The organism is Klebsiella sp. 64 (assembly GCF_018223915.1).
Classification (GTDB): Bacteria; Pseudomonadota; Gammaproteobacteria; order Enterobacterales; family Enterobacteriaceae; genus Klebsiella; species Klebsiella pneumoniae.
In genome coordinates this window covers 1-115343 of record NZ_JAGRQZ010000034.1, presented here as the reverse complement: position 1 = coordinate 115343, position 115343 = coordinate 1, and the positions used below count along the sequence as shown (strand labels likewise).

Genomic DNA, 115343 nt, shown 5'->3' with positions numbered 1-115343 from the left:
CCGCCCTGCTGTTGCAGATGCCTGCGGCGGCGATGTGGCACTTTCCCATTGCCCATGGCGCCTGGAGCCTCCTCGAAATCCGCGACGATTTCACCACCCTGCGGGTATTAAATAGCCAGGCCGTCTGGCAGCCGCAAGAAGAATTCCCGCCAGACCATTGACAGGCCAGAGCAGGCTGTTATTCTCCGCTGCCAGGCAGCATCCGCCAAAGCCGGTTTGCAGAAATTGTTTTACAAAAATGGCGATGCAATCCGCGGCGAGGGATGGGATGATAGCCCGCCACGAACGCCTGCCGACAGACATTTCACCCGACTTTTTCATCAGTTCAGGTATACTGTCAGGCTCTTTATGATTATCAATCTTCACGCACCCAGGGGGAACACTTGCAGGGTAAAGCACTCCAGGATTTTGTTATCGACAAAATTGATGACCTGAAAGGTCAGGACATCGTTGCCATTGATGTACATGGCAAATCCAGCATCACCGATTGCATGATTATCTGCACCGGCACCTCCACGCGTCATGTGATGTCTATCGCCGACCACGTGGTTCAGGAGTCCCGCGCCGCCGGCATGCTGCCGCTGGGCGTTGAAGGGGAAGCCGCCGCCGACTGGATCGTCGTCGACCTCGGCGACGTGATGGTCCACGTCATGCAGGAAGAGAGCCGTCGTCTGTACGAGCTGGAAAAACTCTGGAGTTAATGCGTGAAGTTGCAGCTGGTGGCCGTTGGCACCAAAATGCCGGACTGGGTACAGACCGGCTTTAGCGAGTATCTGCGCCGTTTTCCCAAAGATATGCCGTTCGAGCTGGTGGAGATCCCTGCCGGTAAGCGCGGTAAGAACGCTGATATCAAACGCATCCTCGAAAAAGAGGGCGAGATGATGTTAGCCGCTGCCGGTAAGAACCGCATCGTGACCCTGGATATTCCGGGTAAACCATGGGATACACCGCAGCTGGCGCGCGAACTGGAACGCTGGAAACAGGACGGGCGCGACGTCAGTTTACTGGTAGGCGGTCCGGAGGGTCTCTCTCCCGCCTGTAAAGCAGCGGCGGAACAGAGTTGGTCGCTCTCCACCCTCACCTTACCTCACCCGCTGGTGCGCGTACTGGTGGCCGAGAGTCTGTACCGGGCGTGGAGCATCACCACCAACCACCCGTACCACCGTGAGTAATGATGATCAGGGTAGACTAAGCAGCGAATGAAATTACAGAATTCTTTCCGCGACTATACGGCTGAATCCTCGCTGTTCGTGCGCCGGGCGCTGGTCGCTTTTTTGGGGATTTTGCTGCTTACCGGCGTTCTGATCGCCAACCTGTACAATGTGCAAATCGTTCGCTTCGACGACTATCAGACGCGCTCGAACGAAAACCGCATCAAGCTGGTGCCGATCCCGCCGAGCCGCGGCATTATTTACGATCGCAACGGCACCCCGCTGGCGCTTAACCGCACCATTTACCAGCTGGAGATGATGCCGGAGAAAGTCGATAACGTACAGCAGACGCTGGATGCGCTACGCGACGTCGTCGATTTAACTGACGATGACATCGCCGGTTTCAAAAAGGAGCGCGCCCGCTCCCATCGTTTTACCTCGATTCCGGTAAAGGTCAACCTCAGCGAAGTGCAGGTGGCCCGCTTTGCCGTCAACCAGTACCGCTTTCCCGGCGTGGAAGTCAAAGGCTACAAGCGTCGTTATTACCCCTATAATTCGGCGCTGACTCACGTCATTGGCTATGTCTCAAAAATTAACGATAAAGACGTCGACCGCCTGGATAAAGAGGGCAAGCTGGCCAACTACGCCTCGACGCACGACATTGGTAAGCTGGGTATAGAGCGTTATTACGAGGACGTTCTGCACGGTCAGACCGGCTACGAAGAGGTTGAAGTGAACAACCGCGGCCGCGTCATTCGTCAGCTGAAAGAGGTGCCTCCGCAGGCCGGACGCGACATTTACCTCACCCTCGACCTCAAGCTGCAGCAGTATATTGAAACGCTGCTGGCCGGCAGCCGCGCCGCCGTGGTGGTGACCGACCCGCGTACCGGCGCTATTCTGGCGCTGGTTTCAACCCCGAGCTATGACCCGAACCTGTTCGTCGACGGCATCTCCAGCAAAGATTACTCCGCGCTGCTCAACGACCCGAACACACCGCTGGTCAACCGAGCGACGCAGGGGGTCTATCCGCCGGCGTCGACGGTCAAACCGTACGTCGCCGTCTCGGCGCTGAGCGCCGGGGTGATCACCCGCAACACCAGCCTCTTCGACCCCGGCTGGTGGCAGTTGCCTGGCTCAGAGAAACGCTATCGTGACTGGAAAAAGTGGGGCCACGGCCATCTGAACGTCACCAAAGCGCTCGAGGAGTCTGCAGATACCTATTTCTACCAGGTCGCCTATGACATGGGCATCGACCGTCTCTCAGAGTGGATGAGCAAGTTTGGCTACGGCCATTACACCGGTATCGACCTCTCCGAGGAGCGCTCTGGCAACATGCCGACCCGCGAATGGAAGCTCAAGCGCTTTAAGAAACCCTGGTACCAGGGGGACACCATTCCGGTGGGCATCGGCCAGGGTTACTGGACCGCCACGCCGATCCAGATGAACAAAGCGCTGATGATCCTGATTAACGACGGCGTGGTGAAGGTGCCTCATCTGCTGCAGAGCACCGTGGAAGACGGCAAGCCCGTACCCTGGGTCCAGCCCCATGAGCCGCCGGTAGGCGATATCCATTCCGGCTATTGGGAAATCGCCAAAGACGGCATGTACGGCGTGGCCAACCGCGGCAACGGCACCGCGCACAAATACTTCGCCAGCGCGCCGTATAAAATCGCGGCCAAGTCAGGTACCGCTCAGGTGTTCGGCCTGAAGGCCAACGAAACCTATAACGCGCACCGGATCTCCGAGCGCTTGCGCGACCATAAACTGATGACAGCGTTTGCGCCTTATAACAACCCGCAGGTTGCCGTGGCGATGATTCTGGAAAACGGCGGCGCCGGCCCGGCGGTCGGTACGATTATGCGCCAGATCCTCGATCACATCATGCTGGGCGATAACAACACTACGCTGCCAAGCGAAAACCCGGCGGTAACCGCAGGGGAGGATCAATAATGACGGATAATCCGAACAAAAAATCGCTATGGGATAAAATCCATCTTGACCCCACCATGCTGCTTATCCTGCTGGCGCTGCTGACCTACAGCGCGCTGGTTATCTGGAGCGCCAGCGGTCAGGATGTCGGCATGATGGAGCGTAAAATCGGCCAGATCGCCATGGGCGTGGTGATCATGATCGTCATGGCGCAGATCCCGCCGCGGGTCTATGAAGGCTGGGCGCCCTACCTCTATATTTTCTGTATCATCCTGCTGGTAGCCGTTGACGCCTTCGGTGCCATCTCCAAAGGGGCGCAGCGCTGGCTGGATCTCGGTATTGTGCGCTTTCAGCCGTCGGAGATCGCCAAAATAGCCGTGCCGCTGATGGTGGCGCGGTTTATTAACCGCGATGTCTGTCCACCGTCGCTGAAGAACACCGGCATTGCCCTGGTGCTAATCTTCCTGCCAACGCTGCTGGTGGCAGCGCAGCCTGACCTCGGGACCTCGATCCTGATCGCCCTATCCGGACTGTTTGTGCTGTTCCTCTCCGGCCTCAGCTGGCGCCTGATTGGTATCGCCGTGGTGCTGGTCGCCGCCTTTATTCCGATCCTGTGGTTCTTCCTGATGCACGACTATCAGCGTCAGCGCGTGATGATGCTCCTCGATCCGGAAACCGACCCGCTGGGCGCCGGCTATCACATTATTCAGTCTAAAATTGCCATTGGCTCCGGCGGTCTGCGCGGCAAAGGCTGGCTGCACGGCACCCAGTCGCAGCTGGAGTTTCTGCCGGAACGCCACACCGACTTTATCTTCGCCGTCCTCGCCGAAGAGCTGGGCCTGATTGGCGTACTGATCCTGCTAGCGCTTTATATTCTGCTGATTATGCGCGGACTGTGGATCGCCGCCCAGGCGCAAACCACCTTTGGCCGGGTCATGGCCGGTGGTTTAATGTTGATTTTATTCGTTTATGTCTTCGTAAATATTGGTATGGTGAGTGGTATTTTACCGGTGGTGGGCGTACCGTTGCCGCTGGTGAGCTACGGGGGCTCCGCCCTGATCGTACTGATGGCCGGGTTTGGTATCGTAATGTCGATCCATACCCACAGAAAAATGTTGTCGAAAAGCGTTTAAAGGGGTTAGCAATGCGTAAGCAATGGCTGGGGATCTGCATAGCAGCGGGGCTGCTGGCGGCATGTTCGAGTGATGACGTGCAACAAAAAACGGTCAGTACTCCACAGCCGGCCGTCTGTAATGGCCCGACGGTTGAGATCAGCGGCGCCGATCCGCAGTATGAAACGCCGAACGCCACGGCGAATCAGGATTATGAGCGCGACGGTAAAAGCTACAAAATCGTTCAGGATCCGGCCAACTTTACTCAGGCCGGTTTCGCGGCGATCTATGACGCTGAACCCAACAGCAACCTGACCGCCAGCGGCGAAGCCTTCGATCCGACTCAGTTGACCGCAGCGCACCCGACGCTGCCGATCCCGAGCTACGCGCGGATCACTAACCTTGCCAACGGACGGATGATCGTCGTGCGGATTAACGATCGCGGTCCCTATGGCAACGATCGGGTCATCTCGCTTTCCCGCGCATCCGCTGACCGCCTGAACACCTCCAACAACACCAAAGTGCGCATCGACCCCATCATCGTCGCGCCTGACGGTTCGCTTTCCGGCCCGGGGATGGCCTGTACCACCGTCGCCAAACAAACTTACGCCCTGCCCGCCCGTCCGAATCTGGACGGTGGGGACGCCGCTGGCATGAGCCAGCCCGCACCCACTGACGTTCGCCCGATCAGCAACAGCACGCTGACGCCGGCAGACAGCGTGGGCGCGCCGGTGAACAGCGGCGGTTTCCTCGGCGCGCCGACGCCCCTGAACAACGGCGTGCTGGAGAGTAGCGAACCAGCGGCAGCCGCCGCGACGGCTCCTGCCGCCGGCGCCACGCCAACAGCGCCAGTGACCGCGCCTGGCTCCATTCAGGGTAATGTGGCGCCCGCTGCGGCCACCGCCGCTGGCGCCGTGGCGGCCTCGTCCTCGGCGACCTCCAGCGCCAGCGGTAATTTTGTTGTCCAGGTGGGCGCAGTAAGCGACCAGACGCGGGCGCAGCAGTATCAGCAGCGCCTGAGCCAGCAGTTTTCTGTGCCAGGCCGGGTCATGCAAAACGGCGCGGTCTGGCGTATTCAGCTGGGTCCCTTTGCTGATAAAGCACAGGCCAGCGCCGTGCAGCAGCGCCTGCAAAGCGAAGCGCAGCTGCAGTCCTTTATTACTCGCGCCAACTAAACGCCGCGGGCCGCCCGTTCACCTCGCGCATGTAAAAGTCATTAACAAACTCATGCGCAATGTCGGATGCTGGCCCGCAGAGCATTTGCTATAGTAAGGCACTTTTTTAACTCCATCACGGATGCCGTTGTTCTGACCATGAAGACCTCTTTCACCGCTCGTTTACTCATTACGGCGCTCTCCGTTGCAGCGCTCTCCTCCGCTGCCCGCGCCGATGACCTGAATATCAAAACGATGATCCCAGGCGCCCCGCAGATTGACGCCGAATCCTGGATCCTTATCGATTACAACTCTGGCAAGGTACTGGCTGAAAACAATGCCGACTCCCGCCGCGACCCGGCCAGTCTGACCAAAATGATGACCAGCTATGTTATCGGTCAGGCGATGAAAGCGGGCAAATTCAAAGAGTCCGATCTGGTCACCGTCGGCAACGATGCCTGGGCCACCGGCAACCCGGTTTTCAAAGGCTCTTCTCTGATGTTCCTCAAGCCGGGCATGCAGGTGCCGGTTTCTCAGCTGATCCGTGGTATTAACCTGCAGTCCGGTAACGATGCCTGCGTGGCGATGGCCGACTACGTCGCCGGCAGCCAGGACGCCTTCGTCAGCCTGATGAACAACTACGTCAACGCTCTGGGCCTGAAAAACACCCATTTCCAGACCGTTCACGGTCTTGATGCTGACGGACAGTACAGCTCCGCGCGCGACATGGCGCTGATTGGCCAGGCGCTGATCCGCGACGTACCGAACGAGTACTCCATCTATCGTGAGAAAGAGTTCACCTTCAACGGCATCCGCCAGCTGAACCGTAACGGCCTGCTGTGGGATAACAGCCTGAACGTCGACGGCATCAAAACCGGCCATACCGACAAAGCGGGTTACAACCTCGTCGCTTCCGCCACCGAAGGCCAGATGCGCCTGATCTCCGCGGTAATGGGCGGCCGGACGTTCAAAGGCCGTGAGTCGGAAAGCAAAAAACTGCTTACCTGGGGCTTCCGCTTCTTCGAAACCGTCAACCCGATTAAAGCTGGCAAAGAGTTTGCCTCCGAACCGGCCTGGTTCGGCGACAGCGATCGCGCTTCGCTGGGGGTGGATAAAGACGTCTACCTGACCATTCCGCGCGGCCGAATGAAAGATCTGAAAGCCAGCTACGTGCTGAATAACACTGAGCTGCACGCCCCACTGCAGAAAAACCAGGTTGTCGGCACCATTAACTTCCAGTTGGATGGTAAAACCATCGACCAGCGTCCGCTGGTGGTCCTGCAGGAAATTCCGGAAGGTAATTTCTTCGGCAAAATTATTGATTACATTAAATTAATGTTCCACCACTGGTTTGGTTAAAAATCGAACACTTGAAAGTGTGATTTCCATCCCCATATACTATTCATCCAAGTAACCTGATAACTCCCGCCCTTGGTGGGAGTTATTATTTTGTCGTAACACCGGAGCTGACATGAAAACCAAACTTAACGAACTGCTTGAATTCCCTACGCCATTTACTTACAAAGTAATGGGGCAGGCGTTGCCGGAGCTGGTTGATCAGGTGGTGGAAGTGGTACAGCGCCATGCGCCTGGTGATTACTCGCCGTCAGTAAAACCGAGCAGCAAAGGTAACTACCACTCGGTCTCCATCACCATCAACGCCACCCACATTGAACAAGTGGAAACGCTGTACGAAGAGTTAGGCAATATCGATATCGTTCGGATGGTGCTGTAACCTTTTCCCTGACCCGGCCGCCGTGCCGGGTCTTCTCATTCCCTTCTGCGCGGCTGTGATATACTCCCCAACCTGAATTCTCTCTTCCCGGCGGAGATGTTGTTTTGCAGCACAATAAAATTCTTATCCGGCAGCTTGGCCTGCAACCTTACGAACCCGTCTCGCAGGCGATGCATGAATTTACCGACGCCCGTGATGAAGATACCCTCGACGAGATCTGGCTGGTGGAACATCACCCCGTATTCACCCAGGGTCAGGCCGGCAAAGCGGAACACGTGCTGGTGCCCGGCGATATTCCGGTGATCCAGAGCGATCGCGGCGGCCAGGTCACCTATCACGGTCCGGGACAGCAGGTGATGTACGTCCTGTTGGACCTCAAGCGCCGTAAGCTGGGCGTGCGGGAGCTGGTGACGCTACTGGAGCAAACGGTCGTCAATACCCTGGCTGAATATAGTATCGAGTCGCACCCCCGCGCCGATGCCCCTGGCGTCTATGTCGGCGAACGCAAAATCTGCTCTCTGGGATTGCGGATCCGTAAAGGTTGTTCTTTCCACGGTCTGGCGCTTAATATCGCCATGGATCTCACACCGTTTCTGCGTATCAACCCCTGCGGCTATGCCGGTATGGAGATGACGCAAATGCGCCAGTGGCAGCCGGCAGCCTCCCCGGAGACGGTCGCTCCGCGGCTGGTCGCCAATCTGCTGGCGCTGCTAAATCATCCACCGCACGAATATCTTCCCCGGGATTAAGCGGCAGGCCAACGTCCCGCTGTCAGCGGGGCGCTAAACGAGTAACACGTTATTTTTGCAATCAATTGTCACGCACGGCAACGCGGTGGGCCGCTATACTTGGCCTATCATTCCCAACCGGACTCATCGCGTGCCAGAGAATACGCCTCCGTCAGAATCTCCTGACAGACAGGATGAACGTTACGATCGTCAAATGTTTCGCATCCTGCGTAATATTGACCTCAATCTGTTGACGATCTTTGAAGCGGTATACGTACATAAAGGTATCGTCAACGCCGCGAAGATACTCAATATCACACCCTCGGCGATTAGCCAGTCAATTAACAAACTGCGGGCGCTGTTCCCCGATCCGCTATTTATCCGCAAAGGACAGGGCGTCACCCCCACCGCCTATGCCACCCATCTTCATCAATACATCAGCCGCGGCATGGAAGCTTTCCTCAGCGCGCTGGATATCACCGGTAGCCCGCACCAGCAGCGGGTGATCACTATCGCCACTACGCCAGCGATGGGAGCGCTGCTGATGCCTGGCCTGGCCAGCGCGCTGAAGCCGACCTTTCCGCAGATCCTGTTGCACAATATCGCCATCGTCGACGCCGCGCGGCAGCTTGACCAGCGCCAGGTGGATCTGCTCATTGATACCCACCTGCACAGCGGCCAGGCGATAAGCCATCATGTGCTGTATCAGGATCGGGTACAGATGTACTGCCGCGCAGGGCATCCCGCGCTGGACGGTCCGCAGGATGAAACGACCCTCGCGGAGTACGAATTTGCGCTGCTGCTGCCGGAAGGCCAGCGCTACCCCACCCTCCATCGCCGACTACAGGAAGAGATGGGCGAGCGCCGCTGCGGCTTTAGCACCTTTAACCTGATGACCCAGGCGGCGATGATCGCCGGGAGCGATATGCTAGGTCTGACCACCGAACGCCTGTTCGCCATGGTGTCCCGTCTCTGGCCGCTGCAGACCCTGGATTTCCCTTCCCTCGGTGAAGAGCAGATTGACGTTGCGCTGCACTTTAATAAGCTGAGCGGGAAAGAGCCATTGCTGAAAGAGATCATCGAGACGGTGATCCGCTCGTTTAAGGCGTAGCGCACGGAAGGGAAAAGGATAAAACAACAACTATTTTACAATTTGCCGGGCAGGCAGGCTGCTTTCTGCCCCTTTTCAATGGTATACTGCCTGCTCTTGATTCAAAAATAGTTGATAATTGCAACATTTCATTGAATTAATTCGCTTTCCTTCGTGACTCGCAACTGGAACACGCACGCTATGAGTAAACCCATTGTGATGGAACGCGGTGTTAAGTACCGCGACGCCGATAAAATGGCCCTTATCCCGGTGAAAAACGTGGCAACTGAGCGTGAAGCTCTGCTCAGAAAACCGGAATGGATGAAAATCAAACTTCCGGCAGACTCGTCCCGTATCCAGGGAATCAAAGCAGCGATGCGTAAGAACGGCCTGCACTCTGTGTGCGAAGAGGCCTCCTGCCCGAACCTTGCAGAATGCTTCAACCACGGTACCGCGACCTTTATGATCCTCGGCGCGATCTGTACCCGCCGTTGCCCGTTCTGCGACGTCGCGCATGGACGCCCGGTCGCGCCAGATGCAAACGAGCCACAAAAGCTGGCGCAAACTATCGCCGATATGGGTCTGCGCTATGTCGTAGTCACCTCGGTAGACCGTGACGACCTGCGTGATGGCGGCGCACAGCATTTTGCCGACTGCATCAGCGCCATTCGCGAGAAAAATCCGTCGATTAAGATCGAAACGCTGGTTCCGGATTTCCGCGGCCGCATGGATCGCGCACTTGATATTCTGACGGTGACCCCGCCGGATGTCTTCAACCATAACCTCGAAAACGTGCCCCGTCTTTATCGTCAGGTACGTCCGGGCGCGGATTACAACTGGTCGCTGAAGCTGCTGGAGCGTTTTAAAGAAGCGCACCCGGAGATCCCGACGAAATCCGGCCTGATGGTAGGTCTGGGCGAAACCAACGACGAGATCATCGAAGTGATGCGCGACCTGCGTCGCCATGGCGTCACCATGCTGACGTTAGGCCAGTATCTGCAGCCGAGCCGTCACCACCTGCCGGTGCAGCGCTACGTCAGCCCGGAGGAGTTTGAAGAGATGAAAGCGGAAGCGATGGCGATGGGCTTCACCCACGCCGCCTGCGGTCCCTTCGTCCGCTCTTCCTATCATGCCGACCTGCAGGCTAAAGGGATGGAAGTTAAATAACCCACCGCTTCCGCCGCTGCGCGCCTGTTCGGCGCAGCGGCTCTCTCCGCTTCATCCGTTTCGCCTGTCCGTAACAGTTAGTTGCATCTTTTCTCCGCGGCGTCGACAAAAACGACAAAGGCCGCAACGATAAACGTCGCGGCCTCTTCGCCGTACCGCCAGCATCCCGTCAGGAGACGCAGCCGGAGAATTACTCTTTATGAGAGAGCTTCTGCGCCGGCGCTTCTTCTTCTGCGGTGGTTTTCTTCGCGCTATCGTCATCTTCGTTCATGGCTTTTTTAAAGCCCTTGATAGCCGACCCCAGGTCGCCGCCCAGCGTACGTAATTTCTTGGTACCAAACACTAAGATAATCAGTGCTGCGACTACCAGCAGTTTGGTAATACTAATCTCACCCATAGCTAACCTTCTTCTCAATACAAGCTGCGAATACGCCATCATACACGCATTTATCCGTCCTATTGTAATCCACCTGTGCGTGGGCTGCGTGTTTCGGCCCATAGCCTCCCCTCCGGGAGTGAGCGCTGAGATGTCCATCCTGACGTGCACAGCGAATTATTGGGATAAACAATACGGGTATTTGACGCGCGGACACAATAGCAATCTGTAACAAGGTGAATCAAGCCTTGTTTAAAAAAACGTCATAATAATTGCGGTGGCGCAAATCGTCGGTTCCGCAGCACTGGCAAACGCTCGCGAACGCGCGCAAGGTCATCCGCTGAGAGATCGGCAAAGATCAGCTGCGGCTCGCTCCCGGCCCCCGCCAGAGTGGTCCCCAGCGGATCGACGATGCGGCTCAGCCCGATATTGCGCGTTCCGCATTCGCCTGCCGCCACGATATAGCAGGTAGTATCGAGAGCGCGTGCCGCCAGCAGCGTCGCCCAGTGATGCTCTTTCTGCGGCCCTTTCACCCATGCAGCGGGCAGCACCAGCAGCTGTGCCCCATTCAGGGCCAACGAAAGCGCCAGTTCCGGAAAGCGAAGATCGTAGCAGGTCATCAGGCCAACGCGTAATCCCGCCACCTCAATCACCGGCGGGATCTGCTGACCGGGATCCACCCGCCGGGACTCCTGCATCGCGAAGGCGTCATATAGATGAAGTTTGTGATAATGGGCAATCACTGCGCCTTCCCGCAATACCACCAACGTGTTGGTCGCTCTCCCCTCCCCTGACGGCACATGGAGCGTCAGGACCGTGGTCAGGCTGTTACGCCTGCTCTCGGCCAACAGCGGCTGCAAAAATGCGCCATCCAGCGGCTGGGCCGATTTAACTGACAGATCCGGGTCGTTGTCATCCCGCGCCAGCAACGCCTCCGGCAGTACCAGCAGCGCCGCCCCTTCTCGCTCCGCCTGCTGCATCATCGCCACACAGGTTTGCGCATTCGTCCGCCATACTGGCGTGACGGCAAATTGTCCTGCCGCTACCCGCATGTTCTTCTCCCGTCAGGTTATGGATAGCCAATCGCGCCCGATGCGCGCTACACTTGACACTCTCTTACATCAAATAGCAGGAAACGACCGTGTTTCAACTTCTTTGCGCCGTTTTTATTGGCGGCGGCACCGGCAGCGTATTGCGCTGGTGGCTCGGCATGAAGCTCAATCCTGTGCACCATGCTATCCCGATTGGGACTCTAACGGCCAACCTGTTAGGCGCCTTTGTGATTGGCGCCGGGCTGGCGTGGTTTAATCGTCTGACCGGTATTGACCCGATGTGGAAACTGCTGATTACCACCGGTTTCTGCGGCGGCCTGACCACGTTCTCCACCTTTTCTGCGGAAGTGGTGTTTCTCCTGCAGCAGGGCCGGGTAAGCTGGGCGCTGCTCAACGTCGCGGTGAATTTGCTGGGTTCGTTTGCGATGACGGCGCTCGCCTTCTGGCTTTTCTCGCAGGCGGCCAGCCGCTAAAAGCGAAGGAGACAGGCAAAAAAAAACCCGCTTATTAGCGGGTTTTTATATTCTACTGACGCGTTGCTTACAGAGCGATGACGTTTGCAGCAGAAGGGCCTTTGGCACCGTTAGTGATTTCGAACTCTACGCGCTGACCTTCAGCCAGAGTTTTGAAACCGTTGGACTGGATTGCAGAGAAGTGTACGAATACATCTTTGCTGCCATCTTCCGGAGTAATGAAACCGAATCCTTTGGACTCATTAAACCACTTAACGTTACCTTTAATCTTAGACATCAAAATTACCTTTATATGAAAAATCGACACTAATGCTGTGTCGGGTATCAGTACACCAATTGTGGTACCTTTTGTCCAGTGCAACTTTGCTAAAAAGTGATAAAAGTCGCTATCTTTTTTAGTGGGTAACGCTTTAGTCCTTGTTTTTGCACAAGACCTTCCGCTTATCTCATTTATTGCTAAGATTTAGCGAATTAAAACTGGAAGCGCGCCCAGGCGAAGTAAACGTTACCGTTATTGTAGGTGCCGGGAATATAGGTCATCTGGAAAGTTGCCGGACCGTAACCTATTGACGCCAATGGCAAGATCACCGGAATCGGGATGTAGTTCCAGTTATCGCGCGCCGTGACGCCGAGGGTATAGCCAAGGCCGAGGTGGAAATTCTGGTCCGTCAGCGGGCGCCAGGTTTTCTCCCACCCGTAGCCGCCGATGGGCTCCCACTTATTAAAAGAGTCTTTAAACGCCATCAGGTACAGGCCATGCCAGTTCCCTTTCTCATCCCAGCGCGAGACGCCGAAACCTGCCCCCCACGGACGTTCGTTATACTTATCGGTTTTTTCCTTGTCATAGGCAAAGCGCGCATGCCAGGTGATGGCTGGAACGTACAAATCATAGTGCTCCGGCTCATTCCAGGTCTGCGCTACGTTATTACTTAAGGTATGGTAACCTTCGCTAAGGGTCGATGAAAACGACGCGCTGGCGTTTCCGGACACCAATAACCATCCTAAAAAACCAAGAGAAAACAATGAAAAACGACGTAACATCAACACTTTTCTATTACCACTTTGATTTAAAAACCACCTAAAATAGCAAAGATAATCTCAATGCAGGTTGAACGAAATAAGGCAAACTCCTGATTTTCGCCCGCTGTCCATCAGAACGGCTTAACTATCCATCTGGTGATTATATCCAGGCGTGATGGGGGACGTGTAGTTCTTATCGCTTTATTGATTTGCATCAGCGAGTTTTGTCCGTTTTTTCGGCACATTCGCACATTAAAATTTGGTGTGGTGCTTTTTAGCTACATATTCTTTGGGTTTAGGGGTAATAAATGCTGACGTTTATTGAGATCCTGATAGGGATCGTGGTCATTGTGGGCGTAGCCCGCTATATCATGAAAGGCTACTCGGCCACCGGGGTGCTGTTCGTCGGAGGCTTAATCTTACTGATCGTCAGCGCCCTGCTGGGACATAAAGTGTTACCGGGTAATACCGCGAGCACCGGCTATTCCGCTACCGATATTATTGAATACATTAAGATTCTACTCATGAGCCGCGGCGGCGATTTGGGTATGATGATCATGATGCTATGCGGCTTCGCCACCTATATGACCCATATTGGCGCCAATGATATGGTGGTCAAATTAGCGTCGAAGCCGTTGCGCTATATTAATTCGCCCTATCTGCTGATGATTGCCGCCTATTTTGTCGCCTGCCTGATGTCGCTGGCCGTCTCCTCCGCGACCGGCCTTGGCGTACTGCTGATGGCGACGCTGTTCCCGGTAATGGTGAATGTCGGTATCAGCCGCGGGGCCGCCGCCGCCATCTGCGCCTCACCGGCGGCGATTATCCTCTCGCCAACCTCGGGTGACGTCGTCCTGGCGGCCAAAGCCGCTGAAATGCCGCTGATCGACTTTGCTTTTAAAACCACGCTGCCGATCTCCATCGCGGCTATTATCTGCATGGCGATCGCCCACTTTTTCTGGCAGCGCTATCTGGATAAAAAAGAGCACATTTCTCACGAGATGCTCGATGTCAACGACATCACCACCACCGCCCCGGCGCTGTATGCCATTCTGCCGTTTACCCCGATCATCGGCGTGCTGATCTTTGACGGTAAATGGGGGCCGGAGCTGCACATTATCACCATCCTCGTTGGCTGCATGCTGCTGGCGGCGATCCTCGAGTTCCTGCGCGGTTTCAACACCAAAAACGTCTTTAGCGGGCTGGAAGTCGCCTACCGTGGAATGGCCGACGCCTTCGCCGGCGTAGTGATGCTGTTGGTTGCCGCCGGCGTCTTTGCCCAGGGGTTAAGCACTATCGGCTTTATCAACGGTCTGATCTCAATCGCTACCTCCTTCGGCTCGGCCAGCATTATTCTGATGCTGGTGCTGGTGATCCTGACCATGCTGGCGGCGATGACCACCGGTTCCGGTAATGCCCCGTTCTACGCCTTCGTTGAGATGATCCCCAAGCTGGCGCACTCCTCCGGCATCAATCCGGCCTACCTGTCGATTCCGATGCTGCAGGCTTCTAACCTCGGCCGCACGATATCGCCCGTCTCCGGGGTGGTGGTCGCCGTTGCCGGGATGGCGAAGATTTCCCCATTCGAAGTGGTCAAGCGCACCTCAGTGCCGGTGCTCGTTGGCCTGCTGGTGGTGATCGTTGCTACTGAAATCCTGGTGCCCGGCAGCGCGCTCCACTAATGGTCTAACCACGCGAAAAGGCGCCAGCGGGCGCCTTTTTTATGCTTTAATAACTCCCCGTTATCTTTTGCCATCCATAATCAGGAATAAAAATGTTCAGGAAGGATTTCGCCGCGATTGCCCTTGTGCTTACCGCCACTCAGGCCGGTGCTGAACCGCTCACCGCGATGCGATACGCTGATTTTGACCGCTACGTCCTTGCCCTCTCCTGGCAAACCGGATTCTGTCAGAGCATGTATGACCGCAATCGCAACGAACCGGAAGAGTGTCGCCTGCAGCAGGACACCGCGAATAAAGCCGACTTTCTGACCGTGCATGGCCTGTGGCCCGGGCTGCCAAAGTCCATTGCCGCGCGCGGAGTGGATGAACGTCGCTGGATGCGCTACGGCTGCGCCACGCGTCCGGTGCCCAACATGCCGGAGGTAAAAGCGAACCGCAAATGCCAGGCGGCGGAGACCGGACTGTCGCTGGAGATGGCCAATAAACTTAATAATGTGATGCCGGGATCGGGCGGCACCTCCTGCCTGGAACGCTACGAATATGCCAAACATGGCGTCTGCTTCGGCTTCGATCCCGACAGCTACTTTGGCGCCATGGTGCGACTAAACGGTGAAATTAAGCGCAGCCCGGTGGGGGATTTTCTCGCGAAGCACTATGGCCAAACGGTCAGCCGCGCCGACTTCGACGCCGCCGTGGCCCGCGCCTGGGGTCCGCAGAGCGTAAAGGCGTTTAAGCTAACCTGCAACGGTAATCCGGCCTATCTGACGGAGATGCAAATCTCGCTCAACGCCGCGACCATCAACGCCCCGCTGGCCACTTCCTCTTTTCTGCCCCAGCCTCACCCGGGTAACTGCGGCGCACAGTTTATCCTCGATAAGGTTGGCCACTAGCGTAAAGCGGGATGCTGATTGGAAAACACCGTCCGCCGGATGGTGTTGCACGCTGAATGTGCGTTTCATCACTTCAAACTGCCGGCAACTCTCAGTATGATGGTAGGACCTTAACCCTTGCCCCTTTCGGCGAGGGTTTTCTTTTACGGACAGGTTCCTGGATAACATGGAGTATGCAATGACCAGACCCGCAATCATCATTAATGAACTGGATGCCGAACGTATCGACAGGCTGCTGGAGCAGCCGGCTTTCGCCAACTCACCGGTTGCCGATGCCCTGAATGAGGAACTCGACCGCGCGCAAATGCTGGCCCCGGAAGCGATGCCGCATGATGTCGTCACCATGAATAGCAGGGTAAAATTCCGCGATTTAACCAGCGGCGAAGAGCGCGTGCGGACGCTGGTGTTTCCGTCACAGGTGACCGACAGCGCCAGCCAGCTCTCCGTCCTCGCGCCGGTGGGCGCCGCGCTGCTGGGCCTGAAAGTCGGCAGCACCATTCACTGGGAGCTGCCGGGCGGCGCATCGACGCACCTGGAAGTGCTGGAGCTATTGTACCAGCCGGAAGCCGCTGGCGAATTCCACCGCTAATCCCGCTGCCTGAGGCGTTTCGCGCTTTATTCAGAGGATGTCCGCACATCCTCTTTCTGCTGTTTTCCCGCCGCTTACCCTTTTTTACGCTTTGCGCCTGCCTGGCTGACAGTTTTGCGACCTGAATGACACAATATCCGCATATAATATGTTGATATAGACGCAAACGAACAAGGAGGATTGCATATGTATAAGACTATCATTATGCCGGTTGATGTCTTTGAGATGGCGCTGAGCGATAAAGCCGTCCGGCACGCGGAGTTTCTGGCCCAGCAGGACGGGGTGATCCATCTGCTCCACGTCTTACCGGGTTCCGCGAGCTTTACCATGAGCCGTTTTACCGCCGACCTGCGGCGGTTTGAGGAACATCTGCAGCATGAGGCGGAGACTCGCCTGCAGACGATGGTCAGCCACTTCAGCATTGACCCGTCTCGTATCAAGCTACATGTCCGTTTTGGCAGCGTGCGCGATATGGTCAACGAACTGGCCAGCGAAATTAACGCCGACGTGGTAGTTATTGGCTCACGCAATCCCTCCATCAGTACCCACCTGCTCGGCTCCAATGCCTCAAGCGTGATCCGCCATGCCCATATCCCGGTAATGGTCGTCAGGTAAGAATGACGAAAAGAGTATAAAAAAAGAGGCTACCCCTGGGTAGCCTCTTTGTTATGCAGGTCTATTGTCTGACTTGTTATGCGGTTTTCGTGCGGATCAGGTAGTCGAAAGCGCTCAGCGATGCTTTTGCCCCTTCCCCTGCCGCGATAATAATCTGTTTGTACGGCACGGTGGTGCAATCGCCCGCGGCGAACACGCCTTTGACGTTGGTTTCGCACTTCGCATCGATGATGATCTCGCCCATGCGGTTGCGCTCAACGGCGCCTTCCAGCCAGGTGGTGTTAGGCAGCAGGCCAATCTGGACGAAGATCCCCGCCAGCGCGACATGATGCTCATCGCCGCTCACCCGGTCACGATACTGCAGACCGGTGACTTTGCTGCCATCGCCTTTCACTTCCGTGGTCTGCGCATTAAGAATGATGTCGACATTCTTCAGGCTGCGGACTTTATCCTGCAACACCTGGTCGGCTTTCATCTCTGGGGCAAACTCCAGCAGGGTTACGTGCTCCACTACGCCCGCCAGGTCAATGGCGGCTTCCACGCCGGAGTTCCCGCCGCCGATTACCGCTACGCGTTTGCCCTTAAACAGCGGACCATCGCAGTGAGGGCAGTAGGTCACGCCCTTGGTGCGATACTGTTCTTCGCCCGGCACATTCATATTGCGCCATTTCGCCCCGGTGGCGATGATGACGCTACGCGCCTTGAGCACCGCGCCGGAGGCGGTTTCGATCTGATGCAGGCCGCCCTCTGTCGCTGCCGGCGTCAGTTTGGTCGCACTCTGGGAGTCGATCACGTCGACGTTATAGTCATTGACGTGCGCTTTCAGCGCGCCTGCCAGCTTCTGGCCTTCGGTTTTCGGCACCGAAATATAGTTTTCGATATCCACGGTATCCAGCACCTGACCGCCGAAGCGTTCGCCCATCAGGCCGGTACGAATCCCTTTACGTGCAGAGTAGACCGCCGCCGCCGCGCCGGACGGGCCGGAGCCAACGATCAGTACATCGTAAGCGTCACGCTGATTCAGCTCTTCCGCTGCGCGTTTTTCCGCACCGGTATCCACTTTGGCGACGATTTCAGTCAGCGTCATCCGTCCCTGACCAAACTCCTGACCGTTCATGAACACCGCTGGCACGCCCATGACGTTACGCTCGGTGATCTCATTCTGGAAGGTCCCGCCGTCAATCGCCGTGTGTTTGATGCGCGGGTTGAGCACCGCCATCAGGTTCAGGGCCTGGACCACGTCCGGGCAGTTATGACAGGAGAGCGAATAGTAGGTTTCGAATTCGAAATCGCCATCAATATCGCGGATCTGCTCCAGCAGCGACTGGGCCTCTTTCGACGGATGACCGCCGGTCCACAGCAGCGCCAGCACCAGCGAGGTAAACTCGTGGCCCAGCGGCGAGCCCGCAAAACGCGGCCCCTGGTCGGAACCTGGGTTAGTAATCAGGAACGAGGGCTTACGTACCGCGAGCGTGTTGTCTTCTTTAAAGGTGACTTTGTCTGACAGTTCAGCGATTTCAGCCAACAGTTCCTTGATTTCTGCCGATTTAGCGCTGTCATCCAGCGTGGCAATCAGCTCAACAGGCTTGGTCAGCTTCTCAAGGTAGGCCTTGAGCTGGGTTTTCATGTTGGTGTCGAGCATTGTTATCTCCTGGGCTTAAAACATCATCATGCAAGCGGCCTCGTCAGGCTGCCTGAATGCGCTTGCATCATGGTGTTGGAATAAAATGGGCGCGAAAGCGCCCATTGATTGCCGGGTGGCACGCCGTTTACCCGGCCTACGATGTTGTAGGCCCGTGCAAGCGTAGCGCCGCCGGGCACAAACAGACTTAGATCTTACCAACCAGATCTAAAGAAGGAGCCAGCGTCGCTTCGCCTTCTTTCCATTTCGCCGGGCAGACTTCGCCTGGGTGAGAAGCAACGTACTGCGCCGCTTTGATTTTACGCAGCAGGTCAGACGCATCACGGCCGATACCTTCAGCGGTAACTTCGATCGCCTGGATGATACCCTGCGGGTCAACGACGAAGGTAGCGCGGTCAGCCAGACCTTCATCTTCACGCATGTTGTCGAAGTTACGGGTCAGGGCGCCAGTCGGGTCGCCGATCATCGCATATTTGATTTTGGCGATGGTTTCAGAGCTGCTGTGCCACGCTTTGTGGGTGAAGTGGGTATCGGTAGACACAGAGTAAACGTCTACGCCCAGCTTCTGCAGTTCTTCGTAATGGTCAGCCACGTCGCCCAGTTCGGTCGGGCAGACGAAGGTGAAGTCAGCCGGATAGAAGAAGAAGACGCTCCAGCGGCCTTCGGTGTCTTTCTCGGTGACTTCGATGAATTCACCATTTTTGAATGCCTGGTTTTTGAACGGTTTGATTTTGGTGTTAATTAAGGACATCTATACTTCCTCCGTGTTTTCGTTGAGGTCTAAGTTAACGAATTTTTCCTGACCCGACCAATGCGTTTACATTATCGAATCAATAAGCGTTATCTAACAACCGGAACAAGACAACTCTGTGAACCTGTCGACGCGTTCAGCGCTAATCGCTGTTTTTCGCATCATTTGCCGCGACAAAAGTAAAAAGGCCACCTTTTCAGGCGGCCCCGTTACCTGAAATACCCGAGGGTAGGTTCAGCGCCAGTCAGACTGGCTATGTGTTGCGCTCTACATTACCTTAATGTAACAGCATCCAAGATTACATCACCCACGCCAGCAAAGGGCAATCCGTCATTCTGCTGATCTTGCCTATGACTGTGATAGGTTCGACAATCGTTTTGCCCTTTCCTGCTGATTTTACAAGGAATACTTATGTTAAAGCGTCTGCTGTTACTCAGCCTTTTGCCGTTATGCAGCCATGCGGAGGAACTCCCCGCTCCGGTAAAAGCGATTGAAAAACAGGGCATTACCATTATAAAACCCTTTGAGGCGCCGGGGGGAATGAAAGGCTGGCTGGGCAAATACCAGGACATGGGGGTCGCCATCTACCTAACGCCGGATGGTAAACACGCGATCTCCGGCTATATGTATGATGAGAACGGCAGCAACCTCAGCGAGCAGCTGTTTCAGAAAGAACTCTATACCCCGGCGGGACAAGAGATGTGGAAGAAGATGGCCAGCGCCCACTGGCTGCAGGATGGTCGCAAGGACGCCCCTATCGTGCTGTATGTCTTTGCCGATCCCTTCTGTCCCTACTGCAAGCAGTTCTGGCAGCAATCCCGCCCCTGGGTAGAGGCCGGTAAAGTGCAGATCCGCACTCTGCTGGTGGGGGTGATTAAGCCGGAGAGCCCGGCCACCGCCGCGGCGATTCTCGCCAGCAGCGATCCGGCGAAAACCTGGCATGATTACGAGCAATCGAATGGGAAAATGGCTCTGACGATCCCGAAAGCAATTCCGCCGGAGAAAATGAAAATGCTCAACGTCAACCAGCAGCTGATGGACGATCTGGGAGCCAACGTGACGCCGGCGATTTATTATATGAATAAAGATAATATGCTGCAGCAGGTGGTCGGCCTACCGGATAAAGAGAAACTGCATATTATGATGGGTGAAAAAGAGTAATTCCATCCCGCAATGGCGCCTGGCGGAAGCGACCGCTGGCGCCACCGTCGACGATAAGATATATTAAGCAGAACTTAACTGTATTTGCCAATAATTAAATTCACACCGCAAATATTAAGCCACAAAACATTATTATTAAGAATATTATAATCCGCACCGGTAATAAACAGGACTGCATTAATGGCAAATCTTTACGATCTGAAAAAGTTCGATTTGAATTTATTGGTTATTTTCGAATGTATCTATCAACATTTGAGCATCAGCAAAGCGGCGGCGATGTTATTTATCACCCCCTCAGCGGTGAGTCAGTCGTTGCAGCGTCTGCGCCAGCAGTTAAACGATCCGCTATTTGTTCGTGTTGGCAAAGGAATGACGCCCACCACCGCCTGCGTCAATCTTCATTATCATCTACAGCAAAATCTGGAGCAGCTGGAAAAAACCATCAATCTAAATAATCGCTCAGAACTGCGTAAACGTATTGTGATATATGGCCCCCCGCTGTTCTGTTCAGTCAATAGCCACGTTATGATTAACCAGCTCTGTCATCAGGCGAACTTGCAAATTGAGCACCATAACCTGACCACCACCGAATCGGCTGAGGAGCTGCTGGCGTATCGCCAGGCGGACCTGGTGTTCACCCGCATGCCCATTACCAACCGCGCCACGATCTGTCAGCCCTATCAGACGGTGCAGACGCTGGCGGTTTGCCGGGCGGGCCATCCGCGACGCGAAACGCTTACCTCGGTAGAGTCACTGGCGCAGGAGTTTTTCACTCACTATATTACCAACGATCCCGTTATTCAGCGCGTGCAGCAAAGCAGCATCGCCTGGCTGAATCCGCGCAATATTGCCTTTCGCAGCGACTCTTTTATGACCATTCTTAACATGATTAATAAAACCGACTTAATTGGCTTTTTGCCTTCCTATTTATATGACTTTATCTCACCCACTATGCAGCTTCACGCCATCAACATAGATAATCTTTTTCCGGATATCACGATCTACATTAATTACCACCATGCATCTTCGCAAAATCATTTTTTAACTGAATTAATCACCATATTAATGAATGATCGAGAGGCATCACGGCCCCAATTTAATCACAGCGAATAACGCCCTTCTGTTCCCCCGCTGCCAGAAACAATAATCGACCATTAATTTCCTACCCCTCATCGTTTATACTGAGCTAACGGGAATTTTCTACTATTAAAGGATTAATGGTCATGTCGTTTATTAAATATCCCTTACCGGAATCGGTGCTGCAGGCAACTGAGCAGCGGATCCAGTGGGTCATGGATAATTTTTCGCGCATCTGTGTCTCTTTTTCCGGGGGAAAAGATTCCACCGTTATGCTGCATTTAACCGCCCAGGCGGCGCGGTTACAGGGGAAAAAAATCTGCGTGTTGTTTATTGACTGGGAAGCGCAGTTCTCCTGCACCATCGCCCACTGTGAAAAACTGCGTGCGCTGTATGCGGATGTCATCGAAACCTTTTACTGGGTCGCCCTGCCGCTCACCACCCAAAATGCCCTGACGCAGTATAAGCCGCAATGGCAATGCTGGGAGCCCGGAACCGAGTGGGTACGCCAGCCGCCGCCCTGGGCCATTACCCACCCGGGCTATTTTTCATTTTATCAACCCGGAATGAGCTTTGAAGCCTTCGTCAGCCACTTCGCCGAGTGGTTTTCGCAGCGTCGTCCCGCCGCCGTGCTGGTGGGCATTCGCGCCGACGAATCGCTAAATCGCTTTATGACGATTTCTTCACAGCGTAAACAGCGCTTCGCCGACGATAAACCATGGACCACTTCAGCGCCGGGCGGCCATGCCTGGTACATCTACCCGCTCTATGACTGGAAAACCGCCGATATCTGGACCTGGTTTGCCAAAAGCGGCGAGCCCTATAACCCGTTGTACGATCTGATGTATCAGGCCGGGGTGCCGCTGCGCTATATGCGCATTTGCGAACCGTTTGGTCCCGAGCAGCGCCAGGGGCTGTGGCTGTATCACGTGCTGGAACCTGAGCGCTGGGCCGCGATGTGCCAGCGAGTGAGCGGCGCGCACAGCGGCGGGGTCTATGCCGGGCATGATAATCAGTTCTACGGTCATCGGAAAATCGACAAGCCCGACCACCTGACGTGGAAAAGCTACGCCCTGTTCCTGCTCGACAGCATGCCGGAAACCACCGCCGAGCACTACCGCAATAAAATCGCCGTCTACCTGCGCTGGTACCAGAAAAAAGGTATGGAGGATATTCCGGATACCCAACCTGCGGACATTGGCACCAAAGATATTCCATCCTGGCGGCGAGTCTGCAAAGTACTGCTCAATAACGATTACTGGTGCCGTCAGCTTTCGTTTAGCCCAACCAAAAGCAGCCACTATCAGCGCTACCGTAAACGCATGGAAAAACATCGCCAACAATGGGGGATATTATGCAACAACAACTGACGCAGGCGCTGGAAGCTTACCTGCAAAAGCTGGATGACGAGGCGCGCATTGAGGCTATCAACGCGTTTCGCCAGGTGCTCCACCACTACAGCCCCTTCCGCTCGCAGCCCGTCGACTGCGTGCTGTGGGTCAAACAGGAGCTGGTCGCCCCCAACGACTACAACCCGAATAACGTGGCGCCGCCGGAGAAGCGTCTGCTGCAAACGTCGCTGGAGGCCGACGGCTTTACCCAGCCGGTCGTCGTCATCCAGCAACGCCCACAGGCGTATACGATTGTCGATGGTTTTCACCGCCATGAGCTGGCCTGCAGCAAAGCCGCGCTGAAAAAAACGCTAAAAGGCTATTTGCCGGTGACCTGCCTGACGAGTGAAGCTGCCTCGCGTGACGGGCTGATGGCAGCGACCATACGCCATAACCGGGCGCGCGGTCGCCACCAAATCCACGCCATGTCAGAGATCGTCCGCGAGCTGACCCAGCTCGGCTGGACGCCGCAGAAAATCGGCAAAGAGCTGGGGATGGATGCCGATGAAGTGCTGCGTCTGAAGCAAATTAGCGGCCTGACAGAAATGTTCGCCGGCCGCCAGTTCTCCCAGGCGTGGACGATTAAGTAACTACAGCTGGCACAAACGCGCCGCCGCAGCCAGCAGAGTCGCCGGCTGTTTGGCGAAGCACAAGCGGATCAGCTTGTGCGGGAACGGATCGGCGCAGAAGACGGAGAGCGGGATCGCCGCCACGCCGATCTCAGTGGTCAACCAGCGGCAGAAGCTGACATCGTCAAGATCGGAGATGGCGCTGTAGTCCGCCAGCAGGAAATAGGTCCCTTCACAGGGCAGGATTTCCAGCCGGCTTGGGCGCAGCGCTTCAATAAACAGATCGCGACGTTCCCGATAAAACGCCGGCAGCTCACGATAATGCTCCGGCGCTTCGCGCAGCATGTCGGCGATCGCCAGCTGCGCCGGGGTATTCACCGAGAAGGTCAGATACTGGTGCACCTTGCGCAGTTCGGCGCTGATGGCCGCCGGGGCCACGCAGTAGCCGACCTTCCAGCCGGTCATATGAAAGGTTTTGCCAAACGAAGAGACCGCCACCGCCCGCTCGCGCAGCTGTGGATGCGCCAGTACGCTGGCGTGGCCGCCCTCAGCAAAGCAGATATGCTCATAGACTTCATCGCTCAGGACATAGATCTCGCGTTCGGCGATCGCCTGCCACAGGGCGGCAAAATCCTCGCGCTGCCAGACGGTGGCCGAAGGGTTGTGCGGGGTGTTGAGGATCACCAGCCGGGTTTTCTCGCTCAGGGCGGCGGCAAATTGCCGCCAGTCGACGCGAAAATGCGGCGGCTGCAGCGCAATACGACGTAACTCGCCGCCGGCCAGCGCCACCGCGGGGGCGTAGCTGTCATAGCTGGGATCGAAACAGATCACCTCGTCGCCGCGGCGCACCAGGGCGGTGATCGCCGCATACAGGGCCTCCGTCGCGCCGGCGGTGACCGTGATCTCGCTGTTAACGTCGGGCTGGTAACCATACAGCTCCGCCGTCTTCCCGGCGATCGCCTCGCGCAGCGCCGGCACGCCGGTCATCGGGGCGTACTGATTCGCCCCCTGCGCCACGTGGTACGCCAGACGCTCCTGAAGATAGCGCGGGCCGTCAAAATCGGGAAAGCCCTGGGACAGGTTTATGGCCTGATGCTGCTGGGCCAGGGCGCTCATCTGGGTAAAAATCGTGGTGCCGAGCGCAGGAAGTTTACTCTCTGGAATCAAGGGGTTATTGTTCATTCTTTTTATACCGATTGTAATGCTGTTGTTGAAGCCACTATAACACGATGTTAATATTTGGCAATCAAGACGCTTAGACGTCTAAATGCTAATGTTATTCCACGCTACGCCCACTCTGGAGAAACCATGATCCGCGCCATCGTGACCGACATAGAAGGCACCACCAGCGATATCCGCTTCGTGCATAACGTGCTGTTCCCCTACGCCCGCGAACGACTGGCCGGCTTTGTGACCGCTCAGCAGCACGCTGAACCGGTTAAAACCATTCTCGACAACCTGCGCCGCGAAACAGACGCCCCCGCCGCCAGCACCGCCGACCTTATCACTACCCTCTTCGCCTTTATGGATGAAGACCGTAAATCCACGGCGCTGAAGGCGCTGCAGGGGATCATCTGGCGCGACGGCTATCTCAACGGCGACTTTACCGGCCATCTCTACCCGGACGTACTGCCGGCGCTGGAGCAATGGAAAGCGCAGGGTATTGATCTGTATGTATATTCCTCAGGCTCGGTGGCTGCGCAGAAATTGTTATTTGGCTACAGCGATGAAGGTGATATTACTCATCTGTTCACGGGCTATTTCGATACCCTGGTAGGCGCCAAACGTGAGGTGCAGTCCTACCGTAACATTGCTGAACACCTGGGCCATGCCCCTGGCACCATCCTGTTTCTGTCGGATATCCATCAGGAACTTGATGCCGCCGAGGCCGCGGGTTTGCGCACTGTGCAGCTGGTTCGCGGCGACCGCGACCCGGCGAGCCATCACCCTCAGGTTCAGCGTTTTGACGACATTCATCCGGAGCAGATCCCAGCATGAGCGCATTAACTCTTTTTTCCGTGACCGATCCGCAAACGCCGGTCTGGCACAGCACCGACGCCAAAGCGATTCAGGATCAACTTAACGCCAAAGGCGTCCGTTTCGAGCGCTGGCAGGCCGACCGCGACCTCGGCGCAAATCCCAGCCCGGAAACGGTGATTGCCGCCTATCAGCATGCGATTGATAAACTGGTCGCCGAAAAGGGCTACCAGAGCTGGGACGTCATCAGCCTGCGCGCCGATAACCCGCAAAAAGAGGCGCTGCGGGAAAAGTTCCTGAACGAGCACACCCATGGCGAAGACGAGGTGCGGTTTTTTGTCGAGGGCGCTGGCCTGTTTTGCCTGCACATTGGCGACGAGGTGTTCCAGGTGCTGTGCGAAAAGAACGATCTGATTTCGGTTCCCGCCCACACTCCGCACTGGTTTGATATGGGTTCAGAACCGAACTTCACCGCCATCCGCATTTTTGATAACCCGGAAGGCTGGATCGCTCAGTTTACCGGCGACGATATCGCCAGCGCCTACCCGCGGCTGGCGTAACGTCAAACTGTCGTCAGTCTAAAACCGCCAGGCGCGGGCTTTGCCGGAGGCGGCGCATACCGCGCCTTCTCCGGGCTACCCGCCCCGCCGCCGGCGAGCGACAACGCCTAAACTTCAATAAACTTCGGCGGATCAAAGGCGGTGATCGGCGGCAGCTCCTCTCGCCACGGGGCGATCTCCACCCAGCAGCTCTGGGCGCTACAGCCCTGTCCCAGGCGCGAACTGCCGCGATCCTCGGTTAATACGTTGGGATTACCGTGCTTATCGAGCGACCGTTCTTCCTTCGGATCCAGCGGGTCATACCAGGCGCCGGTGGACATCTGTACCACGCCGGGCAAAATCTGCTCGCTCAGGTGCACCCCCGCCAGAATCGCCCCGCGGTCGTTATAGACTTTCACCACGCTGCCTTCGCGGATATCCCTTCCCTGCGCATCGCTCGGATGCATCCACAGCGGCTCGCGTCCCTGAACTTTCGTCGCCCGGCTGACGCTGCCGTGGTCGTACTGACTGTGCAGGCGGGCGCGCGGCTGGCTGGAGAGCAGATGAAGCGGCCAGCGCGCCGCCTCCTGCCGCTGGCGGGCGGCCTCCTGTTCATCCCACCACGGATGGCCAGGGCATTCGCGATAGCCAAACCCGGCGACGGTGGCGGAAAAGAGTTCAATTTTGCCGGAGGGCGTGGAAAGCGGATAGCGCTGCGGATCGGCGCGAAAATCGGCGAGAAAAATTTGCGGCCGCTCCGGCGCGCTGTATTCCAGCACCCCTTGCTGCCAGAAGTCATCGAACGAGGGCAGCGCAATACCCTCCTCCTGCGCCCGCGGTCTTGACTCCTCATAGAGATGACGCAGCCACTGCCCGGCGTCCCGCCCTTCGCTGAACGCTTCTCCGAATCCAAGCCGATCGGCGAGATCGCAGAAAATAGCGTAATCGTCACGCGCCTCGCCCACCGGCGGGATCTGCGCGCTCATGGCGATCATAAACCCGTCGTGACCGCCGCTGCCGATATCCTCTCGCTCCAGCGAGGTGGTGGCCGGCAGAACGATATCGGAGAATTTGGCCTGCGCGGTCCAGTACTGCTCATGCACCACCACCGTCTCCGGGCGGCGCCAGGCCTCGCACAGTCGGTTGATGTCCTGATGATGATGAAACGCATTGCCTCCCGCCCAGTAGACTAAACGGATATCGGGATAGCGCCGCTGCTGACCGTCGAACTCATAGGTTTCTCCCGGGTGCAGCAGCATATCGGACAGCCGCGCCACCGGGATAACGCTGTCCACCGCATTCTCTCCGGCGGGTAAGCGCGGGCCGGAAAACGCTTTTCGCACCGCGCCCGCCAGGTTGGTGCAGGCGTAGCCAAACCCGAGGCCGCCGCCCGGGGTGCCGAGCTGTCCCAGCAGCGCGGTCAGGGCCACCGTCGCCCAGTAGGCCTGCTCCCCTTGACGGGCGCGCTGGATAGACCAGGAGATATTCACCATCGTCCGGTGGCGGGCCATCTCCCGCGCCAGGTCGGCGATGCGCTGGGCGTCCAGGCCGGTAATCGCCGCCGCCCACGCCGGGGTTTTCGCTACGCCATCGTGCTCGCCCAACAGATAAGCGCAGTAAGGGGCAAACCCGACGGTATGGCTGGCAACAAACGCCTGGTCGTAGAGAGACTCAGCGATCAGCACATAGCTCAGGGCCAACAGCAGTGCGGTATCGGTACCCGGCTGAATGGCCAGCCACTCGGCGTCGGGCACCGCGCTGAGGTCATTGCGCACCGGACTGATATTGATAAACCGGGTGCCGTTGGCCTGCATCTTATCCAGCCAGTACTGGAGCATATGGTCATTGGCGCCGCCGCCGTTGACCTGGGCATTGCGCAGCGGCAGTCCGCCGATGGCGACAAACAGCTGACACTCCCGGGCCAGCTCGGAAAAATGGGTATGCTGCCGGTGCAGCGGGCTCAGCGGCCCGAGAATATGCGGCAGAATACGCTCGCCCGCGGCGCTGCTATAGGTATTGGTGCTGGCGGTGTACCCGCCAAAGCCCTTGAGAAACCGGTGCAGCTGGCTCTGCGCATGGTGAAAGCGTCCAGCGCTGGCCCAGCCGTAGGAGCCGCCGTAGATCGCCTCATTGCCGCAGCGCGCCTTGACCGAGCGCAGCTCGCGCGCCAGCAGGTCCAGGGCCACCTCCCAGCTGACTTCGACAAAGGGCTCTTTACCTCGCCCTTCTCGTGACGCCGGCCCGTGCTGGAGATAGCCGGCGCGCACCGCCGGACGGCGAATGCGCGTTTGGCTGGTCACCGCGTCGGGGAGCGACTGGCCGATGCGTGAGGGATTTTTATCCCAGGGCACCGGCTTAACCGCCACGATCTCGCCCTCACGGCTCTCCACCTGCCAGGTTCCCCAGTGCATCACCGTATAATTATGCTGTTTCTTCATAGCGCCCGCGTTCTTCTCAGCTTAAGGTTCATTACAATAAAGCGGGGAAATAGGGTAATAATCCTTACCCGGCCAGACATTGCTCTGCTAAAAAAAGCTTTAGCCCGCGCAATCTTCTTTTTTTCTCTGTAGACGCCGTATTTCCCATGCACTCACAATATTAAGAAAATTGTCTTTATCCGCTAAATAAACACGGAATAAGTCAAAAATAAAACCACAAAATAAAAAGGTCTATCCGCCATCATGAAATATTTTCAGGTTCCTCATGACAAAATAAACTTTTTCTCTGACGTTTCTGCGATATAACATTCCTGGCATAACTTAGACTTATTTTGTATTTGAGGTGGCGAGGTGCTTCTTGTCATGCTACCGGTCCGCAACCACCTTCATCACAGGATCATAATAACAATGTCGCAGAAAAGAAAATTATTGCCTGCCGCGCTGGGACTGCTTTCCCTTGCCTCGCTGAGCGTCGCTGCCGCAGACGCCCTCTCCTTACAGGGAAAAACCATTGGCGTTGCCGTGGTCGGCACTCAGCATTTCTGGGATCGCGAGGCCTTTAAAGGCGCGACAGAGGAGGTGGAGAAGCTGGGGGGCAAAGTCATTGGCGTCGATGGCGGCCGCGATAATCAGGTGCATGCCAATAACCACGATATTTTACTGTCACGCAAGGTGGACGCGGTAATTAGTATTCTCGGCGATAGCGCCGTCGAACCAAAATTTAAAGCATTGCGTGATGCCGGTATCCCGGTATTTACCGTAGATCATGTTTCTCAATATTCGGTCAACAATACTACTTCCGATAACTACACCTTAGGCTCAACCATCGGCCGCTACATGGCGGATGAATTAGGCGGCAAAGGCAACGTCGCCGTATTTAACGCCTTCTCCAGCGCGCTGCGTATTTGCGGAATTCGCTACGATCAGTGGAAATATGTCCTTAAGGATTATCCGGATATTCATATTATCCAGCCCGAGCTCGCGGAACAGTTCGCCAACTCGCCGGAAGACGCGCGCAAGAAAACCCTCGAATTACTCAGCCAGTATCCGAAAGGCAAACTGGACGCCATCCATGTCGCCTGCTGGGATCAACCGGCCATCGGCATCGTCCAGGCGCTGGAAGAGACCGGTCGCGATAAAGACGTGAAAGTGACGGCCATCGACGCCGGTCCGGAGACCCTGGAGATCATGGCGGAGCCCGGCAGCCCGTTCGTGGCTAACGTCGCGCAGCAGCCGCATCTGATCGGCCAGACCTCGGCTGACAACGTGGCCCGCTACTTTGCCGGCCAGAAACTACCGGTGCAAACCTTTATTCCGGTGGTTCCGGTGAAAGGTCCGCAGGAAGCGAAAGCGGTGTATAAACAGTTGGGATACGGCGAGCTGCAGTGATTAATCAACATCCTGGCGGGGAACGCCCCGCCGCTGGTCTGGTCATGGAGCAGATCGGTAAACGTTTTGCCAGCGTCACCGCGCTTAATGCGGTTACCCTGCGCCTCAATCAGGGGGAGATTCATGGCCTGATTGGCGAGAACGGCGCCGGTAAATCGACGCTGATCAAGATCCTCGCCGGTGTCTATCAGGCCGACAGCGGCAGCGCCACCCTCGACGGTCACCCGCTGCCCCTTGGCAATCCGGCAGCCATCGAAGCCGCCGGCATCCGCGTTATCCACCAGGAACTGAACCTGATCCCGCACTTTACCGTCGCGGAATCGGTGTTTCTGGGCCAGGAGTATCGCACCCGCTGGGGGGCGCTGGATCGCCGACGGATGAAGGCCGCTACGGCGCAATTTTTCCAGCAAAACTGGCAGCTGGCGATCGACCCCGAACGGCTGGTGCGCGACCTGAGCCTGGCCGAGCGCAAGCTGGTACAAATTGCCCGCGCGCTGATCGACGGCGCAGCGCGGCTGGTAGTGTTCGACGAACCCACCGCCCCCCTGGAGGCGCAGGAGGCCAGTCTGGTCTCCTCCGCCATCCTGCGCCTGCGCGACCAGGGCATTGCCATTCTGTATATTTCCCACTACCTCAATGAGATAGCCACCCTCTGCGACCGCGGCACCGTGCTGCGCAACGGGGAAGTGGTCGGTTACCCGGACCGCGACCTGCTGCAGAATACCGAGGCGCTGATCGCCATGATGGTCGGCCGGGAAATCGACCAGCTGTATACTCCGCGCCAGCGCCCGGCGGCAGACAATGGGGCCACCCCGCTGCTCTCGGTGCGCCAGCTGAGCGACGGGCGGCAGCTGCAGGATCTTTCTTTTGATATTCAGCCGGGCGAAATCGTCGGCGTCGCCGGCCTGCTGGGCGCCGGACGCGATGTGCTGGTCGACCTACTCTACGGCTTACGCCCGGCGGAACGCGGCACCATCCACCTCGAGGGCCGGCCGCGGCGCATTCGTACGCCAAAGCAGGCGATCCGCGCCGGCATGGCGCTGGTGCCACGCGACCGCCGCCATCAGGGGCTGATCCTGCCCTTCACCACCGCCGACAATATTAATCTCGCCTCGCTGCCGGAGACCGCCACCTTTGGCTGGGAGCGGCAGGGTATCGCCGAGCAGAAAGCGCGCGACTGGATAGAACAGCTGGCAATCCGCCCGGGACGCCCGGGGCTGCCGGTACGCTACATGAGCGGCGGTAATCAGCAAAAAGCGATCCTCGCCCGCTGGCTGGGGACCGATGCCCGGCTGTTTATTCTCGATGAACCCACCCTGGGGGTCGATATCGGCGCCCGCCGGGATATTTATCAACGTACGCGCCAGCTGGCCGATCAAGGACGGGCGGTGCTGGTCTCCTCCAGCGACGCCCCCGAACTGCTCGGACTATGCGACCGGATCCTGGTCCTCTGGCGCGGCGCGCTGGCGGCCAATCTGCCCACCCGCGGGCTAACGCTGGACGCCCTGCTGGTGGCGATCAACGGCGGACAGGAGCCTTCACCATGAGTACTGCTATCCAGCGTCGCGGCCGTCCGGGCCTGGCGACGCTGATTGAAAAATTTCCCCTGATCCTGTTTCTGGCGCTGCTGGTATGGCTGAGCGTACAGTCGCCCTACTTTCTCAGCTGGCAAAATATCAGCCTGATGCTGGTCCAGAGCGTTCCGCTGGCGATCCTCTGTTTCGGCCTGGTCTGCGTTATCGCCGTGGGCGGGGATGATGTGGTCTCCGGCGGCATCGACCTCTCCCTGCCGGCGACGGCGGTGCTCGGCGTCGCGCTGCTCAGCCTCGGGCTGGCCGAATGGCACACGCCGTATCTCCTGCTGCTGGCGCTGCTGGCGGCGGTTTGCCTGCTGTGCGGGGCGATCAATGGCTTGCTGGTGCTGGCGGCCGGCCTGCCGCCGCTGCTGGCCACCCTCTCGACCTCGGTGGCGTTTACCGGTCTGACAGATCTGTTGACCGGCCAGCGGCGCATCGCGGTCAGCGATCCGCTGATGGTCGCCTTTCGCGACAACAGCGTGCTGGGCCTGCCCTGGCCGCTGGTCTACCTGCTGGGGGTGTTTATCCTGTTCCAGTTCCTGCTCCACCACTCCCGCTTCGGCCAGCATGTGCAGGCGGTGGGCGGCAATCGCGATATGGCGCAGATGAGCGGCCTGAACGTGCGCCGCTTGACCCTGCTGGTCTGGCTGTTAGCGGGCATTGCCGCCGGGCTGGCTATTCTGCCGCTGCTCAGCCAGGGCTCCGGCAGCTCCAGCGGGACGGCCACGCCGCTGCTGCTGGAGACCGTGCTGGCGACCTTTATCGGCGCCGCCTTCTCGCGCCGTCGGGTGGTCACCATCTGGGGCGCGCTGCTGGGGGCAATCCTGGTCAACGCCCTCTCTAACGGGCTCGGCCTGCTGGGGGTCAATATCTTCTGGATGGGCGCCATTAAAGGCGGCCTGATCCTGGTGGTGCTGGCGGCCTCGGCGGTCAGACACAAAGGAGGCGAGGCATGAGTCAAATCACCCTGAAAACCTCTGCGTCGGCGGAACAGACGGCCAGCAGCCCGCTGGCCTGGCTGTCGCGGGCCGGATTTGGCGTCATCATCCTGCTGGCCATCGCCCTGTTTGGCTGGGCGAATCCGGTATTTTTAACCGTGGATAACTGGGCCAACCTGCTGCAGGGCAGCGCGATCCTGCTGATTGTGGCGATGGCGATGACCCTGATCGTCAGCGCCGGGGCGATTGATCTGTCGGTGGGCGTCGCGCTCGATTTCGGCGCCGCCTTCGCCCTCGTCGCCCTGAAAACCTGGCATCTGCCGTGGCAGGCCGCGGTGGGCTGCGCTCTGCTCGGCGGCGTGCTGATTGGCCTGCTCAATGCCTTTCTGATCCTCATCTGCCGGATCCGCCCCTTCCTCGCCACGCTCGGCACCTGGTTTATCGCCAGCAGCGCCGAGCGCATCTATACCGACGGCGGCGGCGCGATAGCCTATCGGCGGATGGCCCCGGAGTATCACGACCTGGCGGTGGGCAACCTTGGTGGGATCCCCACGCCGGTAGCGATCGTGCTGGCGCTGTGGCTGGCGGCCTGGCTGGTTACCGAGCGCACCCTGTGGGGCAAATATGTCCGCGCCATCGGCCAGAACAGCGAAGCGGCGCGTATCGCCGGGATCCGCGATCGCCTGACCATGCTCGGCGTGCTGGTGACCGCCTCGGCGCTCTGCGCCGTCGGCGGGGTGATCCTCTCCGCCAACCTGTGGCAGTTTACCCCGCTGGCCGGGCAGTCTTACCTGATGGACGCCATTGCGGCAGTATTTATCGGCACTGCCTTTAACCGTCTGGGCCGGGTCAGCATCCTCGGCACCCTCGGCGGCGTGCTGTTCCTTGCCATTATTGATAACGGCCTGAACCTGATGGGGCTCAATTATCTGGTGAAGGACGCGCTGGTCGGCGTGATTCTGGTGGTGGCCCTCGCCCTATCCTTCTGGCAGGCGCGCCTGCGCCAAACGCATCGCTAAACGGGAGAACGATGGCAACCTTTGACGCCGTATTTGTCGGCCTGACTATTCTGGATATCGCCGGGCGGCCGGTGGTGGCGATCCCGCCGCGCGGCGGCGTCGCCTTTATTGAGCAAATTCGCCTCAACCCCGCCGGCACCGCCGCCGGGGCTAATATCAACGCCGCGAAGCTCGGGATCCGCACCGCAGCGGTGGCCTGCCTGGGCGAAGATGAAAAGGCCGACTTTATCCTCGCCAGCTATGCCCGGCTGGGCATCGACTGCTCGCTTATCCAGCGCACCGCGCTGAAGGAGACCTCGGCGACGATCCTGCCGATTCGCCCCAACGGCGAACGTCCGGCCCTGCACTGCCGGGGCGCGTCTGACGACCTGTTTGTCAGTGAAGCGGAATTTGACGCCGTCCTTGACTGTCGTTTCCTGCATCACGGCGGGACCGGGCTGCTGGCGGCAATGGACCAGGGACAGAGCGCGCGGCTGTTGCAGGCGGCCAAAGCGCGCGGAGTCACCACCAGCTTTGACCTTATCGCCCCGAATGAAGAGACCCTCGAACTACTGCGGCCCCTGTTGCCGTCGGTGGATTATTTCATGCCTTCGCTGGAGGAAGCCGCCTTTCTCTCCGGAGAGACGCAGCCGGAGGCCATCGGCCGCTTCTTCCTGGCGCTCGGCGTGGGCACCTGCATTCTGAAAGACGGCGAGAACGGCTCCTGGCTTATCGGCCGCGATGGCGGGCCGCAGCATATTGCGCCGTGGCCGGTCGAGGCGGTGGATACCACCGGCTGCGGCGACAGCTACTGCGGCGGGTTTATTGCCGCACTGGCGCGCGGACTCAGCGTGAAAGCAGCGTGTGACGTCGCCTCGGCGGTGGCCGCGCTGGTGGCGACCGGGATGGGATCGGATGCCGGGGTAGTGGACTGGGAACAGACCCAGGCTTTTATGGCGGCCCATCGCCCCTGACGATGGACCCGCGCCGCTGCAGAACGCGGCGGCGCAAGCGGCTTAACGCCACTGGTACAGCAGCGGCTCCCCGGCGACATAGCGCTGAAGATCGGCGGCAATCATCGCCGTGTGTTTGGCGATACTCTCCCGGGTGGCTCCGGCGATATGCGGCGTGATAATCACGTTATCGAACTCGATGACAAAAGGATGATCGCGCCACAGCGGTTCGCGGTGATAGACATCCAGCGCCGCGCCGCCCAGCGGGCCGTGGCGCAGGGCATCAATCAGCGCTGCCTCGTCGACCACCGCCGCGCGAGAGGTATTGATCAGCAGCGCGCCGGGCTTCATGCTGTTTAACAGCGCGGCATTCACCAGCCCGTCGCTGTGCGGCCCGCTGCTCAGGTGCAGACTGACGATATCCGCCTCGCGGAACAGCGCCTCCAGGGTCGTTTTCTGTAGCCCTGGCTCATTGATATCCTCTGCGGCGACGAACGGATCCACCACCAACACCGCCATGCCGAACGCCCGGGCGATACGCGCCACCCGGCGGCCAATGTTGCCATACCCCACCAGCCCCAGCGTTTTATTGCGCAGTTCACTGCCTTTAAACACTTCATAGGGGCTTTCCGGGCTCACGTCCCAGACCACATCCCGCCGCAGACCCTGCTGGGTGGCGGCGGCGGCATTGTCAGCCTGCGTGAATTCCCCCCGCTTCAGCGCCGCATGGGATTGCGGAATATGGCGCGCCAGGCTGAGCATCAGGCCAAGCGTCAGCTCCGCGGCGGCATCGGCATTGCGCCCCGGGGTGTAGAGCACCCGGATGCCGCGCGCCTGGGCGGCCTGGGTATCAATATTCACCGGATTCGCGCGGGTGCAGGCGATCACCTGCAGGCGCGGACAGGCGGCCATTACCGCGTCCGTCACCTCATCATAGCTGGTCACCAGCACCTCGGCGTCGTGGGCCAGCTCAATCAGCTGACCGGCGCTGAGTTTCGGTTTGCCCAGCGCCCACCCCTCCACCAGCAGCTCGCCCAGCTGGTGGAAGGCGCTAAGGTCGCCAGCATGCTCGGCGGTAAAAACGATTTTCATGGTTGTAGGTCCTGAGAAAGAGGTTGAAGGGCGGCCTGTCTGGCCTGCCATACCGGCAGCATCTGCTCGCGCAGCAGGCGGTAAACGGGATACAGCGCCGCGTAGCGGGCATGCGCCTGAGGGCGCGGCTGATAGCGGGTCTGCGCCAGCGGAGGCGTCTCGGCCAGCGCCGCGACGCTACGGGCCGCCAGGATCGCCGCGCCGCGCGCGCTCAGTTCGTTAAAGGCGCTGGAGACCACCGTGCGTCCGGTACAGTCGGCGATAATCTGCAGCCAGGTCGCCGAGGCTGCGCCGCCGCCGGTCAGATACAGCTCGCCGCCCTGCGGATAACCCTGCAGCGCATCGACAATGGCGAAGGCCAGGCCTTCAAACACCGCGCGCTGCAGTTCGGCGCGGGTGGTGTGCGGGCTAATGCCGAAAAAGCCGGCCCGCGCGTCCGGGCTGTAAAACGGCGCACGTTCGCCATTGAGGTACGGCTGCCAGAAGACGCCGCCGCTGCCTGGCTCCACCGCCGCGATCGCCTGCTCCAGGCGCCCCAGATCGGCGTCTAGCGAAATATGCTGCTGCAGCCAGTCAATGTTTGGCGTACCGGCCTGCATCGGAAACAGGGAGATCACCTGTCCGGCTTCGGTATGGGTGACAAAGCGCGTCGCCTCGTTCACCGTCTGCGGGCCGCGGCAGACGATCCCGGTGCAGCAGGTGGTGCCGAGGATCGTGTAGATATCCCCTTCGTTGACCGCGCCGCAGCCCAGCGCGGCGCTACAGACATCCAGCGCCCCGGCGGCCACCGGCGTCGCGGCGGGCAGCCCGGTCAGCGCCGCCACCGCGTCGCTCAGCGTGCCGGCCAGGGCATCCGGGGCCAGCAGCGGGGGAAACAGCGGCAGCAGTTCGTTCAGCCCCATCTCGTTCATCACCACCGAGGACCAGCTGCCGGTCTGCTGATTGAGTAACGAGCTGCTGGCGTCCGTCAGCTCCAGCGCCGCCACGCCGGTCAGGCGAAAGCGGATCCAGTCCTTGGCGAAAAACAGATAGCGCGCGGCCGCCAGCCGCGCCGGCTGATACTGTTTCAGCCAGTACAGCTGCAGGCTGGTATTGCAGGGCTGCAGGTGGGTGCCGGTATCGGCGAAATAGCGGCGGTCGAAGCCGGGTCGGCGCAGCAGGTCGCTCATCAGCTCGTGGCTGCGGGTATCGCTCCACAGGATCCCCGGGCCCACCGGTTCGCCCTGCTCATCGCTGAGCCAGACCCCCTCCCCTTGCCCGGCGAGGCCGATAGCCCGCAGCCGCCCCGCCTGGAGCGCCGGGTGGCGGGCAATCTGGCGCAGAATAGCCAGCACCGAATGCCACAGCTGGGTCATATCCTGTTCCGCGTAGCCATTGGCCGACAGGCGGGGTGAGGTGTTTTCCGCGGCGCTGGCGCAGGCGGTGAAATGCTGATCAAACAGCACCGCTTTCACCCGCGAGGTGCCAATATCGATACCAAGATAAAAATCCATACCTGCTCCGGCTCAGGGCTCGTAGCGGCGGCGCATCAGCTCGCACTCGAACAGGAACTCCAGCCCCTCCAGTTGACGGCGGGCCTCCTGAATATCTTTCCCCCAGCAGGTCAGGCCGTGGCCGCGCAGCAGAAAGCCGTAGCGCAGCGGGCGCGTTTGCGCATAATCGGCAATCCGCGCCGCCAGGGCGTCAATATCCTGGTCATTATCGAAGATGGCGATCGGAACAGTATCGAGATGGCTATGCTGCCCGCTAAGGGTTTTCTGCATTTCATACCCCTGCAGCGCCAGCGTGTCGCTTTTTTCGATGCGCGACAGCACGGTGGCGTTGACGGTATGCACATGCAGCACCACGTTGGCTTCCGGGAATAGGCGATACACCAGGGTGTGCAGACCGGTCTCGGCCGACGGCTTACGTCCGGAAGGCGCCTGGTTGGTGGCGATCTCAACCTGCAGAAAATCCTCGGTTGTCAGGCTGCCTTTGTCGCGGCCCGACTCGCTTAGCCAGCACCAGGTATCATCCTGACGCACCGACATATTGCCGCCGGTCGCCGGCGCCCAGCCTTTCGCGCCGATCCAATGACAGGTGGTGACCAGTTGCGCGAGTCTTTCTTGCCACATAGCAGTTCCTTAGGTTAGCGATGATTTATTTAGCCGTCTAAATGGCTATTTATCCGATACTAACACCGCTAACCGGAGGGGACAATATTTCAGGAAACACACACAAGACAAATGGTTATATCATAAAAGCATATTAAATAACCTTTATTCACAGTGATTTAACCAACCATTTTCAGTACACCACTATTCTCCACTACTCTCTGGCCAAAAACAGGCGGATCGTCCTGGCTAAAATTCTCCTCCGGCGCCAGGGATGCGCTCACCGCCCTCCTCTGCCCTGGACTGGTGCAAAACTTGGCAGGGTGCACAGTAGAATGGCATTACCCCTCCGGGATCCTTCAATAACTGTGCATGTTGCACACCGCGCGCTATTCCCCGTGCCCGGTTTTTCCTGGCACATCTCTTGCTACTTCCGGCTATCACCGCCCATCTACCAGCCAGAGGTTCCAGGATGTCAAACAGCAATGATTTTCCCCTCGTCGAAGCGCCCGCCGCCGGACGCAAAGGCGTATTTTCCATCGCCATGGTGTTGTTCAGCTTTACCTTTTTCACCGGCACGATGTTCGCCGGCGGTAAACTCGGCGTCTCCTTTTCCATCGTCAATCTGCTGTGGATAGCCGTCATCGGCAACGCCTTGCTGGCCCTCTATGCCGCGTCGCTGGGCTGGATCGCCGCGCGCAGCGGCCTGAATACGGTGCTGATGGGCCGGTTCTGCTTCGGGGAGATTGGCAGCAAGCTGGCCGATTTTATTCTTGGCTTTGCCGAGCTGGGCTGGTACGCCTGGGGCACCGCCACGGTCGCTATCTCGTTGGTGAAGATCCTCGCTCTGCCCGAGGCGCTGACCCAGCCGTTGATGGTGCTGTTTGGTATTCTGTTCTGCGTCACCGCGCTGGTGGGCTACAAGGGGCTGGACGCGCTGTCGCGCCTGTCGGTGCCATTGATGTTTGTGCTGCTGATGGTCTCCATGTATCTGGCGCTGCACCACGCCGGCGGCTGGCAGGCGATGACCCGTATTGCGCCGAGCGACACCATGACCTGGTCGGCGGCCATCACCATGGTCTTCGGCACTTTCGCCAGCGGCGCCACCCAGGCGACAAACTGGACCCGGCTGGCCAACTCCAGCCGGACCGCCATTCTCGCCAGCATGGGCAGCTTCCTCATCGGCAACGGGCTGATGATCGTCGCCGGCGCCTGGTGCGCTATCGTCTATCAACAGGCCGATATCGTTGAAGTGCTGATCCTGCAGGGGCTATCGGTGGCCGCGGTGATCATGCTCTGTCTCAACCTGCTGACCATCCAGGGCCCCACCATCTATAACGTCTCCGCCGCAGCCTGCCATCTGCTGCGCAGCGAACGTCGCCGGACGCTGACCCTCGCCGCCGCCGGGGTGGGCATTGTGCTGGCCATTGGCGGGATGTACGAAATGCTGATCCCCTTCCTCGTGCTGCTGGGCAGTATTATTCCGCCCATCGGCGGGGTGATCCTCGCCGACTACTGGTTCGCCCGCGGCGGGCGCTATCCCCTGCTGCAGAACGCCCGCCTGCCGCGTTTTAACTGGCTGGGACTCGGCGCCTACGCCGCCGGCGCGGTGGTGGCCTATCTTTCGCCGTGGATCGCGCCGCTGGTGGGGATCTCCGTTTCCGCGCTGGTCTATATCGCCCTGACTCTGCTAAGCAAACGCCAGCCTGCCGCCGTCGCGGAGCAGGAGCCATGAGCCTGACGGTCAGCGAACTGCTGGCCCTTGAGGGACTCTCCGCCCTGCGTCTGCGGGCGGGAAAGCAAGGGCTGCAGCGGGCCGTACGCTGGTACTACGTGGCGGAAAATGAACATATCGCCGAGTGGATCATGGGCGGCGAGCTGGTGTTTATCACCGGCATCAACCATCCCCGGGATGAAGCCAACCTGATCCAGTTGCTGATGGAGGGCAAACAGCGCGGCATCGCCGGGATGGTGATCCTCACCGGCGAGGCCTATATCCACGCCATTCCCGCCACGCTGATCGCCCTTGCCGACGAGCTGGGCATGCCGCTGATCGAGCAGCCCTACCTGCTGAAGATGGTGATTGTCACCGAGCGCATCGGCACCGCGCTGGTCCGCAGCGAAAACGTCCTGCAGTCGCAGCGCGACATTCTGATGCAGCTGGTCACCGGCGACTATCCGGACCTGCAGATGCTCCATCAGCGCGCCCTGCACCAGCAGCTCGATTTTACCCATCCGCTGCGGCTGGCGGCGCTGCGTCTGGATGGGCTGTCCCGCCTGTTTCGCCAGTTCCCGCCCGAACAGGCCGAAGCCTGGCTGCTGCAGGCCCACCGCAGCGTGCGTCAGCAGCTGCAGCAGCAGCTCAACCAGCAGGGCAACCCCTTCCCGCTGCTGGAGCGCAGCAACATGTTCCTTTTCCTGCTGCCGGATGAGGAGGGGGAAGGCTTTCAGCAGAAAAAATGGCTACAGCAGTGGCTGCAGGCGCTGGCGGACGGAGAGGAGAGTTTGTCGCTGCTCTGCGGCCTCTCCGCGCCGGTCAGGCAGCTGCAGGGCTACCCGCGGGCGCTGTCGCAGGCGCGCCAGGCGCTGGATCTGTGCGATACCCTGCGGCCGACCCAGCGCATCAGCGACTATCAGCAGCTGGGGTTTATCAAACTGCTGTCCGCGGTCAGCGACCCGGCGCTGCTCAACGATTTTATGCACGACACCCTCGGCTGCCTGATCGAGCCGGGCCGTAAAGCGCCGTGGCTGCTGCTGGAGACCCTCGAGACGCTGCTGCAGGAGAACGGCAACGTGGTGCGGGCCGCCGACCGGCTGGGTCTCCATCGCAACACGTTGCATCAGCGCATCCAGCGCATTGAAAAACTGACCGGCTACCCGGTCAGCCACCCTCAGTTTCATCTCAACGCCTCGGTCGCGCTGGTGATCTGGCGTTTATCGCAAAACCATTTACAGGACCCACCATGAAAATTATTAACGCTCGCCTGCGCCGCCAGGAGGCGCTGTTTACCCTTGACCTGCAGGACGGGATGATTCACCGCATCACCGCCCAGGCCGCGATGCAGACTGCCGACGCAGGGGCTATCGACGCCCGGGGCCGGCTGGCGATCCCGCCCTTCGTCGAGCCGCATATCCATCTTGACGCCACCCTCACCGCGGGCGAGCCGGAGTGGAACCGCAGCGGCACCCTGTTTGAAGGCATCACCCGCTGGAGCCAGCGCAAAGCGAGTATTACCCCGGAGGACACCCGTCAGCGAGCGCTGAAAACCATCGGCATGCTGCGCGATTTCGGGGTCCAGCACGTCCGCACCCATGTGGATGTCACCGACCCGTCGCTGGCGGCCCTGCAGGCGCTGCTGGCGGTGAAACAAGAGGCCGCCGATCTCATCGATCTGCAGATTGTCGCCTTTCCGCAGGAGGGAATCGAATCGTATCCCAACGGCCGGGAGCTGATGACGCGCGCCATCGAGATGGGCGCCGACGTGGTGGGCGGCATTCCGCACTATGAGAACACCCGCGACAAAGGGGTCAGCTCGGTGATGTTTTTGATGGACCTCGCCCAGCGTTACGGCCGCCTGGTGGATGTCCACTGCGATGAAATCGACGATCCGCAGTCGCGTTTCCTCGAAGTGCTAGCGGAAGAGGCGCGGGTGCGCGGCATGGGGGCGCAGGTCACCGCCAGCCACACCTGCGCGATGGGCTCTTATGATAACGCCTACTGCTCAAAGCTGTTTCGCCTGCTGAAAGCCTCGGGGATCAACTTCATCTCCTGCCCGACCGAAAGCATTCATCTGCAGGGCCGGTTTGACAGCTGGCCGAAACGGCGCGGCGTCACCCGGGTGGCGGAGCTGGATCGCGCCGGCATCAATGTCTGCTTTGCTCAGGACTCGATTCAGGATCCGTGGTATCCGTTGGGAAACGGCAATATCCTGCGCATTCTGGATGCCGGACTGCACATCTGCCATATGCTCGGCTATGACGATCTGCAGCGCTGTCTCGACTTTGTCACCGACAACAGCGCCCGGGCGCTGTGTCTGGGCGATAACTACGGCCTCGCCGAAGGCCGCCCGGCGAACCTGCTGATCCTCGATGCGGAAAACGACTACGAGGCCGTCCGTCGTCAGGCACGGGTGCTGACCTCCATTCGCCACGGCAGGGTGATTTTGCAGCGTGAGGTGGAGCACATCCGCTACCCGGCATAGGGCGCAAGGCGCTGCGCGACGACGCCTTTCTGTGATACCTTTTCAGGCAGTGTGCGTGACCGACGCCCGCCCGGGCGTCGGCCTCCTGGAAAACAGACGGCGCGAAACGACGATGAGCGATAAAAAATGGATTAAGGCCGAGGACGTGGCCAGACTGGCCGGGGTCTCGCGCTCGGCGGTCTCCCGCACCTTCACCCCCGGCGCCTCGGTGTCGGAGAAGACCCGGCAGAAGGTGCTGAGCGCCGCGGAAGCCCTGGGCTATCAGGTGAATATCATCGCCCGGACGATGATCACCGGCAGCAGTAATTTTATCGGCATCGTCACCGCCGGTTTCGACAACCCGTTTCGCAGCAAACTGCTGGCGCCGCTGGTCCATCAGCTGGCGCTCAATGGCTTTATGCCGCTGCTGATGAACGCTGACGATCCGCAGCAGCTCGCCCCCTCGCTTAAACAACTGCTGAGCTATCACGTCGCCGGGGTGATCATCACCTCCGGCGCGCCGCCGCTGTCGCTGGCGGAAGAGTATCTGGCGCGCAAGATCCCCGTCACCCTGATCAACCGCCATGCGGACCTCGCCGGCTGCGACCGGGTGTGCAGCGATAACGCCCAGGGAGCGAAGCTGGTGGCGGATCTGTTCAGCCGCCGAGGCTGGCGGCAGGTTGGCTTTATTGGCGAAAATCGCGAGAACTTCAGCACCCGCCAGCGCTATGAGGCTTTTATCGCCCGGACGTCGGATATGGCGGTGAGCAGCCGCTTCTGCGACAGCGGCGGCTATCAAGCCGGCTACCAGGCTGCCAGAGAATTGGTTGCTGAAAACCCCGGGATGCAGGCGCTGTTTTGCGCCACCGATATGCTGGCGCTGGGCGCCCAGGACGGCCTGCGGGACGCCGCCGCCCCGCTGCCGGCCATCGTCGGCTTTGACGATATCCCGCAGGCGGACTGGCAGCCCTATCAGCTCACCACCGTTCAGCAGAATACCGCCCTGCTGGCCCACCACGCGGTGGATTTGTTAATGACGCGGATCGCCCGCTTCAGCCTGCCCTCGCGCCATCGCGAAGTGCCGGTGAAACTAATCATTCGTCATAGTGCGAAATGAAAAAATCATTTTATGCTGGAGCGATCACAGAATCTTCTGCGAAACCCGGCCACACTCATTCGGCCCTTCGGGGCTGTTTTTTTCACGCAAAATGCACACGTGTGCAAAATAGGGAGTCACTATGCAATCTCAGGAATCAGAAGCGCTACAGGCCCGCTACCGTCTGGCCTGCGAGCTGGCGAAAGCGGGGGCTGAGCTGGCGTTTGAATACTATCAACAGCGCGAGGCGCTGACCGTCGACCATAAGGGCGACGACCTGCAGGATGTGGTCAGCGTGGCCGATAAGCGGGTGGAGGCCTTTGTCAAACAGCGCATTCAGAGCGCGTTTCCGGAGGATGGTTTTCTCGGCGAAGAGAGCGGCGCCCGCCTGCCCGACGCGCGAGTGCTGTGGGTGGTCGACCCCATCGATGGCACCAGCTGTTTCCTCAACGGCCTGCACACCTGGTGCCTGTCGCTGGCGATCGTCGCCGACGGCGAACCGGTCATCGGCGTGGTCTACGACCCCAACCATCGCGAGCTGTTTCACGCCCTGCGGGGCCATGGCGCCTGGCTCAACGACGCTCCGATCCGTCCGCACCCCGCGACGACGGTCAAAGAGGGCGTGATGGGCGTCGGCACCTCGCATCGCGTCACCCCGGCGGACTTTCTGCCGTTTCTGCAGGCGCTGCTCAGCGACGGCGGCATGTTTATCCGCAACGGCTCCGGGGCGTTGATGAGCGCCTGGGCGGCGGCGGGCCGGTTGATTGGCTACTACGAGCCGCACATGAACCCGTGGGACGCCCTGCCGGGGCTGGTGCTGATGCGCGAAGCGGGCGGCGCCAGCAACGATTTTCTGGCGCAGGAGGGGATCCAGCGCGGCAATCCGCTGCTGCTGGCCAGCCAGACGCTCTACCCGCAGCTGAAAAAGATGATCCCACAACCATTACATTAACCCTTACGGGTCAGGCTATTTCTGATTATGTACTCTACACAGTAACGATAACTTCATTCACGGACGAACCACATCAATCAGTCAGGCCTCCGACCTGCGGAGAACCACCTATGTCTGGAATTATCGCTTTTTTCCGGGCGTCGCCGCCGAAAGCGGGCGCCGCGTTTGATGAACACCGTTTTCGCCGGGTGCGCTGGCAAACCTTTATCGCCATGACCCTGGCCTACGTCACCTTTTACGTCTGCCGGTTATCCTTCACCGTCGCCAAAAGCGCGCTGGTGGAGCTGGGGATCACCCCGACGGAGCTCGGCATGATCGGCTCTACCCTGTTCTTCAGCTACGCCATCGGCAAACTGGTCAATGGTTTTATCGCCGATCACGCCAACGTGGTGCGCTATATGAGCCTCGGTTTATTGCTCAGCGCCGGGATGAACCTGATGATGGGGATGACCACCAACGCCCTGCTGCTGGCCATCTTCTGGGGGATCAACGGCTGGGCGCAGTCGATGGGCGTCGGCCCCTGCGCGGTCTCGCTGGCGCGCTGGTACGGCGTTAAGGAGCGCGGCACCTTCTATGGCATCTGGTCGACGGCGCATAATATCGGCGAGGCGGTGACCTATATGGTGATCGCCGCGGTGATCGCCGGGTTTGGCTGGCAGATGGGCTACCTGTCCACCGCCGCGCTCGGCGCCGCCGGCGTGGTGCTGCTGGTGCTGTTCATGCACGATTCGCCGCAGAGCAGCGGCTTCCCGTCCATCAACGTCATCCGCGATGAACCGCAGGAGGAGGTCGAAGCCCGCGGCTCGGTGTTTAAAAACCAGCTGCTGGCGCTGCGTAACCCGGCGCTGTGGACCCTCGCCCTCGCCTCCGCCTTTATGTACATCGACCGCTACGCCGTCAACTCCTGGGGGATCTTCTTTCTCGAGCAGGATAAAGCTTATTCCACCCTGGAGGCGTCCGGGATTATCGGCGTCAACGCTATCGCCGGCATCGCCGGGACCATCATCGCCGGCATGCTCTCCGACCGCTTTTTCCCGCGCAACCGCAGCGTGATGGCCGGATTCATCAGCCTGCTGAACACCGCCGGCTTCGCCCTGATGCTCTGGTCGCCGCACAATTACTACACTGATATTCTGGCGATGATTATCTTCGGGGCCACCATTGGCGCTCTGACCTGCTTCCTTGGCGGGCTGATCGCCGTCGATATCTCTTCGCGCAAGGCCGCCGGGGCCGCGCTCGGCACCATCGGCATCGCCAGCTACGCCGGCGCCGGCCTGGGCGAGTTTCTCACCGGGATCATTATTGATAAAACGGCTATCCTTGAAAACGGCAAAACGCTGTATGATTTCAGCACGTTGGCGCTGTTCTGGGTGGGTACCGGTCTGGGTTCCGCGCTACTCTGTTTTACCACTGCCGCCATCGTCGCCCGGCGCCATGCCGTCGAACGGCAGACCTCGTTCTCCTCATAACCGATTAACGAATAAGGAAGAAGATATGATGCCTGCAAGACATCAGGGGCTGTTACGCCTGTTTATCGCCTGCGCGCTGCCGCTGCTGGCGCTGCAATCTGCCGCCGCCGCGGACTGGCAGCTGGAGAAAGTGGTCGAGCTCAGCCGCCACGGTATTCGTCCGCCGACGGCCGGCAACCGGGAAGCCATCGAGGCCGCCACCGGCCGACCGTGGACCGAGTGGACCACCCATGACGGGGAGCTCACCGGCCATGGCTATGCCGCCATGGTCAACAAAGGGCGTGCGGAAGGCCAGCATTACCGCCAGCTCGGCCTGCTGCAGGCCGGATGCCCGACGGCGGAGTCGATATACGTGCGCGCCAGCCCGCTGCAGCGTACGCGAGCGACCGCCCAGGCGCTGGTGGATGGCGCCTTCCCCGGCTGCGGCGTCGCTATCCATTATGTCAGCGGGGATGCCGATCCCCTGTTTCAGACCGACAAGTTCGCCGCCACGCAAACCGACCCCGCCCGCCAGCTGGCGGCGGTGAAAGAGAAGGCCGGGGATCTGGCGCAGCGTCGGCAGGCGCTGGCGCCGACCATCCAGCTATTGAAACAGGCGGTTTGTCAGGCCGATAAGCCCTGCCCGATCTTCGATACCCCGTGGCAGGTCGAGCAGAGCAAAAGTGGGAAGACCACCATTAGCGGACTGAGCGTGATGGCCAATATGGTGGAGACGCTGCGTCTCGGCTGGAGTGAAAACCTGCCTCTCAGCCAGCTGGCGTGGGGCAAGATCACCCAGGCCAGGCAGATCACCGCCCTGCTGCCGCTGTTAACGGAAAACTACGATCTGAGTAACGATGTGTTGTATACCGCGCAAAAACGCGGGTCGGTGCTGCTCAACGCTATGCTCGACGGCGTCAAACCGGAGGCGAATCCGAACGTACGCTGGCTGCTGCTGGTGGCCCATGACACCAATATCGCCATGGTGCGCACGCTGATGAACTTTAGCTGGCAGCTGCCGGGCTACAGCCGGGGAAATATCCCGCCGGGCAGTAGCCTGGTGCTGGAGCGCTGGCGCAACGCGAAGAGCGGAGAACGCTATCTGCGGGTCTATTTCCAGGCCCAGGGCCTCGACGACCTGCGTCGTCTGCAGACGCCGGACGCGCAGCACCCGATGCTGCGTCAGGAGTGGCGTCAGCCGGGCTGCCGTCAGACCGACGTCGGTACGCTGTGTCCCTTCCAGGCGGCTATTACCGCCCTCGGTCAGCGTATCGACCGATCATCCGCCCCGGCGGTAGCCATGGTCCTGCCGTAGCGGCGCGGTGTTTGTCCGGGCCCGGGAAAACCTTTTTTTCCAGGCCCGGCACGACGTCCGTTATCCGTTGTCCGGCGCAAACGCCCCGGCGGCGACCTGCGCCGGGGTGACCACCCCGCTGTCCAGCACCCAGCCGCTTATCAGCCCAGCAGGCGTGACGTCGAACGCCGGATTGTAAACGGCGGCCCCCGTCGGCGCCCACTGTACCGCGCCGAAGCTGCCCGCCACTCCGGTCACTTCCGCCGCCGCGCGCTGCTCAATGGGGATCGCCGCCCCGTTCGGGCAATGGCGGTCGAGGGTGGTCTGCGGGGCAGCGACGTAAAACGGGATCTGGTGATAATGGGCCAAAACCGCCAGAGAATAGGTGCCGATTTTATTCGCCACGTCGCCGTTGGCGGCGATACGGTCGGCGCCGACCCACACCGCATCCACCTGCCCCTGCGCCATCAGGCTGGCGGCCATTGAATCGGCGATCAGCTGATAGGGCACGCCCAGCTCGCCCAGCTCCCAGGCGGTTAAACGACCGCCCTGCAGCAGCGGCCGGGTTTCATCAACCCATACGTTGGTCACTTTTCCCTGCCGGTGCGCCAGCGCGATAACGCCGAGGGCGGTCCCTACCCCGGCGGTCGCCAGGCCACCGGTGTTGCAGTGGGTCAGCAGTCGACTGCCGGGCTTCACCAGCGCACTGCCCGCCTCAGCGATGCGGTCGCACAGCTGTTTATCTTCTTCGACCAGACGCAAGGCTTCCGCTTCCAGCGCCTGCGGGTAATCCTCCCGGGCCAGCGCCTGCTTCATGCGATCCAGATTATTCATCAGGTTGACCGCCGTCGGCCGCGCCGCGCGCAGCGTCTCCAGCGCCTGCTGGAGTGCATCCCGGTTCAGGCCGCGCTGGGCCAGCAGGGCCAGCAGCAGGCTGGCGGACAGGCCAATCAGCGGCGCGCCGCGCACCCGCAGGGTATGAATATGGTCCACCAGCAGCGCAACGTTATCCGCCGCCAGCCAGCGTTTTTCCTGCGGCAAGGCCTGCTGGTCGAGAATAAAAAGCTGATTTTCACTCACCCGCAGGCTGGTGGTCTGTAATGTCTGCATGTCGTTAAATCCCTGTTGCGTTGTTGTATCACATTGTGTCAGGATGGAATCCAGAAGTATAGACGTCTGAACGGCTTAATCAGAATTCGAGGATCGAGGCAATGTCGCAATACCATACCTTCACCGCCCACGATGCCGTGGCTTACGCGCAACAGTTCGCCGGCATCGACAACCCATCTGAGCTGGTCAGCGCGCAGGAAGTGGGCGATGGCAACCTCAATCTGGTGTTTAAAGTGTTCGATCGTCAGGGCGTCAGCCGGGCGATCGTCAAACAGGCCCTGCCCTACGTGCGCTGCGTCGGCGAATCCTGGCCGCTGACCCTCGACCGCGCCCGTCTCGAAGCGCAGACCCTGGTCGCCCACTATCAGCACAGCCCGCAGCACACGGTAAAAATCCATCACTTTGATCCCGAGCTGGCGGTGATGGTGATGGAAGATCTTTCCGACCACCGCATCTGGCGCGGAGAGCTTATCGCTAACGTCTACTATCCCCAGGCGGCCCGCCAGCTTGGCGACTATCTGGCGCAGGTGCTGTTTCACACCAGCGATTTCTACCTCCATCCCCACGAGAAAAAGGCGCAGGTGGCGCAGTTTATTAACCCGGCGATGTGCGAGATCACCGAGGATCTGTTCTTTAACGACCCGTATCAGATCCACGAGCGCAATAACTACCCGGCGGAGCTGGAGGCCGATGTCGCCGCTCTGCGCGACGACGCTCAGCTTAAGCTGGCGGTGGCGGCGCTGAAGCACCGTTTCTTTGCCCATGCGGAAGCGCTGCTGCACGGCGATATCCACAGCGGGTCGATCTTCGTTGCCGAAGGCAGCCTGAAGGCCATCGACGCCGAGTTCGGCTACTTCGGCCCCATTGGCTTCGATATCGGCAACGCCATCGGCAACCTGCTGCTGAACTACTGCGGCCTGCCGGGCCAGCTCGGCATTCGCGATGCCGCCGCCGCGCGCGAGCAGCGGCTGAACGACATCCACCAGCTGTGGACCACCTTTGCCGAGCGCTTCCAGGCGCTGGCGGCGGAGAAAACCCGCGACGCGGCGCTGGCTTACCCCGGCTACGCCTCCGCCTTTCTGAAAAAGGTGTGGGCGGACGCGGTCGGCTTCTGCGGCAGCGAACTGATCCGCCGCAGCGTCGGACTGTCGCACGTCGCGGATATCGACACTATCCAGGACGACGCCATGCGTCATGAGTGCCTGCGCCACGCCATTACCCTGGGCAGAGCGCTGATCGTGCTGGCCGAGCGTATCGACAGCGTCGACGAGCTGCTGGCGCGGGTACGCCAGTACAGCTGAGTGCGCCTGTTTCCCTCACCCCAACCCTCTCCCACAGGGAGAGGGAGCAACCCCTAAAAAAGTGCTATTTTCGGGGATTGCCCGGCGGCGCTGCGCTTGCCGGGCCTACAAATAGCCGCATAACGGTTTGATCTTGCACTCTTTCGTAGGCCGGGTAAGGCGAAAGCCGCCACCCGGCAGACATCCGAGTACAATTTTGCGTTTACCTTACCCTCACCCCAGATACTCAATCACCGATAGCCCGCCGTTGTAATCGGTGCTGTAGATAATGCCTTGCGCATCGACAAACACGTCACAGGACTGGATCACCCGCGGGCGGCCGGGACGGGTATCCATCATTCTCTCAGGCGCAGCCGGCACCAGCGCCCCGGTCTCCAGCGGACGATACGGGTTGGAGATATCGTAAGCCCGCACGCCGGCATTCTGATACGTGGCAAAAATCAGCGTTGAGCTGACAAAGCTGCCGGGACGATTCTCATGCAGGTTGTGCGGACCGAAATGCGCCCCTTTCGCCACATAATCCGCTTCATCCGGCGGCGGGAAGGTGGCGATGCTCACCGGGTTGGTTGGCTCGCGGATATCAAACAGCCAGATCAGCTTCTCGCCGTCCTCCTGGTTGTCGAGCACCGCTTCATCCAGCACCACCAGCAGGTCACGATCCGGCAGCGGCAGCGCGGTATGCGTTCCGCCGCCGAACGGCGGGCTCCAGTTGCGATGACTAATCAGCCTCGGCTGGGTACGGTCTTTGACATCCAGCAGCGTCAGGCCGCCGTCGCGCCAGCTGCCGTAGGCGGTATCCCCGGCAATAATGGCGTGATGCAGCGCATAGCGTTTGCCCTGCGGCCAGTCCGGTGTTTCACCGCCCGCCTGGTGCATCCCCGGCAGCCACCAGCGCCCGGCTACTTCGGGCTTACGCGGATCGGCCAGATCGATGGTCAGGAAGATGTAGTCGGTAAAACCGTCGATCAGCGCGGACACATACGCCCAGCGCCCGCCGACGTACCAGATGCGGTGAATACCGATGCCGTTAAGCGACAGGAAACTGATTTCCCGCGGCTGCGCGGGAGTGGAAATATCAAAGATGCGCAGCCCGGCGCTCCAGCCCCTGTCCTGCACATCGCTGACCGTGTCACCCACCGAGCGGGTGTAGTACACCTTCTCATCAGCAAAACGGGCGTCAGCAAACAGATCCCGGGCGTTGATCACCAGCAGCAGATCGTCATGCGCCTGGAGATGCACGTTCCAGGTGCCCGGCGGCGCGGCAATATAGTTGACGGTGGTGGGCCGGGTAGGATCGCGAACATCGACCACGGAAAAACCCTGCGACACCATATGGCCGATATAGGTGAATCCGCGGTGCACCATCAGCTGCACGCCGTCCGGACGACCGCCCTGATCGCTATGGCCAATCAGCCGCATATTGCGGCTGTATTCGGGGGAAGGTAATGCTGACATAGGGGATCCCTCTCGCCCGGTGGCATGGTTTTCCCCCTCTCCCTGCGGAGAGGGCCGGGGCGAGGGCACCAGGCCGCCGTCCACCGCCACCCGGCTTGATTTTATTTGTTTTTCGCTTCCAGCGTCGCGAACCACGGCGCGATAAAGTCTTCGGTCTGGCCCCAGCCAGGGATAATTTTCCCCAGCGACGCCACGTTTACCGCTCCCGGCTGGGCCGCCAGCAGCGCCTGGGGAATCGCTGCCGCCTTGAAGTCGTAGGTGGCTGGCGTCGGCTCGCCGGCGATCTTGTTGGCGATCAGCCGCACGTTGGTCGCGCCGATAAGCTTCGGATCCACCGCCACGCTCACCTTCCACGGGCTGCCGGCTTCGCGCATCAGCTGCAAATCCTGGTTGGAAATATCAATGCTGTAGAGTTTGATCTCGGTGCGGCCGTTCTCTTTCAGCGCTTTATAGGCTCCCTGGCTAAAGGCATCCCAGGTGCCCCAGATCGCGTCAATTTTTCCTTTCGGATACTTGGCGAGGATCGCCCCCACCTTGTTGGCAGTGTCGCCCTGCACATCGGATGACACGGCGCCGATCGACTCCAGCTCTTTAATCCCCGGGTTTTGCTTCAGCAGCGTCTGGTAAGCCGCCTGACGGCGCTCCATCGGCGGGAAGCCCGCCACCCACAGCTTGACGATGTTGGCCTTGCCGTTGAAATCTTTCACCAGCTGGCCAAAAGAGAGCTCGGTCAGTGAGGCATCATCCTGCTGGCTGACCGTCACCCCGGGGATCTCACCGCTTACCGCGGTATCGAACACCGCCACTTTGATCCCGGCGTCCACCGCCTTCTTCACCAGGGCGGTGGAATACGGGTCACGCCCCTGGGAGAGAATAATGCCATCGTATTTCTGGCTGATGGCCTGGTTGACGAAGTCCTGGAATTTGGCGTCATCGCCGTTGCTCAGGAAGGTGCTGATTTTGAAACCGAGCTTTTTGCCTTCCTGCAACGCCCCGGCGACAAACTGGGTGGTGTTATCGTCAGACCCGAGGTTGCGGATCACGGCAATGCGGATCGGGCCGTTGTGTTCGGCAATCGCCGCCGGCACCGGCGTCGGGGCGGTGGCCAGCGCCGCCGTCGACTGCAGCAGACCCAGCGTCATCAGAGAGAGTGCGATCTTTTTCATGCGGTTTACCCTGTAAAATGTTAAGTACGGCGCTGAAAATAGGTCAGTGCCAGCGCGCCAGCCAGCACCAACCCTTTAATAATGTCCATCGCGTAATACGGCACCGAGAGCATCACCAGCCCGTTGGAGAGCACGCCGAGGATCACCGCCCCCACCAGCGTCCCCAGGGCGTTCGGTTTACCGGAGCCCGCCAGCGAAAAGCCGATCCAGGCCGCGGCCACCGCGTCCATCAGATAGCCGCCGCCGGCGTTGACCTGCGAAGAGCCGATGCGCGAGGCCAGCAGAATGCCGCCCAGCCCGGCCAGCAGCGAGGCAATCACGTATGCTGCGACTTTGTAACGCGTGATCCGCAGGCCGGAGAGCCGCGCCGCCTCCGGGTTGCCGCCGATGGCGTACATCCGCCGTCCGTGGGTGGTGAACGACAGCGCCAGCTGGGCGACCAGCGTCACCACCAGCATGATAATGACGATGGTCGGCACCTGCCCCAGCGCGCCAAAGGCCGCCGGGATAGTACCCTCCGCCATCTCGCCGCTCGGCAGAACCATGTTTTCGGTAATCGACCCACCGTAGCTGTAGGTCATTGCCACGCCCTGAATCACAAACAGGCTGGCCAGGGTGGCGAGCATGTCAGGAATGCGCAGCACCACGATCAGAAAGGCGTTAAACAGCCCCACCAGGGTGCAGAGCGCGAGGGTTATCAGAATCGCTTCGGTGGTCCCCAGGCCATGCCAGACAAACAGGGAAATCACCAGCGCGTTAGCCAGCGATGCCGTCGATCCCACTGACAGATCGAAGCCGCCGATGGTGAGGGAAATCGACACCCCAATGGCAATCACCGTCACGATGGCAATCGAGCGCAGAATGTTGATGATGTTGAACGGATCAAGGAAGTTGTCCGAGGCGAGGCCAAAGACCGCCACCAGCAGCACCACGGTCAGCAACATGCCCCACTTATAGAGAAAATCAAAAAATCGCTGACGGCCCGATACCGTCGCGTTTACTGCCAGGGCCTTGCTCACGCTGCCGCTCCTCCGGTTGAATAATAAAGCAGTGTCTCTTCCCGGGCTTCCGCGCCGGGGATCTCCGCTACGATCCGTCCGTCCCACAGTACGCAGATGCGGTCGCATAAACCGACCAGCTCGGCGAATTCACCCGAGGCATAAATCACCCCTTTGCCTTCCCGCGCCAGACCATCGATCAGCATGAACAGATCGGTTTTCGCTTTCACATCGACCCCTTTGGTCGGTTCGTCAAAAATCAAAACGTTGGCATCACCGCGCAGCCATTTGCCAATGGCCACCTTCTGCTGGTTGCCGCCAGAAAGACGGCGCAGCGTCTGACCGGGACCGGTAGCGCGCACGCCGAGGCGGGCAATCACCTCCTCCGCCCAGCGCCAGGCCTGCCGATGGCCAAACAGGCTCCAGCGCGAAAAGCTGTTATCGGCGCTGACCGCCAGGTTCATCGCGATCGGCTCTTCAATGAAAATGCCCTCTTTGCGTCGCTCCTCCGGGACCAGAGCCAGGCCGCGCCCCACCGAGTCGGCCGGATCGCGCGGTCGCCACGGCTGGCCGTTCAGCTCGCCACGCTGCACCCGGCTTTTGCTGGCGCCGAACAGCGCTTTGCACAGCTCGGTTTTGCCCGCGCCGGCCAGCCCGGCGATACCCAGAATTTCCCCCTTCCGCAGGCGCAGCGAAATATCCTGCAGCAACGCCTCATCATGCAGACCGTCAACCTGCAACAGCACCTCTTCGCCGTGCGGCGGGCGCGGCGGCGGGAAGATATCGCTCAGCTCGTGGCCCAGCATCTTTTCGACGATCTGTTCGCCGCTCAGCGGCCCCATCGGGCCGCTCTCAATCAGCCGCCCGTCGCGCAGCACCGTCAGGGTGTCGCAGATCGCCTTCAGCTCATGGATACGATGCGAAATAAACACCACCCCGATCCCCTGATGCTGCAGACGGCGTACTACCGCAAACAGACGCTCACTTTCATGCTGATCCAACGGCGCGGTGGGTTCATCGAGGATCAAAAAGCGGCAATGGTGCGACAGGGCGCGGGCCAGCAGGATTTGCTGTTTTTCGGCGAGCGTGCAGCTGTCAATGGAGCGCCGGACGTCCAGCGCCACATCCAGCTGCGCCAGCGCCTCGCGCGCCAGCTGCCGAACCCGCGACCAGCGGAAGGTCATGCCCGGCTCCGCCAGCCTGTCCAGCATAATGTTTTCCGCAATGCTCAGGCCCGGCACCAGCGCCACGTCCACCTCCTGCTGCACCAGGTGGATCCCCAGCTGTTTAGCATCCCGCGGCGAACGAATGGTGACCGGCAGGTTGTTGATCGTCACTTCGCCCTCATAGTGGGCGTGGGTGCCGCACAGCACGGCCATCAGCGTCGACTTACCCGCGCCGTTGGCCCCGGTCAGGGCATGCACCGACCCGCCATGGAGGGTAAAGTCCACCTTGTTCAGCGCCTGAAAGCCGGAGAAGGCCAGGCTAATGTTATGCATCTCAAGGCGATTCGCGCTCATCACTGCTCCCGTGCGGCAATTAATCTTCTGATTTAACGAATTTTTCATAGCCGCCGCTGGCTGACAACTGCGTAAAAAGCATAAGATACAACGAAATAATATTAGCCATCTGGATGTCCAGACATAACATCAGGTTAGCCCAACACCCATAAGGACAGCTTCCATGAGCAACAGCGATATCCGCGTCGTGCCCGGCCCGGCCAACTATTTCTCCCATCCTGGCAGCCTTGAGCGGCTGAGCGATTTTTTTAACGCCGACCAGCTCTCGCGAGCGGTGTGGGTCTATGGCGAGCGCGCTCTGGCCGGCGCCGAACCTTTTCTGCCGGCGGCCTTCCACCTGCCGGAGGCGAAAAAGATCCGCTTTACCGGCCACTGCAGCGAACGCGACGTGGCGGGGCTGGTGCAGGCCTCCGGTGACGATCGGGCGGTAGTGATTGGCGTCGGCGGCGGCGCGCTGCTCGACAGCGCGAAAGTGCTGGCCCGCCGCCTGGGGGTACCGCTGGTGGCCATCCCGACTATCGCCGCCACCTGCGCGGCGTGGACGCCGCTGTCGGTGTGGTATAGCGACGCCGGACAGGCCCTGAATTTTGAGCTCTTCGATGACGCCAACTTTCTGGTGCTGGTCGAACCGCGCATTATTCTCAACGCCCCGGCGGAGTACCTGCTGGCGGGCATTGGCGACACCTTAGCCAAATGGTATGAGGCCGTGGTGCTGGCGCCGCAGCCGGAGGCGCTGCCGCTCACCGTGCGGCTGGGGATTAACGGCGCGCAGGCGATCCGCGATGTGCTGCTGGCCAGCAGCGAAACGGCGCTGGCGGACCAGCGCCGCGGCGATCTGACCCAGGCGTTTCGCGATGTGGTGGAGGCGATTATCGCCGGCGGCGGGATGGTTGGCGGGCTGGGGGAACGTTACACCCGGGTCGCCGCCGCCCATGCGGTGCACAACGGACTGACGGTGCTGCCGCAGACGGATAAATTCCTCCACGGTACCAAAGTGGCCTACGGCATTCTGGTACAGAGCGCCCTGCTTGGTCAGGACGATGTGCTGGCGCAGTTAGTGCAGGCGTATCAGCGCTTTAACCTGCCGACCACCCTGGCGGCGCTGGAAGTCGATATCAATAACCGCGCAGAGCTGGACCGGGTCATTGCCCATACCCTGCGCCCGGGCGAGTCGATTCACTATTTACCGGTGACGTTAACCCCTGAGGTTCTGCGCGCGGCGTTTGAGAAGGTGGAATACTTCAGCCGTTAATCACCCCGACCGTCTATACCTAATGATGATGCTCACCACTCTCGCAACGAGGTCATCATGCAGATCGATTTAACAGGTAAGAAGGCGCTGGTTACCGGCGCCAGCCGTGGGTTGGGTCGCGCCATCGCGCTGTCGCTGGCGCGCGCCGGCGCCGATGTGGTTATTACGTATGAAAAATCGGCCGATAAAGCCCAGGCGGTCGCCGATGAAATAAAGGCGCTGGGTCGGTACGGCGAAGCGGTACAGGCCGACAGCGCCAGCGCGCAGGCGATTCAGGAGGCGGTAACCCATGCGGCCCGGTCCCTCGGCGGGCTGGACATTCTGGTCAACAACGCCGGAATAGCCCGCGGCGGTCCACTGGAATCCATGACGCTGGCGGACATTGACGCGCTTATCAACGTCAATATCCGTGGGGTGGTCATCGCCACCCAGGAAGCGCTGGTGCATATGGCCGATGGCGGACGGATCATCAATATCGGCAGCTGTCTGGCTAACCGCGTGGCCATGCCGGGCATCTCGGTTTACGCCATGACCAAGTCCGCCCTCAACGCCCTGACCCGTGGCCTGGCGCGTGATTTAGGCCCTCGCGGGATCACCGTTAACCTTGTCCATCCAGGGCCGACCAACAGCGATATGAACCCGGAAGACGGAGAACAGGCGGAAGCCCAGCGCCAGATGATTGCGGTCGGCCACTACGGCCAGCCGGAAGACATCGCCGCGGCGGTCACCTTCCTCGCCAGCCCGGCCGCCGGGCAGATCTCCGGTACGGGGCTGGACGTGGATGGCGGATTGAACGCCTGATCGCACATTTTCTGCAAGCCTCTGTCGCCCGGCAGAGGCCTTTCCGCGCCGCCTCGACGGGTTGCGTTTTGCCTCTTACCTGCGTTTTTTCTCCGCTCTACAGTACCCCATAAGAAATTCGGAATTTATCTAATAGTCTTATTATTTCCTTATATTTTGTGTGGGCGTACAGTGGAGGTACGGATGAAAATTGTCTGGTCAAAAACGGCAGATAAGCAATTTTCTAAAATCGATACTCGGTATAAGAGCCGCATTAAATCCAGGCTGGAGAAGATGGATGATAAAGCTTCACCTATCTCGGATATCAAAAAATTGTCCTCTCCCGAAAACCACTACCGGCTGCGATTAGGTGATTACAGAGTCATCTACACCTTTGGGGATCCGCCGGGCGATACCTGCTACGTCGTGGCGGTTAAACGCCGAACCACCACCACCTACCTTCATGAGGAACATACCGAATATGACTATTCAGTACATCAAGGATGAAGAAGGAAAAGACCAGTATGTCGTCATTCCTTACAGCGATTACTTTCGTATGCGCCTGGCTCTGCTGGAGTACGACGACGAGGATGAAAGCGAATGGGAAGATATTCCTTATGAATCAGATATCTATGATGACGTCATGCTGCCGGGCGAAGTATGCGACGTGATGCATAAAGAAAACGTCAGCCTGCAGGCCGCGTGGCGCATCCTGCGCGGGATGTCCCAGCAGGAGGTAGCCGAAAAGCTTGGCATCAGCCAGTCCGCGGTGTCACAGCTGGAAGCGCTGGACTCCCGTCCGCAAAAGCGCACCCGCGAGAAGCTGGCGGCGATTTACGGCTGTACTCAGGAGCAGATCAGCCTCTATCTGCCGAAAGAGGGTTAACAGCACTTCGCCCCGCCCTTGCCGCCGTAGCGCGCGTCCTGGCGTTCGCGAAAGAACTCTTCATAAGTCATCGGCGTCTGATCCGGGTGGGTTATTCGCATGTGCTCGACGTAGTTATCGTAATCCGGCACGCCGATCATCATCTTCGCCGCCTGGCCCAGGTACTTACCTGCTTTGGAAAGGGTGTCAAACATAAGTCATTTCTCTTTTGTATCCCTCACCCCGAGCCTCTCCCAAAGGGAGAGGGAGGATCGGAAATGTAGGCCGGGTAAGGCGAAGCCGCCACCCGGCACACCGGTTAATGCGCGCGCTTCGCCTGCGCGGTTATAGTTTGCGCATCGGCGGGCATCGCCTGGTACGGTGTCTCTTTCGCCGTCGGTTTATCCTCTTTCAGCGCCGCCAGCGCGGTTTTAATCGAGAACAGCGCCAGCACCACCACCACAATCATAAAGAAGATGGTCAGCCCGGCATCGAGACGGTTGTTAAACACCAGCTGCGCCAGCTGTGATTCGGTATATTGCGGCGGAATGTTGCCGCTGTCGATCATCGCCTGGAATTTATTAGCGATCGCCAGGAAACCAACTTTGGTGTCCGGGCTAAACGACTTCTGCCAGCCGGCGGTCAACGTACAGATCAGCAACCAGCTGGTCGGCAGCAGCGCCACCCACGCGTAGCGCTGGCGTTTCATCTTGAACAGGACCACCGCGCAGAGCATCAGCGCCATCCCCGCCAGCATCTGGTTGGCAATACCGAACAGCGGCCATAGGGTGTTAATCCCGCCCAGCGGATCGACCACCCCCTGATGCAGGAAGTAGCCCCACGCCAGCACGCACAGCGCGGTCGCCAGCAGGTTGGCCGGTAGCGAGCTGGTTTTTTTCAGCCCCGGGCTAATCACGCCCAGCAGATCCTGCAGCATAAAGCGCGCCGCGCGGGTGCCGGCGTCAACCGCCGTCAGGATAAACAGCGCCTCAAACAGAATGGCGAAGTGGTACCAGAACGAGACATCCATCAGTCCGCCCAGCGAGCCGTGCAGGATGTAGGCCATCCCCACCGCCAGCGTTGGCGCGCCGCCGGCGCGGGAGATAATCGACTGTTCGCCGACCTCGCTGGCGATTTGATGCAGCGTATCAGGCGTAATGCTAAAGCCCCAGCCGCTCACCACCTGCGCTGCCGAGGCGACGACATCGGTGGTACCCGCCGGCGCCAGCACCGCCATCGGGCTGTTCATCGCGAAGTAGACGCCCGGATCGATAATACAGGCCGCCACCAGCGCCATAATAGCGACGAAGGATTCCATCAACATGCCGCCGTAGCCGATAAAGCAGGCCTGGCTTTCGTTGGCCAACATTTTCGGCGTGGTGCCGGAGGAGATCAGCGCGTGGAAGCCGGAGACCGCGCCGCAGGCGATGGTGATAAACAGGAACGGGAACAGGTTGCCGGTCCATACCGGGCCGGTACCATCGACGAACTTGGTCAGCGCCGGCATCGTCAGGGTCGGGCGCATAATCAGGATGCCAATCGCCAGCCCCACGATGGTGCCGATTTTCAGGAAGGTGGAGAGATAATCGCGCGGGGCCAGCAGCAGCCAGACCGGCAGTACCGCAGCCACAAATCCGTAGCCCACCAGTATCCAGGTCAGCTGTACGCCGGTGTAATCAAACCACGGCGCCCAGGTCGGGCTTTCCGCCACCCAGCCGCCGGAGATGATGGCGAACACCAGCATCACCAGGCCTATCACCGACACCTCGCCGATGCGTCCCGGACGCAGATAGCGGATGTAGATGCCCATAAAGATCGCCAGAGGAATGGTAAAGGCGACGGTGTATGTCCCCCACGGACTGTGGGTCAGCGCTTTCACCACAATCATCGCCAGGACCGCGAGGATGATCACCATGATCATAAAGCAGGCCACCAGCGCCAGGACGCCAGCGGTCGGTCCCATCTCCTCTTTAACCAGTTCGCCAAGCGAACGGCCATCGCGGCGGGTCGAAACAAACAGCACCATAAAGTCCTGTACCGCCCCAGCCAGCACCACGCCGGCGAGGATCCAGATCATCCCCGGCAGGTAGCCCATCTGCGCGGCGAGCACCGGGCCCACCAGCGGCCCCGCGCCGGCAATGGCGGCAAAATGGTGACCGAACAGCACTTTTTTGTCGGTTGGAACGTAGTCGAGGCCATCGTTATGCCGCACCGCGGGCGTCATCCGCGTCGGGTCAACGCCGAGCACGGTTTTAGCGATATACAGGCCGTAGAAACGATACGCGATCAAATAAACGCAGACCGCGGCGACGACAATCCACAGCGCGTTTATCTGCTCACCCCGGTTTAAAGCGATATAGCCGAGGGCGAAGGCTCCGATGACGGAGAGCAGCGCCCAGATAAGGTATTTCCCTGAATTATTCATTGTTGTGGTCCACCGGTAGGGTAATCAGGATGTTACATTTTGTTTCTAGATCACAACGCAGAATTTAACAACACCGAAACATCGCAGATGCCGTACACCCACAGAGATTTGTCTCACATTGCTAGCGAGATCACTTAAGGCAGGAAAATGAATGAAAGGGTTACCGTGAACGGTGCCGTTTTTTTGTCGGGTGGCGGCTAACGCCTTACCCGACCTACAGATCCGTAGTCCTGCTAAGCGCAATGCGAGCAGGGAAACTCCCGGATGGCGGCGCGCTGCGCCTTATCCGGGCTACCCCATTGCGCCGATACGTAGCCCGGCTAAGCGTAGCGCAAGCCGGGGAAACAGCGGCTTCTTAGCCCAGCACCGCGGTGCCCAGACGACAGGTGCAACAGCGCCGCCCCTTCTCGTCATACACCACAATCTCCCAGCTCTGGCTCTGGCGACCAAGATGCAGCGGACGGCACTCGCCGCGCACTTTCCCGCTGGAGACGGCCCGGTGATGGCTTGCGTTAAGCTCAGTCCCGACGACGCACTGCCCTTCTTCGGTCATCAGCCAACCGGCCATCGAGCCCAGCGTCTCCGCCAGCGCCGCGGAAGCGCCGCCGTGCAGCAGGCCAAACGGCTGATGCGTGCGCGCATCCACCGGCATCTCCGCCTCCAGCAGCCCCTCTTCCAGTCGGGTGTAGATGATGCCAAGATGCGCCACCATGGTATTTTCGCTGCTGGCGTTCAGCGCCGCCAGCGTAAGCTCTCGCTTCCAGGCCATTTACGCCCCCAGCGTCGAGCCGCCATCAACCACGATATCCTGCAGGGTGATATGGCTGGCGTGAGAAGAGGCGAGGAACAGAATGGTATTGGCGATCTCCTGCGGGCGGGCGATTTTACCCAGCGGGATGCCGAGCTTAAACTGCTCGCCGAAGCCGCGGATCCGCTGCTGCTCTGCATCGTCGCTGACCCACAGGGTGCGCTGCATATCGGTATCGGTGGAGCCCGGCGACACCAGATTACAGCGCACCCCGCTGCCCGCCAGCTCAAGGCCGACGGTCAGCGCCAGGCTTTTCAGCGCCGCCTTCGAGGCGCCATAGGCGCTCATGCCGATGCGCGGCGTGTGCGCGGCATCGGAGGCGACGGTGACGATCGCCCCGCCCCGCTGGCGACGGAACTGGGCCATCGTCTGCTGAAACAGATTAAACGCGCCGCCGACGTTGACCGCGAAGGTCTGCTGCCAGTCTTCCGCGCTCAGCTGGTCGGTAGCGCCCATGCGCAGGATCCCGGCGGCGTTCACCAGCACATCTAAACGCTCGGTGTTCGCCAACAGCCGGCTGCATGCCTCGCGTACCTGGTCGGCATCGGCGACGTCCAGCGTTTCGGTGGCAAACGGGTAGCTTTCGCCGTCAAAGGCGAGGTCGAACCCGGTGACGTTAGCCCCGGCCTCGACGAAAGCCAGCGCGGTGGCATAGCCAATCCCTTTACCTGCGCCGGTCACCCACACGGTCTGACCGCGAAAATCCAGCGCCGCCATTAGTGCACCTCGCGGGAGAGCAGCGCCCACCAGGCGTCGATGGTCGGGTTTTTCGCCAGCATCACGAAGTCGATATCGCCGTGCACTTTGCGCCAGCGGGCGGCCAGGGCCATCATCCGCACCGAATCCAGACCGTAGTCGATTAGGTTTTCATCATCCAACGGTTCATCGGATTCGTCGAGCAGCGGCAGAATTAGCTCACGCAGCGCCGCTTTGGAGGCTGGGAGCGGCAGCAGCTCTTCGGTCATCACCACGCGGCCGGAGCGGCCGGCGACGTATTTCAGCGCCATCAGGTGCTCTTCACGGCTGAAATCTGCCAGCGCGTCGGCGACAAAGAACGGTTTGATATCGCGCATGAAAGCATCGGTGGCGGTGGTCATGCAGCCGATATGGGCGTAAACGCCGGTGATGATCAGCTGGTCGCGACCGGTCTCTTTCAGCATCTCCTCCAGCGGCGAGCGATGAAACGCGCTGTAGCGCCATTTCACCAGCACGGTATCGTCTTCATCCGGCGCCAGCGCGGCAATCACCTGCTGCTGCTCCGGCGAGCGGGTCAGACCCGGCCCCCACATATCATTCAGCAGGGCGCGGTCTTCATCGCTCTGCTCTTTCGGCTGGGCAGTGTAGTACACCGGAATGCCGTTCTGTTTGCAGAAGTCGCGCAGGGCGGCGATATTAGCCACCACTTTCTCCATCATCGCGCTGTTTTCGCCCCAGAAGTTGAGGAAATACTCCTGCATATCGTGGATCAGCAGCGCGGCGCGCGACGGCTCAAAGGCCCAGTTGACCTTGTTCGCCGGGATATCGCTGGCTTCCGGCAGCGCATATGCCTGTAATTTAGGGATTGCCATTCTCTGTTCTCCTTCAGCCCAGCTTGCCTTCGGCCAGCCACTGACGTAATTGTTTTTTATCGACTTTGCCCACCGGCGTCAGCGGCAGCGCGGCAACGCACTCCACGCGGTCCGGCAGTTTAAATTCCGCCACCCCCTGCTCGCGCAGGAAGCGGCGCACGGCGACGGCGCGCAGCGGCGAGGTCACCACCAGATAAGCGCAGCTTTTCTCGCCCAGCAGATTGTCTTCGATGCTGACCAGCGCGGCGTGGATCACCGCCTCATGGCGCAGCAGCAGGTTTTCGATCTCTTCAGCGGCGATCTTCTCGCCGCCGCGGTTGATCTGATCTTTTTCCCGGCCCTGGACGGTGATATACCCGTCTTCGTCGATCGAAATCAGATCGCCGGAGCAATAAAACCCCTCGGCGTCAAAGGCTTCCGCGTTATGCTGCGGGCTGTTGTAGTAGCCGCGGAAAGTGTACGGCCCGCGGGTCATCAGGCGGCCCACTTCGCCGCGCGGCAGCGGGTTGCCGTCGGCATCCGCTACCCACACTTCATCGTCCGGGCACATCGGACAGCCCTGGGTATTGATGATCCGCTCCGGGCTATCGTTAAGGCGGGTGTAATTCACCAGCCCCTCCGCCATGCCGAACACCTGCTGCAGCTGGCAGCCGATTTCCGCCGGAATGCGCGCGGCGAGGGTCGCTGACAGGCGCGCGCCGCCGACCTGCAACAGCTGCAGCGATTGCAACTGGGCGTTGCTGCCCCATTCGTGAATCGCCTGCAGCCACAGGCTGACCGCCGGCGGCACCAGCGAGGCAACGTTGATCTGATGTTGTTCAATCAGCGGGAAACAGAGCGTGGCGCTCGGGTCGGCGGCGAGGATCACCCGCCCGCCGGCGAGGAAAACGCCGAGCGAACCCGGGGAACTCATCGCATAGTTATGCGCCGCCGGCAGCGCGTTGAGGTAGCGCGTTTCAGCGTTAATCCCACAGATCTCGTTGCTGCGGCGGATACTGTAGTCGTAATCGTTATGGGTGCGTGGGATAAGCTTCGGCGTCCCGGTGCTGCCGCCGGAGAGCTGGAAAAAGGCCACTTCGTCGGCAGGGGTTGGATTGGCGATAAAGTTATCCGCCGGGCGGTTAATCTCCGTCGCCAGATCGCGCTCGCCGCCGTCGTTACGCAACAGTGCGACGCGCAGGGAAGGATGTTCCGCGATAAACGCGTGGAGAAAGCTATCGTCAGCAAACAGAGCGTGCTCGCGATCGGCAATCAGCAGCGCCGGTTTAATCTGCGCGGCGTAGGCGTTAAGTTCGCTGCGCTGGTGGCTGAACAAAGCGTTCACTGGCGCGACGCCGATGCGCAGCAGCGCAAAGAAGGTCATGTAAAACTCGGCGACATTGCCCAACTGCACCAGCGCGGTCTCCCCGCGCTTCAGTCCCTGGCGCTGCAGCGAGCAGGCGAGGTTGTCCACCAGCTGGTTAAACTGGCGGTAGCTAATCTGCCGCTCGCCATCGATAATCGCCACGGCGTCATTGTCCGCGTGACGGGTGATCAGATTGGTTAACGGCAGATCCTGCCAGTAGCCTTTTTGACGATAGCGGGCCGCAAACTCTTCCGGCCAACGGGTAAATGCAATCATCCTTGCCTCTTAGTTCAAGCCAAATACGTTAAGCATGGTGGTCAGTTTGACGCCGGTTTCGCGCCATTCGCCCAGCGGCGAGGAGGCCGGAACAATGCCCGCGCCGGCAAACAGGCGCAGCGTACGCTGCTGCAGACGCGCGCAGCGGATAGTCACCACCCACTCGCCGTTGCCTTCGTCATCGCACCAGCCGACGATGCCGCCGAACAGCTGGCGATCGAAGGGTTCCAGTTCAGCAATCAGGCGCTTCGCCGCCTGATGCGGGAAACCGCTCAGCGCCGGCGTCGGGTGCAGCAGACAGGCCAGCGACATGGCGTTTTCTTCCGCCAGCGCGGTGCCTGCGATCGGCGTCGCCAGATGCCAGAGCGTCGGGGTGGTAATCAGCTGCGGCGACTCCGGTAGCGACAGCTGACTGCTGCGCGGGCCCAGCACGCTCTTCATCGCCTGGGTCACCAGCTCGTGCTCGTGGCGATCTTTGCCGGAGGCCAACAGCCTGTTGCCTGCTTCCCGGTCCAGCACATCGTCCGGCTGGCGACGGGCGGAGCCGGCCAGCGGCAGAGAGCTGAAGTGCTGTCCTTCTTTACGCAGCAGCAGCTCCGGGCTGGCGCCCAGCAGCACGCCGCCGTCGGAGAGCGGCACGTGGAAGTTAAAGCTGGCGGGGTTCTGGGCGATCAGTCGCTCCATCAGCGCGCCGCTGTCGACGCGGTCGCGGGTGGTAATATCGATAAGCCTTGATAGCACCACTTTGTCGACTTCCGGGGTGGCGGTCAGCGCGGCGGCGCGTTCCACCATGGCTAAAAACGCGTCCTGCTCCGGGATCTCCCGACGCTCCACCACCTCCATCGCCTCCAGCGGCGCGGCATAGCGGGCGGAACGCTGCTTTTCCGGGCGAGAGAACGCTTCCCAGCGCTCGGGGATATAGAGCTCGGAAGGCTGACAGGTGTCGAACGGGATAGCCCCGACCATCACCGGCTTGCGGATCCCCGCCGCCCGGGCCTCGGCAAAGGCGGCCGCCATCTGCTGCTGGAACTCGCCGTTCAGCGCATCGCCGCCAACGGCAGGCTGTGAGAAGCGACGGAAGCAGCCTGAAGTGGTAAAACTGCGGTACGGCGACATAAAGAAGAAGCTGTCCGGCGACAGGGTCCGGGTCGGTTTCTTTACATCCTCAGCCAGTGACGTTTCCATATCATCCTCCAAAAACGATAAAGATATTAAGAATAATTATCATTTATATTTTGGTTGGCTAACCTAAAAGGTATTGCCCGCCATGTCAACCGCGTTACGTCATGGCGCCGCCACTTTGGCTTGCATCCTGTTGACACAAAGTTGAAAATGAGACGCATTTATCACCTTTCAAATCAGGATGCGATGACGTGAACTTCTTTTCTTTCTGCCGCCGCGGTGCGCTGACCGGCATGCTGTTGCTTTTAGGAATTACCTCAGCCCAGGCGGCGGACTGGCCGCGCCAGGTCACCGACAGCTACGGGACGCATACCCTGCCGAGTCAGCCGCTGCGCATTGTCTCCACCAGCGTGACGCTTACCGGTTCGCTGCTGGCGATTGACGCTCCGGTGGTCGCCAGCGGCGCGACCACGCCGAACAACCGCGTCGCCGATAGCCAGGGCTTTCTGCGCCAGTGGAGCGAGGTTGCCAAAGCCCGCAAGCTGGCGCGGCTGTACATCGGCGAACCAAGCGCCGAAGCGGTGGCCGCCCAGATGCCGGATCTGATCCTGGTGAGCGCGACCGGTGGCGACTCCGCCCTGCCGCTGTACGATCAGCTTAAAACCATCGCCCCGACGCTGGTCATCAACTATGACGATAAAAGCTGGCAAACCCTGCTCACCCAGCTGGGGCAGATCACCGGTCATGAACAACAGGCCAGCGCGCGCATTGCCGACTTCAATAAACAGCTCGTTTCGTTAAAAGAAAAAATGAAACTGCCGCCGCAGCCGGTGACCGCCCTGGTCTATACCGCCGCCGCGCACAGCGCCAATATCTGGACGCCGGAATCGGCTCAGGGGCAGATGCTCGAACAGCTGGGCTTTAGCCTGGCGACGCTGCCGGGCGGCCTGCCCGCCAGCCATAGCCAGGGTAAACGCCACGATATCGTGCAGCTGGGCGGGGAGAACCTCGCGGCCGGTCTGAACGGCCAGAGCCTGTTCCTGTTCGCCGGCGACCAGAAAGATGCGGATGCCATCTACGCTAACCCGCTGCTGGCGCATCTCCCGGCGGTCGCAGGCAAACGCGTCTACCCGCTGGGCACCGAGACCTTCCGCCTTGACTACTACAGCGCTCTGCTGGTGCTCCAGCGTCTCTCCAGCCTGTTCGGCTAACGCGGGCTGCGCCATCAGGACGGGCACTCGGCCTGCACACCTTGCCCGGCCTACTGAGCTTGCACCGGCCTGCCGTACCCCAGGCCCGGTAAGGCGCAGCCGCCACCGGGCAATCGCACCCTACTTAACTTTCGTTGACAATTTCCGGGCGCTGGAAACGGCGCAGCTCGCGTAGCAGCCCAACCAGCAGCACACCGACAAGCGCCAGCGCCCAGCCGCTGGCGCTGGCGGATGCCGCCGGCGTCATCACCGCCCCTAAGCCGCCGAGCAGCGCCGCGCCGATGGCGTCGCCGGTGACGTTTTGCGCGGTCCACAGACCGTTAATCCGCCCGAGCATATGTTCCGGCGTCTGGGTCTGAATCAGGGTGTACTGCAGCAGCGAGCTAATAGCGCTCAGCCAGCCAAACAGCGCCAGGCACAGCGCGCCCAATGCCCAGTGCGGCATCAGGCTGAACAGCGCAATGGCGACAAACGATCCCACCGTCGTCGCCAGCATCAGCGCGCCCGGCCGCACCGTCTGGGCCAGTTGGCCGCTGGTCAACGCCCCCAGCGCCGCACCGAGCGGAATAGCGGCGTACAGCAGGCCAATCTGTCCGGCCGACATCTGCCAGCTACCGGCCAGCGCCGGATAGAGCACCCGCACCGCGCTGGCCATGGTCAGCAGACCGCCAAGCAGCGCAATCCCGCCGATAAGCGGGCTCCGGCAGAGGAAGGTCAGCCCCGCCAGCAGGGAGCGCAGCGGATGCTCGCGCGGCTGCGGAGGCGGCGGCAGCTGCGGCAGACGCAGCAGGGTTAAGGTGGTGATAAAGGTCCCCGCCGCCGCCAGGCCGAAGTTCCACGCCACGCCGCCGGTGGCCAGCAGCAGGCCGCCGATCATCGGCGAAATCACCGAGCCAAGGCGCACCGTCAACATGGTGATGGCCCCGGCCTGCATCAGGTTTTCCCGCCCCACCAGCGCCGGGGTCGCCGCCAGCAGCGCGGTCACCCCCAGCGAGGCGAAGAACCCGTCCCAGATCCCCAGCAGGTAGATCGCCGCCAGCGACGGCTCCGGCAGCAGGGCGTTCAGACACAGGCCGACAAAGCCCACGCCGCAGGTGCCGCGCGCCAGCAGGATCAGGCGTTTACGTTCATAGCGGTCAGCCAGCACGCCCCCCACCATCAGACCAACAAACATCGACGCCCCGGTCAGCGTCACCGACAACCCGACCTGCCAGGTCGAATGGGTCATCATCTGGATCTGTACCGGAATGGCCACGCCCAGCAGGCCAAGCGACAGAATAGAGATAAAGCGAGCGATAAAAACGGCGCGAAACGCCGGGTGAGTTTTCAGCAGGCTGAGATTGAGCAGCCAGGATTGTCGGTTCATTACAGCGCCTTGTCGTTATTTTTAATACCCTTTTTACTATGGGTCATGCTACCATAGCTGAATAAAATCGATAACGATAATTACTATCATTATCATATCAGGGATGTCAGTTATGTCGTTTTCTACGACCGCGGTACGCTCTGTCGCCGTGCCCGGATTGTTGCTATTACTCGCCTTAGCCGCCGCGCTTAGCCTGACCATCGGCGCCAAATCGTTGCCGATCGGCACGGTATTCACCGCCTTCAGCGGAACCTGTCAAAGCGCTGATTGCACTATCGTGCTGGACGCGCGCCTGCCGCGCACTCTGGCCGGTCTGCTGGCCGGCGTCGCCCTCGGCCTCGCCGGCGCGCTGATGCAGACGCTCACCCGCAACCCGCTGGCCGACCCCGGCCTGCTGGGGGTCAACTCCGGCGCCAGCTTCGCCATCGTCCTCGGCGCGGCGCTGTTCGGGATCACTTCCCCGCAGGAGCAGCTGCTGCTGGCGTTCTGCGGCGCGCTCTGCGCCTCGCTGCTGGTAGCCTTTACCGGCAGCCAGGGCGGCGGTCAGCTGAGCCCGGTGCGCCTCACTCTCGCCGGGGTCGCCCTTGCGGCGGTACTCGAGGGGCTGTCCAACGGCATCGCCCTGCTCAACCCGGACGTCTACGATCAGCTACGCTTCTGGCAGGCCGGTTCGCTGGATATCCGCACCCTGCAAACGCTGAAAATTGTCCTGCTGCCGGTAGTGGTGGCGGGGATCGCCGCTCTGCTGCTGAGCCGGGCGCTTAACAGTCTGAGCCTGGGCAACGATACCGCCACCGCCCTCGGCAGCCGCGTCGCCCGCACCCAGCTGATCGGCCTGATCGTCATCACCGTCCTGTGCGGCAGCGCCACCGCCGTCGTCGGCCCCATCGCCTTTATCGGCCTGATGATGCCGCATATGGCGCGCTGGCTGGTGGGGGCCGATCATCGCTGGTCGCTGCCGGTCACCCTGCTCGCCACCCCGGCCCTGCTGCTGTTTGCCGACGTGATTGGCCGCCTGCTGGTGCCCGGCGAACTGCGGGTATCGGTGGTGAGCGCCTTTCTCGGCGCGCCGGTGCTGATCTGGCTGGTGCGCCGCCAGCCGCGGGGAGGTGGCCTGTGATTGCTCCGTCCCGCCGCCTGATAGCCAGTTGCCTGCTGCTGATGGCCGCCAGCCTGCTGATTTCTCTGCTCGAGCTGGCGCAAGGCCCGGTGCCCCTGACGATTGACCAGGTGTTCTCGGCGCTGTTCGGCGATGCGCCGCGCAACGTCGCGATGGTGGTGAACGAATGGCGGCTGCCGCGGGTGTTAATGGCGCTGCTCATTGGCGCCGCGCTCGGCGTCAGCGGCGCCATTTTCCAGTCGCTGACCCGTAACCCGCTCGGCAGCCCGGACGTGATGGGCTTTAACACCGGCGCCTGGAGCGGCGTGCTGGTGGCGATGGTCCTCTTCGGCCAGAACCTGACGGCGATCGCCCTGGCGGCGATGGCCGGCGGGGTGCTGACCTCGCTGGTGGTCTGGCTGCTGGCCTGGCGCAACGGGATCGAAACCTTCCGCCTGATCATTATCGGCATCGGCGTGCGCGCCATGCTGGTGGCATTCAACACCTGGCTGCTGCTGCGCGCCTCGCTGGAGACCGCCCTTTCTGCGGGCCTGTGGAACGCCGGATCGCTTAACGGCCTGACCTGGGGTAAAACCTGGCCGTCGGCGCCGCTGATCCTGTTGATGCTGGTGGGCAGCGCCCTGCTGGTTCGCCGGATGCGGCTGCTGGAGATGGGCGACGATACCGCCTGCGCGCTGGGGGTGCAGGTCGAGCGTTCGCGCCTGCTGCTGATGCTGGTGGCGGTGGTGCTCACCGCCGCCTCGACGGCGCTGGCCGGGCCGATCTCATTTATCGCGCTGGTGGCGCCGCATATCGCCCGCCGCCTGAGCGGCACGGCCCGCTGGGGACTGACCCAGTCGGCCCTGTGCGGCGCGCTGCTGCTGGCGCTGGCCGATTACGGCGCCCAACGGCTGTTTATGCCGTGGCAGCTGCCGGTTGGCGTGTTAACCGTCAGCCTCGGCGGTATTTACCTTATTGCATTGTTGATTCAGGAGTCCCGCAAAAAATGAGTGCTGTCCCCTCCCGTTTGCGCGGCGAGCAGTTAACCCTGGCCTACGGGAACAAGACCATCGCCGAGTCGCTGAACGTGACCATCCCTGACGGTCACTTCACCGCCATTATCGGCCCCAACGGCTGCGGCAAGTCGACGCTATTGCGCACCCTCAGTCGCCTGATGACGCCGGCCAGCGGCCACGTCTGGCTCGACGGCGCGCAGATCCAGCAGTACGCCAGTAAAGAGGTTGCCCGCCGCATCGGGCTGCTGGCGCAGAATGCCACCACCCCTGGCGATATCACGGTGCAGGAGCTGGTGGCCCGCGGGCGCTATCCGCACCAGCCGCTGTTTACCCGCTGGCGCAAAGAAGATGAAGAGGCGGTGAACAAGGCGATGCGGGCGACCGGGATCAGCGATCTGGCGCTGCAGAGCGTCGACACGCTTTCCGGCGGCCAGCGGCAGCGGGCGTGGATTGCGATGGTGCTGGCCCAGGAAACGGCGATTATGCTGCTGGATGAGCCGACCACCTGGCTGGACATCAGCCATCAGATCGACCTACTGGAACTGTTGAGCGAGCTGAATCGCGAGAAGGGCTATACCCTGGCGGCGGTGCTGCACGATCTTAACCAGGCCTGCCGCTACGCCACCCACCTGATCGCCCTGCGCGACGGCAGGATCGTCGCCGAGGGGGCGCCGAAGGAGATCGTCACCGCCGATCTGATTGAACGGATTTACGGTCTGCGCTGCACGATCATTGAAGATCCGGTGGCGCATACGCCGCTGGTGGTCCCGCTGGGCCGCCGGTAATCTCCTCTTTCCCCGGCTTGCGCTACGCTGAGCCGGGCTACCTGTTGTAGCCCGAACTCAACCGTTACCCCAGAATCTCCCTGACCACCGGACCGATGGCCTCAAAGGCCTGCGGGGAGATGATATCGACGTGGGCGCAGTTCTGGCTGAACACCTCCAGTTCCCCCACCCACGGGCCCCATACGACCTGCGGATCCATCCCCTCCTGCCGCGTCTTCTCCGCCACGAACAGCGTCGCCTTGCCGTCAAACTTCGCGCTATGCGCGGTGGTTAACAGCCGCACCGCATCGGCATAGTTGCCTTCGATGGCGCTGAACAGCTCGCCGGAGGCTTGCCCCTGCTGGGTGGCGAGGAACGCTTCGCGCTCGCGGTCGATCTCCGCCAGTACCTCGGGATCCAGCCCGTTGGCCTCTTTCTCTGCCCAGTTTTGCGTCTCCGGCGGCCAGGTATCCAGCAGGCCGAGGAAGGCCACCGCTTCGCCGCGCTGGCGCAAGCGGGCGGCAATCCCCTGGGCTAAGGTGCCGCCCAGCGAATACCCGAACAGGTAATAAGGGCCGTGCGGCTGCTGCGCCAGCAGCGTGCGCAGATGATGCTCGCACACCTCGTCGAGGCTGGCGGCGCTAGCCATCGGCCCCTGCGGGCGCGGCGACTGAATACCGGTAATCGACCAGCGCGGGCTGAGATAGCGCGCCAGCACGCTGAACTGCCAGGCGAAGCCGGAGGCGGGATGGAAGCAGAACAGCGTCGGGCCGTCGCTCTCGCGCAGCGGCAGAAGCGTATCCAGCCCCAGGCGCTGGGCCTGCTCATCGCTGAGATCGGCGGCCAGCAGCGCGCTCAGTTTGCCCACCGTCGAGGCCACCATCACCTGCCCCGGGGTCACCTGCCGCGCCAGCTGGCGGCTGAGCTGTGCCGCCAGGCGCATCGCCAGCAGCGAATGACCGCCAAGGGCGAAGAAATCGGCGTCGATATCGTTCACCTCGCAGCCCAGCAGCTGGCTGAAGGCGGCGGCGACAAGAGTTTCCATGCCGGGCTCCGGCGGCCGGCCGCTGCGCTCGCCGCCGAGGGTCGGCAGCGGCAGCGCTTTGCGGTCCAGTTTGCCGTTGGCGCTCAGCGGCAGCTCAGCGAGCTGCATCAGCACCACCGGCACCATATGCGGCGGCAGCTGTTCCGCCAGCCGCGCTTTCAGCGCCGCGGTATCCAGCGGCAGGCCGGAGTCAGAGACCAGATAGCCCACCAGCTGTCGCGCATCACCGCCGGTCGCCGCCGCCTGGTTGAAGACGCAGGCGTGACTCACCGCCTGCCCCACGTCCGGCAGGGCCAACATCACCCGATCAATCTCGCCAAGCTCGATGCGCTGCCCGCGGATCTTCAGCTGATCGTCGCTGCGGCCAAGGTACTCCACCGCGCCGTTCGTCAGCCAGCGCGCTACGTCGCCGGTGCGATACATCCGCTCGCCGGGGGCAAACGGGTCGGCGATAAAGCGGCTGGCGGTGAGATCCGGGCGCCCCAGATAGCCCTGCGCCAGCTGGATGCCGGTGAGATAAAGATCCCCCGCCACCCCCGGCGGCACCGGGCGCATCGCGGCATCGAGAATGCGCAGCCCGGTGTTCCACACCGGCCAGCCAATCGGCACGCTGCTGCCGGTCACCGCCGCCAGCTCAGATCCGCAGGCCGGGTACCAGCTGACGTCCACCGCCGCCTCCGTCGGGCCGTACAGATTATGCAGCGGCGCGCCGGTTAAGCGCTCCCACTCGCGGCACAATTCCGTCGGCAGCGCTTCGCCGCTGCAGAATACCCGCCGCAGCGTGCGGCAGGCGGCCACGCTGTCGGCATCCAGCGAGGCGACAAACGCCGCCAGCATCGACGGCACAAAGTGGGTGGTGGTCACACCGTAGCGGGCGAAGAACTGCTGCATCGCCTGCGGGTCGCGGTGCGCCTCCGGCTCGGCCATCACCAGCTGCGCGCCGGCGATAAACGGCCACCAGAACTCCCACACCGACACGTCGAAACTGCACGGCGTTTTCTGCGCCACCACGTCGTCGGCAGATAACGGATAGCGATCCTGCATCCACAGCAGGCGGTTGACGATGGCGGTCTGGCCGACCATCACCCCTTTCGGCCGCCCGGTGGAGCCGGAGGTAAAGATGATGTAGGCGGTATGGTCTGGTTTTGACAGCGCCAGCGGCGCCTCATCCCCGGCGGCCAGCGGCTGCTGGTAGCAGAGGCTTTCCAGCCCGGGGATATCGCTGAAGCGGGCCAGTTGATCCTCCGTGGCGATCAGCAGCGACGGCCGGGCGTCTTCCAGCATCATCCGCAGGCGGTCGTCCGGGTAGCCGGTGTCCAGCGGCAGCCAGGCGGCCCCCGCTTCGACAATGCCGTGCAGCGCCAGGGTCAGGAACACCGAGCGCGGCAGGGCCACCGCCACGCTGTCGCCCGGCTTCACGCCGCGCTGACGCAGCAGCTGCGCGAGCGCCACCACCTGCTGACGCATCTCGCGATAGCTGAACTGCCAGCGGGCGTCCGCCAGCGCCGGCGCATCCGGGGTCTTCCGCGCCTGGTCGGCCACCAGCGCGCTGAGGGTGGTGGCAGGCAGCGGCACAACGGTATCGTTGACCGCCGCCAGCCGGGCCAGCTCGTCGGCGGAGAGCATCTCTGCTTCGCCGCAGCGCAGCGCCGGATCGGCGGCGAACTGCGCCAGCAGCGCGGTCAGTCGCGCCATGTGGCGACGGAGCTCGGCTTCGTCGTACCGGGCCTTGTTGGCGAGGATCTCCAGCGACAGCCCGCCGGTCTCATCCGGGAACAGCGCCAGCTCGAGATCGTTGACCGGGCCGGTGGCGAGGGTGTGGGTCACTGCCTGCACACCATCGATATCCAGCTGGTAATCAAAGACTTTGACGTTCAGCACCGGGCCGAACAGCGGTTCGTCCCCTGCCGCTTTGCCGCTGTCGCGGACGATCTGCTCGGCGTCATAGCGCTGATGGCGGCGCATCTTTTTCAGCTGACCGGCGAGGCGCATCGCCAGGTCCGCCAGCGTCTCCCGGGCGTCAATATGCACCGCCAGAGGCAGGACATTGAGCACCGGCCCCGTCGAGGTCAGCGCGGCTGAACCCATCCGGCGCATAAAGATAAAGCCCGCCGCGTAGTCCATCCGGTTGCACAGGCGGCCCAGCCACAGCGTGGTGAGCGCCAGCGCCAGGTCAGCGGGCTGACACTGCGGCGCATGGCTGGCCAGGCGGCGGAAGCCCTCGGCGTTCATCTCCAGCTTCATCCGCCAGATATCGCTCCCGGCGGCGCGCCCGCCCAGCGGCGCGGCAGAGAGTGAGGCAGGCGCCGGTAACGCCTGGCGCTGGGCCTGCCAGAAAGCTTTATCCCGCTGCCAGGCCTCGCTGCCGGCGTAGCGCTGGTACTCGTCCACCACCTCGGCGAAGGGGGTGAAAGGCGACTCAGGAGTAGCTTCCCCCCGCTGCCAGGCGCGATAAATGGCGGCGATCTGCCGGGTTATCGCCGGGAAGCTGAAGCCATCCACCAGCAAGTGGTGATAACGCTGATACCAGTACCAGCAGTCGTCGCCGACGCGCAGCAGTTGATGGCACACCAGCGGGTTGCCGCCGTCGACGCGCAGATCCTGCGCCAGATCCGCCTGCATCCGCTCCGTGGCGGCGCGATGCGGATCCGGCGCCGTCCGCAGGTCAATGATCGACGGTTCGCCAAAGGTGCGGTCGGCCGCCAGCCACTGCCAGACTTCCCCCTCCTCTTCCTCAAAGCGCAGGCTGAGGGTGTCCGCCTGCTGCAGACCGGCGACAATCGCTTTTCCCAGCAGCGTCGGGTCGAGGGCGCCGCGTAGTTCAACATAGTGGGCCACGCTCCAGGCGCCTGGCAGAGTGGAGAGGCGCTCGGCCATCCAGATCCCCGGCTGCGCGGCAACCAGCGGTAAACGAGTGGTCATTGTCAGCTCCTTATGACACATGATGGGCGGGGGTCAGGGTTGACCAGTTGGCCGCCAGCCAGGCGTTGCAGGCCTCGGCCGACTGCGGGGGGCACACCACCGTCCAGCCGGCAGGCAGGTCGCAGTGCGCCGGCCACAGGCTGTACTGCTGTTGATCATTGCGCAGAATGTAAAACTGCCCTTGCGGATTGTCGAAGGGGTTACTGAATTGCATATCAAACTCCTGTCGTAAAACGCGATGCTAAGGGTGCGACAGCAGAGGCTGCCAGAGCTGGATAAGCCCTGCCGTCAGCCCGCCGCGCCAGCAAAGCGCATCATGCCCGCCGTCAACCTGACGCCAGAAAATCGTCTGCTGTGTTGTGGTGAGTTGCGCCAGTAGCACCTGGTTCGCGCGAAAAATGATCGGTTCGCGTTGGCCCGCTTCCAGCCAGACGCGCAGCCCGGCCGCGGACACCTCACCCTGGCGAAGCTGTTCGCCGATAAAGCCCGTCCCGCGGCCATCACGGTGCGGCCACCAGTAGGAGCCTGACTGGCTGAGCACGCAGCCAAAGCGCTGCGGCCAGTTGAGAGCGGCGAACATCGCCGCCAGACCGCCGAAGCTTTGCCCGGCCACCACCGTCCGATCCGGGCGGTCGCTGAACGGGGCATAGCCGTGGACCAGCGGCAGGAGCTCCTCCTGCACCGCCAGCCAGAAATCGCGGTGACAGGGCAGCTCAACCCCGCGGCGCTGGTTGTCGATCGCGTCGATCAGCAGGTAGACCGCCGGCGGCAGTCTCCCCTCGCGGGTCAGGGCGGCCAGCGGCGACCACACCGGCATGCTCTCGGCCCAGAATTGGCCGTCGAGCAGGATCGCCAGCGGCCGCGTTTGCGGGTCGACAGCCTCGCCGGTGGTGTAGATCCAGACCCGGCGATGGTTGCCCAGACGCGCGCTGCGCCACTCAAGGCAACGGGCGGCAGGATGTGCCTCATTAAGCGGGTCCCAGCCAGGCTGCGCGGGGGCCTGCGGCATCTCCAGGGCGGACACGCCATGGCCGCGTCCGCCCCGCCAGCTGTGCGGGTTCAGCGGATCGGCTATCGCCCGCGGCAGCAGTTTGCGCCAGCCTTCGCGTAGCAGCGCGCGGTCGGGCGCATCAGCGCTGAACACCTCAGGGGAAAAATCATCGTCACGGTCGGAGGGAATAAAACAGTAGCTGCCGCGCCAGGTCGGCGACAGTGTAGTGCGCCAGAACCAGGCGTCGGTCCCGGGGAGACGTTGCAGCGATTGCGGTCGCGCATTCTGATGGTGGTCGGTCACGCCGGTGATATAGAGCCATACCCGACGATGGGGAGAGCGGGTTTCATCCCCCGCCGGGTCCCGCCACCAGAACGTTACCTCGATGGCGTCATCCACTGCGCGGCACTGCGGCCCCCGCAGGGTTTGCCACCACTCCTCGCTTCCTGTCCTTAACATTCTGTCATTAACCCTATGTATAGCGTGACTTTTTTAATTAATTGTCATTATTTATTGATAATATTATTGATAACTATTTGCATTTGCAATAGCGTATTAGCGCGCCGTGGGAAGCGCGTCTTTCATCAGAACATGTCAAATCGGGCTTATTCAGCCAGCGACGGAGTGCCTTTGCCCGCTTTTGGCAACATTTATGCCGCCTCCCCTCCCGGTGGGAAGGGGCGTTTGGGGAACGTGGCGACAAAAAGCAGGAATAACAATGAATAACAGGATCAAATCCCTGGCCTTGCTGGTCAATCTGGGAATTTACGGGGTTGCTTTTCCGTTAAGCGCAGCGGAAACCGCCACCGACGATAAAAACAGCGCCGCTGAAGAGACCATGGTGGTCACCGCCGCCGAGCAGAACCTGCAGGCGCCGGGCGTCTCCACCATCACCGCCGATGAGATCCGCAAACGCCCCCCGGCGCGCGACGTCTCGGAGATCATTCGCACCATGCCGGGAGTCAACCTGACCGGCAACTCCACCAGCGGCCAGCGCGGCAACAACCGCCAGATTGATATCCGCGGCATGGGCCCGGAAAATACCCTGATCCTGATCGACGGCAAGCCGGTCACCAGCCGCAACTCCGTGCGCCTTGGCTGGCGCGGCGAGCGCGACACCCGCGGCGATACCAGCTGGGTGCCGCCGGAGATAATCGAACGTATCGAAGTGATTCGCGGCCCGGCCGCCGCCCGCTACGGCAACGGCGCCGCCGGCGGCGTGGTGAATATCATCACCAAAAAAACCGGCGATGAGTGGCACGGCTCATGGAACACCTATATGAACGCCCCGGAGCACAAGGATGAAGGCTCCACCAAACGCACTAACTTCAGCCTCAGCGGCCCGCTGGGCGGCGATTTTAGCTTCCGCCTGTTCGGTAACCTCGACAAAACGCAGGCCGACGCCTGGGATATCAACCAGGGCCATCAGTCCGAGCGTACCGGGATCTATGCCGATACTCTGCCGGCCGGGCGCGAAGGGGTGAAAAACAAAAACATCGATGGTCTGGTGCGCTGGGAATTCGCTCCGATGCAGTCGCTGGAGTTTGAGGCCGGCTACAGCCGCCAGGGCAACCTCTACGCCGGCGACACCCAGAACACCAACTCCAACGACCTGGTAAAAGAGAACTACGGCAAAGAGACCAACCGTCTGTATCGCAACACCTACTCGGTTACCTGGAACGGCGCCTGGGACAACGGGGTGACCACCAGCAACTGGGCGCAGTACGAACGCACCCGCAACTCGCGCAAAGGCGAAGGCCTGGCCGGCGGCACCGAGGGGATCTTTAACAGCAACCAGTTCACGGATATCGATCTGGCGGATGTGATGCTGCACAGCGAAGTCAGCATTCCCTTCGACTATCTGGTTAATCAGAACCTGACGCTGGGCAGCGAGTGGAATCAACAGCGGATGAAGGATAACGCGTCCAACACCCAGGCGCTGTCGGGAGGCGAAATTCCGGGCTACGACAGCACCGGCCGCAGCCCGTACTCGCAGGCGGAAATCTTCTCGCTGTTCGCCGAGAACAACATGGAGCTGACCGACACCACCATGCTGACTCCGGCGCTGCGTTTCGATCATCACAGCATTGTCGGCAATAACTGGAGCCCGTCCCTCAACCTGTCGCAGGGCCTGTGGGATGACTTCACGCTGAAGATGGGCATCGCCCGCGCCTATAAAGCGCCGAGCCTGTATCAGACCAACCCGAACTACATTCTCTACAGTAAAGGCCAGGGCTGCTACGCCAGTAAAGACGGCTGCTATCTGCAGGGTAATGACGACTTAAAAGCCGAGACCAGCATCAACAAAGAGATTGGCCTCGAGTTTAAACGCGACGGCTGGCTGGCGGGCGTCACCTGGTTCCGCAACGACTACCGCAACAAGATTGAAGCGGGCTATGCCCCGGTCTATCAAAACAATAAAGGTACCGATCTCTACCAGTGGGAAAACGTGCCGAAAGCGGTGGTGGAAGGTCTGGAGGGGACGTTGAACGTTCCGGTGAGCGAGACCGTCAACTGGACCAACAACATCACCTATATGCTGCAGAGTAAGAACAAAGAGACCGGCGATCGTCTGTCGATTATCCCGGAATACACGCTGAACTCCACCCTGAGCTGGCAGGTTCGCGATGACGTTTCGCTGCAGTCGACCTTCACCTGGTACGGCAAGCAGGAGCCGAAGAAGTACAACTACAAGGGTCAACCGGTCACCGGCAGCGAGAAGAACGAGGTTAGCCCCTACAGCATCCTCGGCCTGAGCGCGACCTGGGACGTCACCAAATACGTCAGTCTGACCGGCGGCGTGGATAACGTCTTCGATAAGCGCCACTGGCGCGCGGGCAACGCCCAGACCACCGGGGGCGCCACCGGCACGATGTACGGCGCCGGCGCCGAGACCTACAATGAATCGGGCCGCACCTGGTACCTGAGCGTCAACACCCACTTCTGATAGCGGGTTCTCCCTCCCCCGCCCTTGCTGGACAAAGGGCGGGGGCAACCGCGGTAACCTTACCCTATGCGCCACCATCGCACCGCTTTGCCTCTGGCAGGCTATACCATCCAGCAGATCGACTTCGACCCGGCGACTTTCCAGCCTGAAGATCTGTTCTGGCTGCCCTATCACGCCAGCCTGACCGGGTGGGGCCGCAAGCGGCAGGCGGAGCACCTGGCCGGACGCATCGCCGCGGCATACGCCCTGCGCGAGGTGGGGGAGAAACGGCTTCCCGCCATCGGCGATCGGCGCCAGCCGCTGTGGCCCACGCCCTGGTTCGGCAGCATAAGTCATTGCGGCCAGCGCGCGCTGGCGGTGATCGCCGATCGGCCGGTGGGCGTCGATATCGAGCGCCGGTTTACCCCACAGCTGGCCGCGGAGCTGGAGAGCAGCATGATCAGCCCGGCGGAAAAAACGGCGCTGCTGCGCAGCGGCCTGCCCTACCCGCTGGCGCTGACACTGGCGTTTTCGGCAAAAGAGAGTGGGTTTAAGGCCTGCCATCCCGACGTACAGGCGGGCGTCGGTTTTAACGATTTTACGCTGGCTGCAATAAAGGAAGGAAATCTGCGTCTTCGGCTCTCCACCGTGGAGTATCGGCTGCAATGGATTCAGGCAGGGGAATACATCATCACGCTCTGCGCGCCGTAAAAAAACCCGCGCGGCATCCCGCACGGGTTATCGGTTTTAGACGGCGAAAAATCAGCGCATTTTCTGCGCCAGCTCCGCGACGGAAGCGGCATCGAAACCGTGGTGTTTACGCAGCCAGCCGCGATCTGCCGCCGCCGCATACTCACCATCCGGGATCCCCAGACGTTTGAGCGGGATACCCCCCCCAGCCTCAGCCAATACTTCCGCCACCAGGCTGCCCAGCCCGCCGTTGACGTTATGCTCTTCGACGGTGATCACCGAGCCGCACGGCCGGAGCGCCGCCAGCAGCGCCGCGGTATCGCAGGGTCGGATCGACGGCACGCTGACCACTTTCGCCTGGATACCGAGGTCGGCAAGCTGCTGCGCCGCCTCCACCACCTCATGCACCGTCGAACCGGTGGCCACCAGCGCGACGTCCTCGCCTTCGCGCAGGGTCAACACGGCGCCGGGAACAAAGCGATACGACTCGTCAAGCAGCTCCGGCAGCGCCTTGCCATCGAGACGAATATAGACCGGGCCCTGATAAGCAAGAGCATAGTCGATGATCTGCCGACATTCGCGCGGCGTGGAGGGGGCGAAGATCTGGATATTGCCAAAGCCGCGCATCACCGCCAGATCGTCAATGGCATGGTGGGTGCTGGCCAGCGGGCCGTAGCTGGCTCCGGCGTTAAGGCCGAACAGCTTGACGTTGGTGTTGTTGTAACAGACATCCACTTTGATTTGCTCATTGGCCCGCGAGATAAGAAACGGCGCGGCGTTACAGGTCACAGCCACTTTTCCGCCCAGCGCCAGACCGGCGGCGGTGCCGACCATGCTCTGCTCGGCGATGCCGACGTTCACCAGCCGGCCGGGGAACTGTTTAATAAACGGCGCGATTTTGGCCGTTGACGTGGAGTCGGCTACCACCGGCACCAGATCGACGCCGCGCTCCACGGCGGCGATAAAGGCTTCGACCATGACGTTAGCCAGGTGTTCTGCATTACTCATCTTTCAGTTCCTCCAGTGCCAGTGCAATTTCTTCGCCTTTCGGCACCCGGTGGTGCCACTCCGGGCGCCCCTGGATAAAGGAAATACCGGCACCTTTCGTGGTGTTGGCAATAATAACGTTGGGTTTACCTTCCTGCTTCAACCCCTCGATGACCGAGACCACCGAGGCCATGTCGTTACCCTGGCATTCGCTGACTTCCATACCGAAGGCGCGCCATTTATCGGCCAGCGGATCGGTATTCATGATTTCGCGCGTCGGCCCGGCCAGCTGGAGGTTGTTCTTATCATTAATAATGACCAGATTATCCAGGCCGTAATGTGCAGCCGCCAGGGCGGCTTCCCAGTTACTGCCTTCCGCCAGTTCGCCGTCGCCGGTGATCAAAAAAATGCGGCGGGTGCTGTTGCTTTTCTTCGCGGCCAGCGCCAGCCCCACCGCAACAGGCAAACCGTGGCCCAGCGCGCCGGTGTTGAGCTCGATACCCGGCGTTTTTTGCCGCACCGGGTGGCCGGGGAGATGGGAATTGGCATGCTGGTAGGTCTCCAGCCACTCGACCGGGAAGAAGCCGGCTTCCGCCAGGACGCAGTAGTAGCAGCCCACGGCGTGGCCTTTCGACTGGATGTAGATATCGCGCTGCGGGTCGTCGAGCCGGTCCGGCGCGACGTTAAGGACGCGGAAATAGAGCGCGGTTAACAGTTCGACCTGCGAAAGGTCAGCCCCGGTGTGGCCGCCGGCCGGACTGTTGGCGTTTAAGCGCACAATATGGCGCCGCACCGCGCGGGCTTTACGCTCCAGCGTCTGAATATCATATCTGTAGGGATTCATTTCACACCTCTGAATTTATTTTCAGCATGGAATATTTATTCCAGCAAGGACTAAAAAAACCAGATATCCCTATGCCGGGTGGTAAGCCTTCTGCCACAGCGCCCTACTCAGGAACATTCTGCCTCCCGCTCCAGGCGAAGCCCGGATAAACACATTGACTCGAAATCGCCTTGAATATATATTCAATAATGATTCTTTATTCGATTATGGCCTGGCTGTTTTGTTTTTGTCCATAGTCGATTTTGAGGATTGGCAAAAGTTAGACGCCTGTCACACTTAAGTCTGATTTTTTTTCGCGTATGATAAAAGTCACTACGATAATGGCTGCAGCTAACCGCCTGAAGAAAGGCGATAAATGATTTTCGAGGATTAATATGGCTAAGCAGGATGAACAACGGCTATTGGTTAAGATTGCCACGCTTTACTATCTGGAAGGACGAAAGCAGTCTGATATCGCCCAACTTCTCTCGCTGTCTCAGTCATTTGTCTCCCGCGCCATTACCCGCTGCCAGAAAGAAGGCGTCGTCAAGATCAGCGTCGTTCAGCCGTCCAACATCTTTCTGAAGCTCGAAAAAGGGCTTGAGGATCGCTACGGCCTTAAGCAGGCGGTGGTGGTGGATACCGAGGAAGAGGCCAGCGATCATACCATCAAGCGGGCGATTGGCTCCGCCGCCGCCCACTATCTGGAAACCCGGCTGCGGCCAAAAGATCTGATTGGCGTCTCCTCGTGGAGCTCAACCATTCGCGCGATGGTCGATGAAGTTCATGCGCAAAACCTGAAAGCCAGCGGCGTGATCCAACTGCTCGGCGGCGTCGGGCCAAACGGTAACGTGCAGGCGACGATTCTTACCCAGACCCTCGCCCAGCGCCTGAATTGCGACGCCTGGCTGCTGCCGTCACAGAGCATCGAAGGATCCATGGAGGAGCGCAACCGGCTGCTGGCCAGCAAAGACGTCGCTGACGTGGTGTCGCGCTTTGATGAAGTGGATATCGCCATCGTCGGCATCGGCATTCTCGAACCCTCTCAACTGCTGAAAACCTCCGGTAACTACTATCACGAAGATATGCTGCAGGTGCTGGCGGCGCGCGGCGCGGTGGGTGATATCTGCCTGCACTACTACGACAAAAACGGCCATCCGGTGTTACGCGATGATGAAGATCCGGTGATCGGTATGGCGCTGGAGAAGGTCAAAAAATGCCCGAACGTGGTCGCGCTGGCCGGCGGTACCGACAAAGTCGCGGCCATCAAAGGCGCCCTCACCGGCGGCTACATTGATGTTTTAATCACCGATTACCCTACCGCTCGCATGCTGGTTAGCGACTAACCTGCCGCGCTGCTTTTCCTCTCTGCCGCCCTGACGTGCTTTTTTAGCTTCAGGGCTGGCTCTGTTAATACATTTAAATTCAATCAGTTAATCAACCACTCCAGCCGCCTATCGCCGCTTTCGCCGATCGGCGAAATGTGATTGCCAGCACAATTGATGATTTTTCCGGTAGCCCGTCACCGGGTTTGTGGCTTAAGGTATCAAATAAATAATCACTATCGAATATATATTCAGTGATTAAAAAGATGATAATGAAATGTCACAACATGGCCTGCACAGACGCAGGAGACGGTGGGAGATATTCCTCGTCTTCGCGGTTCCAGGACACCGAGTGACCGAGGAGAGCACGATGCAGGCGACAGCAAAAGAGTTCATCATTGCCCTGGATGAAGGCACCACCAACGCCAAAGCGGTGGTGCTGGATAGCCGGGGCAAAGTTATCGTCAAATTCTCGCAGCCGCTGGCGATCCAAACGCCGCGCGACGGCTGGGTGGAGCAATCGGGCGAAGCGCTGGTTACCGCCTCACTGACGGTGATCGCCAGCGCGGTGGCCCACGTTGGCGCGGAAAACGTCGCCGCGCTGGCTATCAGCAACCAGCGGGAAACCGCCATTGGCTGGTATCGCGACAGCGGCGAACCGATTAACGCGGCCATTACCTGGCAATGCACCCGCAGCGCCGCGTTCTGCGACACGCTGCGTCACGATCGTCAGGAACAGCACATTAAGCGTGCCACCGGCCTGCCAATCGCCCCGCTGTTCTCGGCCTCCAAAATGCGCTGGCTGCTGGATGCGACTGTCGATGGCCACCTGCGCGCCGAACGCGGTGAGATTTGCCTCGGCACCATCGACAGCTGGCTGCTGTGGAATCTGACTGCTGGAGAAGCCTTCTGCTGCGACTACTCCAATGCCTCCCGCACCCAGCTGCTGAACCTGCACCGCGGCGAGTGGGACGACGAGATGCTGGCGCTGTTCGGCATTCCGCGCGCGGCGTTGCCGGAAATTAAACCGTCGAGCGGCCTCTTCGGCCATACCAAAGGACTGGCCGCCATTCCGGACGGTATTCCGATCATGTCGATGATCGGCGACTCCCACGCCGCGCTGTTCGGCCACGCGCTCGGCGAGGCAGGCTGCGTCAAAGCCACCTACGGCACCGGCTCTTCGGTCATGGCCCCGGTCAAATCGGCGCAGTGCGATATCGACGCGCTGGCGACCACCGTCGCCTGGCACGATGGCGACCAGCTGGTGTGGGGCCTGGAAGGGAATATTCCCCACACCGGCGATGCTGTCGCCTGGATGGCGGACAGCACCGGACTGAGCGAACTCTCTGCCGCCGAGCTGGCCCATGAGCTGAATACCCTCCCCGCCTCCGTCGACTCAACCCTCGGGGTCTACTTCGTGCCGGCGCTGACCGGTCTTGGCGCGCCCTGGTGGGATGACAGCGCCCGCGGCGTGATTTGCGGCCTGAGTCGCGGGGTGAAACGCGCGCATCTGATCCGTGCGGCGCTGGAGTCCATCACCTATCAGATAGCCGACGTGGTGGTGGCGATGCGTCAGCATGAGGAGTTCACCCTGACGGCGTTGATGGTGGACGGCGGGCCGACCAACAATGACTGGCTGATGCAATACCAGGCCGATCTGCTCGGCTGCCCGGTGATGCGCAGCGACGTGCCGGAGCTGTCCGCCATCGGCGCGGCGTTGCTGGCACGCAAAGCGCTCCATCCGGGATCGACCGCCGATCTGCAGGCCTTCTTAACCGAACATAGCACCTTTCAGCCCGACATGGCCCGCCACCAGCGCTTACAAACGCGCTGGCAGGAGTGGCGCCATGCGGTCGACCGAACATTATGGAAACCGGACTCGCCAGCCTGACCGCCAGACTGCGCGACGACACGCATTCACTTATCACAGGAGAAACCCGGCCCATAACGATATCGCTATCCCCGAATACATTAGGGGAAATTTCAGACCGTAAAAGCCTGCCCGCTCAGGGGCTCATTTGTTCGAATATAAAAATACAGGAACAGAGTCATGAAATTACGTATAACCCTTTTAACCGCTGCGACCCTGACCGCCTTCTCCTTTGCCGCGCACGCCGCGGAGAAAGGCACCATTATGATCATGGTCAACTCGCTGGATAACCCGTATTACGCCTCGGAAGCCAAAGGCGCCAGCGAAAAAGCGCAAGCTCTCGGCTACAAAACCACCGTGCTGTCCCATGGCGAAGATGTCAAAAAGCAGAATGAGCTTATCGACACCGCGATTGGTAAAAAAGTGCAGGGCATTATTCTCGATAACGCTGACTCCACCGCCAGCGTCGCCGCCGTTGAAAAAGCCAAAAAAGCGGGCATTCCGGTGGTCTTAATTAACCGCGAAATTCCGGTTGATGATGTGGCGCTGGAACAAATTACCCACAATAACTTCCAGGCCGGCTCTGAGGTCGCCAACGTCTTCGTCGAGAAAATGGCGGAGAAAGGCAAATACGCCGAGCTGACCTGCAACCTTGCCGATAATAACTGCGTCACCCGTTCTAAATCTTTCCATCAGGTCATTGACCAGTATCCGGATATGGTCAGCGTGGCGAAACAGGATGCCAAAGGCACCCTGATCGACGGCAAACGCATCATGGACAGCATCCTGCAGGCGCACCCCGACGTGAAAGGCGTCATCTGTGGCAACGGGCCGGTAGCCCTTGGCGCGATTGCGGCGCTGAAAGCGGCCAACCGTAGCGATGTGATCGTCGTCGGCATCGACGGCAGCAACGATGAGCGCGACGCCGTGAAAGCCGGCACCCTGCAGGCAACCGTGATGCTGCAGGCGCAGGCCATCGCCGCTCAGGGCGTCACCGATCTGGATAACTACCTGCAAAAAGGCGAGAAGCCGGCGAAGCAGCGCGTGATGTTCCGCGGCATTCTGATTACTCAGGATAACGCCGATAAAGTCCAGGATTTCAACATTAAGTCCTGAGTTCGGGTGGTTGCGCCCCTGCGGGGGCGCAGAGGAGAGCATTATGTTTAAGAAAACCTGTCTGACGCTGGCCGTACTGGCGCTAGGGGGCTGTCGCATCGTCTCGCAGCAGGAGCTGGCAGACCTGAAATCCCCGCCCAACCCGCATATGGCGAATATGGATAAAACCTGGCAGCAGAGCATCGTACCGCAGGTGGTGACGAAAGCGCGTCCGGCGGCGGAACTGATGAGCGCGCTCAAGGCGGCAAAAGACATTGATAGCGCCTGTAAAACCCTCGGCTACCGTGCGCAGGATGAAAACCCCTGCATCTTCTACGTCAAGGTTTCAGGTACCGTCAGCAAACTCGATACCGCCTCGCGCAGCGGCAAAATGACCTTGACCGACGCCAGCGTCGGGAAGGTGACGGTGCAGATTGGCCCTACCCTGCGCGGCACCCAGCTGCGCGACGGCTACAGCGGCGCCAGCTATCAGGACTTTAATGACCAGGTGCTGTTCGGCGAGTACAGCAAGAATATCAACAGTCAGGCGGTCAAAATGATTCAGACAGCCAACGTCAAAACCGGCGACAGCGTGGAGGTGTACGGCGTCTTCTCGGCCTGGGATATTCCACAAACTCTCCCGGAAATTACCCCGGCGAAAATCATTCATGCAGGGGGACAATAATATGGCGCCGCACGATCTCGTCGCTCCCCAGCCCGTTGAGTCCGAAGTGATTATCGAAACCCGCGGCCTGTCGCGCGTCTATCCCGGCGTAACCGCCCTGGATAATGTCAATTACCGGGTCTATCGAAATAAGGTCAACGTGCTAATCGGAGAAAATGGTGCGGGTAAATCCACCATGATGAAAATGCTTGCCGGTGTGGAAACGCCCTCCTCCGGGCAAATTATCCTCGATGGTGAAGCAGTTTCATTACAGTCGACGCATCAGGCAGAAAAACTGGGCATCAGTATTATTTTTCAGGAACTGAATTTATTTCCCAATATGAATGTGATGGACAACATCTTCATGGCGAATGAATTCTTTCAGAAAGGACGCATTAACGAAAAATACCAGTACGCGCTGGCCAAATCGCTGCTGGAACGGCTGGAGCTGGATGTCGATCCTTACGCTCCGCTGGGTGAACTCGGTATCGGCCACCAGCAGTTAGTCGAGATTGCCCGCGCCCTGTCGAAAGACACCCGCGTGCTGATCATGGACGAGCCCACCTCGGCGCTGAGCCAGTCTGAGGTCAAAGTGCTGTTCAAGGTGATCGCGCAGCTTAAGCGGCGCGGCGTGACCATCATCTATATCTCGCATCGCCTCGAAGAGCTGATGGAGATTGGCGACAACATCACCATTTTCCGCGACGGTCGCTTTATCAGCGAGCGTCACGTCAGCGACGCCAGCGTACCGTGGATCATCGAGCAGATGGTCGGTGATAAGAAAAAACACTTTGATTATCAACCGGCGCCAAAAGGCGACGCAGTGCTTGACGTCAAAGGGCTGACCGCGCTGCATCCCAGCGGCGGTTACAAGCTCAATGACGTCACCTTCACCCTCAGCAAAGGCGAAGTGATCGGTATTTACGGCCTGCTGGGCGCCGGGCGCACCGAGCTGTTTAAAGGCCTGGTCGGCTTGATGCCCTGCCAGCGCGGCGAGGTGCATCTTAACGGCGAAAGCATCGGCAAATCTCGCTTTCAACAGCGCCTGAAAAAGGGGCTGGCGCTGGTGCCGGAGGACCGTCAGGGCGAAGGCGTGGTGCAGATGATGTCGATTCAGGCCAACATGACGCTCTCTGATTTCAGCCTGCAGGGGTTCCGCCGCGCCTGGCGCTGGTTGAACCCGCAAAAAGAAGAGACCTGCGTGAAAGAGATGATCCAGCAGCTGGCGATGAAGGTCAGCGACGCCACATTGCCCATCACCTCGCTGAGCGGCGGCAATCAACAAAAAGTGGTGCTGGGTAAAGCGCTGATGACCCAGCCGCAGGTGGTGTTCCTCGACGAACCGACGCGCGGCATCGACGTCGGCGCGAAAACCGACGTCTATCACCTGATCGGCAAAATGGCTCAGCAGGGGCTGGCGGTGATGTTCTCATCTTCGGAACTGGATGAGGTGATGGCCCTGGCCGACCGCATCCTGGTGATGGCCGATGGCCGCATTACCGCCGATTTACCGCGCCATGCGGTGACCCGCGAACAGTTAATCGCGGCTTCAACACCTCAAGATTAATCAGGCTGGAATCCATCATGAACCAGAAATATATGATTTATATGTACCTGCTGAAGGCCCGCACCTTTATCGCCCTCCTGCTGGTGATCGCGTTCTTCAGCGTGATGGTACCCAACTTCCTGACCGCCTCTAACCTGCTGATCATGACCCAGCACGTGGCGATCACCGGCCTGCTGGCCATCGGCATGACGCTGGTCATTCTCACCGGCGGCATTGATTTGTCCGTCGGCGCGGTGGCGGGGATCTGCGGCATGGTCGCGGGCGCGCTGCTGACCAACGGCCTGCCGCTGTGGAACGGCGATATCCTCTTCTTTAATGTCCCGGAGGTGATCCTCTGCGTGGCGATCTTCGGTGTGCTGGTCGGTCTGGTCAACGGCGCGGTGATCACCCGCTTCGGCGTGGCGCCGTTTATCTGCACCTTAGGCATGATGTATGTCGCCCGCGGCTCCGCGCTGCTGTTTAACGACGGGAGCACCTACCCGAATCTCAACGGCATGGAAGCGCTGGGCAACACCGGTTTCGCCACCCTCGGATCCGGCACCCTGCTCGGCGTCTATCTGCCGATCTGGCTGATGATCGGCTTCCTCGTGCTGGGCTACTGGCTGACCACTAAAACGCCGCTTGGCCGCTACATCTACGCCATCGGCGGCAATGAGTCTGCCGCCCGTCTCGCCGGCGTGCCGATCGTGAAAGCGAAAATATTCGTCTATGCCTTCTCCGGCCTGTGCGCGGCGTTTGTCGGCCTGATCGTCGCATCACAGCTGCAAACCGCGCACCCGATGACCGGCAACATGTTTGAGATGGACGCCATCGGCGCCACCGTGCTCGGCGGTACCGCGCTGGCCGGCGGCCGCGGCCGGGTGACCGGGTCAATTATCGGCGCCTTCGTCATCGTCTTCCTTGCCGACGGCATGGTGATGATGGGCGTCAGCGACTTCTGGCAGATGGTGATTAAAGGCGTGGTGATTGTCACCGCTGTGGTCGTCGACCAGTTCCAGCAGAAGCTGCAGAGCAAGGTCATCCTGATGCGCCGCCACGAGGAAAAACTGGCCGCCATCCCCCCCAACGGCGCCACCTCCAGCTAACCGGCAACGATTCACATCTTCCGCCGGGCCTGGTGCCCGGCTCAGCGAAAGGGAAAAAATATGCAACGAGATTTCCAGAACAAAACGGTGGTGATCACCGGCGCCTGCCGCGGCATCGGCGCAGGCATTGCCGAGCGCTTTGCCCGCGACGGCGCGAATCTGGTGATGGTCTCCAACGCCGAGCGCGTTCACGAGACCGCCGAAACCCTGCGTCAGCGCTATCAGGCGGATATTTTATCGCTGCAGGTCGATGTCACCGATGAAGCCCAGGTTCAGGGGCTATATGAGCAGGCCGCCGCGCGCTTCGGCACCATCGACGTCTCCATTCAGAACGCCGGGGTGATCACCATCGATTACTACGACCGGATGCCAAAAGCCGATTTCGAAAAAGTGCTGGCGGTCAACACCACCGGCGTGTGGCTGTGCTGCCGCGAGGCGGCCAAATATATGGTGAAACAGAATCACGGCAGCCTGATCAACACCTCTTCCGGCCAGGGGCGACAGGGGTTTATCTACACGCCGCACTACGCCGCCAGCAAAATGGGCGTGATCGGCATTACCCAAAGCCTGGCGCACGAGCTGGCACCGTGGAATATCACCGTCAACGCCTTCTGCCCCGGCATCATTGAGAGCGAGATGTGGGATTACAACGACCGCGTGTGGGGCGAAATTCTCAGCACCGAGCAGAAGCGCTACGGCAAGGGCGAACTGATGGCGGAATGGGTCGAAGGGATCCCAATGAAACGCGCCGGTAAGCCGGAAGACGTGGCCGGGCTGGTGGCCTTCCTCGCCTCCGACGACGCGCGCTATCTCACCGGGCAGACCATCAATATCGATGGCGGTTTGATTATGTCGTAATCCCCGCGGGTTAGCGGGCCCCATCGCCCGAATAAGGCGTCCCGAATTGGCGCTACCACTCCGGGACGGCCCCCCGGTGGCGCTACGCTTACCGGGGCTACGTAACACCGCCGAAAGGTAGCCCGGATAAGGCGCGGCGCACCACCATCCGGGAAGCCAGGCTCCCGACGTTCGACACTATATTGAAGAGAATAAACATTATGATCGGTAAAGACTTTGCACAACACCTATTTAGCCTGCGGGATCGCGTCGCCTTCGTCACCGGCGCCGGCAGCGGCATCGGACAGACCATCGCCTGCAGCCTCGCCAGCGCGGGTGCACGGGTAGTCTGTTTTGATCTTCGCGACGACGGCGGGCTGGCGGAAACGGTCAGCCATATTGAATCCATCGGCGGTCAGGCTTGCTCTTATAACGGCGATGTCCGCCAGATTGCCGACCTGCGCGCCGCCGTCGCGCTGGCCAAAAGCCGCTATGGCCGCCTCGATATCGCCGTTAACGCCGCCGGGATCGCCAACGCCAATCCGGCCCTGGAGATGGAGAGCGAGCAATGGCAGCGGGTGATCGATATCAATCTCACTGGCGTATGGAACTCCTGCAAAGCGGAAGCGGAACTGATGCTGGAGTCCGGCGGCGGGTCGATTATCAATATCGCCTCGATGTCGGGGATTATTGTTAACCGCGGCCTCGACCAGGCGCATTACAACTGCTCCAAAGCCGGCGTGATCCATCTGTCGAAAAGCCTGGCGATGGAGTGGGTGGGCAAAGGGATCCGCGTCAATTCCATCAGTCCGGGATATACCGCCACGCCGATGAATACCCGTCCGGAGATGGTGCACCAGACCCGCGAGTTTGAAAGCCAGACGCCGATGCAGCGGATGGCGAAGGTGGAAGAGATGGCCGGCCCGGCGCTGTTCCTCGCCAGCGACGCCGCCTCGTTCTGCACCGGCGTAGACCTGGTGGTCGACGGCGGGTTTGTCTGCTGGTGATCCTCTCCTGCTTCAGGGCGCCACGCTGCGGCGCCCCTCTCCACCCCTGCCGTTAACCCAGCGGATACTGTTGAAACGCCGGCAGCGCCTCCCCTTTCTCCGCCAGCGCGCGAATATGCGGAAACGCCGCGGCCGACACCACCGCCGGGATCATCAACTGGATAAAGGACCAGACCACCGTGCTGGTGACCATCACCTGATCCGGCTGCGCGGCGGCGGCGCGGTCTGCCAGCCGGGCGTCCCACTCCCGACAGGCGGCCAGCAGCTGGCCGGTCACCCGGGCTATCCACGGCTGATGCTGCTTCTCTTCCGGCCGCAGACGGTGCTCATAAACATGCTGGACCGCTTTTTCACAGGCGGCGAGGATCACCCCCAGCAGGTGCAGATCGCGGGCCAGCGCCTCGGGATGCACGGGAAGCAGCCGGCGCCCGGCCGGATTGGTCGTTTCGAAATAGTGGAGGATCAGCGTGGAGTCCATCAGCTGCGTCCCGTTATCGAGCACCACCGTCGGCGCCTTGACCACCGGATTAATGCGGGAAAATTCGTCAAAGCCGCTAAAGACCGATAGCGGCAGGCTCTCGAATTCCACGCCATAGAGCGCCAGAGAAACCGCCACGCGTCTTACATAAGGTGAATCCATCATACCAATGAGTTTCATCGTCACTCCTGCCTGCGATAAAGAGGTTGCGGCTTTACCTTACTGGAAAACCGATGCCGCGAATATCACCAGATACTTACCGCAACGGTTAGTAAAACTAACAGATTGGCGACTCGCTGTAGCCCTCCAGTCCCCCTTGTGCTATACCGACTGAGGCAGCATTTAGCCCCTTTTTCAGCCTGTTCGCGGCGGCTATAAAACCCGCTAACCCGGTAGTAACGTTAACGTATCGACTCACTGACTGAGAGATCACCATGGCAGATTTTCCCCCTGTCGCCAGCCTGCGCAGCTTTGAGGCGGTGGCGCGCCTCGGCAGCGTAACGCAGGCCGCCCACGAGATGAGCGTGACCCATTCGGCGGTCAGCCAGCACATCAAACAGCTGGAAGCCCTGGTCGGCGTCACGCTCTTTATCCGCCACGGCCGCGGAGTGCGCATCACGGAAGAAGGACGGCTCTATGCCCTGCAAATCCGCGAGGCGTTACAGCACATCGCCGACGCCACGCGCATGGTGCAGATCAAACCCCGCACCCTGGAAGTGACCCTGGCGACGCTCCCCTCCTTTGGCTGCCACTGGCTGCTGCCGCGGCTGGCGCGCTTTCAGGCGCGGCATCCGCAGATCGCGGTGCGCCTGCTGACCAGCCTGGCGGTGGTTAACCTGCAACAGGAGGGTATCGATCTGGCCATTCGCATGGGGCAAGGCGATTGGGAGGGAATGGAAAGTCGGCATCTGTTTGCCGATGAACAGCTGGTGGTCGCCGCCCCCGGCTATCGCGGCGGTAACCTGCCGACCACCCCGCAGGCGATCGCCGCCAGCGATATTATTTTTTCCATGGAGTCCTGGAACGCCTGGTGCAGCCAGGCGGGGCTGGAAAAGCCGATCGTCCCCGCGGGCCTGCGCCTGAACGACTCCAATCTGGTGCTGGAGGCGGTTCGTCTGGGGGCCGGCGTGGCACTGGAGCGGCGCTCCCTGGTGGCGGGGGCGATAGCCCGCGGCGAGCTGGTGCAGCTCACCGCCGTCACCGTCCCCTACCCCTGGCACTACTGGCTAACCGTCTCCCCGCAGGCGGAGAACCGGCCGGAAGTCGCCCGGTTCATCGCCTGGCTGGAGGAGGAGATCGCCCTCTGGCGCCAGCAGATCAGCGCTTAGCCTTCGGCCGACGGCGGCAGGCCCGTCCGGGCGGCGTGCTCCTGTGAGAGACGCCAGAAATCGTGCCCGGCGGGATACTGATAGAGGCGCAGGGAAAACTGTCCGGCCACCGCAGTAATGTACTCAAATATCGCCGACTGGGTGTTTTCGTAGTCTTTCCAAAGCGTTGAGGAGGTGAAGCAGTAAATCTCCAACGGAATGCCCGAGGGCGACGGTTTCAGCGTTCTCGCCACAATGTACATCTCCTTAATAATATCCGTCCGCTCGGCGAGATAGTGCATCAGATAGTGGCGAAACAGGGTCAGGTTGGTTAGCCCGTTATCGACAAACCAGCGGTCGGCCACGCCGCCGGGATCCCGGCCGTCAAGCAGCGTCGCCAGAGGCTCACTCACCCCGCGGATGGTCAGCATCGAGGAGAGCATCTCCTGGTCGAGAAAACGCACCGAGTGCTGATCGATGGCGATACTGCGCATGATCCGCCGCGCCCCGGAGGAGAACATCGCCTGCCAGTTGGTATAGGTCTCGGTGAGGAAATTCTTGGTCGGGATACGGGAGATGGTATTGTCCCAGTTGCGGATGGTAATGGTGTGCAGCGCGATATCCGTCACCTCACCGCTGAGGTTCTTGTCAGGCATTTCAATCCAGTCCCCCAGCTGGAGCACGTCGTTGGACGACAGCTGAACGTTCGCCACCAGCGACAGCAGAGTATGCTGGAACACGATCATCAGTACCGCCGCCACGGCCCCCAGGCTGGAGATAATAATGATCGGCGATTTGTTCGACATCACGGCGAGGATCATAATCGCCGCCAGGATGTGGACTAAGATTTTGCCTATCTGGATATAGCCCTTAATGGAATGATTTTTACGTTTGGTCTTTCGCAGATAGGAGCTGTTGACAATATCCAGCATCTCGTTGAAAAATACCGACATAAAAATAAAAAACAAGATCCCGCAGATAGTATTAATCGCCGTCACCAGCGATGCCGGCATCGCCGGCATAAACTGCAGAACGTAATAGACGATAATAACCGGAATGAAATTGGACAGCTTTTCGGCGATACGTCGATCCTTCTCCAGCGGCACATCCTGTTTGTGGCTACTAAAGAAGACCTTACGCACCACTTTAATCAGCAAGAACTTGCATAAAAGATGGGCAAATATGCCGGAGAGCAGCAGCAGAATAAGATTAAACCCCACCGCCAGCGCCGGATTACTCTCAATAAACGTCAGTAGATGATTCACATACGCCATGCTTTATCGCCTGAATAACTATGCCACTTCGCTAACTGCTTTATCCCAAGGGCATATATTTGGAAAATAAATCAATCCGCATCATGGCATATCGCTTAGCGTAACGTCCATGCGCGCACCGCCTCTAATCATTCACAGAAAATATGTCAGAGTTTGCATTAATCATTCTCTACGCTCACTATAAAGAGGCTTGTTATGAGGACGGAATAAGTCCAGGAGGAAACATGTTTAAAGCTCTTACCGCTATCGTCGCCTTAGCCGCCTCCGCCAGCGTTATGGCGCAAGGCGATGTCACGCTGAACAGTCTGGCTCACGATGCCGCCACCCGGGCGTCGTTTAACCAGATGGTCAAAGGCCATCAGCTGCCCGCCTGGGTGACCACCGGCGGCACCGGTTCGCCCGCGCAGACGGTGAAACTGGGTAGCGAATCCTGGCAGGTGTTAAGCGCCTGCAAACCCCACGACTGCGGCCATGAACGTATCGCGGTGATCTGGTCGGAAAAAAGCAAACAGATGTCCGGCGTTTACTCGGTGGTCGATGAAAAAACCGACCAGGAGAAGCTGACCTGGCTTAACGTCAGCGATGCCCTGTCCATCGATGGCAAAACCGTGCTGTTTGCCGCCCTCAGCGGCAGCCTCGACAACCACCCGGACGCCTTTAACTACCAGTAACGACCATCGCCCCCGTCAGCCTTTCCCCGACGGGGGCTTCCCTGATTAGCCATCCGGGAACATCACGCTGTTCCCCGGCGCTTCCCGATGCAGATGGATAAAGTTCAGGTGCCGCTCGTACTGGTCGAGAATATCGGTGATCACCTGCTCTTTGCTGTAGTCCATCAGGTCGTTACCCTGACTGCCCTCCAGCAGGAAGGTCTCCAGCCGGTAATAGGTGGATTTCCCGCTGCGCGCCCGATAGGTAAAGCCCGGCACCGAGTACTGCTGCGGCCAGATCTTGTAGATAAAGTTCTGCTCGTCGCCCATGTGCACCAGCAGATCGAGGTGGCCAAGGTTCTCGCCCTCTTCCGGCGGCAGGCTCTTCAATTCCACCGCCGCGCCGCGCAGCCGCAGCTCCTGCGCCACCTCCTCCATCGCCGGGTAGCACACCGTCTCCATCATCAGTTTGGTATAGCGCGTGCCCGGGTAATTCATCAGCCGCGACAGGCGCTTCTTCCAGCTCAGACGATCCTGGAGGCCCATCGGGCGCGGGGCGGTGTCGCGGCTGGCGCTGACCCGGCGGTAATCTTCCACTTTCAGAGATTTATACAGTCCGGCCATCACGAAGAAAATCACAAAGCTGAACGGCAGCCCCATGATCACCGTGGTGTTCTGCAGCGCCGAGATGCCGTTGGTCATCAGCATCCCGAGGGTCAACAGACCGATGGCCACCGACCAGAAGATGCGCAGCCAGTTCGGGGCGTCGCTGTTGATGTCCTTCAGCTTCGAGGTGAAGTTCCCCAGCACCAGCGCGCCGGAGTCGGCGGAGGTAACGTAAAACAGCAGACCGGTGATGGTCGCCACCGACGCGCTAAAGGTAAACGCCGGATACTGCGCCAGCAGGCTGTAGAAGCCGCGCTCCGGGTGGGCCATCGCCTCCTGGGCAAAGGCCGCGTCGCCGTGGATGATCTCATACAGCGCGCTGTTGCCGAACACCGACAGCCACAGCAGGGTAAAGGTGAAGGGAATAATCAGGGTGCCCATCACAAACTGGCGGATGGTGCGCCCGCGCGAAATGCGCGCCAGGAACAGGCCCACAAACGGCGACCAGGCCACCCACCACGCCCAGAAAAAGAGCGTCCAGTTGTTCATCCATTCCACTGGCCGGTCGAAGGCGAAGCTGTTCAGCGTCATGCCCATAAAGCGATTGACGTAGTCGCCGACGTTGAGCACTAACGCATTGAGCAGGAAGGAGGTATCCCCCATGAACAGCACGAACAGGATCAGCCCCAGCGCGAGGGCGACGTTCAGCTCGGAGAGCACGCGGATGCCCTTGTCCACCCCGGAGGTGACCGAGATGGTGGCGATGATCACCGACAGCGCAATCAGGGCCGCTTTCGCCGCCAGCGAGTCCGGAATATCGAACAGCACGCTCAGACCGTAGTTGAGCTGCACGACGCCGATACCGAGGGTGGTGGCGATGCCGAAGATGGTGCCGATCACCGCCGCAATATCGACGCTGTGGCCGATGGGCCCATTGATCCGTTTGCCAAAAATCGGGTACAGCGCCGAGCGGATGGTGAGCGGCAAATTATAACGATAGCTAAAGTATCCCAGCGCCATGCCCATCAGGGCATACATTGACCATCCGGTTAAGCCATAGTGAAACAGGGTCCAGACCATCGCCTGGCGCGCCGCCTCGATGGTCTGCCCCGCCCCTTCCGGCGGCTGCATATATTGCGTCACCGGCTCGGCGACCGAGAAGAACATCAGGTCGATGCCGATGCCGGCGGCGAACAGCATCGCCGCCCAGCTCAGCAGGCTGAACTCGGGCTTTGACTGCTCCGGCCCGAGCTTCACCGAGCCGAAGCGCGAGCAGGCAATGCAGACGACGAAGACGATATACAGCGTCGCCGCCAGCAGATAGTACCAGCCGAAGGTTTTCGACACCCAGTCCAGGCTGCGCCCAATCCACTCGGCAGAAAAATCGCGAAAAAAGATCGTCATCAGGGAAAACAACAAAATCAGTCCGGCCGAGGTATAAAAAACCACCGGATTGATTTTGTCCTTTTCTCTGCTTTGCGAAAGATCTGTCATCCAGTATCCCCACTGTTTTTGTAACTATTAAAATCCAAATCCGCAACAATTAAGACACATTTTATATTGAACGTCCAATCAAAAACCGCTTTAATAGTTAACCAACGCTGATGAATGGAGTGGCAAAAATGCCCAAACTGGGGATGCAGCCGATCCGGCGCAGGCAGCTGATCGACGCCACGCTGGACGCAATAAATGAAGTCGGAATGCACGACGCGACCATCGCGCAGATTGCCCGGCGGGCGGGCGTATCGACGGGGATCATCAGTCACTATTTCAAAGACAAAAATGGTCTGCTGGAGGCGACCATGCGCGACATCACCAGCCAGCTGCGCGACGCGGTGCTCAACCGTCTGCACGCTCTGCCGGACGGCAGCGCCAGCCAGCGCCTGCAGGCGATTGTCGGCGGCAACTTTGATGAGACGCAGATCAGCAGCGCGGCGATGAAGGCCTGGCTGGCCTTTTGGGCCAGCAGCATGCACCAGCCGATGCTTTATCGGTTACAGCAGGTCAGCAGCCGTCGCCTGCTGTCGAATCTGGTGTACGAATTCCGCCGCGAGCTGCCGCGCGAGCAGGCGCAGGAGGCCGGCTACGGGCTGGCGGCGCTGATAGACGGCCTGTGGCTGCGGGCGGCGCTCAGCGGCAAACCGCTGGATAAAACGCTGGCGCAGTCGCTGACCAGCCACTTTATTCGTCAGCATTTACCGAACCCATAACCGAGGAGGCGTTATGTCCCGAATGGCAGAACAGCAGCTTTATATTAATGGTGGTTATACATCTGCCACCAGCGGTCGCACCTTCGAGACCATCAACCCTGCCACTGGCGAGGTGCTGGCGACCGTTCAGGCTGCCGGACGCGAGGATGTCGACCGCGCCGTCGAGAGCGCACAGCGTGGGCAAAAAATCTGGGCGGCGATGACCGCCATGGAACGCTCGCGTATCCTGCGTCGCGCCGTCGACCTTCTGCGCCAGCGCAACGACGAGCTGGCGCGACTGGAGACGCTGGATACCGGGAAACCTCTCAGCGAAACCGCCGCCGTCGATATCGTCACCGGCGCCGACGTGCTGGAGTATTACGCCGGATTGATCCCGGCGCTGGAAGGCAGCCAGATCCCGCTGCGCGACAGTTCCTTCGTCTACACCCGTCGCGAACCGCTGGGGGTGGTAGCCGGGATCGGCGCGTGGAACTACCCGATCCAGATCGCCCTGTGGAAATCGGCGCCAGCGTTGGCCGCTGGCAATGCGATGATTTTCAAACCGAGCGAAGTCACCCCGCTGACCGCCCTCAAGCTGGCGGAAATTTACAGCGAAGCGGGCCTGCCGGACGGGGTGTTTAACGTCCTGCCAGGGATCGGCGCGGAAACCGGCCAGTATCTGACCGAGCATCCGGACATCGCCAAAATCTCCTTCACCGGCGGCGTCGCCAGCGGCAAAAAAGTGATGGCCAACTCGGCCGCTTCATCACTGAAAGAGGTCACCATGGAGCTGGGCGGCAAATCGCCGCTGATTATCGCCGACGATGCCGACCTCGACCTCGCCGCCGATATTGCCATGATGGCCAACTTTTACAGCTCCGGCCAGGTGTGCACCAACGGCACCCGGGTGTTTGTCCCGGCGAAACGGAAGGCGGAATTCGAGCACAAGATCCTCGAGCGGGTGGCCCGCATCCGCCCCGGCGATCTGTTTGCCGATGACACCAACTTCGGCCCGCTGGTCAGCTTCCCCCATCGCGACAACGTTCTGCGCTATATCGAGAGCGGCAAACGCGAAGGCGCGCGCCTGCTGTGCGGCGGCGAGGCGCTGAAAGGCGACGGTTTCGATAACGGCGCGTGGGTCGCCCCGACGGTGTTTACCGATTGCAGCGACGAGATGACCATCGTGCGCGAAGAGATCTTCGGCCCGGTGATGTCGATCCTCAGCTATGCCGACGAAGCGGAGGTCATTCGCCGCGCCAACGCCACCGAATACGGCCTCGCCGCCGGCGTGGTGACGCCCAACCTCAACCGCGCTCACCGAATTATCCACCAGCTGGAAGCCGGCATCTGCTGGATCAACAGCTGGGGGGAATCCCCGGCGGAAATGCCGGTTGGCGGCTACAAACACTCCGGCATTGGCCGCGAGAACGGCGTGATGACGCTGCAGAGTTACACCCAGGTGAAGTCCATCCAGGTTGAGATGGGTAAATTCCAGTCCATATTTTAACCGGGAGGTTTTTTTGCAATTTGACTACATCATTATTGGTGCCGGCTCCGCCGGCAACGTTCTGGCAACACGACTGACTGAAGATCCAAACACCACCGTCCTGCTGCTGGAAGCCGGCGGCCCTGACTACCGGTTCGATTTCCGCACCCAGATGCCCGCCGCGCTGGCTTATCCGCTGCAGGGCAAGCGCTACAACTGGGCCTACGAGACCGAACCTGAGCCGTACATGAACAATCGCCGCATGGAGTGCGGACGCGGCAAAGGGCTCGGCGGATCCTCGCTGATCAACGGCATGTGCTACATTCGCGGTAACGCGATGGATCTGGATAACTGGGCCAAAGAGCCGGGTCTGGAACACTGGAGCTATCTCGACTGCCTGCCCTACTACCGGAAAGCGGAAACCCGCGATATCGGGCCTAACGACTACCACGGCGGCGATGGCCCGGTGAGCGTGACGACGCCGAAGCCGGGCAATAATCCGCTCTTCGAGGCGATGGTTGAAGCCGGGGTGCAGGCGGGCTATCCGCGTACCGACGATCTCAACGGCTACCAGCAGGAAGGCTTTGGCCCGATGGACCGCACCGTGACGCCGCAGGGCCGTCGCGCCAGCACCGCCCGCGGCTATCTCGACCAGGCGCGCGGTCGCCCGAACCTGACCATCCGCACCCATGCGCTGACCGATCACATTATTTTTGCCGGCAAGCGCGCGGTGGGCGTCGAGTGGCTGGAGGGAGAGAGCACGATCCCGTCAAAAGCGACGGCCAACAAAGAGGTGCTGCTGTGCGCCGGGGCGATTGCCTCGCCGCAGATCCTGCAGCGCTCCGGCGTGGGTAACCCGGAGCTGCTCAGGCAGTTCGATATCCCGGTGGTGCACGATCTCCCCGGCGTGGGTGAGAACCTGCAGGACCATCTGGAGATGTATCTGCAGTACGAGTGCAAAGAGCCGGTATCGCTCTACCCGGCGCTACAGTGGTGGAACCAGCCGAAGATCGGCGCCGAGTGGCTGTTCGGCGGCACCGGCATCGGCGCCAGCAACCAGTTCGAAGCGGGCGGTTTTATCCGCAGCCGCGCAGAGTTCGCCTGGCCGAACATTCAGTACCACTTCCTGCCGGTGGCGATTAACTACAATGGCTCCAACGCGGTGAAAGAGCACGGCTTCCAGTGCCACGTCGGCTCGATGCGTTCGCCCAGCCGCGGCCACGTGCGCCTGAAGTCGCGCGACCCGCACGCCCATCCGGCGATCCTGTTTAACTATATGTCCCATGAGCAGGACTGGCAGGAGTTCCGCGACGCCATCCGCATTACCCGGGAGATCATGAACCAGCCGGCGCTGGATAAGTATCGCGGCCGCGAAATCAGTCCGGGAATAGAATGCCAGAGCGATGCCGAACTGGATGAGTTTGTGCGCAACCACGCCGAGACCGCGTTCCACCCGTGCGGGACCTGTAAGATGGGTTACGACGAGATGGCGGTGGTCGATGGCGAGGGCCGCGTCCACGGTCTGGAAGGATTGCGGGTGGTCGACGCCTCGATCATGCCGCAGATCATCACCGGCAACCTCAACGCCACCACCATTATGATCGGCGAGAAGATGGCCGACGCCATTCGCGGCCGCCAGCCGCTGCCGCGCAGCACCGCGACGTATTATGTCGCTGGCGACGCGCCGGTTCGCCGCTAACAGGTCAATGCCGGGCGGCGACTACGCCTTGCCCGGCCTACCCTGAGGCGATGTAACGTAGCCCCGGTAAGCGCAGCGCGACCGGGGTGCCGTTCCGGGTTTTGACCCCATAGGTTGATGTTAGCGAAACGCCTCCAGGCGCTTAATCTGCTGACCGTCGGCAGTAAAGTTCTCCGCCGCCAGCCACGCCCGCAGCGCCGCATCGCGCGCAGGCCACTCGCCGTCGATGATGGACAGCATATCGCTGTCGCGCGTCCGCCCTTTACGCACCAGCCTCTGCCGCAGACGTCCTTCCCAGCTAAAGCCCAGCCGCTCGGCGGCGCGGCGCGAGGCGACATTCATCGAATCGCATTTCCACTCCAGCCGACGATAGCCATGGTCAAAGCCGTTTTTGAGCAGCAGCCAGACCGCTTCGGTACCCAGCGGGGTGTTTTTCATCCGTCGCGACCAGGTGACATGGCCGATCTCAACCGTGCCCATTTCCCGCTCGATCGCCATATAGCTGACGATGCCCACCGCCTGCTCGCTACGCAGGTCAACCACCGCATACGGCACCAGAGCATCATCATTCACCTTGCCCGCGATCCAGTGGGCGGTCGCCGCCACGCTCTCCGGCCGCGTAGACGCCAGCCACGTCCAGTCGCTGTTGTCGCCGAGCGCATAGGCGGCAAACAGATCCGCCGCATGACGGTCAACGTCCAGCGGCTCCAGGCGGCAAAAACGGCCATTTAACGCTGTCCGCCGCAGGACTTGCGCCCCCTGCCAGCCAGGGACCAGGTCGTTCACCTGCTGGCCATACTCATTAATTTCCGGCACACCCACCTCCTCGCAATAGACAATGCGTTATAGCAAGAACCCCGCAGCGGAGAAAGGCGCTTCTGCGCGACCGGCAATAACCTGTCGTTCTTGAATATGCGTTTTTAGCATAAGGATATCCTTATTTTGACTTTACGCCTTATGGCAAGCGGCCTAACGTAGCGAGGCATAAAACAATAAAATAACCATTCTTCAGGGATTGCGCATGACCAAAAAACTGTTGCCTTTACTGCTACTGTCGGCGCTCTCCGCCGCCGCGCATGCCGCCACGCCGCCCAACACGCTGGTGGTCGCCCAGGGTCTCGACGATATCGTCAGCCTCGACCCGGCGGAAGCGAACGAACTCTCCAGCATTCAGACGGTCCCCAGCCTCTACCAGCGTCTGGTGCAGCCCGACCGCAACAACCCTGAAAAAATCGTACCGATCCTCGCCGAAAGCTGGCAGGCCGATCCGACGGCGAAAACCCTGACCATTAAACTGAAGCCGGATGCCAAATTCGCCTCCGGTAATCCGCTGCGCCCGGAAGATGTGATTTTCTCTTACACCCGCGCGGTGACGCTGAATAAATCGCCAGCGTTTATTCTCAACGTGCTCGGCTGGCAGCCGGACAACATCGCCAGCCAGCTGAAAAAGGTTGATGACCATACCCTGACGCTGCACTGGACCGCCGACGTCAGCCCGGCGGTGGCGCTGAATATTCTCTCCACCCCCATCGCCTCTATCGTTGATGAAAAACAGGTGGCGCCGAACGCGAAAAATAATGACTTCGGCAACGACTGGCTGAAGATGCACTCGGCGGGCAGCGGGGCCTATAAAATGCGCGTCTACCAGCCGCATCAGGCCATCGTGCTGGAAGCCAACGCCAGCTCCCCCACCGGCGCGCCGAAGATCAAGAGCATCATTATTAAAAACGTCCCCGACCCGGCTTCCCGCCGCCTGCTGATCCAGCAGGGGGATGCCGACGTGGCGCGCGATCTCGGCGCTGACCAGATTGCCGCCCTGCAGGATAAACCCGGCGTGAAGGTGCTGAGCATCCCGTCCGCCGAGCAGAACTACCTGGTGTTTAATACCGCCAACAGCGCCAACCCGCTGCTCAATAATCCGGCCTTCTGGGAGGCGGCGCGCTGGCTGGTCGATTATGAGGGCATCACCAAAAATCTGCTGAAAGGCCAGTACTTTATTCACCAAAGCTTCCTGCCGGCCGGCCTGCCGGGGGCGCTGGAGACTAATCCGTTCACCTTCGATCCGCAAAAAGCTAAGGCTATCCTCGATAAAGCGGGCATTAAGGATGCCCACTTCACCCTTGATGTGGAGAACAAACCGCCGTTTATCACCATCGCCCAATCGCTGCAGGCCAGCTTTGCCCAGGGCGGGGTGAAGGTGGATCTGCTACCCGCCGCCGGCAGCCAGGTCTATGCCCGGGTGCGCGCGAAGCAGCATCAGGCGGCGATCCGCCTGTGGATCCCGGACTACTTTGATGCCCACTCTAATGCCAGCGCCTTTGCCTGGAACGATGGTAAATCCAGCACCGTGGCCGGGCTCAACGGCTGGCAGATCCCTGAGCTGAATAAAGCCACCCTCGCCGCGGTGGCGGAGCCGGACCCGGCGAAACGCCTCGGCCTGTACAAAACGATGCAGGAAACCCTGCTCCAGCATTCGCCGTACGTCTTCATTGACCAGGGAAAAACCCAGATCGTGGTGCGTGACAACGTGAAGGGCTATCAGCAGGGACTGAACGCCGACATGGTCTGGTACGATAACGTGACCAAGTAAGCGGGTTTTGTCACCGGGTACGGCGGCCTTGTCTGCCCGGATGACCGACTCCTCACCCGGGCCCGGTCGGCATCGCGCCGCCGGGTACAATGCTGATATACCAGGAATTTCCATTTTCCATGCCATCGTTTTCCACTCACCTTACCCGCCTGCTGCAGGGGCTGTTTACGCTGCTGCTCACGCTGTTCGGGCTGTTGCTGGTCACCTTCTCGCTCTCCGCGCTGTCGCCCGTCGACCGCGTACTGCAGATCGTCGGCGACCATGCCAGCCAGTCGACCTATGACCAGGTTCGCCATCAGCTGGGTCTCGACCAGCCGCTGCCGGTGCAGTTCTGGCACTACCTGGTCAACCTGGCCCATGGCGATCTTGGCATCGCCAGCGCCACCGGCCAGCCGGTGCTCCACGACCTGCTGGCGGTCTTTCCGGCGACCCTTGAGCTGGCGACCCTGGCGCTGATCGTCGGCGCGGTACTGGGCATCGTCGCCGGGGTGCTGTGCGCCCGTTACGCCGGTTCGCCGTGGGATCTGGCGGTTCGCACCTTTACCCTGTTGGGCAACTCGGTGCCCATTTTCTGGCTCGGCCTGCTGATGCTGGCCCTGTTCTACGCCCGGCTGCAGTGGGCGCCAGGCCCGGGTCGCCTCGACGATATTTATCAGTACACCGTCGAGCCACGCAGCGGTTTTGCGCTGATCGACACCTGGCTCTCCGGCGATACCGCGGCGTTTAAAAATGCGATCGGCCATCTGGCGCTGCCGGTGCTGGTGCTGGCCTATTACTCGCTGGCCAGCATCACCCGCCTGACCCGCTCCGCCTGCCTGAGCGAGATGAACAAAGAGTACATTCTGCTGGCGCGGGCCAAAGGGGCCGGAGAGATGACGATTCTGTTGCGCCATGTCCTGCCCAATATTCGCGGCACCCTGCTGACGGTGACCGCCCTCGCCTGGACCTCCATGCTCGAAGGGGCGGTGCTCACCGAAACCGTCTTCTCGTGGCCGGGGATCGGCCGCTACCTCACCACGGCGCTGTTCGCCGGGGATACCACGGCGATCATGGGCGGCACGCTGCTGATCGGCGTGAGTTTTGTGCTGATCAATAATCTGACCGACCTGCTGGTACGGTTAACCGACCCGAGGGTGCGCTGATGCCGACTTATCTGTTTTTACGCCGTCTGCGCCGCTCCCCCGCCGCCTTCAGCGGCCTGACCCTGGTGATCCTGCTGGTGCTGACCGCGCTGTTCGCCCCGTGGCTGGCGCCGCACGATCCAAACTGGCAGGATGCCGCCGCTCGTCTGCAGGGGCCGGGCGCAGGGCACTGGCTCGGCACCGACAGCTACGGCCGCGACCTGCTGTCGCGCTTGCTCTACGGCGCCCGCCCGGCGCTGGGTCTGGTGGCGCTGGTGACCGCCATTACCCTGCCCGTCGGTCTGCTGGTGGGTATCCTCTCCGGCTACTATGGCGGGTGGCTGGAGCGGATACTGATGCGCTTTACCGACGTGGTGATGTCGATGCCGCGCCTGATCCTCGCCTTCGCGTTCGTGGCGATGCTCGGCCCGGGGCTGGTCAACGGCGCGCTGGCGTTAGCCCTGACCACCTGGCCGGCCTACGCCCGTCAGGCGCGCAGCGAAATTCAGCGCCTGCGCCATAGCGACTACCTCGCCGCGGCGGAGATGCTGGGCATCCGCGGCGGGCGGCTGCTGGTCGGCCATATTCTGCCGCTGTGTCTGCCGTCGGCGATTGTCCGGCTGGCGCTCGATCTGGCGGGCATTATCCTCGCCGCCGCCGGGCTCGGCTTTCTCGGTCTGGGCGCCCGCCCGCCGATGGCGGAGTGGGGAGCGATGATTGCCGACGGGATGCAGGTGATTTTCGACCAATGGTGGATCGCCGCCATCCCCGGCGCGGCGATCCTGCTCGCCAGCCTGGCGTTTAACCTGCTGGGCGATGGCCTGCGCGATATTCTGGAGCCGCAACATGACTGACATCCGACTGACCGTCCAGGGACTCGCCGTCGACTATCCCACCGCCCGGGTGGTGGACAACGTCAGCTTCACCCTCGGCAACGAGCGGCTGGCGCTGGTGGGCGAATCCGGCTCCGGCAAATCGATGACCGCCCGGGCGCTGATGGGCCTGGTGCGCAAGCCCGGGGTGGTGAGCGCTGAACGGCTGGAGGTGCTGGGGCGCGATGTGCTGACCCTCAGCGCCCGCGGCTGGCGCGCGCTGCGCGGCAACGATATCGCCATGGTGCTGCAGGACCCGCGCTATGCACTGAATCCGGTGCAGTCCATTCAGACGCAGCTGGAGGAGGCGTTAACCCTGCATCAGCGTCTCAGCCGCCGCGCGCGCGCTGAGGCGGTCAAAGACGCCATCGCCGCCGTCGGTCTGGATCTGCCGGTCCTCAGCCGCTATCCCGGCGAACTCTCCGGCGGGATGGGACAGCGGGTGATGATCGCCCTCGCGCTGCTCAATAACCCGAAGGTGCTGATAGCCGACGAGCCGACCTCGGCCCTCGACGCCCGCCTGCGCAACCAGATCCTCGAGCTGCTGGTGGAGCAGAGCGCGCAGCGGCAGATGGCCATGTTACTGATCAGCCACGATCTACCGCTGGTAGCCGCGCATTGCGATCGCGTGCTGGTGATGTACCAGGGGAGACAGGTCGACGAGATGCCGGCGCGGGCGCTGCCGAGCGCGACGCACCCTTACACCCGCACCCTGTGGACCTGCCGGCCAAATGCCCACACCTACGGCCAGATGCTGCCGACCCTCGACAGAACCCAGGACTTTACGGAGACAGCCCATGGCGATCGTTAATCTTCAGGATTTACAGGTTACATTCGGCGCGAAGACGGCGGTCTCCGCCGCCAGTTTCCGTGTCGACGCCGGGGAAACCTTCAGCCTGATCGGCGCCTCGGGCTGCGGCAAATCGACGATTTTGCGCGTGCTGGCCGGATTGCAGCGTGAATGGCGCGGCAGCGTGGATCTGCTCGGCCAGGCCATTATGCCGGGCGCCCGCTTTCAGGGCGATCTGCGGCGCAACGTGCAGATGGTGTTTCAGGATCCGTACGCCTCGCTGCATCCCAACCATACCCTGTGGCGCACCCTGGCGGAGCCGCTGCAGATCCACGGCATCCGCGACGTTGCCCCGCGAGTAACCACCGCCCTTGAGCAGGTGGGTCTGGCCGCCGACGCCGTGCGCCGCTATCCGCATCAGCTCTCCGGCGGCCAACGGCAGCGCGTGGCCATTGCCCGCGCCCTGCTGCTGCGCCCGCAGATCCTGCTGCTGGATGAGCCGACCTCAGCGCTGGATATGTCGGTACAGGCGGAAATCCTTAATCTACTTAATCGTCTGAAACAGGAGCACGGCATGACCTATCTGCTGGTCAGCCATGATGCCGACGTCATCGCCCATATGTCCGATCGGGCGGCGTTTATGGCGGAGGGCGTGATCCAGCGCTTTTTCGATCGCGAAGCGTTGGTCAACGGAGAGCACCGGATGAGGTGAGGTCAGCGGATGTGCGGTTGTTTTGTCGGGTGGCGCTTCGCTTACCCGACCTACAGGATCCACTCACAGGCTCACACCCCGTAGGCCCGTGCAAGCGCAGCGCCGCCGGGCAAGATATCAGGCACGGTATCCTTGATTTCGCCGGGTGGCGGCTGCGCCTTACCCGGCCTACAGCCCCAAATCACAACTGGCGCTGGGGCTGCTGAAACTGCCGGTGCTGGCGGCCTCAACATCGCTGAGACGTTCCCGGCAGGCCGGGGCAGCCCGCATGGATGCGGGCTGAGGGCCGTGTTTTGCACGGACGCTGCCTCGGCCCGACCCGAAGCCTGCAGGGAAAAGTCGAAGGCACCGCGCAGCGGCGATGTTGCTGGCCGGAGCCCGGGGGTACAGGGGGCGGCGGCGACTGGCCGCCCCCTGTGCGCTCCCTGCGCCATGAATGACATAACGCAGAAGAAATATTGGGAGCGCAATCTGCCCGGAATTAACACAGAAGCTGTAGCCCTGCCAGACGCAGCGCGAACAGGGAAATATTCAGTTGTGACGTTATTTCGCCGGGTGGCGGCTGCGCCTTACCCGGCCTACAGGATCCACTCACAGGCTCACACCCCGTAGGCCCGTGCAAGCGCGCCGCCGGGCAACAGTATCCGGCCCCCTCCCCTACTTCGCCAGACTGGCAAAGCGAGCAAAGACCGCATCAAAAATCGCCAGCCCTTGCGCCACCTGCTCAGCAGTAATGGTGCACGGCGGCACCACGTGAATGCGGTTCTCCACCACAAAGGCCAGCAGCCCGGCTTCGGTCAGGGCCCCTTTGATCGCAGCCATGTCGGCGGCGGTCAGCGGCGTTTTTTGTTCACGGCTGCTCACCAGCTCCAGCGCCTGGAACAGGCCGCGACCGCGCACCTCGCCGATAATGGCGTGCTTCTCCGCCAGCGCCTCGAGACCGGGGCGCAGCACCTCGTTGCCGATAGAGGCCGCGTTCTCAACCACCTTCTCCTCTTTCATCGCGTCAATGGTGGCGACAATCGCCGCCATCGCCAGCGGATGGCCGGAGTAGGTCAGCCCCCCGGCAAAGAAGTGGTCGTCAAAATAGCGGGCAATCGGCTCGCTAATCAGCACCCCGCCCGCCGGCACGTAGCCGGCGTTAACCCCCTTGGCAAAGGTCACCAGATCCGGCACCACGCCATCCTGCTCGAAGGCGAACCAGCTGCCGGTGCGGCCAAAGCCGGCCATCACCTCATCGAGGATCAGCACGATGCCAAACTCGTCGGCCAGGGCGCGCACGCCCTGCATATAGCCTGCCGGCGGCACGAGGATCCCGGCGGTGCCGGGGATGGACTCCAGCAGGATCGCCGCGATGGCCGTCGGCCCCTCGCATTCAATGATCCGCCGCAGATGCGCCAGCGCGCGCTGGCACTCCTCTTCTTCAGTCGCGGCGTTGAACTCGCTGCGGTAAAGGTAGGGGTTGAAGAAGTGAACATGGCCGCGGGAGAACTCATTCGGCACCCGGCGCCAGTCGCCGGTAGCGGCGATCGCGCTGCCGGTGTTGCCATGATAGGAACGATAGGCCGACAGCACCTTGTCGCGCCCGGTATAGAGCCGCGCCATGCGAATCGCGTTCTCATTGGCATCCGCCCCGGCGTTAGTGAAGAACACCTTACTGAAGCCCGCCGGCGCCAGGTCGACGATGCGCTTAGCCGCTTCGCCGCGGGCAAGGTTGGCGGTGGCGGGCGCGATGGTGACCAGGGTCTCCAGCTGCGCCTTCATAGCCGCCAGTACCCGAGGGTGCTGATAGCCAATGTTGACGTTCACCAGCTGGCTGCTGAAATCGAGCCAGGTGTTCCCCTCATAATCCCATAGCTCGCAGCCTTGCGCCCCGGCGATGACCAGCGGGTTGAGATTGCCCTGCATCGACCATGAATGAAACACATAGGCGCGATCTAATTGCCGAACTTCGTCATTGCTTACCGCGACCTCGTTGTGAATTGCCAGCTTCATACCCTGCCCTCTCTCATGTCGTAGTGGTTGGCTTCATCATTGGCCTTGGCCGCGCAAATCGGATAGAGCCAGTGCGCGCATAACGATGTGACACGGTGTCACATCCCTGCCCGTCGTCTGGCCCTGTGCCTTGTCGTCCGGCGTTTTTATAGTGAAGGGACAACCGCACAGGAGAATGAGATGGCAACGAGCAACGTAGTGTTTATCACCGGGGCGACCTCGGGTTTTGGCGAAGCGGCAGCGCAGGTGTTTGCCGACGCGGGCTGGTCGCTGGTGCTGAGCGGGCGCCGCTATCCGCGACTGAAGGCCTTGCAGGACAGACTCGCCGCCAGGGTGCCGGTGCATATTATTGAGCTTGACGTTCGTGACAGCGAGGCGGTGGCTGCCGCCGTGGCGTCGCTGCCCGCCGATTTCGCCGATATCACCACCCTGATCAACAACGCCGGGCTGGCGCTGTCGCCACTGCCGGCGCAGGAGGTGGCGCTGGAGGACTGGAAAACGATGATCGACACCAACGTCACCGGTCTGGTGACAGTCACTCACGCCCTGCTGCCGACGCTGATCCGCCATGGCGCCGGGGCGAGTATTATCAATATCGGCTCGATCGCCGGGCAGTGGCCCTATCCCGGCAGCCATGTGTATGGCGCCAGCAAGGCGTTTGTGAAGCAGTTCAGCTATAACCTGCGCTGCGATCTGCTTGGCACCGGCGTGCGGGTCACCGATCTGGCGCCGGGGATTGCCGAGACCGAATTCACCCTGGTGCGTACCAAAGGCGACCAGGCGGCATCGGATAAGCTCTATCGCGGCACCACGCCGCTGAGCGCGCGCGATATCGCCGAACAGATGTTTTATATCGCCACGCTGCCGGCGCATATGAACATTAACCGGGTGGAGGTGATGCCGGTGCGTCAGGCATGGCAGCCGTTCGCCATCGATCGGGATTAAGCGAAACCCGACGCATCCCCTGCCGGCGCTGCCGGCAGGGGATGCAGGCCGGACTAACGGCTGCTTTGCAGAAACTGCCTGACGCGTTCGGAGTCAGGCTGAGTGAAGAACTTCTCCGGCGGCGCCTTCTCTATCAGCAGCCCCTTCTCCAGAAACACCACCTCGTTGGACACCTGGCGGGCAAAATCCATCTCGTGGGTCACCACCACCATGGTGTAGCCCTCGGCGGCAAGGGCTTTCATTACCCCCAACACCTCATTAACCAGCTCCGGATCCAGCGCCGACGTCGGTTCATCGAAGAGGATAACTTCCGGCGACATCGCCAGCGAACGGGCAATCGCCACCCGCTGCTTCTGTCCGCCGGAGAGAGTGATCGGGTAGACATCGGCTTTGTGCGCCATGCCGACTTTCTCCAGCTGCTGCATGGCCATGGCCTTCGCCTCGTCTCGTTTCATGCCCTTAACGCGCAGCAGCGCCTCGCTGACGTTCTGCTGCACGGTCAGGTGCGGCCACAGGTTAAAACTCTGAAAGACCATCCCCACCCGCTCGCGGATTTTGGCCAGCTGGCGGTGCGACATCGCCCGGCCGCGCTGTTCATCAATCCCCAGCCGCTGACCGCCGATATGAATTTCACCGCGGTCCGGCTGTTCCAGCCAGTTCATACAGCGCAACAGGGTGGATTTTCCCGATCCGGACGAGCCGAGAATACTCACCACGGTCCCCTTCTCCACCGTCAGGTTAATATCCCGCAGGACTTCCACATTATCGAACTGTTTGGAGACGTTTTTGACGCTTACGGCAATAGACTCAGGCATGGCTCATTCCTCTTTTGGCTCCCCAGGCGGTCAGGCGCTTAATCAGCAGCTCCAGCAGAATGCTGATCGCCCAGTAAAGCCCAATGGCGACGATAAAGGCGTTAAACGGAATAAAATAGGTCGCCTGGACGCTGTTGGCAGCGGCGGTGATCTCCTGAACGGTAATAATGCTCAGGAAAGCGGTGTCCTTCAGGCAAATAATCAGCTGATTGCCGATCAGCGGTAAGGCGGAAGAGACGATATTGGGTAAAATAATCCGCCGAAAAATGGCATAGCGAGAAAAGCCCTGAGCAATTGCCGCTTCAATATATCCGCAGGAAAATACCCGCCGCTGGCTGCGCAATATTTCAAAGAAATAGGCGCCATGATAAATAATCAGGGCCAGTAAACCGGCGGTCCACGGCTCCATGCTAATACCGAGCTGCGGCAGCCCGTAATACAGAAGATAAGCGAGGATCAAAAAAGGGATCGCACGCATCAGGCTGACGAAACCAATAATAATCCGGTTAATCACTTTCTTTTGATATTCGCTAAAATAACACAGCGCAATACCGATAATCAGCGCCGCCAGGGCGGCGGTAATAAACAGTTCGAGAGTCGCGAATAACCCGGCAATAAAGCTATCGCGAACCGACCAGATAACGCCCCACTGATTCATAATGCCTCCCGTTCCTAGCGCGCCAGACGCCTGGCTTTACGTTCCGCGATACCCTGCAGCTTCAACAAACAGCCGATGATCGCCACATACAGCAGGCCGGCGGCGAGGATCGGCGACAGCGGCTCGTAGGTGACCGAGGAGATACGGTTGGTGACCCGGGTGAGATCCACCACGCCAATCACGGCGATGGCCGGGCTACCTTTGATCAAAAAGGACATCTCATTGACCAGCGCCGGCAGGCTCTCGATCCACATCTGCGGCAGCATGATGTAGCGGAAGTAGGTCCAGCGGCGCATTCCCACCGACTCCGCCGCCTCCCGCTGTTCGCGCGGAAAGGTGCGGAAGGCGTTGCGCCAGATCTCAGCGTTAAACGCCGACGTGTTTAGCGTCAGCGCCACGATGGCGGCCACGTTCTTATCGAGGTTAATGCCCATCGTGGGCAGGGAAAGGAACAGAAATAGCACCAGCGTCACCAGCGGCGTTGCGCGGGCCAGACTGATATAGATCACCAGCAGCTGGTCGATCACCGGCAGGCGCAGCATCCGTACCAGGGCGATCAGCAGGCCCGCCACCACCCCGAAGGCGATAGCGATGGCCGAAATCCAGAGGGTCGTCCATGCGCCTTCGATTAATAACTGCCAGGAAATTGCATCCATGAGGCCCTCCTTCTCAGCAACAGGCGGCGGTTACCCGCCGCGGAATATTACAGTCCGGCGAGTTTGTGAAACTGTTCCGGGCTGGTGATCGCCTCGGTCGGCAGGTTGTCATAGGTTTCGCCAAACCATTTTTTCTGCAGCTCGGCGAGCTTGCCGGTCTCCTTCATGTGGTTCATAAACTTGGTCATATAGGCCAGCAGCTGCGGCGAGTTTTTCGGGATCGGCCACGCCATATAGCCCGGTCCGGAGACGGCCAGCCCTTTGGCGAAGACCTTCGGTTTGGCTTTCGCCAGGTCGTTTACCGAGATCACCACGTTAATCACGTAATCCAGTCGCTTATTCGCCAGGTCGGCGTAGGCTTCCGGATAGGAGGGATACTCCACCACCGGTCCCAGCTTGCCGCCGGTCTTCTCCAGCATCGCCTTCAGCTCCGGCAAACGCGCCAGCAGCGCGCTCCCGGCCTGTAACCCCACTTTTTTGCCGCTGAGATCGGCAATGGTATTTAGCGAGGTATCGCCAGCGCGTTTGACGAAATAGTGCTGCGCGGAGGCCCACGGTGGGGTGAAATCAAAGACCTTCAGCCGCTCATCGGTAATAACCGCCCCGGTTAAGGCCATATCGTATTGCCCGGTGGAGACAGCCGCTAATAATCCGGTCCACGGTAATATGCTCTGGTCGACATGGAATTTGGCGTACTTACGTAATTCCTCAAGCATATCTTTGTTAAAGCCATCGGCCTGGCCATTATTCATAAAGTTAAACGGCGCATAATCATCTTCCGTCGCCACTTTCAAGGTGCCGGATTTTTCTATTTCCGGAAGATCGGCCGCGACGGCGTGATAAGAAAAAGCGACCGTTAATACAGCGCTCAGACACATTGATGCCAATGATTTTTTCATTATTTCACCCCTGATGGATTGGCCAGACGGGTTCATTCCAGAACGCGAAAAGGTTTCTGCAAAATAGTGGCCGGGGACGTTCCGGTCCACGGCGGCTGAATACGTTTTTAATGTGGGAGCGTTTTTCAATTCCGTATAGAGCCAGATGGGCCGCATCGCTGTGTCAGATGGCGGCAGGGTGGTATGGAATTTGCTGAGTGTAACGGGTGGTCGCAATGCGTTATTGCCAGAGGAGCCCCGTATGATCCGTCACCTGTTACACGTTGATTTTCAGCCTGGCCGCGGTTTGCAGGAACAGGTGCGAGAGACGCTGGTGAATGCCATTCTCAGCGGGATCTTCGCCGCCGACACCCCGCTGCCCTCCTGTCGCCAGCTGGCCAGCCAGCTTCGCGTCTCGCGCAACACCACCGCGCTGGTGTTTGAAAGTCTGGTCAACGAGGGCTACCTGATTAGCCGCCCACGCAGCGGTTACTACCTGCATCCCGACTATCATGAAGCTTCGCCTGCCGCCGTCGAGAGTGCACCGCAGCGCGAAGCCGCTGCACCACGCTGGGGCGACCGGCTGCAGATGACCCCCAGCCAGCAGGAGTCGATCCTCAAACCGGCGGGCTGGATGCACTACCGCTACCCGTTTATCTACGGCCAGCCCGATACCCGGCAGTTCCCGCTGGCCACCTGGCGCTCGGCGGCGAACTGGCTGCACGGCGGGGTGCGCGACCCGGCGTGGGTCATCGACCATATTGACCAGGATGTGCCGATGCTGATCGAGCAGATCCGCACCCGGGTGCTGCCCAAGCGCGGCATTGTCGCCGCGCCGGATGAAATTCTCATCACCCTTGGCTCGCAAAATGCCCTCTACCTGCTGACCCGACTGCTGCTCTCTTCCACCACCCGCATTGGCGTCGAAAACCCCTGCTTCCGCGAAGCCATCAACACCTTTCTGCTCGCCGACGCCGAGGTGGTGCCGCACCCGGTGGATGAAGAGGGGATCGTGCTTAATGAGCGTCCCTGCGATTACTACTATGTCACTCCAGGTCATCAGGTGCCCACCGGGGTGACCATGAGCAGTGCGCGGCGTCGCCAGCTGCTGGAGCATGCCGCCCGCCATGACGCGGTCATTATTGAAGATGATTATGACTCGGAGAGTAACTTTACCCTCAACCCGCTGCCGGCGCTGAAGGCCAGCGATCGCAGCGGCCGGGTGGTGTATGTCAGCAGCCTGTCAAAAGCGCTGTCACCGGGGTTGCGGTTGGGGTTTATGGTCGCCGACCCGGACCTGATCGACGAGGCGCGCGCCCTGCGCCGGCTGGTCTATCGCCATCCGCCGACCAACATTCAGTACCAGATGGCCCACTTCCTTGCCCAGGGCCATTATGAAACCCATCTGCGGCGCTACCACTATGACTCCGCCCAGCGCTGGGAGCGTCTGCACGCCGCCCTGCAGCGCTATCTGCCGTCGTGTCGCGCGCTGGCGGGGAGCGAACATGCTAACGCCTTCTGGCTGCAGACCCCGGCGCAGATCAACACCCAGCAGCTCACCTGGCGCGCCGCCCACGCCGGCGTGCTGATTGAGCCCGGGGCGCGCCATTTTCTTAACGCCGCGCCGCCGGATAACTATTTTCGCATGGGATTCCACGCCATTAACCCCGACGCCATCGCCCAGGGGGTGGAGGTCCTGCGCGGCCAGCTGGAGCAGATGGGTTAGCGGTATTGTTCATACTCAACGGCGTCGCGCACGCTGAGCAGCGCCGGGCGCAGACTGTCGAAAGGCACCGATCCGAGCGCGATGCGCAGCGCCTGCGGGATCGTGGTGGAGACGCAGAACGGCTCGGCGGTCGACACCGAAATACGGCGTTCCATCAGCGCATTCGCCAGCCGATCGGCCCGGCTCTCTTCACCCAGCGGCAGCCAGACGAAGTACGAATCGGGATGACTGACGACGGGAAGCCCACAAAGCACCTCGCGGGCCATCTGCTGTCGCTGTCGCGCATCCTGGCGTTTCTGCGTTTCAAAGCGCGCCACCGTGCCATCTTCAATCCAGGCGCAGATCAGCGAACTTATCAGCGTCGGCGTATTCCACGTCGTGGCCCGGATGGCGCGCTCAATCTCCGGGCGATAGCGCGGCGGAGAAATCACCACCCCCACGCGCAGTCCGGTGGCGATATTTTTTGAAAATCCGGTGACATACACCGTTCTTTCCGGCGCATAGCTGACCACCGGCGGCGGCGGATGGCTCACCAGCCGGGCATAGGCGGCATCTTCAATAATCAGCAGATCGTGCTGGCGCGCGAGATCGGCCAGCGCCTGTCGCTGCCCGGTGTTGAGCACCCAGCCCAGCGGATTGTGCAGCGTCGGCATGGTATACACCGCCCGCACCCGCCGCTGCTGGCACAGCGTCTGAAGCGCCTGCAGGTCCGGTCCCTCCGGTCGACAGGGGATCGCCGCCAGCTCCAGATGATACAGCGCCGCCAGAACCTTGAAGCCCGAATAGGTCAGCGCATCCACCGCCACCACATCCCCCGGTCGTAACAGCCCCATGACGGTCACCGCCAGCCCGTGCTGTGCGCCGTTGACGATCAGGACATTTTCCGCGTCCGGCGCAAAGTGCTGGCAGGTCAAATGGCGGGCGATAATGTCCCGCTCGGCGAGCCGCCCGGCGTGAGGCTGATAGCGCAGATGCGAGTCAATATCGCCCGCCATCGCCAGCTGCCTGAGCGCCTCGCGCAGCGCATCGCCCTGCTCCGGCAGCGAAGGGTAGTTGAAATTGAGATCCACGACATCGGCGGCCACCACCTGCTGATCGACCCCATGCCCCGGCGGCAGCGAGAGGTCGCGCACGAAGGTGCCGCGGCCGGTTTCGCCGCTGACCAACCCCATCTCTTCCAGTTCACGATAGACGCGCGTGGCGGTGGCCAGCGAGATGCGCTCCCCGGCGGCAAGGGTACGGTGCGTCGGCAGACGGGTGCCGGCGGGCAGCTGCCCGCTGCGGATCGCCTGCGCATATCGGTCGACAACGGCTTTATATCGGGCTTTCATCGTGAAATGTATCTATGACAATAATTTGATTGTATTAGATTGGCCACATTACCATCGCCGCTGACGATGCTCAAGCGGGCGCAGCCCAATCAGATAACGCGAGGTTAACGTGGTAGATTCAGCAATGGATAAATCGGCGCCCGGTCCCTGGTCCGGATGGGTTCATGGTTTACTGGGGGTGATCATTTTCAGCGGTTCGCTGCCCGCGACGCGGCTGGCGGTGCAGGATATGGATCCGTTGTTATTGACCTTTCTGCGCGCCTCTATCGCCGGGCTGCTTGCCATCGCGCTGCTGGTGGGCTTTCGCCAGAAACGCCCGCGCCTGGCGCAGCTTGTGTCCCTGATCATCGTCTCATCCGGGGTGGTGCTCGGCTTTCCGCTACTCACGGCGCTGGCCCTGCAGCGCATCACCTCGGCGCATTCGATTGTGTTTATTGGCCTGCTGCCGCTGATGACCGCCCTCTTTGGCGTACTGCGCGGCGGCGAACGCCCGCGGCGGGCTTTCTGGATCTTTTCGCTGCTGGGCAGCCTGCTGGTGGTGGGATTCGCCCTGACGCAAAATGCGGCGGCCTCGCTCAGCGGCGATCTGCTGATGCTGGCGGCGGTTATCGTCTGCGGCCTCGGCTATGCGGAAGGGGCGAAGCTGACGCGGGAGCTCGGCGGCTGGCAGGTGATCTGCTGGGCGCTGGTGATTGCCCTGCCGTTGATGCTCCCCGCCTCGCTGCTGGTTCAGCCCGCCTCCTGGCATGCCATCTCGGCCTCCTCCTGGGTCGCGCTCGGCTATGTGTCGCTGTTCAGCATGCTGATCGGTTTCATCTTTTGGTACAAAGGGCTGGCCGCGGGCGGGATCGCCGCCGTCGGCCAGCTCCAGCTATTGCAGCCGTTCTTCGGACTAGGCCTGTCGGCGGCGCTGTTGCACGAAACCGTCAGCCCCTTGATGCTGGCGGTCACGCTGGGCGTGGTGC

Annotated in this window: 106 protein-coding genes and 1 pseudogene (1 of these 107 running past the window's edge); 67 read left to right on the top strand and 40 right to left on the bottom strand. The window is 60.7% G+C overall.

Translation table 11 applies throughout. From position 1 onward, the window contains the following. From KHQ23_RS21165 to lipA, 11 genes are all read left to right on the top strand, one after another. Positions 1-161, top strand: partial view of an adenosylcobalamin/alpha-ribazole phosphatase gene (locus KHQ23_RS21165; protein ID WP_004191320.1) — the 3' portion only. The gene continues 469 nt to the left of window position 1, outside the view; 161 of the gene's 630 nt are visible here — the last part of the coding sequence; its start codon lies beyond the left edge, outside the window; its stop codon occupies positions 159-161. 222 nt (positions 162-383) lie between these two features. After that, on the top strand, positions 384-701 hold the full coding sequence (gene rsfS, locus KHQ23_RS21160) for a ribosome silencing factor (protein ID WP_002894623.1): 318 nt from the start codon (positions 384-386) through the stop codon (positions 699-701). Between the two features lie 3 nt (positions 702-704). Further along, on the top strand, positions 705-1172 hold the full coding sequence (gene rlmH / locus KHQ23_RS21155) for a 23S rRNA (pseudouridine(1915)-N(3))-methyltransferase RlmH (protein ID WP_002894620.1): 468 nt from the start codon (positions 705-707) through the stop codon (positions 1170-1172). Positions 1173-1199: 27 nt separating this feature from the next. Then, the gene (gene mrdA, locus KHQ23_RS21150) at positions 1200-3101 is read left to right on the top strand and encodes a peptidoglycan DD-transpeptidase MrdA (RefSeq protein WP_002894617.1); all 1902 of its coding nucleotides are present in this window, start codon (positions 1200-1202) and stop codon (positions 3099-3101) included. Further along, the gene (gene mrdB, locus KHQ23_RS21145; protein WP_002894613.1) at positions 3101-4213 is read left to right on the top strand and encodes a peptidoglycan glycosyltransferase MrdB; all 1113 of its coding nucleotides are present in this window, start codon (positions 3101-3103) and stop codon (positions 4211-4213) included. The genes mrdA and mrdB overlap by 1 nt, the downstream gene beginning before the upstream one ends. A gap of 11 nt (positions 4214-4224) precedes the next feature. Continuing rightward, the gene (gene rlpA / locus KHQ23_RS21140; RefSeq protein ID WP_032434189.1) at positions 4225-5367 is read left to right on the top strand and encodes an endolytic peptidoglycan transglycosylase RlpA; all 1143 of its coding nucleotides are present in this window, start codon (positions 4225-4227) and stop codon (positions 5365-5367) included. 138 nt (positions 5368-5505) lie between these two features. Next, entirely contained in the window at positions 5506-6705 is a 1200-nt protein-coding gene (gene dacA, locus KHQ23_RS21135) for a D-alanyl-D-alanine carboxypeptidase DacA (protein WP_002894539.1), read from the top strand. A 112-nt stretch (positions 6706-6817) separates the two neighbouring features. After that, complete coding sequence (gene ybeD, locus KHQ23_RS21130; protein WP_002894474.1) at positions 6818-7081, top strand: DUF493 family protein YbeD; 264 nt, start codon at positions 6818-6820, stop codon at positions 7079-7081. Positions 7082-7185: 104 nt separating this feature from the next. Further along, positions 7186-7830: a lipoyl(octanoyl) transferase LipB gene (gene lipB, locus KHQ23_RS21125; RefSeq protein WP_002894472.1), complete on the top strand. Its 645-nt coding sequence runs from the start codon at positions 7186-7188 to the stop codon at positions 7828-7830. A gap of 130 nt (positions 7831-7960) precedes the next feature. Continuing rightward, the gene (locus KHQ23_RS21120; RefSeq protein WP_004220154.1) at positions 7961-8920 is read left to right on the top strand and encodes a YbeF family transcriptional regulator; all 960 of its coding nucleotides are present in this window, start codon (positions 7961-7963) and stop codon (positions 8918-8920) included. A 180-nt stretch (positions 8921-9100) separates the two neighbouring features. After that, positions 9101-10066, top strand: coding sequence for a lipoyl synthase (gene lipA, locus KHQ23_RS21115; protein ID WP_002894467.1), 966 nt, complete (start codon positions 9101-9103; stop codon positions 10064-10066). Positions 10067-10256: 190 nt separating this feature from the next. Here lipA and tatE read toward each other — a convergent pair whose 3' ends face one another. Both tatE and KHQ23_RS21105 read right to left on the bottom strand, forming a co-directional pair. Beyond that, positions 10257-10463 (bottom strand): twin-arginine translocase subunit TatE, encoded by a 207-nt coding sequence (gene tatE, locus KHQ23_RS21110; RefSeq protein WP_002894464.1) that lies wholly within the window; start codon positions 10461-10463, stop codon positions 10257-10259. Between the two features lie 242 nt (positions 10464-10705). Beyond that, a complete protein-coding gene (locus tag KHQ23_RS21105) occupies positions 10706-11494 on the bottom strand; it encodes a deaminated glutathione amidase (RefSeq protein WP_002894461.1) in 789 nt (262 codons plus the stop codon). Between the two features lie 89 nt (positions 11495-11583). On the opposite strand from KHQ23_RS21105, the gene crcB reads away from it, so the two are divergent. Beyond that, on the top strand, positions 11584-11967 hold the full coding sequence (gene crcB, locus KHQ23_RS21100; RefSeq protein WP_004223642.1) for a fluoride efflux transporter CrcB: 384 nt from the start codon (positions 11584-11586) through the stop codon (positions 11965-11967). 67 nt (positions 11968-12034) lie between these two features. Here the strand turns inward: crcB and cspE are convergent, their stop codons facing one another. Then, the gene (cspE, locus tag KHQ23_RS21095; RefSeq protein WP_002439184.1) at positions 12035-12244 is read right to left on the bottom strand and encodes a transcription antiterminator/RNA stability regulator CspE; all 210 of its coding nucleotides are present in this window, start codon (positions 12242-12244) and stop codon (positions 12035-12037) included. Positions 12245-12438: 194 nt separating this feature from the next. Then, entirely contained in the window at positions 12439-12957 is a 519-nt protein-coding gene (gene pagP, locus KHQ23_RS21090; RefSeq protein WP_004183399.1) for a lipid IV(A) palmitoyltransferase PagP, read from the bottom strand. Between the two features lie 338 nt (positions 12958-13295). Between pagP and dcuC the strand changes: the two genes are divergently transcribed. The 4 genes from dcuC to uspG all read left to right on the top strand — a co-directional run bounded on the left by dcuC (position 13296) and on the right by uspG (position 16763). Continuing rightward, positions 13296-14669, top strand: a complete 1374-nt coding sequence (gene dcuC / locus KHQ23_RS21085) for an anaerobic C4-dicarboxylate transporter DcuC (protein ID WP_032434187.1) — start codon at positions 13296-13298, stop codon at positions 14667-14669. Between the two features lie 92 nt (positions 14670-14761). Further along, a complete protein-coding gene (rna, locus tag KHQ23_RS21080; RefSeq protein WP_032434185.1) occupies positions 14762-15559 on the top strand; it encodes a ribonuclease I in 798 nt (265 codons plus the stop codon). A 178-nt stretch (positions 15560-15737) separates the two neighbouring features. Further along, complete coding sequence (rnk, locus tag KHQ23_RS21075) at positions 15738-16148, top strand: nucleoside diphosphate kinase regulator (protein WP_002894404.1); 411 nt, start codon at positions 15738-15740, stop codon at positions 16146-16148. A 186-nt stretch (positions 16149-16334) separates the two neighbouring features. After that, positions 16335-16763, top strand: coding sequence for a universal stress protein UspG (gene uspG / locus KHQ23_RS21070; protein WP_002894401.1), 429 nt, complete (start codon positions 16335-16337; stop codon positions 16761-16763). 76 nt (positions 16764-16839) lie between these two features. Here the strand turns inward: uspG and ahpF are convergent, their stop codons facing one another. Continuing rightward, positions 16840-18405, bottom strand: coding sequence for an alkyl hydroperoxide reductase subunit F (gene ahpF, locus KHQ23_RS21065; protein ID WP_004142378.1), 1566 nt, complete (start codon positions 18403-18405; stop codon positions 16840-16842). Between the two features lie 187 nt (positions 18406-18592). Beyond that, positions 18593-19156, bottom strand: coding sequence for an alkyl hydroperoxide reductase subunit C (ahpC, locus tag KHQ23_RS21060; RefSeq protein WP_002894394.1), 564 nt, complete (start codon positions 19154-19156; stop codon positions 18593-18595). A gap of 411 nt (positions 19157-19567) precedes the next feature. Between ahpC and dsbG the strand changes: the two genes are divergently transcribed. The 4 genes from dsbG to KHQ23_RS21040 all read left to right on the top strand — a co-directional run bounded on the left by dsbG (position 19568) and on the right by KHQ23_RS21040 (position 23375). Continuing rightward, positions 19568-20317, top strand: a complete 750-nt coding sequence (dsbG, locus tag KHQ23_RS21055) for a thiol:disulfide interchange protein DsbG (RefSeq protein ID WP_002894375.1) — start codon at positions 19568-19570, stop codon at positions 20315-20317. A gap of 180 nt (positions 20318-20497) precedes the next feature. Continuing rightward, positions 20498-21430 carry a LysR family transcriptional regulator gene (locus tag KHQ23_RS21050; RefSeq protein WP_004212615.1) on the top strand — a complete coding sequence of 311 codons (933 nt, stop codon included), beginning with the start codon at positions 20498-20500 and terminating at the stop codon, positions 21428-21430. A gap of 110 nt (positions 21431-21540) precedes the next feature. Then, positions 21541-22764, top strand: coding sequence for a phosphoadenosine phosphosulfate reductase (locus KHQ23_RS21045; RefSeq protein WP_002894369.1), 1224 nt, complete (start codon positions 21541-21543; stop codon positions 22762-22764). Beyond that, complete coding sequence (locus KHQ23_RS21040) at positions 22749-23375, top strand: ParB/RepB/Spo0J family partition protein (RefSeq protein ID WP_004151651.1); 627 nt, start codon at positions 22749-22751, stop codon at positions 23373-23375. The genes KHQ23_RS21045 and KHQ23_RS21040 overlap by 16 nt, the downstream gene beginning before the upstream one ends. Here KHQ23_RS21040 and KHQ23_RS21035 read toward each other — a convergent pair whose 3' ends face one another. Further along, positions 23376-24521: a pyridoxal phosphate-dependent aminotransferase gene (locus KHQ23_RS21035; protein ID WP_020802207.1), complete on the bottom strand. Its 1146-nt coding sequence runs from the start codon at positions 24519-24521 to the stop codon at positions 23376-23378. It lies immediately after the preceding gene. Positions 24522-24662: 141 nt separating this feature from the next. Between KHQ23_RS21035 and mtnC the strand changes: the two genes are divergently transcribed. Next, positions 24663-25352 (top strand): acireductone synthase, encoded by a 690-nt coding sequence (mtnC, locus tag KHQ23_RS21030; RefSeq protein ID WP_004179015.1) that lies wholly within the window; start codon positions 24663-24665, stop codon positions 25350-25352. After that, complete coding sequence (locus tag KHQ23_RS21025) at positions 25349-25891, top strand: 1,2-dihydroxy-3-keto-5-methylthiopentene dioxygenase (protein WP_002894357.1); 543 nt, start codon at positions 25349-25351, stop codon at positions 25889-25891. The genes mtnC and KHQ23_RS21025 overlap by 4 nt, the downstream gene beginning before the upstream one ends. 107 nt (positions 25892-25998) lie before the next feature. Here KHQ23_RS21025 and KHQ23_RS21020 read toward each other — a convergent pair whose 3' ends face one another. Beyond that, positions 25999-28308 (bottom strand): molybdopterin-dependent oxidoreductase, encoded by a 2310-nt coding sequence (locus tag KHQ23_RS21020; protein WP_004191355.1) that lies wholly within the window; start codon positions 28306-28308, stop codon positions 25999-26001. A gap of 408 nt (positions 28309-28716) precedes the next feature. Here KHQ23_RS21020 and KHQ23_RS21015 point away from each other — a divergent pair, with 408 nt between their 5' ends. Genes KHQ23_RS21015 through KHQ23_RS20995 form a run of 5 tightly spaced genes read left to right on the top strand, consistent with a single transcriptional unit; the run spans position 28717 to position 34184 of the window. Further along, on the top strand, positions 28717-29697 hold the full coding sequence (locus tag KHQ23_RS21015; protein WP_002894353.1) for a sugar ABC transporter substrate-binding protein: 981 nt from the start codon (positions 28717-28719) through the stop codon (positions 29695-29697). 44 nt (positions 29698-29741) lie between these two features. Continuing rightward, positions 29742-31244 (top strand): sugar ABC transporter ATP-binding protein, encoded by a 1503-nt coding sequence (locus KHQ23_RS21010; protein WP_073553657.1) that lies wholly within the window; start codon positions 29742-29744, stop codon positions 31242-31244. After that, positions 31241-32230, top strand: coding sequence for an ABC transporter permease (locus KHQ23_RS21005; RefSeq protein WP_004147555.1), 990 nt, complete (start codon positions 31241-31243; stop codon positions 32228-32230). The genes KHQ23_RS21010 and KHQ23_RS21005 overlap by 4 nt, the downstream gene beginning before the upstream one ends. Beyond that, entirely contained in the window at positions 32227-33231 is a 1005-nt protein-coding gene (locus KHQ23_RS21000) for an ABC transporter permease (RefSeq protein ID WP_047694496.1), read from the top strand. Before KHQ23_RS21005 ends, KHQ23_RS21000 begins: the two co-directional genes overlap by 4 nt. 11 nt (positions 33232-33242) lie before the next feature. Then, entirely contained in the window at positions 33243-34184 is a 942-nt protein-coding gene (locus KHQ23_RS20995) for a carbohydrate kinase family protein (protein ID WP_032423916.1), read from the top strand. 42 nt (positions 34185-34226) lie between these two features. Here the strand turns inward: KHQ23_RS20995 and KHQ23_RS20990 are convergent, their stop codons facing one another. Genes KHQ23_RS20990 through KHQ23_RS20980 form a run of 3 tightly spaced genes read right to left on the bottom strand, consistent with a single transcriptional unit; the run spans position 34227 to position 37369 of the window. Beyond that, on the bottom strand, positions 34227-35255 hold the full coding sequence (locus KHQ23_RS20990) for a 2-hydroxyacid dehydrogenase (protein WP_002894255.1): 1029 nt from the start codon (positions 35253-35255) through the stop codon (positions 34227-34229). Continuing rightward, a complete protein-coding gene (locus tag KHQ23_RS20985) occupies positions 35252-36748 on the bottom strand; it encodes an FGGY-family carbohydrate kinase (protein WP_012737637.1) in 1497 nt (498 codons plus the stop codon). Before KHQ23_RS20985 ends, KHQ23_RS20990 begins: the two co-directional genes overlap by 4 nt. A 12-nt stretch (positions 36749-36760) precedes the next feature. Beyond that, entirely contained in the window at positions 36761-37369 is a 609-nt protein-coding gene (locus KHQ23_RS20980; RefSeq protein WP_002894164.1) for a methylthioribulose 1-phosphate dehydratase, read from the bottom strand. Between the two features lie 451 nt (positions 37370-37820). Here KHQ23_RS20980 and codB point away from each other — a divergent pair, with 451 nt between their 5' ends. From codB to KHQ23_RS20945, 7 genes are all read left to right on the top strand, one after another. Next, positions 37821-39083 carry a cytosine permease gene (gene codB, locus KHQ23_RS20975; protein ID WP_002894162.1) on the top strand — a complete coding sequence of 421 codons (1263 nt, stop codon included), beginning with the start codon at positions 37821-37823 and terminating at the stop codon, positions 39081-39083. After that, complete coding sequence (locus KHQ23_RS20970; protein WP_038991342.1) at positions 39080-40315, top strand: PucR family transcriptional regulator ligand-binding domain-containing protein; 1236 nt, start codon at positions 39080-39082, stop codon at positions 40313-40315. Before codB ends, KHQ23_RS20970 begins: the two co-directional genes overlap by 4 nt. Further along, positions 40312-41550 carry a cytosine deaminase gene (codA, locus tag KHQ23_RS20965; protein WP_032434180.1) on the top strand — a complete coding sequence of 413 codons (1239 nt, stop codon included), beginning with the start codon at positions 40312-40314 and terminating at the stop codon, positions 41548-41550. Before KHQ23_RS20970 ends, codA begins: the two co-directional genes overlap by 4 nt. A 145-nt stretch (positions 41551-41695) precedes the next feature. Next, positions 41696-42646, top strand: a complete 951-nt coding sequence (locus KHQ23_RS20960) for a LacI family DNA-binding transcriptional regulator (RefSeq protein WP_072159393.1) — start codon at positions 41696-41698, stop codon at positions 42644-42646. Between the two features lie 121 nt (positions 42647-42767). Next, the gene (locus KHQ23_RS20955; RefSeq protein ID WP_004178995.1) at positions 42768-43577 is read left to right on the top strand and encodes an inositol monophosphatase; all 810 of its coding nucleotides are present in this window, start codon (positions 42768-42770) and stop codon (positions 43575-43577) included. A 110-nt stretch (positions 43578-43687) separates the two neighbouring features. Beyond that, the gene (locus tag KHQ23_RS20950) at positions 43688-45046 is read left to right on the top strand and encodes an MFS transporter (RefSeq protein ID WP_002894151.1); all 1359 of its coding nucleotides are present in this window, start codon (positions 43688-43690) and stop codon (positions 45044-45046) included. Positions 45047-45071: 25 nt separating this feature from the next. Continuing rightward, positions 45072-46340 (top strand): histidine phosphatase family protein, encoded by a 1269-nt coding sequence (locus KHQ23_RS20945; RefSeq protein WP_032434178.1) that lies wholly within the window; start codon positions 45072-45074, stop codon positions 46338-46340. A gap of 60 nt (positions 46341-46400) precedes the next feature. On the opposite strand, the gene mtnA is transcribed toward KHQ23_RS20945, so the two are convergent. Further along, the gene (mtnA, locus tag KHQ23_RS20940; protein ID WP_004183373.1) at positions 46401-47429 is read right to left on the bottom strand and encodes an S-methyl-5-thioribose-1-phosphate isomerase; all 1029 of its coding nucleotides are present in this window, start codon (positions 47427-47429) and stop codon (positions 46401-46403) included. Between the two features lie 101 nt (positions 47430-47530). Here mtnA and mtnK point away from each other — a divergent pair, with 101 nt between their 5' ends. Next, positions 47531-48730 (top strand): S-methyl-5-thioribose kinase, encoded by a 1200-nt coding sequence (gene mtnK, locus KHQ23_RS20935; protein ID WP_032434177.1) that lies wholly within the window; start codon positions 47531-47533, stop codon positions 48728-48730. Positions 48731-48943: 213 nt separating this feature from the next. On the opposite strand, the gene KHQ23_RS20930 is transcribed toward mtnK, so the two are convergent. The 4 genes from KHQ23_RS20930 to KHQ23_RS20915 all read right to left on the bottom strand — a co-directional run bounded on the left by KHQ23_RS20930 (position 48944) and on the right by KHQ23_RS20915 (position 53869). Beyond that, entirely contained in the window at positions 48944-50185 is a 1242-nt protein-coding gene (locus KHQ23_RS20930; protein WP_073553649.1) for an LVIVD repeat-containing protein, read from the bottom strand. A gap of 101 nt (positions 50186-50286) precedes the next feature. Continuing rightward, positions 50287-51351, bottom strand: a complete 1065-nt coding sequence (locus KHQ23_RS20925) for a sugar ABC transporter substrate-binding protein (protein WP_002894036.1) — start codon at positions 51349-51351, stop codon at positions 50287-50289. A gap of 20 nt (positions 51352-51371) precedes the next feature. Then, complete coding sequence (locus tag KHQ23_RS20920) at positions 51372-52370, bottom strand: ABC transporter permease (protein ID WP_002894035.1); 999 nt, start codon at positions 52368-52370, stop codon at positions 51372-51374. Beyond that, on the bottom strand, positions 52367-53869 hold the full coding sequence (locus KHQ23_RS20915) for a sugar ABC transporter ATP-binding protein (protein WP_004183363.1): 1503 nt from the start codon (positions 53867-53869) through the stop codon (positions 52367-52369). The genes KHQ23_RS20920 and KHQ23_RS20915 overlap by 4 nt, the downstream gene beginning before the upstream one ends. Positions 53870-54032: 163 nt before the next feature. Here KHQ23_RS20915 and KHQ23_RS20910 point away from each other — a divergent pair, with 163 nt between their 5' ends. The 4 genes from KHQ23_RS20910 (at position 54033) to KHQ23_RS20895 (ending at position 56787) form a co-directional block, all read left to right on the top strand. After that, positions 54033-55121: an oxidoreductase gene (locus KHQ23_RS20910; protein ID WP_032419233.1), complete on the top strand. Its 1089-nt coding sequence runs from the start codon at positions 54033-54035 to the stop codon at positions 55119-55121. Positions 55122-55178: 57 nt separating this feature from the next. After that, positions 55179-55922, top strand: a complete 744-nt coding sequence (locus KHQ23_RS20905; protein ID WP_004183359.1) for an SDR family NAD(P)-dependent oxidoreductase — start codon at positions 55179-55181, stop codon at positions 55920-55922. Between the two features lie 183 nt (positions 55923-56105). Next, entirely contained in the window at positions 56106-56408 is a 303-nt protein-coding gene (locus tag KHQ23_RS20900) for a type II toxin-antitoxin system RelE/ParE family toxin (RefSeq protein WP_004147534.1), read from the top strand. Then, complete coding sequence (locus tag KHQ23_RS20895; protein ID WP_004178982.1) at positions 56383-56787, top strand: helix-turn-helix transcriptional regulator; 405 nt, start codon at positions 56383-56385, stop codon at positions 56785-56787. The genes KHQ23_RS20900 and KHQ23_RS20895 overlap by 26 nt, the downstream gene beginning before the upstream one ends. Here the strand turns inward: KHQ23_RS20895 and KHQ23_RS20890 are convergent. From KHQ23_RS20890 to entC, 7 genes are all read right to left on the bottom strand, one after another. Beyond that, positions 56784-56981, bottom strand: a complete 198-nt coding sequence (locus KHQ23_RS20890; protein WP_002893903.1) for a YbdD/YjiX family protein — start codon at positions 56979-56981, stop codon at positions 56784-56786. The genes KHQ23_RS20895 and KHQ23_RS20890 overlap by 4 nt on opposite strands. Before the next feature lie 104 nt (positions 56982-57085). After that, positions 57086-59191, bottom strand: a complete 2106-nt coding sequence (cstA, locus tag KHQ23_RS20885; protein ID WP_012737624.1) for a pyruvate/proton symporter CstA — start codon at positions 59189-59191, stop codon at positions 57086-57088. A 355-nt stretch (positions 59192-59546) separates the two neighbouring features. Continuing rightward, positions 59547-59960, bottom strand: coding sequence for a proofreading thioesterase EntH (gene entH / locus KHQ23_RS20880; protein ID WP_002893892.1), 414 nt, complete (start codon positions 59958-59960; stop codon positions 59547-59549). Next, positions 59961-60707, bottom strand: a complete 747-nt coding sequence (gene entA, locus KHQ23_RS20875; RefSeq protein ID WP_024622880.1) for a 2,3-dihydro-2,3-dihydroxybenzoate dehydrogenase EntA — start codon at positions 60705-60707, stop codon at positions 59961-59963. Between the two features lie 8 nt (positions 60708-60715). Beyond that, complete coding sequence (gene entB / locus KHQ23_RS20870) at positions 60716-61567, bottom strand: enterobactin biosynthesis bifunctional isochorismatase/aryl carrier protein EntB (RefSeq protein ID WP_020324582.1); 852 nt, start codon at positions 61565-61567, stop codon at positions 60716-60718. A 13-nt stretch (positions 61568-61580) separates the two neighbouring features. After that, a complete protein-coding gene (gene entE / locus KHQ23_RS20865; RefSeq protein ID WP_019705365.1) occupies positions 61581-63188 on the bottom strand; it encodes a (2,3-dihydroxybenzoyl)adenylate synthase EntE in 1608 nt (535 codons plus the stop codon). 9 nt (positions 63189-63197) lie between these two features. Next, complete coding sequence (entC, locus tag KHQ23_RS20860; RefSeq protein ID WP_004176916.1) at positions 63198-64373, bottom strand: isochorismate synthase EntC; 1176 nt, start codon at positions 64371-64373, stop codon at positions 63198-63200. 188 nt (positions 64374-64561) lie between these two features. Between entC and fepB the strand changes: the two genes are divergently transcribed. Next, positions 64562-65521 carry a Fe2+-enterobactin ABC transporter substrate-binding protein gene (fepB, locus tag KHQ23_RS20855; protein WP_004147526.1) on the top strand — a complete coding sequence of 320 codons (960 nt, stop codon included), beginning with the start codon at positions 64562-64564 and terminating at the stop codon, positions 65519-65521. Positions 65522-65645: 124 nt separating this feature from the next. On the opposite strand, the gene entS is transcribed toward fepB, so the two are convergent. Next, positions 65646-66887, bottom strand: coding sequence for an enterobactin transporter EntS (entS, locus tag KHQ23_RS20850; RefSeq protein ID WP_004147525.1), 1242 nt, complete (start codon positions 66885-66887; stop codon positions 65646-65648). A 112-nt stretch (positions 66888-66999) separates the two neighbouring features. Between entS and fepD the strand changes: the two genes are divergently transcribed. From fepD to fepC, 3 genes are read left to right on the top strand one after another with little or no spacing between them, the layout of a single operon-like run. After that, positions 67000-68007 carry a Fe(3+)-siderophore ABC transporter permease gene (gene fepD / locus KHQ23_RS20845; RefSeq protein ID WP_004176917.1) on the top strand — a complete coding sequence of 336 codons (1008 nt, stop codon included), beginning with the start codon at positions 67000-67002 and terminating at the stop codon, positions 68005-68007. After that, positions 68004-68996 (top strand): iron-enterobactin ABC transporter permease, encoded by a 993-nt coding sequence (fepG, locus tag KHQ23_RS20840; RefSeq protein ID WP_038992512.1) that lies wholly within the window; start codon positions 68004-68006, stop codon positions 68994-68996. Before fepD ends, fepG begins: the two co-directional genes overlap by 4 nt. Beyond that, complete coding sequence (gene fepC / locus KHQ23_RS20835; protein ID WP_002893737.1) at positions 68993-69787, top strand: iron-enterobactin ABC transporter ATP-binding protein; 795 nt, start codon at positions 68993-68995, stop codon at positions 69785-69787. The genes fepG and fepC overlap by 4 nt, the downstream gene beginning before the upstream one ends. A 64-nt stretch (positions 69788-69851) precedes the next feature. Here fepC and entF read toward each other — a convergent pair whose 3' ends face one another. The 3 genes from entF to fes are packed head-to-tail and all read right to left on the bottom strand — an operon-like array spanning position 69852 to position 75183. After that, complete coding sequence (entF, locus tag KHQ23_RS20830) at positions 69852-73733, bottom strand: enterobactin non-ribosomal peptide synthetase EntF (protein WP_038992511.1); 3882 nt, start codon at positions 73731-73733, stop codon at positions 69852-69854. 10 nt (positions 73734-73743) lie between these two features. After that, the gene (locus KHQ23_RS20825; RefSeq protein ID WP_032434175.1) at positions 73744-73947 is read right to left on the bottom strand and encodes an MbtH family NRPS accessory protein; all 204 of its coding nucleotides are present in this window, start codon (positions 73945-73947) and stop codon (positions 73744-73746) included. Between the two features lie 27 nt (positions 73948-73974). Continuing rightward, complete coding sequence (gene fes / locus KHQ23_RS20820) at positions 73975-75183, bottom strand: enterochelin esterase (protein ID WP_023284837.1); 1209 nt, start codon at positions 75181-75183, stop codon at positions 73975-73977. Between the two features lie 259 nt (positions 75184-75442). Here fes and fepA point away from each other — a divergent pair, with 259 nt between their 5' ends. Together fepA and entD are read left to right on the top strand one after the other, a co-directional pair. Continuing rightward, positions 75443-77671: a siderophore enterobactin receptor FepA gene (gene fepA, locus KHQ23_RS20815; protein ID WP_004210903.1), complete on the top strand. Its 2229-nt coding sequence runs from the start codon at positions 75443-75445 to the stop codon at positions 77669-77671. A 66-nt stretch (positions 77672-77737) separates the two neighbouring features. Beyond that, positions 77738-78361, top strand: coding sequence for an enterobactin synthase subunit EntD (gene entD, locus KHQ23_RS20810; RefSeq protein ID WP_032434174.1), 624 nt, complete (start codon positions 77738-77740; stop codon positions 78359-78361). Between the two features lie 51 nt (positions 78362-78412). Here the strand turns inward: entD and KHQ23_RS20805 are convergent, their stop codons facing one another. Next, complete coding sequence (locus tag KHQ23_RS20805) at positions 78413-79348, bottom strand: transketolase family protein (RefSeq protein WP_032434173.1); 936 nt, start codon at positions 79346-79348, stop codon at positions 78413-78415. Next, entirely contained in the window at positions 79341-80171 is an 831-nt protein-coding gene (locus KHQ23_RS20800; protein ID WP_002893603.1) for a transketolase, read from the bottom strand. The genes KHQ23_RS20805 and KHQ23_RS20800 overlap by 8 nt, the downstream gene beginning before the upstream one ends. Positions 80172-80545: 374 nt before the next feature. Here KHQ23_RS20800 and KHQ23_RS20795 point away from each other — a divergent pair, with 374 nt between their 5' ends. The 8 genes from KHQ23_RS20795 to KHQ23_RS20760 all read left to right on the top strand — a co-directional run bounded on the left by KHQ23_RS20795 (position 80546) and on the right by KHQ23_RS20760 (position 89600). After that, complete coding sequence (locus KHQ23_RS20795) at positions 80546-81496, top strand: sugar-binding transcriptional regulator (protein ID WP_002893602.1); 951 nt, start codon at positions 80546-80548, stop codon at positions 81494-81496. A 349-nt stretch (positions 81497-81845) separates the two neighbouring features. Beyond that, complete coding sequence (locus KHQ23_RS20790; protein WP_002893599.1) at positions 81846-83366, top strand: FGGY family carbohydrate kinase; 1521 nt, start codon at positions 81846-81848, stop codon at positions 83364-83366. Between the two features lie 159 nt (positions 83367-83525). Beyond that, entirely contained in the window at positions 83526-84461 is a 936-nt protein-coding gene (locus KHQ23_RS20785; protein ID WP_002893597.1) for a D-ribose ABC transporter substrate-binding protein, read from the top strand. A gap of 43 nt (positions 84462-84504) precedes the next feature. After that, positions 84505-85125, top strand: a complete 621-nt coding sequence (locus tag KHQ23_RS20780) for a DUF2291 family protein (protein WP_002893596.1) — start codon at positions 84505-84507, stop codon at positions 85123-85125. Position 85126: 1 nt separating this feature from the next. Further along, positions 85127-86671, top strand: a complete 1545-nt coding sequence (locus KHQ23_RS20775; RefSeq protein WP_047694474.1) for a sugar ABC transporter ATP-binding protein — start codon at positions 85127-85129, stop codon at positions 86669-86671. Positions 86672-86688: 17 nt separating this feature from the next. Continuing rightward, positions 86689-87756, top strand: coding sequence for an ABC transporter permease (locus tag KHQ23_RS20770; RefSeq protein ID WP_002893591.1), 1068 nt, complete (start codon positions 86689-86691; stop codon positions 87754-87756). 60 nt (positions 87757-87816) lie between these two features. Then, positions 87817-88614 carry an SDR family oxidoreductase gene (locus KHQ23_RS20765; protein ID WP_002893589.1) on the top strand — a complete coding sequence of 266 codons (798 nt, stop codon included), beginning with the start codon at positions 87817-87819 and terminating at the stop codon, positions 88612-88614. A gap of 200 nt (positions 88615-88814) precedes the next feature. Continuing rightward, positions 88815-89600 (top strand): SDR family oxidoreductase, encoded by a 786-nt coding sequence (locus KHQ23_RS20760; RefSeq protein ID WP_004151668.1) that lies wholly within the window; start codon positions 88815-88817, stop codon positions 89598-89600. 52 nt (positions 89601-89652) lie between these two features. Here the strand turns inward: KHQ23_RS20760 and KHQ23_RS20755 are convergent, their stop codons facing one another. Continuing rightward, on the bottom strand, positions 89653-90258 hold the full coding sequence (locus KHQ23_RS20755) for a glutathione S-transferase (RefSeq protein WP_004223546.1): 606 nt from the start codon (positions 90256-90258) through the stop codon (positions 89653-89655). Between the two features lie 254 nt (positions 90259-90512). On the opposite strand from KHQ23_RS20755, the gene KHQ23_RS20750 reads away from it, so the two are divergent. Continuing rightward, on the top strand, positions 90513-91406 hold the full coding sequence (locus tag KHQ23_RS20750; protein ID WP_004142467.1) for a LysR substrate-binding domain-containing protein: 894 nt from the start codon (positions 90513-90515) through the stop codon (positions 91404-91406). On the opposite strand, the gene KHQ23_RS20745 is transcribed toward KHQ23_RS20750, so the two are convergent. Together KHQ23_RS20745 and KHQ23_RS26395 are read right to left on the bottom strand one after the other, a co-directional pair. Further along, entirely contained in the window at positions 91403-92131 is a 729-nt protein-coding gene (locus tag KHQ23_RS20745; protein ID WP_323053354.1) for a mechanosensitive ion channel domain-containing protein, read from the bottom strand. The two genes, KHQ23_RS20750 and KHQ23_RS20745, sit on opposite strands and share 4 nt — an antisense overlap. Before the next feature lie 107 nt (positions 92132-92238). Continuing rightward, positions 92239-92659, bottom strand: a pseudogene (locus KHQ23_RS26395) (hypothetical protein). A 224-nt stretch (positions 92660-92883) separates the two neighbouring features. Between KHQ23_RS26395 and ivy the strand changes: the two are divergent. Next, a complete protein-coding gene (ivy, locus tag KHQ23_RS20740) occupies positions 92884-93330 on the top strand; it encodes an Ivy family C-type lysozyme inhibitor (protein WP_004178946.1) in 447 nt (148 codons plus the stop codon). A gap of 45 nt (positions 93331-93375) precedes the next feature. Here ivy and betT read toward each other — a convergent pair whose 3' ends face one another. Continuing rightward, positions 93376-95409 carry a choline BCCT transporter BetT gene (gene betT / locus KHQ23_RS20735; protein ID WP_032434171.1) on the bottom strand — a complete coding sequence of 678 codons (2034 nt, stop codon included), beginning with the start codon at positions 95407-95409 and terminating at the stop codon, positions 93376-93378. Between the two features lie 128 nt (positions 95410-95537). Between betT and betI the strand changes: the two genes are divergently transcribed. The 3 genes from betI to betA are packed head-to-tail and all read left to right on the top strand — an operon-like array spanning position 95538 to position 99289. Beyond that, positions 95538-96125 carry a transcriptional regulator BetI gene (betI, locus tag KHQ23_RS20730; RefSeq protein WP_004151671.1) on the top strand — a complete coding sequence of 196 codons (588 nt, stop codon included), beginning with the start codon at positions 95538-95540 and terminating at the stop codon, positions 96123-96125. Positions 96126-96138: 13 nt separating this feature from the next. Then, positions 96139-97611, top strand: coding sequence for a betaine-aldehyde dehydrogenase (gene betB, locus KHQ23_RS20725; protein ID WP_004191424.1), 1473 nt, complete (start codon positions 96139-96141; stop codon positions 97609-97611). Positions 97612-97624: 13 nt separating this feature from the next. Next, on the top strand, positions 97625-99289 hold the full coding sequence (betA, locus tag KHQ23_RS20720) for a choline dehydrogenase (protein ID WP_004142489.1): 1665 nt from the start codon (positions 97625-97627) through the stop codon (positions 99287-99289). Positions 99290-99409: 120 nt separating this feature from the next. Here the strand turns inward: betA and KHQ23_RS20715 are convergent, their stop codons facing one another. Further along, positions 99410-100105, bottom strand: coding sequence for a GNAT family N-acetyltransferase (locus KHQ23_RS20715; RefSeq protein WP_002893466.1), 696 nt, complete (start codon positions 100103-100105; stop codon positions 99410-99412). 205 nt (positions 100106-100310) lie between these two features. Between KHQ23_RS20715 and KHQ23_RS20710 the strand changes: the two genes are divergently transcribed. The 6 genes from KHQ23_RS20710 to KHQ23_RS20685 all read left to right on the top strand — a co-directional run bounded on the left by KHQ23_RS20710 (position 100311) and on the right by KHQ23_RS20685 (position 105657). Beyond that, positions 100311-101879, top strand: coding sequence for an ABC transporter substrate-binding protein (locus tag KHQ23_RS20710; protein WP_032434170.1), 1569 nt, complete (start codon positions 100311-100313; stop codon positions 101877-101879). Between the two features lie 119 nt (positions 101880-101998). Then, positions 101999-103021 (top strand): ABC transporter permease, encoded by a 1023-nt coding sequence (locus KHQ23_RS20705; RefSeq protein WP_004176937.1) that lies wholly within the window; start codon positions 101999-102001, stop codon positions 103019-103021. Continuing rightward, on the top strand, positions 103021-103854 hold the full coding sequence (locus tag KHQ23_RS20700) for an ABC transporter permease (RefSeq protein WP_004142505.1): 834 nt from the start codon (positions 103021-103023) through the stop codon (positions 103852-103854). Before KHQ23_RS20705 ends, KHQ23_RS20700 begins: the two co-directional genes overlap by 1 nt. Next, positions 103847-104683 carry an ABC transporter ATP-binding protein gene (locus KHQ23_RS20695; protein ID WP_021313381.1) on the top strand — a complete coding sequence of 279 codons (837 nt, stop codon included), beginning with the start codon at positions 103847-103849 and terminating at the stop codon, positions 104681-104683. Before KHQ23_RS20700 ends, KHQ23_RS20695 begins: the two co-directional genes overlap by 8 nt. Then, positions 104670-105374 carry an ABC transporter ATP-binding protein gene (locus tag KHQ23_RS20690; protein WP_004178936.1) on the top strand — a complete coding sequence of 235 codons (705 nt, stop codon included), beginning with the start codon at positions 104670-104672 and terminating at the stop codon, positions 105372-105374. The genes KHQ23_RS20695 and KHQ23_RS20690 overlap by 14 nt, the downstream gene beginning before the upstream one ends. A 145-nt stretch (positions 105375-105519) precedes the next feature. Continuing rightward, complete coding sequence (locus tag KHQ23_RS20685; protein ID WP_032434168.1) at positions 105520-105657, top strand: hypothetical protein; 138 nt, start codon at positions 105520-105522, stop codon at positions 105655-105657. 374 nt (positions 105658-106031) lie between these two features. Here the strand turns inward: KHQ23_RS20685 and KHQ23_RS20680 are convergent, their stop codons facing one another. Further along, entirely contained in the window at positions 106032-107369 is a 1338-nt protein-coding gene (locus tag KHQ23_RS20680) for an aspartate aminotransferase family protein (protein WP_004183313.1), read from the bottom strand. Positions 107370-107549: 180 nt separating this feature from the next. Here KHQ23_RS20680 and KHQ23_RS20675 point away from each other — a divergent pair, with 180 nt between their 5' ends. Then, positions 107550-108314, top strand: a complete 765-nt coding sequence (locus KHQ23_RS20675; protein WP_004176941.1) for an SDR family NAD(P)-dependent oxidoreductase — start codon at positions 107550-107552, stop codon at positions 108312-108314. 53 nt (positions 108315-108367) lie between these two features. Here KHQ23_RS20675 and KHQ23_RS20670 read toward each other — a convergent pair whose 3' ends face one another. The 4 genes from KHQ23_RS20670 to KHQ23_RS20655 are packed head-to-tail and all read right to left on the bottom strand — an operon-like array spanning position 108368 to position 111342. Beyond that, positions 108368-109129, bottom strand: coding sequence for an amino acid ABC transporter ATP-binding protein (locus tag KHQ23_RS20670; protein WP_004151676.1), 762 nt, complete (start codon positions 109127-109129; stop codon positions 108368-108370). After that, on the bottom strand, positions 109122-109787 hold the full coding sequence (locus KHQ23_RS20665) for an amino acid ABC transporter permease (RefSeq protein ID WP_211776811.1): 666 nt from the start codon (positions 109785-109787) through the stop codon (positions 109122-109124). Before KHQ23_RS20665 ends, KHQ23_RS20670 begins: the two co-directional genes overlap by 8 nt. A gap of 14 nt (positions 109788-109801) precedes the next feature. Further along, positions 109802-110443: an amino acid ABC transporter permease gene (locus KHQ23_RS20660; RefSeq protein ID WP_004223524.1), complete on the bottom strand. Its 642-nt coding sequence runs from the start codon at positions 110441-110443 to the stop codon at positions 109802-109804. Between the two features lie 47 nt (positions 110444-110490). Then, positions 110491-111342: a transporter substrate-binding domain-containing protein gene (locus KHQ23_RS20655; protein WP_002893184.1), complete on the bottom strand. Its 852-nt coding sequence runs from the start codon at positions 111340-111342 to the stop codon at positions 110491-110493. 241 nt (positions 111343-111583) lie between these two features. Here KHQ23_RS20655 and KHQ23_RS20650 point away from each other — a divergent pair, with 241 nt between their 5' ends. Beyond that, positions 111584-113047 carry a PLP-dependent aminotransferase family protein gene (locus tag KHQ23_RS20650; protein WP_004191435.1) on the top strand — a complete coding sequence of 488 codons (1464 nt, stop codon included), beginning with the start codon at positions 111584-111586 and terminating at the stop codon, positions 113045-113047. Here the strand turns inward: KHQ23_RS20650 and KHQ23_RS20645 are convergent. Further along, complete coding sequence (locus KHQ23_RS20645) at positions 113044-114378, bottom strand: PLP-dependent aminotransferase family protein (protein ID WP_004183304.1); 1335 nt, start codon at positions 114376-114378, stop codon at positions 113044-113046. The genes KHQ23_RS20650 and KHQ23_RS20645 overlap by 4 nt on opposite strands. A 124-nt stretch (positions 114379-114502) precedes the next feature. On the opposite strand from KHQ23_RS20645, the gene KHQ23_RS20640 reads away from it, so the two are divergent. After that, on the top strand, positions 114503-115343 hold an 841-nt coding region (locus KHQ23_RS20640; RefSeq protein WP_211777059.1), incomplete at its 3' end, for a DMT family transporter.

What these genes read in the sequence shown, in the direction of transcription:
- lipA (WP_002894467.1), top strand. Translation starts at nt 9,101, where the DNA reads ATGAGTAAACCCATTGTGATGGAACGCGGTGTTAAGTACCGCGACGCC.
- KHQ23_RS21000 (WP_047694496.1), top strand. Translation starts at nt 32,227, where the DNA reads ATGAGTCAAATCACCCTGAAAACCTCTGCGTCGGCGGAACAGACGGCC.
- betB (WP_004191424.1), top strand. Translation starts at nt 96,139, where the DNA reads ATGTCCCGAATGGCAGAACAGCAGCTTTATATTAATGGTGGTTATACA.
- entC (WP_004176916.1), bottom strand. Translation starts at nt 64,373, where the DNA reads ATGGAAACGTCACTGGCTGAGGATGTAAAGAAACCGACCCGGACCCTG.
- KHQ23_RS21020 (WP_004191355.1), bottom strand. Translation starts at nt 28,308, where the DNA reads ATGAAGAAACAGCATAATTATACGGTGATGCACTGGGGAACCTGGCAG.
- KHQ23_RS20905 (WP_004183359.1), top strand. Translation starts at nt 55,179, where the DNA reads ATGCAGATCGATTTAACAGGTAAGAAGGCGCTGGTTACCGGCGCCAGC.
- cspE (WP_002439184.1), bottom strand. Translation starts at nt 12,244, where the DNA reads ATGTCTAAGATTAAAGGTAACGTTAAGTGGTTTAATGAGTCCAAAGGA.
- KHQ23_RS20665 (WP_211776811.1), bottom strand. Translation starts at nt 109,787, where the DNA reads ATGAATCAGTGGGGCGTTATCTGGTCGGTTCGCGATAGCTTTATTGCC.
- tatE (WP_002894464.1), bottom strand. Translation starts at nt 10,463, where the DNA reads ATGGGTGAGATTAGTATTACCAAACTGCTGGTAGTCGCAGCACTGATT.
- fepD (WP_004176917.1), top strand. Translation starts at nt 67,000, where the DNA reads ATGTCGTTTTCTACGACCGCGGTACGCTCTGTCGCCGTGCCCGGATTG.
- ahpC (WP_002894394.1), bottom strand. Translation starts at nt 19,156, where the DNA reads ATGTCCTTAATTAACACCAAAATCAAACCGTTCAAAAACCAGGCATTC.
- KHQ23_RS20795 (WP_002893602.1), top strand. Translation starts at nt 80,546, where the DNA reads ATGGCTAAGCAGGATGAACAACGGCTATTGGTTAAGATTGCCACGCTT.
- entE (WP_019705365.1), bottom strand. Translation starts at nt 63,188, where the DNA reads ATGATTGCATTTACCCGTTGGCCGGAAGAGTTTGCGGCCCGCTATCGT.
- KHQ23_RS21050 (WP_004212615.1), top strand. Translation starts at nt 20,498, where the DNA reads ATGGCAAATCTTTACGATCTGAAAAAGTTCGATTTGAATTTATTGGTT.
- dsbG (WP_002894375.1), top strand. Translation starts at nt 19,568, where the DNA reads ATGTTAAAGCGTCTGCTGTTACTCAGCCTTTTGCCGTTATGCAGCCAT.
- fepA (WP_004210903.1), top strand. Translation starts at nt 75,443, where the DNA reads ATGAATAACAGGATCAAATCCCTGGCCTTGCTGGTCAATCTGGGAATT.
- KHQ23_RS21025 (WP_002894357.1), top strand. Translation starts at nt 25,349, where the DNA reads ATGAGCGCATTAACTCTTTTTTCCGTGACCGATCCGCAAACGCCGGTC.
- fepC (WP_002893737.1), top strand. Translation starts at nt 68,993, where the DNA reads ATGAGTGCTGTCCCCTCCCGTTTGCGCGGCGAGCAGTTAACCCTGGCC.
- KHQ23_RS20945 (WP_032434178.1), top strand. Translation starts at nt 45,072, where the DNA reads ATGATGCCTGCAAGACATCAGGGGCTGTTACGCCTGTTTATCGCCTGC.
- KHQ23_RS20925 (WP_002894036.1), bottom strand. Translation starts at nt 51,351, where the DNA reads ATGAAAAAGATCGCACTCTCTCTGATGACGCTGGGTCTGCTGCAGTCG.
- KHQ23_RS21105 (WP_002894461.1), bottom strand. Translation starts at nt 11,494, where the DNA reads ATGCGGGTAGCGGCAGGACAATTTGCCGTCACGCCAGTATGGCGGACG.
- KHQ23_RS21005 (WP_004147555.1), top strand. Translation starts at nt 31,241, where the DNA reads ATGAGTACTGCTATCCAGCGTCGCGGCCGTCCGGGCCTGGCGACGCTG.
- KHQ23_RS20955 (WP_004178995.1), top strand. Translation starts at nt 42,768, where the DNA reads ATGCAATCTCAGGAATCAGAAGCGCTACAGGCCCGCTACCGTCTGGCC.
- cstA (WP_012737624.1), bottom strand. Translation starts at nt 59,191, where the DNA reads ATGAATAATTCAGGGAAATACCTTATCTGGGCGCTGCTCTCCGTCATC.
- mrdB (WP_002894613.1), top strand. Translation starts at nt 3,101, where the DNA reads ATGACGGATAATCCGAACAAAAAATCGCTATGGGATAAAATCCATCTT.
- KHQ23_RS20930 (WP_073553649.1), bottom strand. Translation starts at nt 50,185, where the DNA reads ATGTCAGCATTACCTTCCCCCGAATACAGCCGCAATATGCGGCTGATT.
- KHQ23_RS20765 (WP_002893589.1), top strand. Translation starts at nt 87,817, where the DNA reads ATGCAACGAGATTTCCAGAACAAAACGGTGGTGATCACCGGCGCCTGC.
- KHQ23_RS20755 (WP_004223546.1), bottom strand. Translation starts at nt 90,258, where the DNA reads ATGAAACTCATTGGTATGATGGATTCACCTTATGTAAGACGCGTGGCG.
- KHQ23_RS20645 (WP_004183304.1), bottom strand. Translation starts at nt 114,378, where the DNA reads ATGAAAGCCCGATATAAAGCCGTTGTCGACCGATATGCGCAGGCGATC.
- mtnA (WP_004183373.1), bottom strand. Translation starts at nt 47,429, where the DNA reads ATGCAGACATTACAGACCACCAGCCTGCGGGTGAGTGAAAATCAGCTT.
- uspG (WP_002894401.1), top strand. Translation starts at nt 16,335, where the DNA reads ATGTATAAGACTATCATTATGCCGGTTGATGTCTTTGAGATGGCGCTG.
- KHQ23_RS20745 (WP_323053354.1), bottom strand. Translation starts at nt 92,131, where the DNA reads ATGATCGTGTTCCAGCATACTCTGCTGTCGCTGGTGGCGAACGTTCAG.
- KHQ23_RS20675 (WP_004176941.1), top strand. Translation starts at nt 107,550, where the DNA reads ATGGCAACGAGCAACGTAGTGTTTATCACCGGGGCGACCTCGGGTTTT.
- entF (WP_038992511.1), bottom strand. Translation starts at nt 73,733, where the DNA reads ATGACCACTCGTTTACCGCTGGTTGCCGCGCAGCCGGGGATCTGGATG.
- KHQ23_RS20805 (WP_032434173.1), bottom strand. Translation starts at nt 79,348, where the DNA reads ATGAGTAATGCAGAACACCTGGCTAACGTCATGGTCGAAGCCTTTATC.
- KHQ23_RS21045 (WP_002894369.1), top strand. Translation starts at nt 21,541, where the DNA reads ATGTCGTTTATTAAATATCCCTTACCGGAATCGGTGCTGCAGGCAACT.
- entB (WP_020324582.1), bottom strand. Translation starts at nt 61,567, where the DNA reads ATGGCAATCCCTAAATTACAGGCATATGCGCTGCCGGAAGCCAGCGAT.
- betI (WP_004151671.1), top strand. Translation starts at nt 95,538, where the DNA reads ATGCCCAAACTGGGGATGCAGCCGATCCGGCGCAGGCAGCTGATCGAC.
- KHQ23_RS20950 (WP_002894151.1), top strand. Translation starts at nt 43,688, where the DNA reads ATGTCTGGAATTATCGCTTTTTTCCGGGCGTCGCCGCCGAAAGCGGGC.
- KHQ23_RS20800 (WP_002893603.1), bottom strand. Translation starts at nt 80,171, where the DNA reads ATGAATCCCTACAGATATGATATTCAGACGCTGGAGCGTAAAGCCCGC.
- KHQ23_RS20705 (WP_004176937.1), top strand. Translation starts at nt 101,999, where the DNA reads ATGCCATCGTTTTCCACTCACCTTACCCGCCTGCTGCAGGGGCTGTTT.
- ahpF (WP_004142378.1), bottom strand. Translation starts at nt 18,405, where the DNA reads ATGCTCGACACCAACATGAAAACCCAGCTCAAGGCCTACCTTGAGAAG.
- KHQ23_RS20655 (WP_002893184.1), bottom strand. Translation starts at nt 111,342, where the DNA reads ATGAAAAAATCATTGGCATCAATGTGTCTGAGCGCTGTATTAACGGTC.
- rlpA (WP_032434189.1), top strand. Translation starts at nt 4,225, where the DNA reads ATGCGTAAGCAATGGCTGGGGATCTGCATAGCAGCGGGGCTGCTGGCG.
- KHQ23_RS20910 (WP_032419233.1), top strand. Translation starts at nt 54,033, where the DNA reads ATGAGCAACAGCGATATCCGCGTCGTGCCCGGCCCGGCCAACTATTTC.
- fes (WP_023284837.1), bottom strand. Translation starts at nt 75,183, where the DNA reads ATGTTAAGGACAGGAAGCGAGGAGTGGTGGCAAACCCTGCGGGGGCCG.
- betT (WP_032434171.1), bottom strand. Translation starts at nt 95,409, where the DNA reads ATGACAGATCTTTCGCAAAGCAGAGAAAAGGACAAAATCAATCCGGTG.
- ivy (WP_004178946.1), top strand. Translation starts at nt 92,884, where the DNA reads ATGTTTAAAGCTCTTACCGCTATCGTCGCCTTAGCCGCCTCCGCCAGC.
- entS (WP_004147525.1), bottom strand. Translation starts at nt 66,887, where the DNA reads ATGAACCGACAATCCTGGCTGCTCAATCTCAGCCTGCTGAAAACTCAC.
- KHQ23_RS20900 (WP_004147534.1), top strand. Translation starts at nt 56,106, where the DNA reads ATGAAAATTGTCTGGTCAAAAACGGCAGATAAGCAATTTTCTAAAATC.
- KHQ23_RS20700 (WP_004142505.1), top strand. Translation starts at nt 103,021, where the DNA reads ATGCCGACTTATCTGTTTTTACGCCGTCTGCGCCGCTCCCCCGCCGCC.
- KHQ23_RS20915 (WP_004183363.1), bottom strand. Translation starts at nt 53,869, where the DNA reads ATGAGCGCGAATCGCCTTGAGATGCATAACATTAGCCTGGCCTTCTCC.
- KHQ23_RS20980 (WP_002894164.1), bottom strand. Translation starts at nt 37,369, where the DNA reads ATGTGGCAAGAAAGACTCGCGCAACTGGTCACCACCTGTCATTGGATC.
- KHQ23_RS20770 (WP_002893591.1), top strand. Translation starts at nt 86,689, where the DNA reads ATGAACCAGAAATATATGATTTATATGTACCTGCTGAAGGCCCGCACC.
- mtnC (WP_004179015.1), top strand. Translation starts at nt 24,663, where the DNA reads ATGATCCGCGCCATCGTGACCGACATAGAAGGCACCACCAGCGATATC.
- rna (WP_032434185.1), top strand. Translation starts at nt 14,762, where the DNA reads ATGTTCAGGAAGGATTTCGCCGCGATTGCCCTTGTGCTTACCGCCACT.
- KHQ23_RS21040 (WP_004151651.1), top strand. Translation starts at nt 22,749, where the DNA reads ATGCAACAACAACTGACGCAGGCGCTGGAAGCTTACCTGCAAAAGCTG.
- KHQ23_RS20985 (WP_012737637.1), bottom strand. Translation starts at nt 36,748, where the DNA reads ATGGATTTTTATCTTGGTATCGATATTGGCACCTCGCGGGTGAAAGCG.
- mrdA (WP_002894617.1), top strand. Translation starts at nt 1,200, where the DNA reads ATGAAATTACAGAATTCTTTCCGCGACTATACGGCTGAATCCTCGCTG.
- codB (WP_002894162.1), top strand. Translation starts at nt 37,821, where the DNA reads ATGTCAAACAGCAATGATTTTCCCCTCGTCGAAGCGCCCGCCGCCGGA.
- KHQ23_RS20790 (WP_002893599.1), top strand. Translation starts at nt 81,846, where the DNA reads ATGCAGGCGACAGCAAAAGAGTTCATCATTGCCCTGGATGAAGGCACC.
- KHQ23_RS20895 (WP_004178982.1), top strand. Translation starts at nt 56,383, where the DNA reads ATGACTATTCAGTACATCAAGGATGAAGAAGGAAAAGACCAGTATGTC.
- KHQ23_RS20670 (WP_004151676.1), bottom strand. Translation starts at nt 109,129, where the DNA reads ATGCCTGAGTCTATTGCCGTAAGCGTCAAAAACGTCTCCAAACAGTTC.
- mtnK (WP_032434177.1), top strand. Translation starts at nt 47,531, where the DNA reads ATGTCGCAATACCATACCTTCACCGCCCACGATGCCGTGGCTTACGCG.
- codA (WP_032434180.1), top strand. Translation starts at nt 40,312, where the DNA reads ATGAAAATTATTAACGCTCGCCTGCGCCGCCAGGAGGCGCTGTTTACC.
- entD (WP_032434174.1), top strand. Translation starts at nt 77,738, where the DNA reads ATGCGCCACCATCGCACCGCTTTGCCTCTGGCAGGCTATACCATCCAG.
- KHQ23_RS20780 (WP_002893596.1), top strand. Translation starts at nt 84,505, where the DNA reads ATGTTTAAGAAAACCTGTCTGACGCTGGCCGTACTGGCGCTAGGGGGC.
- KHQ23_RS21010 (WP_073553657.1), top strand. Translation starts at nt 29,742, where the DNA reads ATGGAGCAGATCGGTAAACGTTTTGCCAGCGTCACCGCGCTTAATGCG.
- KHQ23_RS21015 (WP_002894353.1), top strand. Translation starts at nt 28,717, where the DNA reads ATGTCGCAGAAAAGAAAATTATTGCCTGCCGCGCTGGGACTGCTTTCC.
- KHQ23_RS20695 (WP_021313381.1), top strand. Translation starts at nt 103,847, where the DNA reads ATGACTGACATCCGACTGACCGTCCAGGGACTCGCCGTCGACTATCCC.
- KHQ23_RS20750 (WP_004142467.1), top strand. Translation starts at nt 90,513, where the DNA reads ATGGCAGATTTTCCCCCTGTCGCCAGCCTGCGCAGCTTTGAGGCGGTG.
- KHQ23_RS20785 (WP_002893597.1), top strand. Translation starts at nt 83,526, where the DNA reads ATGAAATTACGTATAACCCTTTTAACCGCTGCGACCCTGACCGCCTTC.
- KHQ23_RS20680 (WP_004183313.1), bottom strand. Translation starts at nt 107,369, where the DNA reads ATGAAGCTGGCAATTCACAACGAGGTCGCGGTAAGCAATGACGAAGTT.
- KHQ23_RS20890 (WP_002893903.1), bottom strand. Translation starts at nt 56,981, where the DNA reads ATGTTTGACACCCTTTCCAAAGCAGGTAAGTACCTGGGCCAGGCGGCG.
- KHQ23_RS20660 (WP_004223524.1), bottom strand. Translation starts at nt 110,443, where the DNA reads ATGGATGCAATTTCCTGGCAGTTATTAATCGAAGGCGCATGGACGACC.
- KHQ23_RS20775 (WP_047694474.1), top strand. Translation starts at nt 85,127, where the DNA reads ATGGCGCCGCACGATCTCGTCGCTCCCCAGCCCGTTGAGTCCGAAGTG.
- dacA (WP_002894539.1), top strand. Translation starts at nt 5,506, where the DNA reads ATGAAGACCTCTTTCACCGCTCGTTTACTCATTACGGCGCTCTCCGTT.
- KHQ23_RS20710 (WP_032434170.1), top strand. Translation starts at nt 100,311, where the DNA reads ATGACCAAAAAACTGTTGCCTTTACTGCTACTGTCGGCGCTCTCCGCC.
- KHQ23_RS20760 (WP_004151668.1), top strand. Translation starts at nt 88,815, where the DNA reads ATGATCGGTAAAGACTTTGCACAACACCTATTTAGCCTGCGGGATCGC.
- ybeD (WP_002894474.1), top strand. Translation starts at nt 6,818, where the DNA reads ATGAAAACCAAACTTAACGAACTGCTTGAATTCCCTACGCCATTTACT.
- rnk (WP_002894404.1), top strand. Translation starts at nt 15,738, where the DNA reads ATGACCAGACCCGCAATCATCATTAATGAACTGGATGCCGAACGTATC.
- KHQ23_RS20690 (WP_004178936.1), top strand. Translation starts at nt 104,670, where the DNA reads ATGGCGATCGTTAATCTTCAGGATTTACAGGTTACATTCGGCGCGAAG.
- dcuC (WP_032434187.1), top strand. Translation starts at nt 13,296, where the DNA reads ATGCTGACGTTTATTGAGATCCTGATAGGGATCGTGGTCATTGTGGGC.
- KHQ23_RS20995 (WP_032423916.1), top strand. Translation starts at nt 33,243, where the DNA reads ATGGCAACCTTTGACGCCGTATTTGTCGGCCTGACTATTCTGGATATC.
- KHQ23_RS20650 (WP_004191435.1), top strand. Translation starts at nt 111,584, where the DNA reads ATGATCCGTCACCTGTTACACGTTGATTTTCAGCCTGGCCGCGGTTTG.
- KHQ23_RS20970 (WP_038991342.1), top strand. Translation starts at nt 39,080, where the DNA reads ATGAGCCTGACGGTCAGCGAACTGCTGGCCCTTGAGGGACTCTCCGCC.
- KHQ23_RS20825 (WP_032434175.1), bottom strand. Translation starts at nt 73,947, where the DNA reads ATGCAATTCAGTAACCCCTTCGACAATCCGCAAGGGCAGTTTTACATT.
- KHQ23_RS20990 (WP_002894255.1), bottom strand. Translation starts at nt 35,255, where the DNA reads ATGAAAATCGTTTTTACCGCCGAGCATGCTGGCGACCTTAGCGCCTTC.
- entH (WP_002893892.1), bottom strand. Translation starts at nt 59,960, where the DNA reads ATGGCCTGGAAGCGAGAGCTTACGCTGGCGGCGCTGAACGCCAGCAGC.